This is a genomic window from Streptococcaceae bacterium ESL0687 (genome assembly GCA_029392475.1).
Classification (GTDB): Bacteria; Bacillota; Bacilli; order Lactobacillales; family Streptococcaceae; genus Floricoccus.
In genome coordinates this window covers 459,820-575,162 of sequence record CP113940.1, presented here as the reverse complement: position 1 = coordinate 575,162, position 115,343 = coordinate 459,820, and the positions used below count along the sequence as shown (strand labels likewise).

Genomic DNA, 115,343 nt, shown 5'->3' with positions numbered 1-115,343 from the left:
TGATGGCCTGAGAAAATAAGAGTAAGGGAATAGCTGTGATTACCCCTGATAAGGCCAGGCAAGTAATTTCAAGGCTCGTGTAATTAGACGGATTTGTCTTACTGAAAAATAAAAGATAAGTAATTACAAGAGGGGACAAAAAGAGACTTTCAACAAACATTGAAACATCGCTAGAAAGATTAGTAAATTTCTTTGCAAGACCATAAAAAGCAAAGGATAAGGGTAAAATAATTGAAATCACAGGTAGACTTCCATTTTGAACTGTCAGAAGTACCACCCCACTTAAGGCCAAAAAGATTGAAAATTTGGTATAGCGGTTCAAGGATTCCTTAAAGAAAATAACCGCCAGTAAAACTGATATCAAAGGATTTATATAATAACCCAGACTTGCTGCTGAGGCTTGATTACTAGATACAGCATAAATATAAATCAACCAATTGATGGCAATAAAAATACTAGCACAAAACATAATTAAGAGCTGCTTTTTATCAGAAAAAAGGGCTCCTAGTTCTTCCTTCAATCTTTGAAGTTTCCCCGTAAGGAAAAAATAAAGACCCATACTTACCAGGGTCGATAAAATCCGGTAACTAAAAACATCTAAGGAGTTAATATTTCCAAGAAACTTCCAAAAAAGGGAAAGAAGGCCCCAGCTGACATGACAAATTACAGCAAGAAGAATTCCCAGATCCTTCTTGCTGTATTTTTCTTTATTTAAATTTTTTTCTTGTAGTTCATTATTAAAGGACACAACGAACTCCCTTAGTATCAACATTAAGAGACAGAATTTCACCGTCTAGGTTAAGGGCTTCAAGATCTGCGACTAGAAGGTCTTCCTTGTCTCGCGGACAAATAACCATGACCGTAGGTCCTGCTCCACTAAGATAACTTGCATAGGCTCCGTGCTTATGAGCAAGTTTTCTAATTGGAGAAAACTCTTTGACCAAGGATCTACGGTATTTTTCATGGAAGAGGTCTGATTCAATCATTAAACCTGCCTTAACCAGATCTCCTTTTAATAAGGCAGCAATTGCGACATTGGCAATAGAACTCGCTGCTACAGCTTCCTTGTAAGACAATGTTTCAGGAAGGACACCGCGACTATCAGCCGTCAGCAACTGGTAATTTGGAATGAAGGAAACAAAGGCTGCATCAGGAAAATCAGAAGCTACAACAGTTGTTTTATTATCAACAGTCGAAGCCACAACTAGATTACCTAGGATGGCTGGAGCAACATTATCAGGATGGCCTTCAATTTTGGTAGCCAGTTGAATCTTATCATCTGAAGAAAGCTCTAAATTAGCTAGCCCGTTGGCAAGCTCAATTCCCGCTACAATAACCGAAGAACTTGAACCAAGTCCACGAGCTAGGGGAATGGCACTTGTCATCCTAATATGATGGGGTTGTAAGTCACTTGCAATCTTAAGGGCTGACGCTATCAAAAGATTGGCTTCATCCTGAGGAATGTCAGCTCCAAGATTATGTTCGACAAGCCACTTGTCACTTTTTTCTAAAACTTCTATTTCTAAATATAAATCAAGGGCCAGGCCGACAGAGTCAAAACCTGGTCCAATATTTGCAGAACTTGCTGGTACGATTATCTTCATAACTATTCACCTAAAACCTTGAAAGTATTTAAAAGCTCAAAATCTTTGACGGCCTTTAATTTATCAGTGACTTCAAAAAGCTGCTTCCTAGTCATTTCATGGGTAATAATCACCACACGTGCCCTACCCTGATCAGATTTTTGCTGGCTGACCTGGTCAAAACTAATATCAACCTCATTGAAAATTTCAGATAGCTTGAGCATTTGCCCCTTTTGATCAGCTACATCAAGAGCAAAGTAATACATGCTTGAAACATCTTCTTGGTTGGCTAAGACTGTTTGACGTTTAAAGCCATTAAAAGGTTCAACTTCGGCTCCCTGATTAAGCTTTTGACCAATATTAATTAAGTCTGACATGACACTTGTTGCGGTTGGTTTTTGACCTGCCCCAGGACCATAGAACATGCTTTGGCCAATGCCGATACTTTCAACAAAAATTGCATTCATCTCATTGTTTACACTTGAAAGGGTATGATTCTTAGGAAGGAAGACTGGGCTAACCTCTGCAAATAGGCCACTTTCAACCTCTTCAAGGGTACCTAAAAGTTTGATTACATAACCAAGCTTACTGGCAGTTGCCACATCTTCTGGACTGATGTTTCGAATTCCAGCCTTACTGATTTGATCAATATCAATGGTCATTCCAAAGGCAAATTGGCTTAAAATTACAAGCTTATAGGCAGCGTCAATTCCATCAACATCATTTGTTGGATCACTTTCTGCAAAACCGAGTTCTTGGGCTATTTCAAGGGCCTTGTCATAAGACCAGCCTTGATCAACCATTTTAGTCATCATAAAGTTACTAGTTCCATTGATAATCCCGTGGAGTTTTGTAATTTTGTCCCCGTTAAAGCTATTAGCAAGAGTTCTTAAAATAGGAATTCCCCCAGCTACGGCTGCTTCATAATAAAGGAAGGCTCCATTTTCTTCTGCTAAATCTGTTAATTCCGGACCATGAAGGGCCAAAAGATCCTTATTTGCTGTAACAACATGTTTTTTAGCCTTAAGAGCCTGTTCAATAAAACTCTTAGCAGGTTCAATTCGACCAAGAAGCTCAACTACTAAATCAATTTCAGGATCCTGGATAATATCTTCAATATCTGTCACAAAGTTAAAGTCGAAGTCTTTTTCCAGACTAACTTTTTTAGCTTCTCTGACGAAAACTTTCTTGATTGCAAAAGAGTCACCGATTGCCTGTTCAATTTTACTTTTGTTTTCTTCTAAGAGGAAGGGCAGTCCTTGTGCCACCGTTCCAAAACCTAATAGTCCTATATTTAATACCATATATTCTCCTAAATTCTATAGAAATAAAAAATGCTTAAAAGCATTTTTTAAAGTCCAACTCTTTCAAAAATTTCATCAACACGTTTAAGGTGATAATTGTAGTCAAAGGCAGCATCAATATCTTCATCTGTTAGATATTCACGAACTTTTGCATTTTCTTCAACAAGAGGTCTGAACATAATCTGCTCATCCCAACTTCTTGCAGTCATTGGTTGAACTAGGTCGTAAGCCTCTTCACGAGTCATCCCTTTTTCGATTAAGGTAAGCATAACATGTTGGCTGTAGATAAGTCCAAAAGTTGCATCCATATTACGGCGCATATTTTCTGGGAATACTGTTAGGTTTTTAACAATATTTGAAAAACGTGTTAGCATGTAATCAACAAGGATTGTTGTATCTGGAGCAATTATACGCTCAGCTGATGAGTGAGAAATGTCACGTTCGTGCCAAAGAGGAATGTCTTCGTAAGCAGTTACGGCATGACCACGAACTACACGAGCAAGACCTGTCATATTCTCAGACCCGATTGGGTTACGTTTATGAGGCATAGCTGATGATCCCTTTTGACCTTTAGCAAAGAATTCCTCAACCTCACGTTGTTCTGATTTTTGCAGTCCACGAATTTCAGTTGCCATTCTCTCAATACTTGTTGCAATAATAGCAAGAGTTGAAAAATATTCAGCATGCAAATCACGTGGTAAAACTTGAGTTGAAATTTCTTGAGCACGGATTCCTAATTTATCACAAACATAAGCCTCAACAAATGGAGGAATATTAGCAAAGGTTCCAACAGCTCCAGAAATTTTTCCAGCTTCAACACCACGGGCAGCATTGTCAAAACGAACAATATTACGTTTCATTTCAGAGTACCAAGTAGCAAGTTTCAAACCAAAGGTTGTTGGTTCTGCATGAACTCCGTGAGTACGCCCCATCATAACAGTATGCTTGTGTTCACGAGCCTTATCCCCAATAACTTGAAGGAAATTTTCAAGGTCACGTCTAATGATATCATTTGCTTGCTTATAAAGGTAGCCATAAGCTGTATCAACTACATCTGTTGATGTTAATCCGTAGTGAACCCATTTTCTTTCTTCACCAAGAGTTTCAGAGACAGCACGGGTAAATGCTACAACGTCATGACGGGTTTCTTTTTCGATTTCAAGAATTCGGTTAACATCGAAATCTGCATTTTCACGAATTTTCACCACATCTTCCACTGGAATTTCACCAAGTTCAGCCCAGGCTTCATCAGCTAAAATTTCAACTTCAAGCCATGCACGATACTTGTTTTCTTCGGTCCAAATTGCTCCCATCTCCGGGCGAGTATAACGTTCTAACATTTTTTCTCCTACTATTAATTTGATACTACTATTATCAAGGAAAAACTTGTGATAGTCAAGGGTAAATCAAAAAACTACTAATAAAAATTAGTAGTTTACGAACATCTTTTTAATTTATTTGTTAATTATAAAGATTTTATCAAACAGTATTTCTACCGAGATTAACTAATAGTCAAGGGCATGACCTGACGCATTACCAAAGAAGTAACCTGTCTTACAGTTAATCGAGAAGAGGTAGGTACCATCAGATTTATACAAATTGTAGTAACCATTGCCATTAATGATATTAACCGGCTTGATATAGTAGTTGTCCCCTTCAAAATATCCTCTTTGTCTTGAGATATTAAGAACATTATCAAGAACACCAGCCTTCCAAGTCCAGGCAGGATTACTTGTATCAGCAATCGCAGCTTGATTTATTGGAACACGAGATAGGGAATCCTGGTCAACCTTTGGACTTGTGGTAGTTGCTGACGAACTAGAACTTGCTGCAGCCTCACTTTGAGCTTTACTTGCTTCTGCCTGTCTTGCAGCTTCTTCAGCAGCAAGGCGTTCTTCTTCTGCCTTCTTGGCCTCTTCAGCTTTTTTTGCTTCCTCAGCCTTACGGGCTGCTTCTGCCTGCTGATTTTTACCAAGAGCTATGGCACTATCAATAAGTTGATTTAAAGATGTTAGATTTGATTTTGTAATGTTAAAATCAGCTCCATCTTTAACCTTAGCATCCTCATTTACTTTTCCATCAGTAATTACATCCGATTGGAATTTAGAATTAATTTCATTTAAAGAAGCAATTTCTGCCTTCAAATCAGACACTTCTGTCTGGTAGGTCGCATACTTGCTGCTGTCTTTAACCGAATCAAGTTCCTTGACTAAGTTATCATAAGCAGACAGATTAGCATTCTTCAAAGCATCCTTGTTTTTATCAGTATAAAAACTGGTAAGAAGGGTGTCAAATGCTGTTTCCCTTTTCTTAAGATCCTCATCTTTTTCAGCCTGTTCCTTTTGTTCAAGAACAAGTTTTTGATGGTGGTCATACTGATTTTTAGCCAGGAAACCACCGCCTAAAATTAGGACTGCTAAAAGGCTTAAATAAACGAGTTTCTTAGACGAAGGTTTACTTGAATTTTTAGCAGGAGGTTCTTCCTTTGATTCAACTTGAACTAGCTGATCATTAAGGACCATTTGGTCAAAACTCTCTTCTTCAATGGTCTCAGTTGGAATTTTTTCATCAGAAACATCAGCTACAGGTACATGTGATGTAGTCTCAACTTTTTCAGCTACAGGAGCAGGATTTTCAGCTTTCGTTTCTACAACTTCTTCAGCCTTTTCTTCAACTACTTCTTTAGGTTCTTCCTTAGCTGTTTCTTGTGAAAGATCTGCTGCAGGAGCTACCTCAACTTCTAAAGCTTCCTCTTTTTTCTTAGCCTCTTCAGCTGCCCTTCTGTCCATATCTTCTGCCAGCCTACTTGCTTCAGCCATAAGTTTTTCACGAGCTGCCAAAAGTTCTTGAGGAATTAATTCTTCCTTGCGAATCTTTTTATTTTTTTCGATTTCAAAACGGTTTTCCCTGATATAGGCATCAAGGAGAGATTCATTTCGAGCTTGTGCTTCTTCACTTGCCTTAAGCTTATTTTGAATCTCCTCAATGGTCAAATCAGAAATTTCACCAAAATCAATAACCTGTTCCCCAGCTTTTTCTAAATTAGTATCAAGCGAAGCTTCTTCTTTGGGGCTAGTTCCAGCTTCTTTAATTTCTTCTTCCTTAAAATCCTTTTTCGTCATATCCTCTTACCAAAGTATTGATAAAGGTCAACTCTCAAAGTACCATTGTAAAGTTTACGCTTTTTAGTTGCCTTTGCACCGTATTTTTCTTCAAACATTAAATCACTTGTCAAGATATACTTGCTCCAAGTAACCAAGGGTCTAAAGACTTCTCCCATTTCCTTGTATAAAACTTTCACATCTTCAAATTTCAATAGACGTTCCCCGTAAGGTGGATTTGAAACAATAACTCCGTCTAATTTATCGGTATGAAAATCTTGCACGCGCATTTGCTTGAAATTTATATCAGCATAAACACCTGCTTTTTTAGCATTTTCCTTGGCGATCTCAACCATCCTAAAGTCAATGTCAAAACCTGAGATATCAAGCTCAATTTCGTCGTTGATTTCTGATTTGGCCTTAGCCTTTACCTTATTATAGGTATCTTGACCAAACCATGCCCATTCTTCACTGATAAATGACCTCTTAAGACCAGGTGCAATATTTCTTGCAATCATTGCGGCCTCAATCGGGAAGGTTCCACTACCACAGGTTGGATCAACAAATGGACGTTTCATATTTGCTCGCCAGTTGGTAAGCATAATAATTGAGGCTGCCATATTTTCCTTAATTGGCGCTCCACCCTTATCAACTCTGTAACCACGTTTGAAAAGACTTTCACCACTTGTATCAATCAGGATAGTTGCCTTATTTTTGTGAAGACTTACCTCAATTGGAACAGTTGGTCCATTTTCAATTAAAGGAACACCATCTGGTCTGTGAAAAATTTTCTGTAATTTCTTAACCACTGCCTTCTTAGTAATAGCCTGAATACTTGGTTCATTGTGAAGGGTTGATTTGACTGCCTTGGCTTTAGTAATTGGAAAGGCATAACCTAAAGGTAGGTAAGCACCCCAATCAAGGGCTAGTACCCCTTGAAATAGTTCTTCAAAGGTATTAGCTTCAAATTCACCAACAATAATTTTCACCCGGTCAGCTGTTCTTAGCCAGATATTTGCTTGAGCAATTGTTTCCTTGGTCCCTGAAAATAAGACTCTTGAATTTTCATCAATCCTATTTTCAATTCCAAGATCTCTCAATTCTCTTGACACCAGTGCCTCAATCCCAGCTGCACATGTTGCCACTAAATTAAATTTTTCCATCTTATCTCTATCTATCTCTCTTCTAATTTTAAAAGGTGGCTGAGTAAAACCCAGCCACCCCCTGAAGACAATTTTCTATAAGCCATGTTTTGTTCCAGTATAAGCAGGTACTTATACCTTCGATAATCATCTGTCTGTCATTAATGACCTCGTCGTACGTTCAATTCCGTTTGACAAGTGCCCCTACCAAAGTTTGGGTTGCTCGCTTGAGGGGTTTACCACGTTCCACTTTAGCCGTTTCCAGCTAAACTCGTCTCTTTGGCACTTTTACAGGTAGTTTCCGCATATTAAAACTTAGCGGATTTCCCAGCCGTAACTTTCGTCCCTAGGCTTATTGTTTCACCTAGCACAAACACTACAGGCATCTCAGCCTGTGCGAGCATGGACTTTCCTCACCGGTTAAAGCCGGCGCGATTATCCGAAAATTGCCTCTTAACTATATCAAATTTAAAATCTTTTTTCAAGCAAATTCAAATTAAGAAACTTATTTGGCTTCCCCGTCTTCAGCCTTAGGTCCAAATACAGCAAGTTCAAGTCTTGATAAACGTTTTAAAACATCAAAATTTGACCCTTCCTGATATTTTTCAGTTTTTGTTACTGGAGCTGCAGCCTTAACCTCTTGAGTAGCTTTCACAACCTCAACTGGTTCAATGCGTTTTGTATCCCCATAATCTGCTGGATTAGGAGTTGCTTGTTTTTCTTTATTAGCAAGTTTTGAACGTAAAAATTCATTCTCTTCCCTTAAAGCTAAAATTTCATCTTGAAAACTTTCATAATCACGAATCACATCATCAAGCATTAAATCAACTTGATCCGGGTCATACCCTCTCATTTTACGATCAAAATGTTGTTCAAAAATGTCTTTTGGTGTGAATTTGTATTTGGTCATGCTAACTCTCCTCTATCATTTCTCTGATTCTGATTTTATCAAAAAGAATACGTCCTTTCAAGCTTAATAGTAATTATCTAGCATTTCATTATAAGCCTCATCTAGGTCATCAAAACTTAAGCTTAATCGGTAGTAATCGGCCTTTTCTTCAACCAAGGCAAAAAAGTACTTTAAATTACTGGGGTGCTCACTGTCATAAAAGTAAAAAACTCCATCAGTGTGGTCCAAAAGAAATTCATTATAGGCTTTGAACTGTCCTGGATTTTCATAATTCTTATAGGCATAACTCACATAATCACTAGCCTTAAATTTCAGCAACTTGTTTTTACCGGCCTCATTCCAAGATTCCCCGTGATTTTCAAAGGTAAAAATTGTTGCAGTCTTTAGGTCGTACTCATCTTTTAATTCATTTACCAGCTCTAAAACCCAGAATTCAAAACCCTTGTTGCCACTAAAAATAAACCACTCTACGCCCTGGTCTATTAAATTTAACAATTTTTTCCTAATAACTAGCTTAATTATTTCTATTTTTTTATCATCATCCTTGAATACTCCCAGTTCAAAGTCCTTATAGCCACAGACAAGTATACTCTTCATAAATTTTATCATCCCATTTTAATTGTAGTTTATGGTATAATATTATAACTGTGTCAGATGTCTTTTAGCAAATTTAATATCATCTGACCTAGAGGATTATAATTATGGTTAATTATCCAAATGGAATCAAAAAACATAAAATTTTAAAAAATAAGAAACCTTTAGAAAAGAAAGTGAACTTCGCCAATCGGGGAATGAACTTTGAATCTGAAATCAATGCAAGTAATGACTATTATCTAAGTCGAAAGCTTGCTGTTGTCCATAAACGACCAACACCCATTCAGATTGTAAAGGTAGACTACCCTAAAAGAAGCCGAGCCAAAATAACTGAGGCCTATTTTAGGCAGGCATCAACCACTGACTATTCAGGAGTCTACCAGGGAAGGTATCTCGATTTTGAGGCTAAGGAAAGCAAGCAAAAGACCATGTTTCCCATGAAAAATTTTCATGACCACCAGCTTAAACACATGGATGAGGTTTTAAATCAAGGAGGTATTTCTTTTGTCTTACTACATTTTTCAGCCCTCTATGAAACCTACTTCCTTGATTCAAAATTTTTAATTGACTACTACAAGGAACACGGAACTAATAAATCCATGCCTATAAAATACATTAAAGAACACGGACATCAAATAGAAATGAATGGTATTCCAAGAGTTCCCTATCTGGAAATTATAAACCAGCATTATTTAGGAGGAAAGTAAATGGCTAACGAGAGAAAGAAAATCACCAAGACCCGAGCGAAAAAGAAGCCGGTCGCTAAAAAACCAACTAATAAGTATTGGAAGGTCACAAAATATGCTCTAATTACAGGAATTTCTGTATTTATTGTTGGCTTTATTGCTGCCTGCTCACTTTTCTTCTACTATGCAAGCACAGCTCCAGAACTTGATATAAGTAAACTTGAAAGTCATTCTTCTTCTATTATATACGATAAAAATGAACAAGTTATCGCAAATCTTGGAACAGAAAAAAGAGATTTAATCACAACTAAGGATATTCCAATAACCTTAGTTGATGCTATAACCTCAATTGAAGACCACAGGTTCTTCAACCACAGAGGAGTCGATCCCGTAAGGATTTTCGGAAGCCTCCTTCACAATGCTAAAAGTGGGACAACTCAAGGGGGATCAACCCTTACCCAGCAGCTGATTAAATTATCATATTTTTCTACCAATAAAAGCGATCAAACAATCAAGAGAAAGGCCCAGGAGGCCTGGCTAGCTGTTCAATTAGAGAGAAAAGAATCGAAAGAAGAGATTTTAACCCTCTATATTAATAAGGTCTTCATGGCTAATGGTTACTACGGCATGAGAACAGCCTCTCTTGCTTACTACGGAAAGGAATTAAAAGATTTATCCCTTCCTCAAGTAGCCCTCCTAGCTGGAATGCCGCAATCTCCAAATGGTTATAATCCCTATACAAATCCCGATGAGGCTACAACTAGAAGAAATATTGTGCTAGCTTCCATGCTCAAGTACAACAAAATTTCTCAAGAAGATTATAATACAGCCGTAAATACGCCAATTACAGACGGTTTGCAGCAGCTTAAACCTTCAGTAAGTATCCCAAGCTACCTTGATAACTTTATCAAGCAGGCCATTGAAGAGGTACAAGCAACAACTGGTCAAGATGTTATGACAGATGGTCTAAAGGTCTACACTACTGTCGATAGCAATGCCCAACAAGAACTTTACAATATTATCAATAGTGATGATTATGTTAACTTCCCAGATGACGAACTACAAGTAGCATCAACCGTCGTCGACGTTAAGACTGGTGCTGTTATCGCCCAAGTCGGAGGACGAAACATACCAGAAGGTACAATTTTTGGAACCAACCAGGCTGTAAATACAGATAGGGACTGGGGTTCTACCATGAAACCTTTAGTTGACTATGGACCAGCCTTTGAGTACGGAATTTATAACTCTACTAAAAAGACCATTACTGACGCCCCTTACAACTGGCCAGGAACAAATGATCCCGTCTATAACTGGGACCGTAAGTACTACGGACAAATGACTGTAAGACAAGCCCTTGTCCAATCAAGGAATATCCCAGCCATCAAGACCCTGGAAAGTGTTGGTCTTACCAAGGCTAATGATTACGTCAACGGTCTTGGAATTAAATTCGCACCTAGCATTGTCTACTCAAACAGTATTTCAAGTAATACTCAAGAGTCAGGGAATGAATACGGAGCAAGTTCAGAGAAAATGGCTGCAGCTTATGCTGCCATGGCAAGTGGTGGTATTTATACCAAACCTTACTATGTTACTAAAGTCGTAACTGATGACGGGCAGGAAAAAGTCACAAGTCCTGTTCAAACAAGAGCCATGAAGGAAACAACTGCTTATGCCATGACAAGCATGCTTAAGGATGTAATTACAGGTGGTACCATGACTAATGGATACATCCCTGGTCTTTACCAAGCTGGTAAAACTGGTACAAGTAATTATAGCGACGACCAAATAACCCAAATCCTTGCTGACTACGGTAATTACATTGGTTACGGTCAAACTGTTGCCCCTGATGAAAACTTCGTTGGTTATACAACAAACTATTCTATGGCTGTCTGGACTGGTTACGCCAACCGTATGATCCCGCTCTATGGTCAAAAACTAGAAATTGCCCTTGATGTTTATAGGGAAATGATGATCAAACTCTCTGCAAGTGTGCCTAATGTGGACTGGAAGGTTCCACAAGGAGTTACTCTTAGCGGTAAGGAAGTAACCATCAATAAGTAAAAAATTCTTTTAAAAATATTATTGGTATATGTCAGAAATTGTGACATATACCTTTTTTTTTGGTATAATGGGAACATAAAAGTTTGGAGGACAAAATGAATAAAAAGTTTTTAGTTATTATAACGCTTTTAATTTCATTTCTTTCGGTATTTACAGCAAATGCTGATGAAAAAAAAGTTAAAATTGCAAGTGACTCAACCAATGCCCCCTTTGAATTTCAAAATTCAGACAAAAAATACGTGGGTATTGACGTTGATTTAATTAACGAAATAGCTCAAATGAATAATTGGAATATGGATCTAACCTTCCCAGGTTTTGATACTGCCCTTAATTCCCTTCTTGCTGGACAAGCTGATGGTGTAATCGCTGGTATGTCAATTACTGACGAACGCAAAAAAACATTTGACTTCTCAGACCCTTACTACAAGTCTGAAATTGTAATCGCAACAACAAAAGCTAAACCTATCACTTCTTACAGTGAACTTAAAGGTAAAACAGTTGGTGTTAAAAATAGTTCAGTTTCCCAAGAATTCATTAACAAACACGAAAAAGAATATGGCTACAAAATCAAAACCTTTAATGAAGCGTCACAAATGATTGATAGCTTGAAAATCGGTGACGTTGATGCCATCATGGATGAAAAACCAGTTCTTGCTTATACTGCCCTACAGGGACAAGATCTTGCGATCAATATGCCTGCTGAGCAAATCGGAAACTATGGTTTTGCTGTTAAAAAAGGAACCAATGCTGATCTAATTAAAGAATTCAATACTTCTTTAGCAGAACTTAAGGCAAATGGTGGCTATGATGCAATTGTTGCCAAATATGTTGCCAAAGAAAGCACTGAAGAAGCTAAAAAAGCTACTCCTGTAAAGAGTCTTTATAATATTTCAAGTGACAGCCTTTTTGCCCCATTTGAATTCCAAGATTCTAGCAAAAACTATGTTGGAATCGACGTTGACCTTTTAAATGCAATCGCTAAAAATCAAGGTTTCAACATTAAAATGAACTTTGTTGGTTTCCAGACTGCTGTTGACCAAACCCTTGCTAGCCAAGCTGATGGTATGATTGCTGGTATGTCAATCACTGACGAACGTAAAAAAGTTTTTGATTTCTCAGAACCTTACTTTACAGCTAATGCAACAATCGCTGTTAAAGATAGCAATGATACAATCAAATCTTATGAAGATTTAAAAGACAAAACAATCGGTGTTAAAAATGGTACTGCATCTCAAGATTTCCTAGAAAAAAATCAAGATAAGTACGATTATAAAATTAAAGTCTTTGACACTGCTGATACCATGTATGAAAGCTTAAATACTGCAAGTATCGATGCCTTCATGGATGATGAGCCTGTTGTAAAATATGCTATCAAACAAGGTAAGAAATTCGCTACTCCAATTGAGCCAGAAAAAATTGGTGAATATGGTTTCGCTGTTAAAAAAGGACAAAATCCTGAGTTAATCGAGATGTTCAACAATGGACTTGCTCAACTAAAGGCCAGCGGTGAATACAATAAAATCCTTGATACTTATGTTGGTGAAGCAACAAGTACAGATGAATCTGGAACTGATGAATCAACTGTTGTTGGAATCCTTAAAAACAACTGGGAACAACTCCTAAAAGGTTTAGAACTTACCCTTCTACTTGCAGTTGTATCCTTCCTACTTGCTTCAATCATCGGAATTATCCTTGGACTCTTTAGTGTTAGCCCAAGTAAATTCCTAAGAACTTTCACAGAAATCTATGTTGACTTAATTCGTGGTATTCCACTTATGGTTCTTGCCATCTTTATCTTCTACGGGATCCCTAACCTATTAGAATTAATTACTGGAAAAGCAAGTCCTTTAAATGACTTCCTAGCTGGTACTATTGCTCTTACCCTTAACTCTTCAGCCTACATTGCTGAAATCGTACGTTCTGGTGTACAGGCAGTCCCAGGTGGTCAAATGGAAGCTAGCCGAAGCCTTGGAGTTTCATACGGAACTACTATGCGCCGAGTAATTCTTCCTCAAGCAGTTAAAATTACTATTCCAAGTCTTGTTAACCAGTTCATCATTACACTTAAAGATACAACAATCATTAGTGCCATTGGTCTGGTTGAACTTCTACAAACTGGTAAAATCATCGTTGCCCGTAACTTCCAATCATTTAAAGTTTACGGTATCATCGCAATCATTTACCTAATTGTAATCTACACCCTTATCCGCTTCGCTAGAAGATTAGAGAGGAAAATGAAATAATGTCAAAATTAAAAATTGATGTCCATGACTTACACAAGAAATACGGTGAAAATGAAGTCTTAAAAGGAATCGATGCTAAGTTTTATGAGGGAGATGTTGTTTGTATCATCGGTCCTTCTGGATCAGGTAAGTCAACCTTCCTAAGAACCCTTAATGGTCTTGAAAAAATAACCAGTGGTTCTGTTGTTGTTGATGATTTCGACCTAGCAGACAAGCACACTGATCTAAACCAGGTAAGGCAAAATGTTGGTATGGTATTCCAGCATTTCAACCTTTTCCCTAACATGACTGTTATCGATAACATTACTTATGCTCCTGTAGAGCTTAAGAAGATGACACTTGAAGAAGCCCGTAAAAAAGCAAACGAACTTCTTGATACAGTTGGACTTCTTGATAAAAAAGACGATATGCCTGATTCACTCTCAGGTGGTCAAAAGCAACGTGTGGCCATCGCTCGTGCCCTTGCTATGAACCCTGATATCATGCTCTTCGATGAACCAACTAGTGCCCTTGACCCAGAGATGGTTGGAGATGTACTTGACGTTATGCAAGATCTTGCCAAACAAGGTATGACCATGTTAATCGTAACCCATGAAATGGGATTTGCCCGTAAGGTTGCAAACCGTGTTCTCTTTACTGATGGTGGTGTAATCCTTGAAGATGGAACACCTGATGAAATTTTCAACCATCCTAAACACCCAAGACTGCAAACCTTCTTGCAACAAGTATTACATGCATAAAAAAATCAGCTTCGGCTGATTTTTTTTACTCATTTTCAAATAAAAAAGAGTTAGCTCAAGCTAACTCTTTTATTTTATAACCACTCGTTTCCAAGTTTGATATAAAGTTTTTTAACAAGTTGTGTTGTAAGTACATATCCTAAGACGATTGCAAAGAACCATGGCCAGTAACCCGCAGGTAGATCTCCAAAATCAAAGGCCTTATGGATTGGTGTAAGTAAGATTACAAGTCCTACCCCAATGGCTGCAATACTTGATAAGCATACTGGAAGGGATGCCATACTTTGAATGAAAGGAATTTTTCTAGTACGGATAACGTGCATTACTAGGGTTTGAGTTGTTAGACCAACCATGAACCATCCAGCTTGGAAGCTTCCTTGTTGAGCTACTGTATCAAGTCCAAAGACAAACCATAGAACGATAAATGTTATGATGTCAAAGATACTACTAATTGGGCCGATGCAAAGGGTAAATTTAAGAAGTCCCTTAATTTGCCACTTAACTGGTGTAGCAAGCTCTTCATCATCAACATTATCCCAAGGGATAGTAAGTTGAGCCATATCATAAACAAGGTTTTGAATAAGTAGTTGCATTGATAGCATTGGTAGGAAGGGAAGGAAGGCTGATGCAACAAGGATTGAAAATACATTACCGAAGTTTGAACTTAGGGTATTTTTGATATATTTCATCATGTTACTAAAGACCTTACGACCTTCAAGTACACCTGTATCAACTACATTAAGACTCTTTTCTAGAAGGATGATTGAAGATGCATCCTTTGTAATATCTGCTGCGGTATCAACTGAAATACCCACATCAGCTGTTCTAAGAGCAGGTGCATCATTGATCCCGTCTCCCATAAATCCAACAGTATGATTGTCAGCCTTGATGGCTTCGATAATACGAGATTTTTGCATAGGATTAAGTTTAGCAAATAGGTTTACTGTCCTTGCTTTTTCAGCAAGTTCTTCCTGACTCATACTATCAATATCAAGACCAAGGACATAGTTGTCAGCGTCAATACCAACATCGCGACAAACTTTTTTAGCTACAATTTCATTGTCACCGGTTAAAACTTTAACGGCAACCCCGTGATCATGAAGGGATGAAATAGCAGTTTTTGCAGATTCTTTAACAGGATCAAGGAAGCCCATGAATCCGACAAGAACCATATCTTTTTCATCAGCTACTGAGTAGACGGCATTATCATGAACATCTTTTTTAATGGCAACAGCGATAACACGCATTCCCTTTTCATTTAACTCAGTATTTAGCTTGCGCATTTGACTTTTCAGATCATCTGTTAAAGGAACAGTCTCACCATTTATTTCAACATATGAACAGATGCTTTCCATCTCTTCAACAGCACCTTTAGTAATCATTAATTGGTGGCCATCGGCCTTAATAACAACAGTTAGGCGGCGACGTGAGAAGTCAAAAGGAATTTCATCTATTTTTTCAACATTAGTAAAAGGTTCCTTGCGGGCTGTTTCATCATAGTAATTGATAACAGCCACGTCCATTAGGTTTTTCCAACCAGTTTGATAAGATGAGTTCAAGAAGGCAAGGTCTAGAACATCATCGTTATTTTCACCAAGTGGATTTAAATGTTGAACTAAAACAACTCGGTCTTCTGTAATTGTACCTGTCTTATCGGTACAAAGAACATCCATACTTCCTAAGTTTTGAATTGAAGGAAGTTCTTTAACAATAACCTTTTCTTTTGAAAGTGTCATAGCACCCTTAGCCAGGTTACTTGTTACAATCATTGGAAGCATCTCAGGTGTTAAACCTACTGCTACAGCAATGGCAAAGAAGAAGGCCTCAGACCAATCACCCTTTGTAACCCCATTGATTAAAAGAACAACTGGGAAAAGAATTAGTGACATCCTAAGAAGAAGCTGACTGACACGGTAAAGTCCACTATCAAAAGATGTTTTACCACGTTTTTTAGTAGCATTTAAGGCAATATCTCCAAAGAAGGTACTTTGACCTGTTTTCAAGATAATAGCCTTACCTTGTCCACTTAAGATATCTGTTCCAGTAAATACTAAGTCCTTCATGTCAATTGCTGACCCATCTGATTCAGACTTAAATCCTGGATTTACAAATTTTTCAACCGGTAGAGATTCACCTGTTAAAGATGATTGGTTAATGAATAAGTCCTTAGCCCAGATAAGACGAGCATCAGCTGGAATCATGTCTCCTGTCGCAAGAGTTACGATATCTCCTGGAACAACATCATCCATAGGAATTTCTTTGGTTTCACCCCCACGAGTAACCGCACAGGTATTTTCGATAAGAATTTTTAGCTTAAGGCTTGCCTTCTGCGAACGATATTCCTGGACAAAGGAAATAGTCGAACTGGCAAGTATCATAATTGCCATGATAAAGGCTGCTTGGAAATCATCCGTAAGCATTGATACGACCATTAGACCTGCAAGTACTAATACAAAAGGATCTTTAAATGATTCTAAAAATAAGAGCCAGGCAGGGGTCGGCTTTTCTGCATCAATCTTATTTGGTCCGTATTGTTCCAATCTTTTTTCAGCTTCCTCTTCAGAAATACCCTGATTTGAAGACCCTAGGGCCTTATACAGATCTTCTTCTGAAAGAAAGGCAAATTTCTTAAGTTCTACTTCTTTTGCAAAACTTTTTTTAGTGTCCATTTTTTTCATACGTATCCTCCAGTCTCATGATTGATTTTTCATACTATGTATACATATCGTATATGTAATAACATAAAATCTACCATCAAGATTCCTTATTTAGCCAGATACAAGTTAAGCAATTTACAAAATACCTACCGAAAAAAAGCACACTCAACAAAGAGCATGCTTTTTAGCATCATGATCTTATGTTGAGCTTTAGCACTATAGGGCGTAGATATAAAATATCAGCTACATTATGGATAACCTTCACGATCATCCCTGTTCTACCAACTAAGAGTCTCTCGATTCTTTCGCGGCAGTAGCTTATGTCCAAATAGGAGCCTCACCTAACAAATATTTAACTTTATCCTTAATATAAACTAAAAAAAATCCCCTGTCAACAAATTTAATGAAAATCATTTCAAAATTTCATGTAATAAATCATCGCCAAGGGATTTTAAGGACTCCAAAGAGCCCATATTCGTCAGCTCAAGCTAGTCAACTAAGTTTATTTTTTTGCTTCTTCTACTTTATCTTTTGCTTCGTCAACTTTGTCAGAAGCAGCATCCTTAACTTCTTTAGCCTTATCTTCAGCAGCATCTTTGGCGTCAGAAGCTTTTTCCTTTGCATCCTCAGCCTTGTCTTTTGCCTTTTCTTTTGCTTGGTCAACCTTTTCAGCTGTTTTATCAGCTAATTCTTTGGCCTTATCGACAACCTTTTCAGACTCTTCCTTGGCTGAATCCTTGAATTCACCAGCTTTTTCAGCTACTTTACCTGCTACTTCTTTAGCTTTATCAGCTACTTTACCAGCTTCTTCCTTTAACTCTTCTGTTTTTTCAGGAGCCTTGTCTTTTGCTTCTTCAAATTTTTTCTTAGCGTCGTCAAAAAGATCACCAGTTTTTTCAGCTACATCTTCGGCAGCCTTGCCAACTTTTGAAGCCACTTCTTTAGTCTTTCCAACTAATTCATCAAAGAAACCTTCAGCTTTCTTCTTGTTATCACCTGTAACATTACCTGCTGCTGTTTCTACTTTTCCTTTTACTTTATCTACATTTCCATTGTCTGCCATAATAAATCTCCTTAATTTATATATACTTTTAATATGTTTTAAATATAACAAAATTAAATTTTATATTCAAGAAATAAGCCTTTTCATACTTATAAAATGTTAGAATAAATAAGACTTCTTTCGATTAATTTTTTTAAAGTCAGCATCCAAAAGAGAGGAAAATAAAATAATGAAAATAAACATCAAACAACTCTTACCTGGCATTCTTTTATCCATCTGTCTAGCCTTTATTAGTAAGCTTCTAGCAAATTTCATACCGCAAATTGGAAGTGCAAGTCTTGCTCTAGTTTTAGGTATTCTACTAGGTAATACTAAATTTCAAGAACAGAAATGGGAGCCTGGAACGAAATTTTCTGAAAGTAAATTTCTTGAAGTATCTGTCCTTCTTTTAGGCTTTAGTGTAAATGTCACTAGTATCCTAAGTTTAGGCTTCAAAAGTTTCTTCTACATCGTGATTCTTATGACCCTGACTATTATGACCATTGTCTCATTAGGAAAAAAAATTTCCATCAATAAAAAGTTGTCCCTCCTAGTAGCTGGTGGTACCGCTGTTTGTGGTTCTTCTGCCATAGCCTCAATCGCACCATCAATTAAAGCTTCCGATGAGGACAAGGGACAGGCTATTATCCTGGTCAACCTTCTTGGGACGGTTATGATGTTTGTTCTGGCCCTACTTGCAAGTCTCTTGTTCCCGCAAGATACCCTTAGGCAGGCGGCTTTGGTTGGGGGAAGTTTACAATCAGTCGGCCAAGTTGTAGCCAGTGCAGCCTTTTTAGGTGATAGCCAGATAAAGCTAGCCATGCTTTTTAAAATATTAAGAATTATGATGCTACCTGTGGTTATTATTTTCATGAAATTTTATCTAAAAGAAGATAGTATTAATAAAATTGATAAAATACCAGCTAAGAAGGGAAAACTTCTTCCCTGGTATGTTTTTGCCTTTATCCTAGTCTGCCTGGTTAATAGCTTCTTCAACTTACCGTCTGGCATTAATCAATCAGCCCATTATCTAAGTGGTTGGCTCGAGATAAGTGCCCTTGCTGCAATTGGCCTCCGCCTCAACTTTAAGAAATTTATTCAAAATGGAAAAGCATTTTTAGCCTTTGGATTCCTTGGTGGCGCTCTTCAAGCCCTCTATGCCATCTGTTTGATCTTTCTTTTAAATATTTGACCACTAAAAAAGAGCCTCGTGGCTCTTTTAATTTAGCCTGCTTTTCCAAGAAAGAAGACACCAATGATAATAAAAATTATTGCTAATACCTTTTGAACATTGATTTTTTCCTTAAACATGAAGTAGGAAATGATAATGGTCCAAATATAGCTGATTGAGGTCAAAGGAAAGGCGATGGAATAATCGAGATACTTGAAAAGAACGATATTGGTACCAGCACTTACAATATAGTAGAAGGATCCCAGGTAAAAGTCCTTTGATCTAAGAATATTATCAACTGATAGCACTGGCATTTTATCCATGGCTCTTTTTAGGTAAATAGCTCCAATACTTCCAGTAAATGTTGTCGTTAAAAGCCAGAAGGCGATTTTAAGAAAAGTCATCATTATTTACCTATCTCCCTTTCCTTTTTAGGAATATAAGCCAAAGTAAAGGCTCCTGCAACAATAAATAAAACTCCCAAAATTTTATTTAGGCTAATACTTTCACCCAAAAATAAGTAGCCAAAGAATACTGAAAAGGCAAATCCGATACTCATCATCGGTTGTAAAATTGAAACCTCACCGTATCTAAAAGATGCCATTAGAACAATCATCCCAGCCCCTGCCAGAACAAAACCTAAAACGGTCATAAGGGTTGCCTGAAGGCCACTGGTACTTTCAGCACCCAGCTTCCAAGCTAACTGACCTAAACTGCTGGCAAGAGCTGCCAGTAAAACAAGTAGGTAACCTACTATTCTCTTATTTTCATTAACCATCTACTTCTCCTTATCCCAAATATATTTATTTAAAAATTCATTAACTGTCTCAAAATAATTTTTTTCTTCATAGATATAAGAGGACAGGTGGGGTGCATTTTCAACCATGAAAATTTCCTTGGGACCTCTAGTAGCCTCGTTATTTTGATAGGCCATTTGATGGGGGACAAATTTATCCGCTGTTCCATGAATAAAAAGAATGGGCAAGTCATTGTTTTTTAAAGACCTGGTAACATCAACATCCTTGATTGAAAAACCTGCCAAGCTTTTAATGAAAAGAGACATAAAATTAACAATTGGAAACTTGGGTAATTTGAACACGCGCTTGAATAGACTTTGAAATTCCAATTCAAGGGAGGTGTAACCACAGTCTGCAACAGCACCTTTAATCTGTACTGGCAGATTATTGTTAGTGACTAGCATGGTTGTCGTTGCACCCATTGATCCACCGAAGAGAATAATTTCAGCTTCTGGTTCTCTTTCAATCAAAAGGTTTATCCATTCAAGCAGGTCCATTGACTCCTTATGCCCCATGGTAATAATCTTACCTTCACTTTCACCGTGGGCCCTCATATCAGGAATTAAAAAATTATAACCATTTTTTGACAGCTGCTCAACTACAAGCTGCATATCCCTTTGACCAGTTGAGCGGTAACCGTGGACGCCAATAATCCATTTATTTGAAGTTGGATTTACCTTGTAAAGATTGGCCTTAAGTTTTAGGTTGTCAAAACTTGAAATAACTATTTTCTCAGTTAACTTGTCCTGCCAGAAAACTTGAGCTCGCTCATTTTGCTTCCTTTCAATAATGGCATAAGGATCAGTCTGATTTTGGTCAATATCTGGATTAGCTAGGCTATGACCAACTTTTGCGTACCACTTATTGTCCTTTTGAACAATGGCCCCTGAAATAAACCAAGCTACAAATCCAAGGCCTATGATTAAAATTGCAACAATAACAAGTAATAGATAAAGAAAAATAACTCCCATTAATACCTCCTTTAACAGCCCTGCTGCTAGTTTTCCTTGAAAAATTCACCTCTAATTTGAGAAATAAAGTAAAGGGATCCTGTAATAATAATTAAATCATCCTCCTTAAGATTATCCTTAAGCTGCTCAAGACCATAGGCCCAAGTAGGAAAGTGCTTGTAGGCCTTATAATCTTCACTTGAAAGATCTAAGGCCTTTGGAAAGTCAAAAGTTGTCAGGTAAAGGTCCGTTTCTTCTAGGTTTGAAAGCCTGGTAAGCATTCCCTCGATATCCTTTGTTTCCAAGGCTGAAAAAATTATTTTTTTATGCAGATGGGCGTAATCCTTGCTAAGATTATCGACTAACCGGTCTATGGCATGAATATTATGGGCCCCGTCTAAAATAATAAGAGGATTGTCAGAAACTTTTTCCATCCGGGCTGGCCACTTAACCTCTAAAAGAGACTTCTTGACAGCTTCTATATCAAAAGGTAAAGATGCCTTCCTGCAGTAAAGATAAAAGACTTCAAGGGCAAGTCCTGTATTTTCAATTTGATGACGTCCTTGAAGGGGGGTATAAAATTCTTCATCAAGCAAGGCTTCATTGCTAAAGTAAAAGTTTTCACCCCATCTGCTATCTTTTGGTCCCTCAACAAGCCTATAATCACTTCCTAACTTATAGTGGGGACTTTTCCTTTCTCCTGCAATCTCTTCAATGACTAGAAGGGCTTCAGCACCGATATTTCCAGTTACTAGGGGAACCTTATCCTTTATGATTCCAGCCTTTTCCCAAGCTATCTTTTCAAGGGTATCTCCTAAAATATCCATATGATCTAGGCCAATGGTTGTGATTACTGAAATTTCAGGTTTAATGACATTGGTCGAATCATACAGGCCACCAAGTCCCACCTCGAGTAAGACCAGGTCACAATTTTTTTCCTTAAAGTACATGAAGGCTAAGGCTGTAATGATTTCAAATTCCGTAATGCCTGAGACCCTTTCATCCTTATCCATTTCTTCAATCAAAGGAATTACCTTAGCTGTTAATCGGTCCAAATCCTGATCAGAGATAAAATTACCGTTGATGGCAATTCGCTCATTAAAAACTTCAATAAAGGGAGAGGTAAAGGTTGCTACCTTAAGACCCTGTCCCATAAATAAGCTTTTCAGATTGCTTACTGTTGAACCCTTGCCGTTAGTTCCACCAATATGGATTACCTTCAGATCACGTTCGGGATTTCCCAAAAGCTTCAGCAAATGTTCAATTCGAATGGTTCCAGGCTTGGAACCAAATTTTTTTCGACCATGAATCCAAGTCACAGCCTCTGTTTCTTTTTTATTAACCACTTTTTCACCTCATTTTAATTATAGCTAAAAGCCTTAGCAATGACAAAGAAAACTTAAAGGATAAGTTAAAAGTCCGTTGACAAGTAAATACTAAATAATTGAATTTTTATTTTTATAGTGCTATATTTTACCTTGTAAACGTAAACAAATATAAGTTTGTATATCCTAAGGAGGAATCTTATGAGCAAAATTGGAATTATCGTAGGTAGCTTAAGAAAGGCTGCTTTCAGTAAAAAGATTGCTAAAAATCTTTTAACCATGTTCCCAGAAGGATTTGATGTTGAAATTATCGATATCAATGACCTAGATATGTATAACCAAGACTTTGACGATGAGAATCGTGCTCCAGAAAGCTGGACAACCTTCAGAAACAAGGTCAAAGAAATGGACGGAATTGTTTTTGTAACTCCTGAATACAACAGAAGCCTTAGCGCAGCTATTAAAAATGCCATTGACGTAGGTAGCAGACCTTATGGTTTCAATGTTTGGGACGGAAAACCTGCCCTTGTCGTAAGTTCTTCTCCTGGTGCAACTGGTGGTTTTGGTGCCAATCATGCTCTTCGCCAAACCTTAGTTTTCCCAAATATGCCTATTTTACAATCACCTGAGGCATACCTGGGTCACATTGATAAATTATTAGATGAAGATGACAACTTTATTCCTGACACTAAAAAATATGTTCAGGCCATTGTTGATTCATATGTCTCATTCTTTACAAAACTTACCAAATAAAAAAAATCCAACCCTCGGGTTGGATTTTTAGCCACTAACTGCTTTATATAGGCTATAGATAATAAATATAATTACTACCCATTTGATTATTACCATGAAACAACTTGAAAAAAGTTCTAAACTAGCCATTAGTAACATTATGATTATAAATATGAACATTAAAAGTCCTATCATACTCATCTCCTCATCCTTAATCACAGATAACATAGTAGGATTTGATGAAACTACTAGCTAGTGTATTTTATCATAGCTTACTCTTTATTACCATAAGCCTTCAGACTGAATTAAAAAAAGGTATCCCTAAGGATGCCTTTTTTTAATTCTTTTTATATACGATTTTACCATTACAAATTGTATATTCAATCTGACCTGTAAGCTCTTGATTGATAAAGGGAGTATTGCTCGCCTTAGAAGCAAAATCTTGCTCAATAAGAACTTTTTTCTGGTCATCAAAAATGACTAAGTCTGCTGGTCCACCAACGCTTAAATAACCCTTGTCAAAATCATAAAGTTTGGCAGGATTGATTGTCATTTTTTCCAGTAATTCCATAAGGCTTAGGTAATCCTTATCTACTAGATGGGTCAAACCAAGTTGAAGGGAGGTTTCAAGACCTGTCATTCCACTTGGTGCCTTGGTTAATTCTTGATCTTTTTCCTCGTGGGTGTGAGGGGCATGGTCTGTTGCAATAACATCAATTGTTCCATCTTGCAGACCACGAATGGCTGCTAGACGGTCCTCTTCCCTTCTTAGAGGAGGGTTCAACTTGGCATTAGTCCCTGATCTAAATATTTCTTCCTCAGTTATTGAAAAATGTTGAGGGGTAACTTCTGAGCTGATATTTGCTCCAAGTCCTTTGACAAATCTAATTACATCAACACTTTCCTTGGCTGACATGTGTTGGAAGTGAACACGAGCTTTAGTATCATAAGCAATCATGGCATCACGCGCTACCATGCTGTATTCACTAACTGTTGGTGCCCCAGTAAAGCCACACTTATGACTAACCTCTCCGTCATTAATTCCAAGAATACCTGTAAGAGCTGGATCTTCCTCATGAAGGCTAATCAAAGCATCAAACTTCTTGGCTTCCTGCATGGCACGTCTAACCATGGCTGAATTAGCCAGGGGAATCCCATCGTCTGAAAAACCAACTGCTCCTGCGGCCAAAAGTCCCTTAAAGTCAACAAGGTGCTCCCCGTCAAAATTTTTGGTGATTGTCGCTACTGATTCAATATTAATAGCTTCTTTGCTGGCACTTTCAAGAACCTCAGATAAAACTTCAACAGTTGAGATTGTAGGATTAGTGTTTGCCATCATTACGACTGTTGTAAAACCACCACGAGCCGCAGATAAAGCTCCCGTATGAATATCTTCCTTATGGGTTTGTCCCGGCTCACGGAAGTGGACATGAACATCAATTAGACCAGGTGCTACCACATATCCTGATGCATCAATAAGGTCTGCTTCTGCTGTGATATTTTCAGCTATTTGAACAATCTTCCCATTTTCAATTAGGATATCTGCCAGTCCATCAAACTTACTAGCTGGATCAACTAGACGACCATTTTTTATTAATAATTTTGTCTTTGTCATAGTAATCTAGTCCTGCCAATCTTCTTGATTGTCTTTGAAGCGTTTAAGAAGATCAAGCTCCTCTTGGTCTACATAGCCAGTTTCTTTAGCAATCTCAATTAGATCTGTATAATTTGAAAGAGTTATTAAAGGAAGATCCGCCTTCTTAAAGTTTTCAATCCCTCTTGGAAGTTCATAAGTAAAGATTGCAGCCACTCCTAAAACGTCAGCTCCCTCACGGCGAGCAGCCTCAGCTGTACCGATTACTGAACCACCTGTTGAGATTAAATCTTCAATGATTACCATTTTTTGACCTTTTTCAATACGGCCTTCGATTTGATTTCCTGCACCGTGGTCTTTAGCCTTACTTCTGATGTAAACCATAGGTAAATCAAGAATTTCAGCAACCCATGCTGCGTGAGGTACTCCACCTGTTGCAGCACCAGCGATTACTTGTACATCTGGGAAATTAGCCTTAATTTCTTCAGCAAAGGCCTCAGCAATTTGACGGCGAACAGCAGGATAACTAATAGTAATCCTGTTATCTGTATAGATTGGTGATTTGATACCACTTGCCCAGGTAAATGGAGCCTTTGGTGATAAAAATACAGCTTTAATGTCAAGTAGGTCTTTAGCGATGTCTTGTGATTTTGTCATGATTTCTCCCTAATCTATAATTATTTAATTTACTAGTGATTTACCTTCTTTAAAGGCTCCACTCTTTCATGATTTCTTGGTAGGCCTGAACAGGATTTTCAGCCTGAGTGATTGGTCTTCCAACTACAATATAGTCACTACCAATTTTCCTGGCTTGAGCAGGTGTTACGATTCTTTTTTGATCCCAAACTGCAGCCCCTAAAGGTCTAATCCCCGGTGTTAGACAGATGAAATCCTTTCTTGTAGCTTCCTTGATGGCAGAAGCTTCTTGGGCAGAACATACCACTCCTGCAAGACCTGCCTCGTTAGTAACCTTGGCATAATTTACAACTGACTCAAGAAGACTTGTTTGGATATTTTGATCTTTCTGCATATCCTCTTGACTGGTTGATGTTAACTGAGTCACTGCGATAAGCTTGGTTCTTGATCCCTTAAGTCCTTCAAGGGCTTCTTCCATCATCTTGTGGCCACCTGCTGCATGAACATTGGTCAAGGCAACATCAAGTTCTGCAATATTTGCCATGGCTTTTTTAACGGTATTAGGAATATCATGAAGTTTTAGGTCTAGGAAAACATCATGATCCTGGCTCAAATCTTTTACAATTTGTGGACCGTATTTATAGAAAAGTTCCATTCCGACCTTGACAAATAACCTCTGGTCAAATTGGTTGGTAAAGTTAAAAACTTCCTTGGCATCTGAAAAATCTAAAGCAATTACGGGTCTATTTTCCACGAATTTCCTCCTGTATTTGATCTACAAAGTTTTGTAGATTGTCAATTCCGTACATGTCCATAAGATCAGGTAGATCTTTAATGATATTTGGGCAGGCATAAGGATCAGTAAAGTTTGCTGTTCCGACACCTATAGCGCTTGCTCCTGCAATCATCATTTCAAGAACATCAGAAGCACTTGTCACCCCGCCCATCCCAATTATTGGAAGGCTTGATGACATGGCTACCTGCCTTATTAATTTAAGGGCAACCGGGAAAATTGCAGGACCACTCATCCCTCCTTGACCATTAGCAATAATAGGCTTGCGGGTCTTAAGATCATATCTTGTTCCAACCAAGGTATTAATCATGGTAAATCCTGATGCTCCGGCACTTTCCACTGCCCTTGAAACTTCTGTTATATCAGCGACACTTGGAGTTAATTTAACATAGACAGGGACACTTGATGCGTCAACTGCAGCCCTAGTCGCCTTGTAAGCAAGCTCTGGATCCTGACCAATTAAAAGTCCATTGCCACCATGGTCAACATTGGGACACGATATGTTAAGCTCAATGGCCTTTACGTTTGGAGCCTTTGAAACCTTACTGCTTACAATCCCGTATTCTTCGTTTGAAAATCCTGCAACATTGGCAATAATTGGAAGTTCCGGATAATTGGTAGAAAGCCAGGTTAATTTTTCAGCAACTACAACATCAACTCCTGGGTTCTGCAGTCCAATGGCATTTAGCATACCACTAGGACTTTCGGCAACACGGGGAGTAGGATTCCCAAAACGGGCATCCTTGGTAGTAGCCTTAATCATAATTGATCCAAGCTGGTCCAAATCGTAATATTTAGCATATTCTTGACCAAAACCAAAGCAACCTGAAGCTGGAATAATTGGATTTTTAAGTTCAAGACCTGGTAGGGTTATTTTTAAACGATTTTCCTGGCTCACTGTAAGACCACCTTTCCGGTTTTAAATACTGGTCCATCATCACAAACCTTAAGGCTTGCTTCCATACTCTTGTACTCTTCATGGACAACACAGGCATAACAAGCACCCATTCCACAAGCCATACGGCTTTCAAGGGAAATATAAGCATGGGGATGATCCTTAAATTTTTCATTTATAGCCCTAAGCATCCCGGGAGCTCCGCAGGAATAAACAGCCCGAGGATTGAAATCAAGACCTTCTAAAAGGTGACCAACATGACCATGATGGCCATATGAACCATCATCTGTAGAGATTACAAGTTGACCCAATTCCCTAAAGAGATCTTCATAAATGATTACCTCTTTAGTGGCATAACCAAAGAAGAAGGTAATATCTACACCCTTATCCTTAAGAACACGCCCTAGTTGGTATAGGGGAGGAACACCGATTCCACCACCAACTACCAAAACTCGGTCACCTTGCTGTAAAAAACTGGTGTCAAAGCCATTGCCTAAAGGACCCATAACATCAACTGTGTCGCCCTTTTGAAGCTGAGACAAAATAGCTGTCCCCCCACCTTCAGTTCGATAAATAATTGAGCAAGTCTTCTCATCCTGATTAATTTCAGCAATGGAAATTGGTCTTCTTAAAACCTTACTAGCATCCGGTATCCTTATATTAAGGAATTGACCTGGAACCTTCATGTCCTCAATCATTTGGCCCGTTAATTTCATTTCAAAAATTCTTGGAGCAATCTTTTTTTGTTCTACAATTTTTAAATCTTCTTTAAGTATCATTTGCCCCCCATCAAATTATTATTTCTCTATTTATTTTATTATATGACTAACCTGTCTTACAAATTTAAGCTAATCGCAAGTGATACCATCTAATATGCTCAAAAACAAGCTATTAAATGGTATCATCCTGGTCTTAAATTTTATGAATGCTAAAGGCTCTTGTTTCAAGAACTTTTAAGATAGCATCAGTTGTATCTAAAGCAGTAAATAATGGAACTCCTCTTTCAACTGCCTCACGGCGGATGAAGAGGCTATCATCATTTTCAAGATTACGGTCAGTTCCTGTTGTATTCACCACTGCAGCCAGATGACCTCCAGCAATTAGTGAAAGAATATCGTCGTCAGCTTCCCCGATCTTATTAACGGCTTGAACATTGATTCCTTTTTGAGCAAAGAAGCTAGCTGTCCCCTTAGTAGCAAGAATGCTGTAACCAATGTCTGAGAAGCGCTTAGCAAGTTCTAAAGCTTCTTCCTTATCACTATCAGCGACTGTAAATAAGACGCTACCAAATTCTGGCAGATGAATATTACTTGCTTCAAAGGCCTTATAAAGTGCCTTAGCTAGAGTTTCATCACTTCCCATAACCTCACCTGTCGACTTCATTTCAGGTCCTAAAAGAGTATCAACCTTTTGGAGCTTAGTGAAAGAGAAGACTGGAGCCTTAACATGAACTTGCTCACTTACAGGAGCTAGGCCTTCACCGTATCCCATATCCTTGATTTTCTTACCAAGAATGGCTTGGGTTGCTACTTGGGCCATTGGAATATCAGTTACCTTACTTAGGAAAGGAACTGTCCTACTTGCCCTTGGATTTACCTCAATAACATAAACCTTATCCTGGTGGATAACAAACTGGATGTTCATCATTCCAAGACAGTTAAGTCCTGTTGCAAGTCGTTTAGTATAATCAACAATCGTATCAATAATTTCCTGGCTAAAGCTTTGAGGTGGGTAAACAGCCATTGAATCCCCTGAGTGGACCCCAGCTCGTTCAATATGCTCCATAATTCCTGGAATTAGAACTGTTTCTCCGTCACAGATAGCATCAACTTCACACTCTTGACCTACTAGATATGAATCTACAAGAACTGGATGATCAGGACTTGCCTTAACGGCCGTTCTCATGTAAGATCTGAGGTCATTTTCATTGGCTACAATTTCCATAGCACGTCCACCAAGAACATAAGAAGGACGGATAAGAACTGGATAACCAATCATGTTGGCTGTAGCAACTGCCTCTTCCTCGTTGGTTGCTGTAGCACCAGGAGGTTGTGGGATATCTAAATCTTTTAAGGCACGTTCAAACTCATCACGGTCCTCAGCACGGTCTAAGTCACGAACCTGTGTCCCAAGAATTTTAACACCAGCTTTTTCTAAGCTTGACGCCAGATTAATTGCTGTTTGACCACCAAACTGAACTACAACTCCAATTGGCTCTTCAAGGTCGATAACATTCATGACATCCTCAAATGTTAGGGGCTCAAAGTAAAGTTTATCAGATACTGAAAAGTCAGTTGATACAGTTTCAGGATTAGAGTTCATAACAATTGCTTCATAACCTAATTTTTGAATGGCCTTAATTGAATGAACTGTTGCATAGTCAAACTCAACCCCTTGACCAATCCTAATTGGACCACTACCAAGAACAAGAACACTTTCCTTGTCAGACTTATGAGACTCTTGCTCAAATTCATAACTTGAATAGAAGTAAGGTGTTTGGCTTTCAAACTCTGCTGCACAGGTATCAACCATCTTGTAGACTGGCAGAATCCCATTTTTTGTACGCATTTCGCGAACTTTTTCAGGCGTCATTGACCATAAATCACCAATCTTACGGTCAGAGAAACCATTTCTCTTAGCTTCTTTTAAAAGATCTGGATTGAAGACGTGAGTTTTAAGCTCTCCTTCAATCTCAATAATGTGAGCTAATTTATCTAAGAAGAAGATGTCAATTTTGGTAAGCTCTGCAATTTCTTCAATTGAAATACCACGACGAATAGCTTCTGATAGGAAGAAGATACGGTCATCTTGAACCTTAACAATCTTTTCGTAAAGCTCATCTTCACTAGCTAGACTCGCTTCTTCACTTTCATTATGGTAGCTACCAATCTCAAGACTTCTAATGGCCTTAAGCAGGCTTTCTTCAATATTACGACCAAGGGCCATAACCTCACCAGTTGCCTTCATTTGCGTACCAAGATGACGGTCCCCTTGTTCAAATTTATCAAATGGGAAACGTGGAATTTTTGAAACCACATAGTCAAGAGCTGGTTCGAACATGGCATAAGTAGTACCCGTAACCGGGTTAATCATCTCATCAAGAGTGAAGCCTACGGCGATTTTTGCAGCAAGTTTAGCAATTGGATAACCTGTTGCCTTAGATGCTAGAGCAGATGACCTAGAAACACGTGGGTTAACTTCGATTACATAATACTTAAATGAGTGAGGATCAAGAGCTAGCTGGACATTACACCCTCCCTCGATTTTTAGGGCACGGATAATCTTAAGACTTGCATCACGGAGCATTTGATATTCGATGTCAGAAAGTGTTTGACTTGGTGCAAAAACGATTGAATCTCCCGTATGAACTCCAACTGGATCAAAGTTTTCCATGTTACAAACAACAATTGCATTGTCAGCTGCGTCCCGCATAACTTCATATTCAATCTCTTTAAAACCTGCAATTGATCGTTCAATCAAACATTGAGTGGCCGGTGATAATTTTAGACCATTAGCTGCAATTTCACGCAACTCTTCTTCATTATCACACATACCACCACCAGTTCCACCTAGGGTGAAGGCAGGACGAACAATAACTGGATAACCGATTGCTGCTGCAAATTCTAGGGCCTCCTCAACTGTATTTACAATTTCACTTTCTGGGATTGGTTGATCAAGGTCTTCCATTAATCGTTTAAATAAATCCCTATCTTCTGCCTGATCAATAGCTGATAGCTTGGTTCCCAAAAGTTCGATTCCAAGCTCATCTAAAATACCACTTTCAGCAAGAGACATAGCCATGTTAAGACCAGTTTGTCCACCAAGGGTTGGTAGGATAGCGTCTGGTCTTTCCTTTCTAAGGATACGACTTACAAATTCAAGAGTTATAGGCTCGATATAGACTGAATCAGCTATTTCCTTATCAGTCATGATAGTTGCTGGGTTTGAGTTTACAAGAACAACCTCGTATCCTTCTTCCTTAAGGGCCAAACAGGCTTGGGTTCCAGCATAATCAAATTCAGCAGCTTGTCCAATAATAATTGGGCCGCTTCCGATCACCATAATTTTATTTATATCTGTACGTCTAGGCATTACTTCTCCTTATTTTTACTTATCAAAACTTCTAATCAAGAACTATTAGATTAAATCCATTCTTACTTCATTTTTAAAATTATCAATCATTTCCATGAAGTCATCAAATAGGTAGCTGGCATCATGTGGTCCAGGTGCTGCATCCGGGTGGAACTGGACTGAAAAGGCTGGATGATATTTATGTCTAACCCCTTCAACACTTTGGTCATTAATTTCAATGTGAGTTACCATTAAATCACTTGGTAGGTTTTCAGAATCCACAGCATAACCATGGTTTTGTGAGGTAAAATCAACCCGTCCTGTTGCAACTTCACGAACGGCATGGTTAAATCCGCGGTGACCAAATTTCATCTTATAGGTCTTAGCACCGTTTGCCATGGCAAATAATTGGTGACCCAAACAGATTCCAAAAATTGGATAAATTCCTTGGATTCCTCGAATCATTTCAAGAGCCTCAGGCACATCAATTGGATCTCCCGGTCCATTTGTAAGCATAACCCCATCAGGATTCATCTCAATGATTTCTTCTGCTGTTGTTGTATGAGGAACAACTGTCAGATTACAATTTCTTTTAGATAGCTCGCGCAAAATTGAATGCTTAAGTCCAAAGTCCACAACCACTACATTACGTCCTGTTCCAGGGGCTGGATAAGGAGTTTTAGTTGAAACTTGAGCTACCTGGTTAGTAGGCAGCACAGTAGCTTTCAACTGATCTTGCAGGTGAGAAATTTCATCACCAACATTAGCAAGAGTAGCCTTTAAGGTACCATGTTTGCGAATGATTCTAGTAAGAGCTCTGGTATCAATTCCTGAAATTCCTGGAATATTTTTTCTTTTAAGGAACTCATCAAGACTCATCTGATTTCTAAAGTTACTTGCAAGGCGTGCGTTCTCACGAACAACAACTCCCTTACAGGTTGGACTAATTGATTCATAATCATCACGGTTTATACCGTAATTACCAACCAAAGGATAGGTAAAGGTTATGATTTGTCCGTTATATGATTGGTCTGTTATTGACTCCTGGTAACCAGTCATTCCTGTATTAAAAACAAGCTCCCCTGTCACATCAAGATCAGCCCCAAAGGCTTCTCCTTCAAAAATCGTCCCGTCTTCAAGTATTAATAATCTTTTCATCCTGTCTAGTCTCCTAAAGCTTCTCTTGTTTTCTGTAATTCATTATTGCTTCAATTATTGCCATCCTAGCAAAAACACCATTGGTCATTTGTTCGACAATCCTACTCTTGGGACTCTCAACCAATTCACTGGCAATCTCAACTCCCCTATTAACAGGAGCTGGGTGCATGATGATTGCTTGATCCTTTAATTTCTTATAACCTTCAAGGGTTAAACCATAATTTTGATGGTAGTCTTCCTTAGAAAATTTCTTCAAACCGTCATGTCTTTCATGTTGAACCCGTAAAAGCATGAGGACGTCTAAATCCTCAATAATTTCTTCAAGACCAACATGTTCCCCGTACTGGTCAAACTCACTTGAATACCACTCCTTTGGAGCAACAAAATATAGTTTTGCTCCGAGGCGCTTAAGCATGTGCATGTTTGATTTGGCTACACGGGAATGGCTAAGGTCACCAGCTATTGCAATCTTCAAACCGTCAAAATGACCAAATTCCTCATAGATGGTCATCAGATCAAGAAGGCTTTGGGAAGGGTGTTGGCCACTTCCATCTCCTCCATTGATAATTGATGATTTAATGCTCTTACTAGCAATCAGATCTTCATAGTAATTTTCTTCTGGATGGCGAATGACGCAAATATCTGCTCCAAGAGCTGACATAGTAAGAACTGTATCATAAAGAGTTTCCCCCTTATTAACTGAACTTGTTGATGCATCAAAATCAACAACCTTATATCCAAGTTTCCGCTCAGCAATTTCAAAACTCTTGTGAGTCCTCGTACTTGATTCAAAGAACATGTTTACCATAATTTCAGGCTTCAAACTGTCAGCTGAAGGATTTTCTTCCTTAAAAGCTTGTCCAGCCTTAATAAGAGCCATCAAATCCTCATTTGTGAGAGTTTCCATGGTAACTAAATGTTCCAACATAAGTTTGCCATCTTGATTAATCATTTTCCTGCCTTTCTTACTTAAAGAGTGATGTACTGTGGGCACTCCTTTTATTATTAGGATAAAGTTTTCCTACAATTTGATTGACTGCCATAGGACCTTCCCCAAAACCTTGGGAAATCAATTTAATTTTTCCTGGATAAGTAACTCCGTCACCTATAGCGTAAATCATAGAAGCACTTGTTTCCATGAGTGAGTCGACTTCGTACAAGCCTCGGTCCTTTTCAATATCAACCTGCCAATTTTTATCAAGACCTGTTTCGGAAAGAAAGCCGTAGTTGACTAGTAAGTTATCCACAGATATCTTATCTTCCTGGTCAGCCTTAATCTTACTTAGGTGAATATTAATTAAATCACTGTCGTCTTCTATTTTTTTAAATTTATAAGGGGTTAGAATTTCAATGTCAGAAAGATGAAGCTGTCTTACACTTTCTTCCAGGGCTCTAAACTCTTCTCTTCTATGAATTAGATAAACCTTACTTGCTACCTTATTAAGCATCATGGCAATATCAATGGCTGAATCTCCTCCACCTGCTACTGCCACATGCTTATCCCGGTAATTTTCAAGCTTGTCTACATGGTAATGAATCTTTTCGTCTTCTTTCTCAAGATTTGTTTCAACATCTGCTGGAAGTTTTCTTGGATTAAAGCTTCCATTACCTGTGGCAAGAATGATTGCCCTGGTCTTGTAGCTGCCCTTACTTGTAATAATCAAATAATGATCCTCAGCCTTTTGGATATCAACTACTGACTCATTAACCCTGATTTTTACCTGGGGCATCTTTTCAACCTGTTCACTTAATTGACTAACAAGTTCACTGGCCTTAACCTTAGTGTGTCCTGCAACGTCATGGATATATTTATCAGGATAGATGGCCTGAAGTTGGCCACCAACCTGGGGTAAGCTTTCAATTATCTGTGTCTTGACACTTCTCATACCTGCATAAAATCCGGCGTATAAACCAACAGGTCCTGCTCCAACGATACTTATGTCATATATTTCTTCTGGCATATTAACCTCCACTAGTAATTTTGTAAAATCATTATGTAAAAAATATTTTACAAAATATAGTTTATCACAAGATGAGCTGATATCCTAAGACAGGAGTTAAATAAACTTCAATTAGTTAATTTATTACTTGCTTTATTAATTACTTCTTATCTTCCTTTGGTAAAAGTAAATTCAAGGCAATTCCAAGAATTGTTGAAAAGGCAACTCCTGTTATGGCAAAATCACCCATTTGGAAGGTTAGATTTCCAATTCCTGCTACAAGAATGACGCTTGCGATCAAAAGGTTCCTTTTATCATTAAAATCAGTCTTGTCTTCTACTAGGATTCTTAGACCACTTGCTGCAATAACTCCAAAGAGGGCAATGCTTACCCCTCCAAGAACAGGAGCTGGAATACTTGAGATTAGGGCTGAAATTTTTCCGACAAAACTTAATAGGATTGCAAGAACGGCAGCTCCTGCGATAACAAAGACACTATAGACCTTTGAAATGGCCATAACTCCAATGTTTTCACCATAACTAGTTACAGGAGGCGCTCCGAAGAATCCGGCAATTATTTGAGCCAGACCGTCTCCTGCGAGGGTTCTTTCAAGTCCTGGATCCTTGAAATAATCACGACCGGTCAAGCTATTTAAAACCATTACGTGACCAAAATGTTCAGTCATTGTTACAAAGGCAATGGGGGCCATCATTAAAATCGCACTTGGATAGAGCTTAAACTTATAATCAAGGAAGGGAATATCAAAGTTCGGTGATTTAAACCAAGGACTTTCAACAACACCTGTAAAATCAACAAGGGGTTGACCAATAATTTTCCCAACTACAAGGGCAAAAAGATAACCTGTGAAAATTCCAAGTAAAATTGGAATCACTGAGATGAACCCTTTACCATACATATTAAAGATAATTACTGCAAAAAGGGTGAATAGGGAAATAAGTAGATAAGGTAGGAAATACTGACCATCCTTATTCATTGAATCATTAACAGCATTAGCTGATAATGACAAACCTATAACCATTACAACAGGTCCTACGACAATGGCTGGAAGGATTTTATCAATCCAAGCCTTACCGATTTTTCCAATTAATAGGGCAACTAGGAGGTAAACAAGTCCTCCGACCATAGCTCCTTGAGCCACAGCCGGAATTCCGTCATGCTTTAAAAGATACTGCATGGCCCCGATGTAGGCAAAACTTGACCCCATGTAGGCTGGAATTTTAAATTTAGTTACAGATAGGTGGGCCATTGTACCCAAACCACTTGAGAAAAGAGCGATACTTGGATCAATTCCCACTAAAATTGGAACTAAAACAGTGGCTCCAAACATGGCAAATAAATGTTGGAAGCTTAGGCCAAATAAGAGGCCTGGTTTTGGCATATCATGAACATCATAAATAGGTTTTTCCATAGTTATCCATCCTTCAAATTTTTAATTTTAGTCTTCTCGTCTGATCTTGATGCTGTCAGCTCCATCAACTTCGCTAACTTCAACAATGATTTCTTCGTCACGGCTTGTTGGAATATTTTTCCCAACATAGTCAGCTCTGATTGGAAGTTCCCTGTGACCACGGTCAACTAGAACAGCTAGACTTACTTTTGAAGGACGTCCTAGAGTTACAAGAGCGTCAATTGCTGCACGAATAGTACGTCCTGTATAAAGAACATCATCTACTAAGATAATTTCTTTTCCTGTAATATCAACAGGCATTACAGTTGTATCGTGATCAGCCTTTTTATCATCCCTAAATGGATTTGTATCAAGTTCACCAAGAGGAATGTCAATGTTCTCTAATTGTTTTAAGCGTTCTTGGATTCTTTGGGCGATGTAAACACCACGTGTTTTAATACCAACCAAGACCAATTTGTCTAGGTCTTTATTACGCTCAATAATTTCATAAGTAATTCGTGTAATTGCTCTTTTCATTGTAATTTCATCGATAATTTCTTTAACTGACATCTTCTTTCCTCTTTCTATTTGATTATATAAGTAGCTACCTGCTTGAAACTAACAAAAAACACCCAGCCAGAAGGCAGGGTGTGTCTATGACAAAACATACACTTAGAGTGTAGGTAATAATATCAACATTGCACACCTTTACAGCCTCTCTGGACTATTCTTAAAGGTTTTTTTCATTATACTAAAAATTTTCTTAGGTTTCAAGTCACCATCCCATAAAAAATATAAGGAGCGAAAAAAAAAACAGCCGGTTAGGGCTGATTTTCATAAGGTTTATAATTATTCTACTGTTACCGCTTTGGCTAGGTTACGTGGTTTATCCACGTCAAGACCACGCATTAATGATCCGTAGTAAGCAATAAGCTGAGTCGGGATAACCATGGCAATTGGTGAAAGGTAAGGATGAACCTCAGTAACAATGATATCATCATCTTCTCTAGCCGCCGACTGTTCAACAATTGTTAGAACACTTGCTCCGCGGGCTGCAACTTCCATTACATTTCCACGAGTGTGGGCTGCAACAGTCTTGTCACTGTTGATTAAAGCCATAACAGGTGTTCCTTCTTCAATAAGAGCAATAGTTCCGTGTTTAAGCTCTCCTGCTGCAAATCCTTCACACTGAATATATGAAATTTCCTTAAGTTTAAGGCTAGCTTCCATGGCTACATAATAGTCATCACCACGACCAATGTAGAAGGCATTGCGGCTATCACCGATAACTTCCTTAACTTTTTCTTCAATCAAATCTTTTTCAGAAAGAGTCGCTTCAATACTTTGAGCTACTAGACTAAGTTCTTTCACAAGGTCAAAATCACGAGCTTCTGCTTTTCCGTTAGCTTCGCCGACAGCTTTTGCTAGGAAGTTTAAGGCTGCAATCTGTGCTGTATAAGCTTTAGTTGATGCTACGGCAATTTCAGGACCTGCATGTAAGAGCATGGTATAAGTAGCTTCACGTGATAAAGTTGACGCTGGAACGTTTGTTACTGTAAGACTTGGAATATTTCTCTCATTTGTCTTAACTAAAACCTGACGTGAATCTGCAGTCTCACCTGACTGTGATAGGTAGATGAAGAAAGGTTTCTTAGAAAGAAGAGGCATGTTGTAACCCCATTCACTAGCGATTCCAAGTTCAACTGGTGTATCTGTTAGAGCCTCAAGCGTACGTTTTGAAGCAAATCCTGCATTGTAGCTAGTTCCAGCTGCAATAATGTAAATACGGTCTGCTTCTTGCACAGCCTTGATAATTTCAGGATCTACATTCATTGATCCATCTTCATGCGCATAAGTATTAATTAACTTACGCATAACTGTTGGTTGCTCGTCAATTTCCTTAAGCATGTAGAAAGGATAAGTTCCCTTTCCAATATCAGATAGGTCAAGCTCTGCAATATAAGAAGAACGTTCAATTTCATTTCCTTCATAATCGCTAACAGTAACCTTATCTTTAGTTAAAACAACAAGTTCCTTGTCATGAATTTCCATGAACTCATTGGTTTCACGAATCATGGCCATGGCATCACTACATACCATATTGTAACCATCTCCTAGACCAATAAGAAGGGGGCTCTTATTTTTAGCCACATAGATAACATCAGGATCTTCAGCATCCATAAGAGCAAAGGCGTAACTTCCTTCAATAATTGAAAGGGCCTTTTCAAAGGCTTCAAGAAGGCTCATTCCTTCCTCAGCAAATTTTCCAATTAACTGAACTGCTACTTCTGTATCTGTTTGACTCTTAAAGTCTACATCAGTCAAATATTCTTCCTTAATATCTTGGTAGTTTTCAATAACCCCATTATGAACTAGCACATAACGGCCTGTTTGATCAGTATGAGGATGAGAATTTTCGACAGAAGGTTTACCATGAGTTGCCCAACGAGTATGACCAATTCCTGCAGTTCCTTGAGTGTCATCACCAATTTCTGAACGAAGCTTAGCAATACGTCCCACTGATTTGACTAGTTCACTGCTACCTGGACTATTAACAAAAATACCAGCTGAATCATAGCCACGGTACTCTAACTTTTCTAGTCCCTGTAATAAAATATCAACTGCGTTGTCATTTCCAACAACTCCAACAATTCCGCACATTAATTTGTCTCCTTTAAATTGGTATATACTTGTATACTATCTATTTCAGATGTCAAAGATAATATAAACTAATAGTTTACTCCTGTCAATAATAAAATTCTGTTTTTTTTAAAATTATTGGTATAGATTGATATATAAATAACTAAAAAAAGCTAGCTACACTAAGCCAGCTTTTTTTACAGCCTTATCTAAACGATAACTGGTTCTAACCCTTCCAAAAAGTAGAAGGAACCAAATTGTAGCAAAGAAAATTCTTCCGCTTAAAAAAGCGTCAGCAAAGAACCATGCTTCAAACATCGTAATTAATAAAAATTGTAGAAATTGTTTTTTTACCATATTTTTTAATAAACCTTTATTTCAAATGTAAATTCTGAATCTAAGTCCAGTATAGCAAAATAAGCTTATTTTTCCTATAATCCTAAAGGATGAAAAATAAAAAATAGGTTAGACCTATTTTTCATTTTTATATTGAGCTTCTTCAGCATCATTTGCCCAAACAAAGTGTCCAGGAGTAATCTCTCTAAAGCTTGGTTTATCTGTCTCGTAATCATGAATTCCATCATAAACAGTTAATACCTTAACTTTTTCAAGTTCAGGATCTGGAATTGGAACTGCAGAAAGTAAACTCTTAGTATATGGGTGCAGAGGATTATTAAACAATTCTTCAGTTTCAGCCATTTCAACGATTACCCCGTGATGGATAACGGCAACCCTATCCGCAATAAAGCGAACCACACTTAAATCGTGGGCAATCATTAGATAGGTAAGGCCTTTTTCCTCTTGAATTCTCTTCATAAGATTTAGAACCTGTGCACGGATGGAAACATCAAGGGCTGAAATTGGCTCATCTGCAACTACAAGCTTAGGTTCCATGATAAGAGCCCTTGCAATACCAATCCTCTGTCTCTGACCGCCTGAAAATTCATGGGGATATCTTGACAGATGTTCTGGTAGAAGTCCCACTTCTTTAATCATTGTCTTAACCTTCTCTTCACGGTCAGCATCATCTTTAAAGAGGTGGAAATTCCTTAAACCTTCTGAAATGATATAGTCAACCGTTGCACGTTCATTAAGACTTGCTGCAGGATCCTGGAAGATCATTTGAATGTTTCTAATAACATGCTCTTGTTCTTCCTTTGAAAGTTTTTTATTAATTTTTTCACCTTCAAAAACAATATCACCTGATTCAACATTGTTTAGACCCATGATTGCACGACCGATAGTCGTCTTACCACTTCCTGATTCACCAACAAGACCAAAGGTTTCACCCTTGTAGATATCAAAGTTGGCATTTTTAACAGCGATATTTTTATTTTTACCCTCACCAAAGGAGATTGATAAATCTTTGATTTCTAATAATTTTTCAGCCACTATGCCTCTCCCTTGCTATAAATTTTCTTCATTTTGGCATGCAAATCTTGAATTCCCTTAGGTTTTTCAAGTTTTGGTGCACGTTCGTCTAAAAGCCAAGTTTTAGCCCAGTGGTGATCATTTACCTCAAATTTAGGAGGTATTTGTTCAAAATCAATGGCTAAAGGTTCTGGATTTCTAGGGGCAAAGGCATCTCCTTTAATTTCATTATAAAGAGATGGTGGTGTTCCTTGAATTGAGTAAAGTTCTTCGGATGTTGCAAGCTGCGGTAGGCTTGATAGAAGGGCCCAAGTATATGGGTGGCGACTATCATAGAAGATATCTTCAACAGTTCCGTATTCGATAATCTCACCAGAATACATTACTGCTACCTTATCGGCAACACTTGCAACTACTCCAAGGTCATGAGTGATAAAGATCATTGAAAAACCATATTCTTTTTTAAGTTCTTTCAATAAATCAATAATTTGTGCTTGAATGGTTACATCTAGGGCTGTTGTAGGCTCATCACAAATAAGAATCTTTGGTTTACTTGCAAGAGCTATGGCAATAACAATCCTTTGACGCATTCCTCCTGAATACTGGAAAGGATACTCATCATATCTTTTTTCAGCTTCTGGAATTCCTACCTTATCCATAAGATCAATAGCAACTTCTTTAGCTTCAGATGCACTTAGTTTTTGGTGTTTTACAATAACCTCACTAATTTGGCTACCAATGGTATTAATTGGGTTTAAACTTGTCATAGGATCCTGGAAGACAGTTGAAATCTGTCCACCACGAATTTTTTCCCATTCCTTGTTTGTTTTTAAGTCTGTTAAATCTTGACCATTGTAAATAATTGATCCTTCACTGACCTCACCATTACTTTCAAGCATACCAGTAAAGGCTTTGGTAAAGACACTTTTCCCACTTCCAGACTCACCAACAAGAGCTAGAGTTTCTCCGTCAAGTAAATCTACTGAGATATCACGAATGGCACGAAGGGTACGGTCACGGACCTTAAATTCAATACTAATATTTTTTGCAGAAAGAACTACATCTTTAGTCATGATTAAAACCTTCCTTTCTACATGTGTGTTCTTGGATCACTAGCATCAGCTAGGGCTTGTCCAACAATATATAATGAAATAGTAACTAAACCAAGAACGGTAACAGGAATCCAAAATAGGTAAGCATGGTCTGTTATGTTACTTGTATATTCAGAAATTAGTCGTCCTAGAGACGGAGTATCACTCGATAGACCTACACCTAGGAAGCTTAGGAATACTTCGTAAGAAATAAATCCTGGTAGGTAGCTAGCCATTGAGGTAACGATAATAGATACCAAATAAGGTAGAATATTTTTGGTAATTGTTGTCCAAACACCAGTACCTAAGGTACGGCTGGCAATATTGTATTCCCTATCCCTTAGACCAATAACATTTACCCGGATAAAGTAGGCTGAACCCACCCAAGATGTAATTGTCATGGCAAGCAGTAGGTTCCAAAAACCTTGACCAAAGGCATATGAGAAGACCATCATGATTAGAAGAGCTGGGACGTTATTTACAATATTGTAAAGCTCAAGCATAAATTTGTCAATCTTTGGTGATACTCCCCAGATAGCTCCAACAATAACACCGATTACGGTGGTTATTACTGTAGCAAGAACCCCAATTAAAATTGAAGTACGGGCACCAGCCCAGACAGCATCAAATAGACTTTGTCCATTTGAGTCTGTCCCGAACCAGTATTTGGCATTTGGATAGTTGTAACGGGCACTAAAGTCATCAATTTTACCTGCATCAATAACCGTATATCCTGAAAACATAGGTTGGATAAAACTCATTAAGAGTAAGATTACTAGGATTGATAGCATGACTAAGGCTAATTTATTAGAAAGAAATTTACGTCCTACACTCCTCCAATAAGAGTACATAGGGGCTTCAATCTTTTCACTTTCATCGCTTCTTGGAGGTACAAAACTAAATAATTGTTTCTCATCCATTATTTTCTTCCTCCTTTTTCTGCTAAGTTAATACGTGGATCAATTTTTTGCATCAGTAAATCTCCGAGTAGGACTGAAATTACTGATAGACTTGTAAAGATAAAGGTAATACCGACTACCATTGCATTGTTATGTGATTTAATGGCATCTGGTAACATTTTACCCATACCTGGAATTAAGAAAATGGTTTCTGTCATTGTTGCCCCAGAAATGGCTAGGATAATTGAAGCAGGAATTCCATTACTGATTGGGATCATGGCATTCTTCAAGATATGTTTACTATAAATTTCTTTTTCGCTCAGACCTTTAGCACGAGCAAATTTAACATAATCACTTGATGCTTGGTCGAGCATATAACGACGAATCCATAGGACATTTCCTGGCGTTTGGAGGAGGGCTAGGATAATCACTGGAAGAATATATGAACGAAGATCACCTGCTCCGTAGTCAGTAAAACTATCTGGTAGACCAAATAAGCTATTTCCGACAAAACGGTCAAAGTAAATTACAGCAAGAGACGGTAGAGCGATAAAGGCTGTTGTTAGGAATAGTCCCATACGATCAAGGATTGAGTTTGCATGGCGACTAAGTTGGGTAGCCAATGGAATTGAAATTAAGTAGCTTAAGATTACAGCAATAACTCCAATCACAAATGAATTTTTAATCATTGATGGATCCTGGTAGTTACTTTTAACGTCTGTATAGTCATCTTGGAAAATCTTCTTAGATCTTTCATCTTGATTTTCAGGACTTTGATACTGGGCAGTATGAATGTTAAATGAAGACATCATCTTACTTCCATCTTCCAAGGTAATCTCTTGAGATTTAGTTTGTCCTTGTCCACTGGTTAAGACATTCATTACGTCACGGCCACCAAAAGTTGGATAAGATTCACCAAGGTATAATTTAATGATATTTTGGTGGATGTAAGGGAAAGATTTGTCAAAGTAAATTAAATATTTGTGCTGGGTACCACTACCTACAAGGGCTGGCCCGTTACCTTTTGTCCACTCAAATTTAACATATCTCTTTAAATCTGGATTTGAAGAATCCTTAACCTTCCAAGGATGATCAATTTGAATTAGGTTAGCATAGAATTTAATTACACGTTCATAGATTGGAATTTCTCTGGTCGCATATAAATCCTTACTATTAGGAAGTTCACTAACTACCCAGCCCTTACCCTTTTCTTTAGCCCATTCTTGAGCTATTTTAAGGTTCTCATCGGTCCCCTCTGAGGTGAAAGAAGGCGTATTTTTGCTTATTTCATTAGCAAGTTGTTGAGAATTGTAGTAATCAATATAGCCTTGTTTTCTGTAAACACTATTTTCATAGTTTGCTTTTTTATCTGGATCACCTGCAACCTTAGTTATATTCGGGTCACTTGTAAAAATTTGGCTACGGGGAATTAATGAGAATATGAGCGTATAAACAATCGCTGTAACGACAACTATTGAAAAAACTGCTCTAAGTAATCTTGATAGTATATATTTTTTCATAATTTTCTAACCATTCTATAAAACGCAAATTGAGACTGGAATTTTCCAGTCTCTATTATGATTGTACCAAATTGATAAAACCAAAATCTGCGGATAAGAGTATATCTTATTTTACTGCTTCTTTAGAGCGTTTTTCTACTTCTTCTTTCCAAGTTTTCAATGCTTTGTTGTACTCTTCAGCGGTTACTGTGTCTTTACCAACTTTTAGATACTTGAATGAGTAAGCAGTAGATCCGATACCATTTGAGTTGATACCTGTAAATGGTACTGTGCGACGAATTGATGCTGAACCACCATCTGACATGATTGGAATGATGATTGAGTTATCTAGTAACCAAGATTCAGCTTCAGCGTAAGCTTCATAACGTTTGTCTGTGTTGTCATAGATAGCTGCTGCAGTATCAAGTAAGTCTTGGTACTTAGCAAAGTCAAGAGCTTTCTTAGCTGCAACACCTTTATCCTCACCTTTAAGAGTCACTTCACTGTCAAGACCTAGGTTACGGAAGACGTCCCCTGATTTAGGTGAGAAGATATTTAGATAAGTTGATGGATCAGCATAGTCAGGTCCCCAACCAGTAATTGCAAAGTCATAGTCAGCTTCAGCTGCAGTCTTGAATGAGAATGTAGCTTGAGTATATGGGTCTTTTGCAAGTGGGATAATGTTGAATGTTACTTCATTTTTCAGAGTAGATTCAATTGAGTTTTTAAGTGAAGCATAAGCTTTTTTACCAATTTCGTTTGTTTCATTAACTGGAGCATCGATAATAATTGGGTTAGCTGCGCTCACTTCAATGCCTTCAGCTTTAAGTGCTTCTTTTGCTTTATTGAATGCTTCAACAGCTTTTTCAGTGTTGAAGGTTCCATTTTCTTGTTGAGCAACTGACAGACCTTTCCATACACTAGAACGTTTTTCAAGGTCAGTTTGAACTGTATCACCAAAGTTTTTACCAGCAATTGTTACAAAATCACTTGGAACAAGACTTGATCTAATCATGTTCTTAGCCCCGTCCTCACCATTGTATTGGGCAGTGTATTTAGTTTTGTCAATTGAGAAAGTAATCGCATTACGGAAGTCTTTATTAAGAAGGGCTTTCTTAGTTTCTTCTTTTTGCTGATCAGTTTTCTTAGAATTAGTAAAGTTTTGACGGTTGTAGTTGAATGCTCCGTAGTAGGTGCTTGCTCCTTGCTCTGTCCAAATGACGTCTTTTGTATCAACGCTTGTAAAGTAAGGCATTGTTGGGTAAAGAGATGCCGAGTCGTACTTACCATCCTTAAACCCATCGTATAATGAATCTGGTTTTGATCCATCATAGTAAGTCCATTTTACAGAATCAACGTGGACATTATCCTTATCCCAGTAAGTTGGGTTAGACTTGTAAGTGATTTCTGATTTATCAGTCATGCTTGACAAGATAAATGGTCCATTGTAAAGAAGTGAATCTGCAGAAAGTCCACCGAATTTATCACCTTTAGATTTCAAGAACTCTTCGTTAATTGGGTTTAAGATACCATAAGTAGTTTTTGAATTCCAAAATGATTCAGGATTGTTTAGCTCATAAGTAAGAGTCATGGCGTCATCATCAGCCTTGATACCCACTTTAGAGAAATCTTTTTCCTTACCTGAAGCATAATCAGCTAGCCCTTTAACTGAGTCAGCAACGATGTAAAGAGCTTCTGATTCAGAGTCAGCAGCATGTTTTAGCCCTGTAACCCAGTCAGAAGGTTTAACTTCTGCATATTCATTTCCTTCAGAATCAACCCACTTAACATTTTTACGAATGTGATAAGTATAAGTTTTTCCATCTTCTGAAACTTCCCATTTCTCAGCAAGAGCAGGAACTAATTGGCGGTACTGATCATAAGATAAAAGTCCTTCAACAAAGTTAGCTGTGTGCTCTGATGTATATCTTTGCATAGCTACCGTATAGTCAAGAGTCTTAGGATCACTTGTATAGTATGTTTTTAGTTCTTTAGCAAGGTTCTTGTCTGATGTTGAACTTTTGCTATCTTTGTTTCCACATGCCGTGAAAGTTCCCAGTGCTGCAACGGATAACAATCCGAAACCTAAAAGCTTAGCTTTTTTCATTCATAAATCTCCTTTATTGTTATTAATTAAATCAGAATTTCCCGTCGTTTTTGAACTTTCTGACAATTTAATCTACTTCCTTAGTATACAATTTTTTTATGTGGTTTGTAAAGTATTTTGCTATAAAAAAAAATTTATATTGCTATAAATCTTTTTTATTATCTAAATTTTCTGTTGCCTCAATGATTTTTGCTGAAACAACTTCCCTAATGATTTCCATATCATCACCCAAGTAGTTGTCATCAGATATTTCATCTACATTAGCATGCATTTCAATATGATTTTTTAAATTTTTAAGGACTACAGGAGCGTCCCCTCCGTACTCTCCGTCAAGATTTATCATCATCCGGTCGCGACTTAGAACTTCAATCCCAAGTTTACTGGTCTTAATATATTCAATCCGGTCATCTTCAAGATGTTTGCCGCCATTAATAACTAATCCGATTAAATGAATTAATTCAAAAAGATTAGCTGTCTTAACAATAATTAAGGTAAAGAGGCCATCGTCCAGCTTGGCATCTGGTGCTATTTGCTCAAAACCACCAACTGAATTGGTTAGGGCTGCAAAAAACATGGAAATTTCCCCTTCAAAAACTCCCTCATCATGCTCCATGCGAACAGGGACTAATTTCATTTGGGGTAGAAGCTCCACTCCCTTGGTTAAATAGGCCAAATAACCAAAGACAGTTTTAAGCTGACTTGGAACACTATAGGTTAATTCTGTTAAGGTACCTCCTGCAGCAATATTCATAAAATAAGTATCTTCACCCTTAAGACCAATGTCCATGTTAAGGGTCTGATTTTTTCCAATTACCTTAGCAGCCTCAATAGGGTTATTCCGCGGAATTTTCAAGGCCCTTGCAAAATCATTGGTTGTACCGGCAGGAATAATAGCCATTTTAGGTCTATTTTCTAGGGGTGAGATTCCATTTACCACCTCATTAATGGTACCATCTCCACCTGCAGCAATTATTAGATCAAAGCCCGCAAGAGCTGCTCTTTTTGCTTCCTTTAGGGCTGACTTGGGGCTTGGTTTGGTAGCAAAGGCACTAGTTTCATAACCAAAGCCCTCTAGGATTTCCAAAATCTCAGCCACATTTCCCTTCATAATCTCCTTACCACTGGTTGGATTATAAATCAATCTTGCTTTCTTCATTACATACTTCCCGCTTTATTATAATTTTAAAAGGTCGTCTTCAGACCAAATTTCAACACCCAATTCCTGTGCTTTAGTAAGCTTACTTCCAGCATCACTTCCAGCCACTAGATAATCTGTTTTTTTAGATACACTACCGGTAACCTTGCCTCCCAGGGACTCAATCTTTTCCTTGGCACTAGCCCTTGTAAACTCCTTAAGTTTTCCAGTTAAAACTAGCGTTTTCCCTGATAGAATACCGCTTTCAGGTACTTTTTCACCCAGATAAAGGAGATTTACATCAACATCCCTTAATTCCTTAATTAGGTTTTGAACTTGTTCGTTGGCAAAATAAGTAACCACAGAAGTCGCAATAACATGTCCGATACCTGGAATTTCTGCTATTTCATCAACAGAAGCTTTACCTATGGCTTCCATGCTTGAAAAATGTTGGGCTAAAATCTTACCCGCCTTGGCTCCGACATGGCGGATACCCAGACCAAAGATTAATTTTTCAAGGGAATTTTCCTTGGAATTTTGGATGGCCCTATAAATTTTATCTGCCGACTTTTCCTTAACCTTATCAAGGGTCATCAAATCATTTGGTGTAAGCTTGTAAAGATCAGCCACATCTCCGACAAGTCCTTTTTCAAAAAGTTGATTAATGACAGCTGGACCAAGTCCCACAATATTCATAGCAGCACGGCTAGCAAAGTGAGTAAGACCTTCTTTTATTTGAGCAGGGCACATGGGGTTAATACAGCGAAGGGCTACCTCTTCCTCCAAGTGAACAAGTTGCGACTGGCAAACTGGACAAAGACTTGGAATTTCGATGGGAAAAATTTCCCTAGAAGCTCTAGCATCAAAAATAACCCTTAGAACAGCGGGGATAATATCACCCGCCTTATAGATTACAACTCGGTCATTAAGGTGAATATCTTTTTCCTTAATATAATCGACATTATGGAGAGTGGCCCGACTTACAGTTGTTTGAGCTAGTTGAACGGGCGTCATATTGGCTGTTGGGGTTACAACTCCTGTCCGTCCAACCGTCCAGTCAACACTTAAAATTTCAGTCTCCGCAAGTTCTGCCGGAAACTTATAAGCAATCGCCCATTTTGGTGCCTTAACGGTAAATCCTAGAGCTTCCTGCTCCCTTAAATCATCAACCTTAATAACTACCCCGTCAATATCATAGGCAAGTTTACCGCGCATCTTAGCTACCTCTTCAATAAAGGCCCAAACCTCATCAATCGACTTGGCATGAATTCGGTCTTCATTAACAACAAAACCTAGTTTCTCTAGGTATTCTAAAACCTTTTCCTGGCTACCGTGAGTTGCAGGACTTGCTTCCTGGTATAAGAAGGTAGCAAGTTTTCTTTCAGCAACAACTCTTGTATCAAGTTGTCTTAAAGTTCCAGCTGCAGCATTCCTTGGATTGGCAAAGGTTGTTTCTCCTCTAAGGGCCCGCTCTTCATTAAGTTTATTAAATGACTTCCTAGGCATGTAGGCCTCACCACGAACAGTAATATCAACAGGTTCTGTAAGTACTAATGGAACATCATGAATTCTTTTTACCTGCTCAGTAATATTTTCACCGATACTTCCGTCTCCCCTGGTTGCCGCAACAACAAGAGATCCCTTCTCATAAACTAGGGATAAGGATAGACCATCAATCTTTAATTCACAGATATAATTTGGATTTTCAACTACCTTGCGAACTCTTTTATCAAAGTCTTCGATTTCTTCCAAGGAAAAGGCATCTTGGAGGCTATAAAGTTGATACTGGTGCTGGTACTTTTCAAATTTTGACAAAACTAAACCGCCAGTCCGGTGGCTTGGCGAATTGTCTTGAATTAAATCTTCGTGCTTGTTTTCAAGGTCAACAAGCTCCCTGTAAAGGCGGTCATACTCACTATCTTCTACACTTGGATTATCTAAGGTATAGTAATCATAAGCGTATTTATTTAAGAGCTCAACTAGCTCTTTTATTCTCTCTTCTACTTTATTATTCATCCTTCAATTCTACCATAAATATACTAGTAATTCACAGGGAAAACTAGTTGTAAAATTCCTTCCTTTAATCATTTTTTAAAGTTCTTGTAGGCTAGTTATTTTATTGATTTTATTGATATAAGTTCTTTTTAAAAGGCCATATCTAAAGATATTATCGATTAAAGTAGCTAGCCAAACTCCTAGGAGTTCAAGTCCTAAAAGGCTGCCTAAAACATAAGCCAAACCGATTCTTATAAACCACATGCCAATACTTGTTGCATAAAAGGGAGTTTTTACGTCTCCCATAGCTTGAAGACTTGCCGTATAAATCAAAACCGCACTTACGACAGGTTCAGAGATAAAAGAAATAAAAAGAACAATCATCGAAGCCTTGATGACTTGCGGATCACTTGTAAAAAGACTGTTTAAGTAGGAACCAGAAAAATAAATCATAGCTCCTAGGAGAGTCGAAATTAGACTTGTGACTACTACTCCTGATCTAGTCAGAGCTTTAATCTGTGTCCTGTTTTTTTCTCCGTATTCATGGGCCACTAGGATTGAAATTCCTGTCGCCATCCCAAAGGCTGGAAGATAGTTGTAGCTGGTAATGGTTTCTCCGATGGAGTTCCCAACAAAAACCTGATTACCATAGGCTATTACTATTGCAAAGATGACTAAATCCCCCATCCGCATGGTCAATCTCTCCCCCATAATTGGTAGGGATTTTAAAAAGATGGGCCCTAGAGGAAGTTTTGAAAAGAGGGCTTTAAAGTCAATCCTAACTGCAGTTTTTTGGATTTTTAAAAATAAAAGGGCAACTCCTATAAAACGAGCAAGGCTGGTGCCTAGAGCTGAACCTACTATACCAAGGGCTGGTATACCCATGAAACCAAAAATAAGGAGGTAATTAAAAATTAAATTTAAGAGGTTAACAATTAGATTGACATAAAGGGGGCTCTTGCTGTCCCCAGTTGATCTAATCATTCCGGCTAGGACCGTTAATAAAACCATGGCTATACTGCTGCCACCAGTAATTCTAAAAAAGACCAGACCATTATCAAGAATTTCGCCCCTTGCTCCCAAAAAAGAAAGAAAATTCCCGGCAAAAATAAGGGACACAAGACCCATAAAAATTCCAAATAAAATGGATAATTTGAGACTTGCAGCAACTGCTTGGGATATTTTTTTGTCAGCACGATTTTCACTGGCCCCTAAATTAGCTGATAGGGTAGTTGAAATGGCAACCGTTAGGGCAATAAAAATAGCCTGATAAATGGCTATGAGACCATTTGAAATACTAACCGCTCCAACTGCTACTAAAGATATTTTTGAAATCAAAATTGAATCTACAAAGCCAAGGCTGGTTTGTAGGATATTTTCAAGAATGGCAGGGAGGGAAAAGCTTAAAAGTTTCTTTGTATTTTCATTCATAATCATATGATAACAAATTTTTGCCAAATGGACTTATGAAAGCAAAATAAAAAGAAGGCTAGGCCTTCTTTTTTTCTTATGCTAAAGCTCCCATAGGATCCCATGCTTTTAGGACAAGAGGCTCTGCCTCATAGGCTTTTAATTCTTCTTCAGTTAGAAGATCTTTTCGAACAACGATTTGGTAGGTATACTCATCCATCCAAGCATCACTTGCAACGAAGTATCCCTTGTCACCAACCTTGTCACCCCAAGAATTTTCAATCTTCCATTTAAGGGAATTACCATTTTCATCCAAGTCCACACCTGTAATAACCATGGCATGAGTCATTAGTGATTCAGAGTAGTTCAAACGTCCTGCTTTTGTTTGAGTAAAATCAAGATCAAGGGCTCCTTTGAAATCATAGGTATCTAGAGCCATAATTCCTGCCTTACGGTCTGAAAATTGGCCTACATCACAACCAAACCAGACTGTTTCTCCCTGTTGCATTTGGCTGATTGCTAGTTCTTTGAAACGATTCATTTCAACATTTAAATGGCGAACATCACGAGAACCTACAACATTTCCAAGAAACTCAACTGTGTAACTTCTGTTATAAGGTTTGTCTTCAGTTGGTGCATTAATAATACTTACATAATCATCAAGATTAAGACCTACAAATTTATCGTAAAATTCCTTAGGACTCACACCCTCTAATTTATGGAATTCGTTATTTTTATCCCTATATTCAAAATCAAAAGTTTTTGGAGGTAAACCTAAACTTGTAGCCAAAAGAGTAAAGACTTCTTCTAAAAGTTCTTCTTTTTTAGCAATAGTATCTCCACCTTCACGCGCTACTTGACGCAAGATTTCAGCATCTTGACGTAGAAGCTTATTTAGATATTGGTTAAGCTCACGAGAAGCACTTGAAGAGATTGACTCTGGATAGATGGCTTTGGGAACAACACCATATTTTTGGAAGATAGCAACAACCATATCCCATTGTCCTCCGTCTTGTTGAGGAGTATCAAGTAGGAAACGAACATTACGATCTTCTAAATCTTCTGATGCAGTCGCAAGAATATTGTCAAAGAACCAGTTAGATTTTTCATACTTATCCCAAAAGAAGGTATGTGCTTGCGAAAGCTCAAAATTGTCAAGTTTATAATCAGTTAAGATTTTATGACGGAAAGTATTTAAAGCCGCAAACATCCAACAACGACCACTTTGTTTTTGGTTGGTTATTGGGTCTGATGTAAGATCAAGTGAAAAGACTGGTAGATTTTCTACCTGAGCCTTACGAGTTTCTAAAGATTTAAGCAGTCCGTTACTAGTAAGGGCATTTTCCATGGCCTGGTACTTTACATTTGATTGATAATTTTCATATAATTTTTCAGTAAAATTTGTTGTTAATTCAGTCATATACTCTCCTTCTATAATGTAGGTCCTCTATAGCACCTAATGGCTACAATTATACTCTTTTATATAAAAAAATACAGACTTAATTCATTTTTTATGAACTTTTTTCTTGTAAAGTTCGTTTTTCTCAATATATTTCAGAACATTTTCAGGAATTATGAAATTAGGTCTGATTCCCTGGCCTATCTTCTCCCTAATATAAGAAGAAGATATATCAAGATAAGGCAAGTCAACCCAAACTACTGGATAAGGATTTTCCTTGGAAGGTATTTGATTATTTTTAGGGGAACTTCTTCTTACGGCAACAAAAGTAACCAGTTCAATAAGTTCATCAATCTTATGCCATTTTGGTAAATAATCGACCATATCTTCACCAATAATAAAGAAATAGTCAACGTCAGGATTGATTTTCAGTAAATTTTTCATGGTCTCATAACTATAAGAAACACCGCCCCGCTCAATTTCTACAAGTTCAAGCTTCAGCTGGGGATAATTTTCAAGGGCTAGTTCCAGCATCTTAACCCTGTGACCTACTTCAATGGTTTCCTTTTTATCAACATGAGGCGGAATAGCTTCAGGCATCAGATATACCTCTGCTAGACCAAGAGAATTTTTAACCTGGTCGGCCATAAATAGATGGGCATTGTGGACCGGATTAAAATTTCCCCCTAAAATTCCAACTCTTTTTTTCATCTAATTCTTCCAGAAATCGTCAAAAATTGTCACTGGTAGATGGCGCTTGTGTTGTCCTTTTTTCCACCAATTTTCAATAATTTTTTGAGCCTCAGGAGATACCTTCTTCCCTTCAGTATAGTCGTCGATTTGATCATAACTAACACCTAGAGCCACCTCGTCAGCTAGACCAGGCTTGTTATCTTCAAGGTCAGCTGTTGGAACTTTTTCATAAAGACTAGAATCTGCCTGGAGATACTTCAAAAGAGCCTTACCCTGTCTTTTATTAAGGCGGAAAATTGGTAAAATATCAGCTCCTCCATCCCCGTATTTGGTGAAAAATCCTGTAATATTTTCAGCAGCATGGTCTGTTCCAATAACAGCACCTGACTTCTGACCAGCAACCGCATATTGACTAATCATCCTTTGGCGGGCCTTTATATTTCCTTTAACAAAATCAGAAACCTCAATTCCAGCATCAGCCAAAGCCTTTACCTGACCATCAACTGCATCTTTGATATTAATGGTATAAAGAATATCTGGTTGGATAAAATTAAGCGATTTTTGGGCGTCAGCCTCATCAGCCTGAATGCCGTAAGGAAGTCTTATGGCAATAAACTGATAGCTTGAATCACCCGTTTCCTGCCTAAGTTCATCAATGGATAGCTGGGCTAGACGTCCACAAAGGGTCGAATCCTGCCCCCCTGAAATTCCGAGAACTAAGGTCTTTAAAAAAGGTTGTTCCCTTAAATAAGATTTTAAAAAGTCAATTGATTTCCTAACTTCTTCTGCCGGGTCAATAACTGGTTTAACCTTTAACTCTTCAATAATTTCTTCCTGTAAAGTCATCTTATTCTTTCTCCTTTATATTTCTTTGAACTTGACCTCTAACCTCTTCAATCAAATTCATCTTCCTGTCCCAAATTTCTTGTGACAAATCAACTGGATAATCTGCTGGATTTAAAAGCCTCTTATATTCATCCCATAATTTCCCAAGTTCTTCTTCAGCATAGGCCTTGATTTCCTTTAAATCAGGTAGCTCATAAACCAAGCGACCATCCCTAAAGATTTCTACTAAAAGAGGAACTGCCTTGAAGTCAACTAGGGTTTTATTTATATATGTATAAGTCGGGTGAAACATATAAATCTCATCCAGTTCTGCCACTTTTTCAGATGTACCACTTATATAGTCACCCTCTGATTTACCCCTTTTATTGCTAGTAATTCGCCAAACCTGCTTCTTACCAGGAGTTGATACCTTCTCTGCATTGTTGGAAAGTTTTATCCGGTCTTCTAAAATTCCGTCCTCTCCTTCAAAGGCCACAAGCTTATAAACTGCTCCAAGGGCCGGTTGGTCATAGGCTGTTATTAGCTTGGTTCCAACTCCCCAAACATCAATTTTTGCATTCTGCATCTTTAAATTTAAGATGGTATTTTCATCCAAATCATTTGAAGCATAGATTTTTGCCTGCTCAAAACCTGCTGCATCAAGCTGCTTGCGAACTTCTTTGGAAAGATAGGCCATGTCTCCTGAGTCTATCCTCACACCTAGAAAATTAATCTCATCTCCCAGTTCACGAGCCACCCTAATAGCTGCAGGTACCCCAATTGATAAAGTATCAAAAGTATCAACTAAAAAAACGCAATCCTTGTGGGTTTTGGCATAGGCCTTAAAAGCCTCATAGTCACTGCCGTAGGCTTGTACCAGGGAATGGGCATGGGTGCCACTTGTTTTAATGCCAAATAATTTTCCAGCACGGACATTGCTGGTCGCATCAGCTCCACCAATAACCGCAGCCCGTGCTCCCCAAAGGGCTGCATCCATCTCCTGGGCCCTTCTTGTTCCAAATTCAAGAAGAAGGTCATCACCAATAACTGATCTAATTCTTGCAGCCTTTGTTGCAACTAAAGTTTGGAAGTTAATGATATTTAAGATAGCTGTCTCAATCAATTGGCACTGGGCAATGGGACCTTCAACCTGAAAAATAGGCTCATTTGGAAAAACTAAATCCCCCTCCCGAGCGCTATTTACCGTACAGGTAAATTTCATACATCTCAAGTAGTTCAAGAATTTTCTTGAATAGCCCAAATCTTCAAGATAGGCCAAATCTTTTTTAGTAAATTTAAGATTATTCAAATAATCTACGATTCTTTCAAGCCCTGCAAAAACGGCATAACCATTTTCAAAGGGTAATTTTCTAAAATAAACCTCAAAAACGGCTCTCTTTTCAGAAATCCCCATTTCAAAATAGGTCTCCATCATATTGATTTGATAGAGGTCTGTATGAAGAGCTAATCCGTCATCATTTTTTGATGTGTACATAATTCTTTCCTTTTCTCTTTACCATAAAATTCTTTATGAATGTCTAAAATTTCACATTTACTATTATAACCTTTTTAAAATAAAAAAAGTAGAACCTTGGCTCTACTTCATCTTTTTTAATAAATCTAGGATAACTTGGGCCGATTTTTTACCAGCTTCGATGATAAATTCATCAAAACTTATGCTGGCTTCTTCATTTCCAGTATCACTTATGGCCCTTAAGATAACAAAGGGTTTATTTAAATTATGGGCTGCTTGAGCAATACTTGCCCCTTCCATTTCAACTGCTAAAACTTGTGGAAAATGATCCTTAATTTGATTAATCTTTTCCTGACTTGAAATAAAGCTGTCGCCACTTGTAATAAGACCAACTTTAGCCTTATCTTCAGTTACATTTTTCAACTGGGATACAAAGTACTTGCTTGATTCATAATAAAGCTCTTGACCAGCCATTTGCCCGTAAGCATAACCAAAGGCTGTAACATCGACATCATTATAGGCAAGACGATCTCCAATGACCAAATCTCCGACCTTGAGGTCACCGCCAATTCCTCCGGCTGAACCTGTATTGATAATTGCATCAACCTTGAATCTATCTACTAAGATTCCAACAGCAAGGGCACTCATGACTTTTCCAATCCCTGATTTTACAAGGACCACCTCATGGCGGCCAAGAACACCTTCATAGTAAACATTTCCGTGAACCATAGCCTTTTGGCTTGATTCCAAATTTTCTGTCAGAAGGCGAAGCTCCTCGTCCATGGCAGCAATTATTCCAATTTTCATTCTTACTCCTTATAACTTAAAAACAGCAAAGGCCAGGAGAGAAATTAAAATAATTAAAATGAGAATCCATTTATTAATATTTTTATTTCTTTCACTTCTTTTTGCATTTTCAATTCTGCGACTCTTATGAACCTGTTTTTTTTGCAGGTCACGCTCAAGCTTATCGTATTTTCTAATAAGCTTAGTATCATCCTTCATCTCTTCTTTAATCTGATGGTCTAGGCGTTTTTCCTTATCTTTGTATTCTCGTATAATCTCATCCGTTAAAATGGGCTTAGGCAAGACTAACCTCCCTGTTATTAATTTTTATTTAACTCCCAGTATTGGATGGCAATAATTGTCTTAGCATCAGCTATTTGCCCATTAGCTATCAGCTCCTTACATTCTTCCAAACTGAAATATTCTAATTCTAAGACCTCATCCTCATCTTGAGGGCGAGGGTTTTCAACCTTGATCAAATCATCTGCTAGATAAAGATACAATTTTTCATTGCAAAATCCCGGAGCAGTATAAAAGGCTGAAATTAATTTGATGTCTTGGCAGGTAAAACCTGTCTCCTCTTCAAGTTCACGAAGGGCAGCGCCCTTTAGATCTTTCTTTTCACCAGCCTCAAGTTTTCCTGCAGGAATCTCATAGATTACCTCTTCAAGGGCCTTTCTAAACTGACGAACAAGGATAACCTTCTGATCTTTAGTGATTGGTAAAAGAGCAACTCCCCCAGGGTGAAAGACAAGTTCACGGCGAGAAGTTCCAAGGCCTTGGGGTAATTCTACCTCATCAACCTTAACATCAATAATGTGCCCCTTAAAAATATCAGTTCTTTTAAGGGTCTTTTCTTCGAAATCTTTAAACTCCATACCTACACCTAGTCCTTTAAATTTTTATAATGAGGTAATTTTTTAGCTGCTCCGTGCTTGTCAACTTGACGGGCACGACCGATTGCTACTGTGTCTTGAGGAACATCTGAGGTTATTGTTGAACCTGCAGCTGTTAGACTATTACTTCCAATATAGATTGGTGCAACAAGAGTTGAGTTACTTCCAATGAAGGCATTATTTTCAATTTCTGTGCGGTACTTGTTTTTTCCGTCGTAATTAACTGTTATGGTTCCTGCGCCAAAGTTTACATTTTCACCCACAGTGGCATTACCAATGTAGGTTAAATGACCTGCTTTTGTACCAGCACCTAGAGTTGAACCCTTAACCTCAACAAAGTTTCCAATGTGAACATTTTCGTGAAGGATGGTACCTGGACGTAAGTGACCATAAGGACCAATATTTGAACCTTCTTCCATGACACTTTCTTCAACTGTTGAGTTACGAATTTCAACATGATTACGGATAATTGAATCTTCAACCCGGCTACCATTAGTAATTAGGACATGTGAACCAACTTCTGTTCTTCCTTTAAGAACAACATTTGCTTCAATGACTGTATCGGCTTTGATGATAACGTCTGAATCAATGTAGGTTGTTTCAGGTGAAATAAGAGAAACACCGTTAATCATATGCTTATTATTAATTCTTGTACGCATGATTTTTTCTGCCTGGGCAAGGGCAACTCGGTCATTTACTCCTAAACTTTCATCAAAATCTTCTAAGGTATAGGCTGAAACCTTTTGATCAGCCTTTTTAAAGATTTCAATAACATCTGTTAAATAATACTCACCTTGAGCATTGTCACTGTTAATTTTAGTAAGGGCATCAAAGAGGGCCTTATTATCAAAAAGGTAAGTTCCTGTATTAATCTCAGGGACTAATTTTTCTTCAGCACTGGCGTCTTTTTGTTCAACAATCTTAGCTACCTGACCATTATCACGAATGATGCGTCCATAGCCTGTTGGGTCATCAGCAAGAGCAGTTAAAATGGTAGCTGTTGCTCCTTCTGCTTGGTGATAGTTGAAAAGATCCTCGAGGGTTTGACCAGTAATTAGCGGAGTATCTCCTGCAATTACTAGGGTCACTCCTTCTTCTTGATCAAGCAAAGGAGCAGCCATCTGAACCGCATGACCTGTTCCAAGTTGTTCGTCCTGGCGTACACTTTCTGGCTGATTATCCAGACTAGCAAGAACATCTTCTGACCTATGACCAACAACTAAAACTTCCATGTCTGGATTTATACTTGAAACAGCCTGACGGACATGGTCAAGCATTGTCTTTCCTGTAACCTCGTGAAGAACCTTAGGTAAATCTGACTTCATTCGAGTCCCTTTACCTGCAGCTAAAATAATTGCAAATTTCTTCATTGATAATATCTCCTAGAATTTATTTTCTGTGAATATTTTACCATAATTACAGGGATTAGCCAAAAGCTCTGGTTTTAAGTAGTTAGTTCCTTAGATTATTATAACAGGTATACGATTAGATAAACTTACAATTTTGTAAGGTCTACATGTAAAAAACTAGCACCCTAGGGCACTAGTTATTTTCTTATTTGTCACCACGGTTACGCATTACGAAACCAGCTTTTTTCTCTTGTCCTTTAGGATGAGCTTTTTTCTTGTCGTTTTGGTAGTAACCTTTTTTCTTGTTATCGCTATTGCGGTCGTTACGGTTACGGTCGCGGTCATTACGATCACCACGTCCCTTGTAACCACCACGACGGTTACCGCCACGGTTGTTTCCGCGGTTTCCACCACGTCCACCACCTTTACCAGAACCATTGTTAAATGGAAGTGGTTTTTCAGCAGCAATCTCAACCTTAGGTTGGTTGTCAGGATCTTTAACCTTAGCCTTAAGAAGTAGGGCTACAAGTTCTTCTGCAGAGTATTCTGCAAGAAGTTTTTCAGCATCTTGATCAAACTTACCAAGTCCTGAAACAACTTTTTCGTCAGCAAGGTCGCGTTTGATTTCATCAAATGCTACTGAAAGGCTGGCCTTGTATGCTTCTTCTTTTGTTGGCGGACGCATACCAGTCATTTCTTTTTTAGTAAGTTTTTCGATGGCTTTCAGGTAACCCATTTCGTTATTTGTAACGAAAGTAATTGATTGACCTGATTTACCAGCACGACCAGTACGTCCGATACGGTGAACGTATGACTCTTGATCTTGAGTGATATCGTAGTTGTAAACGTGAGTTACACCTGAGATATCAAGTCCACGGGCAGCAACGTCAGTTGCAACCAGGATATCAAGATTGTCATTTTTGAAGTCACGAAGAACGCTCATACGTTTTTGTTGGGCAAGGTCTCCGTGGATTCCTTCAGCGCGGTATCCTAGAAGTTTAAGTCCACGAGTTAGCTCGTCAACACGGCGTTTAGTACGTCCGAAGATGATTGCAAGCTCAGGACGTTCAACGTCAAGAAGGCGAGTAAGGACATCGAATTTTTCGAATTCTTTTGTGCGGATGTAGAACTGCTCGATGTTGTCAGCAGTCATTTCCTTAGCAGCTACCTTGATGTGTTCAGGGTTGCTCATGAATTTAACACCGATACGTTTGATGGCATCAGGCATTGTAGCTGAGAAAAGAAGGGTTTGACGTTCGTTTGGAACAGCCTTGATGATGTCTTCGATATCTTCAAGGAATCCCATGTTTAGCATTTCATCTGCCTCATCAAGAACCAGTACTTTAACCTGGTCAAGTTTAAGGGCACGACGGCGGATAAGGTCAAGAAGACGTCCTGGAGTTCCCACAACGATGTGAGTTCCAGACTTAAGTCCCTTGATTTGTTTTTCGATGCTTGATCCACCGTAAACTGAACGAACCTTAACACCTTTTTCACGACCAAAACGGAAAAGTTCTTCCTGTGATTGAACAGCAAGCTCACGAGTTGGGGCAATAACTAGCGCTTGGATTCCACCGTTGACGTCAATTCTGTCAAGAGTTGGAAGACCAAAAGCTGCTGTTTTCCCAGTCCCTGTTTGAGCTTGTCCGATAACATCGCGTCCTGCGATTGCTAGAGGGATAGTTCCTTCTTGGATTGGTGATGGTGTTTCAAAACCGGCTTTTTCGATAGCTGATAGAATGTCTTCTGACAATCCTAATTCATTAAATTTCATTAAATCTCCATTCAAATATGTGGAGTTTTCGGTTATTTATAGTTTTTTATAATAGTTTTTCATAAAGTGCTAGGAGTTGAAGTTCTTCATATCCTGCATATAATCAGACATCCAACCTGCGAAAGATTGGGTATCATTATCGTTTCTTTTAAAATCGTTCCTGAGTAGATTCTACTCTTACAAAAAACTTGTTGCATTTTAAGCAAGCAAGCCCAAAACGCTAAATCCAAATACTCCATCGAGTTATAATTACCTCAATCAGGTAACTTTACAAGTATACCACAAGTAATAGTTAAATAATAGAAGAAAAACTCAGAATACGTTTCCATGGAAAATTATCAATCTGGACTAACTACTTTCTTCTATAAGCCTTTCTTTATAGTCTTTCTAATAACAAAGACCGAAATTATAGTAAAAACTACTGAACTAGCAAGAATGATTAAAATATTTTCAAGTGGAGATGTAAGATGTCCATTAATTTTTAGACCAATGCCAAATAATTCAAGATACTTGTTTTGAACAACAGACGGCAAAGAATTAAAACTATCTCTTAATTGTTCCTTTAAAAGTATTTCCCTAAAAAGAGCTGCACTATAAGCTCCCGGAAAACTCCTGATAACACTTTGTCCTAATTCAGGTAGACTACCAATAGGAATATAGATACCTGTCAAAAATCCTGATAAAGTCCCAATAATTGTTCCCAGGGCATTTAAACTATTTCGATTTTTTATAAACCCAGTAATCACAAGACTTAAAGCTGCTGACAAGAGGCTATTTAATAATACGGCTCCAGATAAAGGAAGTAAACTTTGAAGCCTTGGTTCAACTCCATCTGTTAAATAGAAAATCCCAATCGAGATAAAATAAACTAAAAACTGCATGGCTGTCCCTATAATAAAGCTGGATAGGAAATAACCCGAGTAGATAGCTGAAATTTTAGTATCAGTCAATCTAAAATATTGAAGCTTGCCAGACGATCTATCAATTACAAGTTGTGACATAGACTGGTAGCAAACAGTAATCCCTGTAACAGCAAGAAGACCCGCTAAAATCCAAACATCAGCAAAACCTTCTCGTCCAGGAATATTTTTCAAATTATCCAAATAGGTTTCTCTTAGAAAAGCAAAGTAAAGAATTAAAGCTATTAAGGAACTTAGAAGTGAGAAAAAAATCGTCATTGGTTCCTTAAAATACAGTTTCAAATTTCTGACTATAATTGATTTCATTAATGCATCTCCCTTCCAGTAAGTGTCAAAAAGACATCATCCATGTTTCCACTCCGATAGTCAAAATCTTTGATGTAGGCTTTCAACCGTTCAAGAGTAGCTATGGCAGCAGCAGAGTCGTCAAAATCAAGTGAAATCGGAAAAATTGACTGGCTAAGGTCCAGTTCTTTTTTAATTGAATCAAAGTCACCCGCCAAAATGGTCAATCTCTTCTTCGAGTACCGTTTTATCAAATCAGCGGCCGAACCATGGGCAATAATTTGCCCGCTATCAATAATGTAAACATTGTCAGCAGAACTAGCTTCATCCAGATAATGGCTAGTTAAAAAAATGGTTAATCCTTCCTTAACTCGCATCTCCTGGAGAAGCTCCCAAATAGCTGTCCTTGTCTGAATATCTAAGCCTGTCGTTGGCTCATCCAGATAAAGAATTTCAGGCTGGTGAAGAATAGCTAGGGCAATATCAGCCCTTCTTCTTTGCCCCCCTGAAAGCTCCTTAACCTTATGGTTTAAAATATCCTCAAGCTGAGTTAGGGCTACCACTTCTTTAATTCGATCTTCCCCAATCTTTTTATATAGACCGGCCCAAAGATGTAGATTATCCTCAACTGTCAAAACATCATCCAGATAACTTCCTTGAGCTACCAAACCAATTTTTGTTCTAATCTCCTCACCATGCTTATCAGCAGAAAGTCCGTCATAGGATATAGATCCAAGGCTTGGCTTTTTCATCAGGGTCAACATGGAAATGGTCGTTGACTTCCCAGCTCCATTAGTTCCTAAAAGTGCTGTAAAGCTTCCTTTTTTTATGGTTAAATCAATATCTTTAACCATCTGCCTATCCTTGTAAGTCTTTGATAAATTTCTTACTTCTAAAATATTTTTATCCTCAGCCATGAAATCTCCTCCAATCTTTATTTATCCTAACAAAAAAATTATCCAAAAAATATTCAAATCAACCAAGATGCAAAAAAAGACCTCCAAGATACACTTGGAGGTTTTTTAAATTTCCTTCTTGTGACTCTTTCTGGTCTTTATCTGCCTATTTAGTTCCTCAGCTGTTGTTTTATCCATCCTATAATTGGCTGCGATAATGACTGCGGTCATTACAAAAGAGGTAACAAGCATGATGAATGAAGTTTTCCAGTCAAAAAGGAGACTTGCACACCCAACAATTAGAAGAACGCCCAAAACTGCTAAAATACTTTTAAAGGCAAAATCAAAAAAATTTAAAAAAGTCATACAGAAAATCGTACTAACAAGACTTGTGATCATTATTTGACCAACTAAACTGTTGTCCAAGCTCGTCCCTGTAAAAATACTAGCGAGAAGTATTATCGTGGTTGCTACTGAAAAATTACTAAAAATCTTTATAAATTTTCTTATCATCTTTCTTTATCTCCTAAACCATATGCTTTTTTTAAATCTGGGACATACTTTCTAGATATTTTTATTCCTTCTCCGTTTTCAAGCTTGGCCTCAAAACGGCCACTGAAGCTGGGGCGAATCATTGTAATTTTTTCGATATTTACAATCATCGATTTAGATATCCTAGTAAACTTTAATTTTTTCAATTTACTTTCAAGAATATAAAGTCTATCCTCTATTTCAAATTCCTCATTTTTAGTATATATGAATGTCTTCTTGTCAACTGACTCAAAGTAATATATATCATCAGTGGTTATTTTATAAAATTTTCCCTCACTTTTTCCTATAAAATATGTAATCTCAGCAACTTTTAATTTATCCAAAATTTCTTTTCTATAATCACTAATATTATGGATATGACATATTATTTCTTCCTCTTCTTCTGGAGGGATAATTTTAATAACTATTTTTACCATAAATCCTTCCTAACTACCGTGTATTTCCTAAATCTTATCAAAGACCTACTGAATATTCAATGTGGAAGCTATCCTTTATTTTTAAATAAAAAGTGTTAGAATAAATACATGTTGTTTTTACAACAAATAACTTTTATTGTAAAAAGAGTCCATAAAGAGGAGATGTTTATGAATAAAATTAATTACTTATTAAAATTTTTTATCCTTTTGGGAGTTTTCTTACTTACTCCCTTGTCCACATTCGCCCAAGCTGATGCGCCATCGACCAAACAAATTAATAATATTGTCACTAATGCAAAGTTATCTAGTATAAGCGGTCAATCTATTGATCAAGTGACTCAGTACTCTATTTTTTATTTAGGTTTGGATTTTAAACTTCCAAATGGCCAAGTCAATGAAGGAGATACCTCTGTTATCACCCTACCTGATGAATTAACCTTTTCACAACTACTGAATTTTGACATAAAAAATGCAAATGGTGATGTTGTGGCAAAGGGAGTTGCTGATCCTGCAAGCAAAAAGTTAACATTAACCTATACTAGCTTTGCAGCGACCCATTATGACGTTAGCGGAAAAATCCAACTAGCCGTAAAGATTGATAATAATGTAGTAACCGAATATAAACCCTACCAACTAAACCTAGACATAGAAAACAGCAGTTTTCCTTTAGGAGTTGTTACCTACGGGGCCTCAAGTGGCGATGATCCCAAGGAAAATTTCCTCAAATATCATTGGGTTTCAGATGATGACACCAATGAGATTAGCTACATAATCAGGGTTAATGCTGTTGGTGGAAAAATTAATCAAGCACTTGTAACAGATGAATTACAGACAGCTGGAATGAGCTATGAAAAAGATTCATTTAAAATCCGCAAGGGTAACTTTTTCATTGGTGGAAACGGGGGCTTTCAATTAGCTGATCCGGTTGATGTAACCAGCCAAACCGCCATTAATTATTATCCTGATAGCTCTGGATTTTCAATTAATCTAGGCAATATCACACAAGGATATGAAATATACTATAGGGTTAGATTAAATCATACCCCACTCAACAATGAAATTTTTACAAACTACGCTAAACTTAATGGAGCTGACTCGGAATTAATCAAGCAGGGAACAAGTACAGTTGTTTGGCAGACTGCTAGCGGTGAAGCTTATGGTTATAACTATACCATCAATATCCATAAAACTGATGATAGTGGAAATCCACTAAAGGGAGCTGAATTCTCTATTGTTAGAAGTTCGTCAGGTGCCACAGTTGCTACCGTAACAAGTGATGAAAATGGTAATGCATCTATATCCGGATTATTAAGAGATAATTATGTCATTACAGAAACAAAGGCTCCGGATGATTATGAACTTAATTCCAACCCTACTACAGTTACCCCTCAAGATTTTGGGAGCGATAACGAAGTAACTAAAAATATAATTAATAATAAAATATCAAAAATTAAGATCACAGGAAGAAAGACCTGGGATGACGATAATAACAAGGATGGTCTCAGACCAGATAAAATTACAGTCCATCTTTTAGCTAATGGCCAAACAGTGCAATCTACGCCTGTTTCTGCAGATACGGATTGGGAGTATGAGTTTACCAACTTACCAGAATATAAGGACGGCCAAAAAATAAATTATACGGTCACAGAGGATTCCGTTGATGGCTACACAACTACTATAAATGGTTTTGATATTACCAATAGTCATACACCTAAGAAAACAAATTCAACAGCAACAAAAAATAATGATGACGGCACTACTCAGGTAAACCCACTAACAAAAGAAGCAACTAACAGCAATCAAACAAATCAACCAGAGAAGAAAAAAACTCCAGTAAAAGCTGAATTACCAAACACAGGTATTCAAAAAGAAAATAACTTTAAACTAATTGGAATCCTGCTACTGCTTACCACAACAAGCATGATTTTTGCTTATAAAAAATTCATAAGAGTTGATTAACTCATAAAAATAGGATGATTTAGATAATCATCCTATTTTCTCTGCCCAATTTATAAATTAACTGAAAATCTTCTCTAAAATTTTTTTGTGGTATAATAGCGCCAACAAATAATTAAAGAGCCTATCCCCACTGATAAGGATTTAAATCATGACACAATTATCAAATTTAGAAATTATTTCTGCATCATATAATAAGCAATATTCACTTTTACAAATGGGATTTGTTTTCCTAGTTTCTTTCCTCCTTTCCTTCCTCTTTTATTTTCTATTTTTAAAAATAAGAAGACGCCCTTCAAGCTATAAAAAAATAGGACTGACTTCAATTTTACTAGGACTTATATTCGCATCTCTTGTTTTAGGTGTCCAAACCTTATATCAAAAAAACACATTTGCTATCCAAAATAAAGTTTTAAATTTTATAAACTACTATAAACAAAAGGATGAAAATAAAAGGGCTGATTTGGATAACACTTCACGCCAGGATATAGAAAAGATGGTAATGCGTCAAGCTGTCCGAGGACTAGATAAACAAGGTTTCGTATCCATTCCCAGCCGAAGTATCCTCCTTCCCATCTATAATGATGCCTATAGTGACACGGGACTAAATGCTGGAGCTGCCTATGCCAATAAGTCTCAGGGTGATCCCCTAGGGACAACCATACCTAGAATGGGACAAGGAAACTACGGGCTAGCGGCCCATAACTTCAATGATGGTAAAACTGGATTCAGTAGCCTCCAGAAGGAAATAAATAATGATTCACCCTATATCAGCAACGGAAAATTATCTGGATCTAACTGGCTGAACGGTCAAACTGTACTCCTTGCAAATGCTAGCGGCATCTATGAGTACCAAATCACGGGTCAAACTCTAGTAACAAAAGATACTACATCTGTTTTGAATCCAAGTGAAAATCCTGAATTAACAATAGTCAGCTGCCTCTTTCCATCAACTGACTACCGAATCATAACCCATGCCCTACTAAAAAATACTTACACCTGGGAGGAAGCCCCTCAAAAATTTGTCAATGAATTTAATTTAAAAGTCAAAAGTACAAATGCCCATGTCTCTTGGTGGAACCCAGGTACCGAAGAAGGTGCTAACGGAGACAAGGGAGGAAGCAGTTAATTTCTTGCCATATAAAAAAACATCCTAAAGGATGTTTTTTTATCTATCTTACGCAGTTGGTGGTGTCGAGCTTAGTTCCACATCTGGGTACTTGTCAGCAAACCAGCGTTCTGCAAATTGGTTTTCAAATAGGAAAAGTGGATTTCCAAAACGGTCACGGGCTAAAATGTTACGGCTTGAGCTCATTTTTTCATCAAGCTGCTCTGGATTAATCCAGCGGACTGTCTTGTTACCCATTGGAGTCATAACAACTTCTGCATTATATTCACCAATCATCCTATGCTGGAAGACTTCAAACTGAAGTTGTCCGACAGCTCCAAGCATGTACTCATTGGTCTGGTAATTTTGGTAGAGCTGGATGGCACCTTCTTGAACCAACTGTTCAATTCCCTTGTGGAAACTCTTTTGCTTCATGACATTTTTAGCACTCACGCGCATAAATAACTCAGGAGTGAAGGTTGGTAGTGGTTCATACTCAAAGTTTTGCTTACCAGTTAAAAGGGTATCCCCAACCTGGTAGGTTCCAGTATCATAGACCCCGATAATATCTCCAGCTACTGCTGTTTCAATGTTCTCACGGCTTTCAGCCATAAACTGAGTCACATTTGATAGCTTCATTTTCTTTTTAGCACGGGGAAGGCGAATGTCCATTCCGCGAGTAAAAGTTCCTGAACTGATACGAACAAAGGCAATACGGTCACGGTGGGCCGGGTTCATGTTGGCTTGAATCTTGAAGACAAATCCTGAGAAGTCTTCAGAATACGGGCTGATTTCATGTCCATCAGTTGTTTTGTGGGCATGTGGAGTTGGCGCATACTCTAGGAAGGTATCAAGGAAGGTTTGGACACCGAAGTTTGTAAGAGCTGACCCGAAGAAGACAGGTGTTAATTCACCTAGGATAACCTCTTCTTCAGAGAAGGGATTTCCAGCTTCTTGAATAAGTTCGATATCATCCAGCGCCTGCTTGTAGAATGGGTTGTTGCGCAGTTCATGCTCTTCTGGTACTTCCCCGTCTTCGTTTAGGTCAACGAAGCGTTCATCTCCCTTAAATAGCTCAATACGGTGGTTGTGCATGTCGTAAAGTCCTTCAAAGGCTTTACCCATCCCAATCGGCCAGTTCATAGGTGTACTTAGGATTCCAAGAGTTTCCTCAAGCTCTTCTAAAAGTTCTAAAGGCTCACGTCCATCACGGTCAAGTTTGTTGATGAAGGTGAAGACTGGGATTCCACGGTCTTTTACGACCTTGAATAGTTTTTTAGTCTGGGCCTCAATACCCTTAGCGCTGTCGATTACCATGACAGCAGCATCCACGGCCATCAGAGTTCGGTAGGTATCTTCTGAAAAGTCCTCATGCCCTGGGGTATCAAGGATGTTTACCTTTTTACCAGCATAGTCAAACTGCATAACAGAACTGGTTACAGAGATACCACGTTGTTTTTCAATTTCCATCCAGTCAGACTTGGCAAAGGTTCCAGACTTCTTAGCCTTAACCGTACCAGCCTCACGAATGGCACCCCCAAACATCAAAAGCTGCTCGGTGATGGTCGTCTTCCCGGCATCCGGGTGACTGATGATCGCAAAGGTGCGACGTTTATTTACTTCTTCTTGTAGATTCATTATTATTCTTTCTCCGTTGTTATTTAATAACAGCGTATTCTAGTGCCTAGTCCTGAGGCAAAAGTCCTTTGACGACCTCAGATAACTTCATACTATTGCTTCCTTTAAGAAGGATTTGGTCATTTTCACCCAGGTCTTCAGCAACATCCTTGATTAAATCATCAAGCTCATCTTTATCCAGATCTTTTCGGTAGAACTTAAGGTGCCCCTTTTCAAAAATGTCCTTGGCATATTCCACTAAAGCTTCCATTTCTTCCCCGTAAAGGTAGAGACGGTCAATTTTTTCAGGGTCAATGGCTGTAATCATCATTGAATGATACATCTTAGAGTTTTCCCCAAGCTCTTTCATATCAGCTAGAACAACTGCTTTTTTCCCGCCAGGATTGTTTTCTAGCTCCTGGAAGGTTTCGAGCATTAAGCGCATGGCAGTTGGGTTGGCATTGTAAACATCTGAGAGGATGTCTGCCCCATTTGCTGCCTTCAGCCACTCGGTGCGGTTTCCAGTGACTTTTAGGTCTTCTTGAAGTCCGCGTTTAATATTTTCTTCTGTAACCCCTTCAAGTTTACCCACATAGGCTGCAAGCATGGCGTTTGTGGCATTAAATTTACCTGGCAGGGGAACTGTCAGTTCACGGTCCATGAAATTTAGATCGAAGGTTTGGTAGTCCGCATGCGAGTAAAGATTAGAAATATAAATGTCTTCATTCGGCCCAAAACGGACAATTTTTTGATTTTCTGGTAAATACTGATTGATAATTTTATCAGCAGGAGCAATTAGCGTCCCAGCTTTCATTCCATCAACAATCTGCATCTTACCCTCAGCAATTTTTTCACGGCTACCAAAGAATTCAATGTGGCTTTCACCAATCATTGTAATCACAGAAATCTTAGGTCTTGCGATTTCACTTAAACTATGAATATCACCCAGATGGTCTTGCCCCATTTCAAGAACTAATTTTTCTGTTCCCTGCGGCATATGAAGAACTGTATAAGGAAGGCCTATTTCATTATTATAATTACCTTGAGTCTTATAGGTCTTGTAGGTTGTTTCAAGGACTGAGGCAATCATGTCTTTTGTAGTAGTCTTACCATTACTACCAGTTACAGCAATAACATCAACTCCTGTTTTATCAAGGACATAACGGGCCAAGTCTTGAAAGGCTTTGAGCACATCATCAACCAAAAGATAGGGATGACCTTCAACATCTTTTTCAGACAAGCTAGCTACTGCCCCATTTTCAAATGCCTTGGAAATAAAGTCATGACCATCACGCTCACCTTTTAAAGGTAAGAAAAGATCTCCTGCCTTAATTTTTCTGCTATCAAATTCGGTACCAGTCAGTTCAAGGTCAGAAAATTCCTCAATCTTGTTTTTTGCCCCAACAACTTTTGCTACTTCATATAAACTTAGTTTCATTTTAAATGTCCCTCACGTTCATTAAAGGCTTCTTTAGCTAATTTAATCAACTCTTCAATCAGATTTGAATAAGAAAGACCCATACCTTCCCAAAGAAGAGGATACATTGAAAATTGAGTGAACCCTGGAATGGCATTAATCTCATTTAGGTAGAACTTGTTATCTGCTGTCAGGAAGAAGTCGCAACGGCTAAGGCCTGAACCATTGACTGTCTTATAAGCAAGTTCAGCATAGTGACGCATCTCTTCCATAACAGGCGCATCAATATGGGCCGGGATATCCATGGTAATTTTATTGTCAATATATTTGGAATTGTAGTCATAGAAATCTACATCTTTTACAACTTCTCCTGGAAGAGTTGATTTAACATGAAGATTTCCAAGGACTGCAACTTCAATCTCACGGGCGTTAACTCCCTGCTCAACTAAAACACGATTGTCGAACTTAAAGGCCTCAAGAAGACCTGAATGAAGCTCGTCTTCAGAATCAATTTTTGAAATTCCAACACTTGAACCCATATTGGCAGGTTTTACAAAAACAGGATAGGTCAGCTGCTCATTGACTTCCTTCATTTTTTCGTCAATGGCCTCACGCCCAATAACTGCAACATAAGGTACCTGAGGAACACCCACAGTTTCAAGAACATGTTTGGTCATAATCTTGTCCATGGTAACGCTAGCTGCCGTAATATTTGGTCCAATGTAAGGCATTTTAAGAATTTCTAAAAATCCTTGAATTGAGCCGTCTTCTCCCATAGGACCGTGAAGAACTGGGAAGACTACTGCTCCCTCTTCAAAGATATCACTTGGTTTAATTTTTTGATCCAGATTAACTGTCTCATTGGTCATTAATTTTTCATCTGCTGCTGGCTGTTCACTAAAAACTTGAGTTTTAATAAAATCACCATCTTTAGAGATAAAATAAGTTTTTACTAGGTGTTTTGAGTAATCAACTGATCTCATTACACTTTCAGCTGATAAAACAGATACCTCACGTTCAGCACTACGGCCGCCATATAGTAAAATTAAAACTTCTTTCATGAATTAAATTTCCTTCCTATTCTCTACAGCCTTAAGGAGGGTAACCTCATCAGCATATTCAATATCACTACCAACTGCAAGACCACGCGCTAGGCGAGTAACCTTGATCCCAGCTGGTTTGATAAGTCTTGATAAATATATTGAAGTGGCTTCACCTTCGCTTGTTGCATTAGTTGCTAGGATAACCTCATTAACGCTTGTATCTCTAAGACGTGTTATAAGACTTTTTACATTGATGTCATCAGGGGATATTCCGTTCATGGGTGATATTGTTCCCTGAAGAACATGATAAAGGCCATTGTATTCCCTTATCTTTTCAATAGCTAAAACATCCTTACTATCTTCAACAACAAGGATTGTTGATTTGTCACGGCTCTCATCAGTACAGATATTACAGGGGTCTGTGTCTGTCAGATTACCACAAATACTGCAAAATCTTAGATCCCTTTTGGCTGATAGGAGATTTTTAGCAAAGGAGCTCACATCCTCATCTTCCATGCCAATGGTATAGAAGGCCAGTCTGGTTGCTGTTTTTTGTCCAATCCCTGGAAGTTTACTGTAACTTTCAATTAATCTTGCGATTGGTTCTGGATAATACACTAGGCACCTCCTCCTATTTAAATCCGTACATGCTATTATATAAGTTTACAATGTCACGGGCAATTTTTTGGTTGACTCCCGAATTACCGTCAGTCAGGTTAGGAATCATTACTCCAAGGGCAATCTGCGGGTTGCTGCTTGGTGCATAGGCTACAACATTATTAGCTGTCGTTGTAACTGTATTACCATTAGCATCTTGGGTAAATGTTTCAGCAGTCCCTGTTTTAGCAGAAATAGGAACACTTTCTCCCTGCCTAATGACAGTACCAGTTGCATAGCCACTTCCGTGAACAACCTCATAAAATCCTTGTTTGATGATATCCATCTGACTTGTTGTTATATTGACCTTATTCATAACTTGTGGATCAATTAATTTAATTTCCTTACCAAGTACATTTTCCTCTTGGTTTTCATAAATTCCCTTAACGATATGCGGAGCATAGCGAGTTCCCCCATTTGCAACTGTTGAAGCATACTGGGCAAGTTGCAAGGTTGTATAGGTATCATACTGACCAAAGCTTAGGTCAAGAAGGGCACCAATACTTGATGAGTCGGCATCTGGAACAAGACCGCGAGTTTCTCCAGTTACGTCAAAACCTGTCTTAACTCCAAGGCCATATTCCCCGAAGGTAGCTCTTAATTCATCAAAGACCTTGTCCTTATTGGTCAAATCGATTCCCATATTATAGCTGTAGGGTTGACCAAGCATCTTTAAGACAATTTGTAGCATGTAGGTATTTGAAGAGTATTCAAGAGCTTGAACTGCATTGATGGCAAGTTTTCCACCGTAGGTAAACCATGATTGTTTGACCGCACTTCCAGCAATTTGAATAGGTTGGTCAATTAGGACCTCATTACCTGATAAAACGCCATTTTGCCAGCCCGATGTAATGGTAGCTCCCTTTACAACAGAACCTGGAACATATGCCCCTGTAAAGGTTCCAAGACTATTTTTGGTAACTTCCCCCGTTTTTATGTCCTGAGTTAGTCCAGCCATGGCTAAAACTGACCCATCATTAGGATTCATAACTACTGCATAAGCTCCTTCAGAAACATTAGCAATTCCTAAAGACTTAGCTTCATCAAAATATTTTTGGAGGATATCCTGAACACCTGATTGGAACTTAAGGTCAATAGTAAGCTGGACGTCATCTCCTCTTTTACCTTCAGAAAGAATCTTCTGGCTACTTACATTTCCGTCCTTGTCTAGGTAAACCTCACTTATGGTCTTAGAGCCTTGGAGATAGTCTTCATAGCTCTTTTCAATATAGCTTGTTCCAACACGGTCATTTCTTGAATAACCCTTAGCTAAGTAGTCATCAAGCTCTTCTGCTGGAATTCCTGATTTTTCTGAAGAAATTGTTCCAAGAATTGGTCTTAGAGCAGTATCTGCATAAGACCTAGTCCAATCGGTACCAATGCTTATACCCGGAAGATTTTTCTCATTCTCGGCAATTTTTGCAACTTGAGTATCAGATAGATTATCTGAAACAATAGTACTTGTGTTGAAATTAGAAGTTGCATTCATCTTCTTATAGATTTTTGCAGCTTCCATTTCATCAGCACTATAATTAACCTCATCTTCTGTTACCTTGGAAACAATATTAGTATATATCTCACCTTCTGAAAGCCTATCGCCTGTTTTTTGGTCATACTTATCCTCAGTTATTAATCTTTCTTGCACCTTACGAAGGTTGTCTGGATCTGCCAGGAAGAAATCCCTCTTATCTCTTTCAGATAAATACTCATCTTCTAAGGCATTGGGTAAAATAGGGACAAGTTTTTCTGCTATTTCCCTCATTTGACCAGCACTAATATTATTTGATCTTGTAAATTTTATGGCAGTTTTTGCCTTATTTGTAACTAGGGCTGTACCTGTTGCATCGTAGATTTGCCCTCTAGGACTTGCTTCGACAACCTTAGCAACAGAACCCGATTCTTTTAATTTTTTTACATAAAAATCATGGTGAACAATTTGCATGTTATAGAGTTTTGCAATTAGGATAATAAACAGGGTAAAAATTACAAAAAATAGTAAATTTATCCTGGTTGGAATTGCCCTTACTGACTCACCTAATTTTTTATTTTTATTTTTTTCATTGTTAAATTTAGACATATATACCCACCTCAAATACCTGTCTATTCTACACTATTTTAAGTAATATTTAAAGTAGGAAAAGATTGTTCAATTCGGCCAAAGCCTCTTTTTATATCATAAAAATAGCCAAAAAAAGATGGGTCTTAAAGACCCAAATTTTTTATTTTTCTTCTAAGTAGTATTCCTTAACTAGGTTTAAGTTCTCATCGAATTCAAATACTAGTGGTGGGAAGTTTGGAATTTCAACACCCATGATTTCATCATCAGAAAGACCTTTGATGTGTTTTACAAGGGCACGAATTGAGTTTCCGTGAGCTCCAACAAGAACGTTTTTATCGTCTTTAAGTGCTGGTGCAATGTGATCTTCCCAGAAAGGAAGGGCACGTTCAAGAGTTACCTTAAGGTTTTCAGCATCTGGAATAACTGAGTCATCAAGGCTTTCGTAACGACGGTCTGAGTGTGCAGAGTATTCGTTGTCACGGTCCATGTTTGGTGGTAATGTATCGTATGAACGACGCCAGATAAGAACTTGATCATCTCCAAATTCTTCAGCAGCTTCAGCCTTGTTAAGACCAGTAAGACCACCGTAGTGACGTTCGTTTAGACGCCAAGATTTAAGAGTTGGTACCCAAAGTTGATCTGAGTATTCAAGAATGTAGTTTGTAGTTTTGATAGCACGTTTAAGAACTGAAGTGTAAGCTACATCAAATTTGATTCCAGCTTCTTTAACAAGTTTCCCTGCTTTAATTGCTTCTTGTGTTCCTTGTTCAGCTAGATCTACATCAGCCCAACCAGTGAAAAGATTTTTTTCATTCCACTCAGAAAGTCCGTGACGCGCAAAAACTAATTTTACCATTTTCGGTATCTCCTTTTAGTGATTTATTTGACTAGACCATTTTACAGTATTTTTCCCAAAAAATCTAGGTGCTAAAATTTATTTTTATCAAAATAGCTCTCTAAACTGGCCCGGTAGGATTGAGCTAGTTTACTTAAATCATGTCCTCTTTGTTTAAACAAGATAAGATCATTTTCCAAGCCATCTTCTAAGTATAAGACTGAAATATTATGAACACTTTCACTATCAATAAATCCACTTCCTGTTGCGTAAGAATCCGTTCTTTCTAAAATTCCGTTTAGAGTCGCCCTATCTGTTACATTGTAAATTAAAGTATCCTCAAAGGTCTCAACCAAGTCCTCAGAATAATAAAGGTATTGGTCACTTTCCTGGGTAAACCTTGCCCGACTTAAAGATTTCAAGTCATCTGTATATATCTTATCCTTTTTGGTCAAAGGATGATTTTTTTTAACATAAATATGAGTTTTGAAGGTCATCAGTTCAATTTTTTCAAGCTCTAGCTTATCAAGCATCCGCATGATTCCTGCCCGGTTGTCCTTATTAAGGTAGGCAATTCCAACCTCGCTATGGCCATCAGCAACCTCACTTAAAATGTTAAAGGTCGTACTTTCAAACACCCTAAAGTTTTTAAGGTCAGGATTTTTTTCAGCAAAATCTACTCCCACTGGCGCTAAAAAATCATAGTGCTGGCTGGCAACTGAAAAAGTTTTAGAAATTTCCTCACTTTTGGTATATCTTGATTCAAATGATTCAAAATTTCTAAGAATAATTTGAGCCTGCTCGTAAAAACGTTCTCCCCTGGGTGTCAAAACAGCTCCACTATTGGTTCTTTCAAATACTTGAAAACCAAGTTCATTTTCAAGATCCTTAATGGAAACAGACAAATTGGGCTGGCTGACAAAGAGCTGCTCACTTGCTTCCCTAAAAGTTCCTGTGTTGGCAATCGCTACAACATAGCGTAGGTGTTTGATATCCATAATACTCCCTATCTAAATAATTGTTAACAAAAAATGGTGCACTTAGGTCAGTATACACCATTTTTATTTATTTAACAGTCTTTAAGGGGATCTAAATGCTTGCTTACGCTAACTTTCATCAATAAAAGTTCGAAAAGTCAGGCAAGGACAAAACTCACTAGAAATTCTGTTATTTATTCTAGATCATTTTACCCTTTGCCGCTCCCCTAAGGATCCATTTGTCTTATGATTCAATTTATCAAAACCCAGGCTTAAGCAAGGGATTTTGAATTATCTTGTTTTTCCCACAACTCGCAGTGATATTTAGAACACCAAAGGACATTGTCTTCTTTTTTCCTATTTTGATAGTCAAAAAGCTCATCTACTGTAACATCAAGAGATCTTGCAAGTTTAAAGGCTAGAGCAAGCTCTGGATCATATTTATCATTTTCAATGGCATTAATTGTTTGGCGGCTAACGTGGGTTAACTTAGCCAGGTCTTCTTGCGAAAACTTCATACTTTTTCGGAAATCTTTAATTCGATTTTTCATTTTCTACCTCCGATAATTTGTTTACTACGTAATAATATATAATAAGTAAAACACTTTTTACATTTTTAGTCAATCGATTTACAAGCTAAAATAAAAGCAGACTAGTCTGCTTTTATTTTATAATTTTTCAAGTTCAGCATTAAGTAATTGTTGAAGGACTTGTGGGTTGGCTTGTCCCTTAGTCTGTTTCATCAATTGCCCAATGAAGGCCTTGGCTGCATTTTTATTTCCACCCTTGTAGTCATTCACAATTTTTTCATTCTTTTCAAAGACTTCTTGAATAATTGGAATAAGAACTGCTGGGTCAGAGATTTGGATAAGTCCTGCTGATTTAACGAACTCTTCAGCACTACCACCTTCTTTTGCTAGGTGGATAAAGACTTTTTTAGCGATCTTGCTTGAAATTGTTCCATCTGCAATCAGAGAAATCATTTCAACAAGATTTTCCGGGCTAAGCTTGATGTCTTTTAGTTCAAGTCCTTCAGCATTTAGATACTGGGCAACCTCACCTTGAAGCCAGTTAGAAACAAGTTTTGCATCTCCACCAAGTTGAGTAGCTTGGTCAAAGAAGTCAGAAACTTCCTTGCTGGCAGTAATTTGCATAGCATCATAATCAGATAAGCCAAGTTCTGAAATATATTTCAGGCGGCGCTCTTTTGGAAAAACTGGAAGGGTTGTACGAACTTCTTCAATCCATGAGTCCTCAATCTCGAAACGAGGAAGATCTGGTTCTGGGAAGTAACGGTAGTCACTTGATCCTTCTTTAACACGCATGAGGATTGTTTCCCCAGTTGCTTCGTCATAACGGCGTGTTTCCTGCTGGATTAAACCGCCTGAACGAAGGACCTTAGCCTGACGTTCTACCTCATGGGCTAATCCCTTACGAACATAGTTAAAAGAGTTCAAGTTCTTAAGCTCAGTTTTGGTCCCAAATTCTTCTTGACCATAAGGGCGAAGGGAAATGTTGGCATCAACCCGCATTGATCCTTCTTCCATCTTAACATCAGAAATACCAGTGTATTGGATAATTTCCTTAAGAGCTGTTAGATAAGCGTAAGCTTCCTCAGGACTTCTCATATCAGCTTCTGATACAATCTCGATAAGTGGTGTTCCCTGACGGTTTAAGTCAACATATGAGTAACCATCTGTTCCGTGGGTATTTTTACCAGCATCCTCTTCCAAATGGGCACGTTCAATACGGATATTTTTCTTGCTGCCGTCTGGAAGTTCAATTTCAATTGATCCATTGTAACCAATTGGCTCATCAAACTGTGAAATTTGGTAGGCTTTGGGATTGTCTGGATAGAAATAGTTTTTACGGTCAAAGTGCATGCTTTGGTGGATATCCATATTTAGGGCTAAAGAAGCTTTAATTCCAGATTCAATAGCTCCCTTATTCATAACAGGAAGTACCCCTGGATAACCCCAGTCAACGACATTTGTGTTGGTATTTGGATCAGCCCCAAAATGAGCTGGTGCAGTAGAGAAGATTTTTGAGTTTGTTTTTAACTCAACGTGGACTTCAAGTCCAATGACAGTTTCAAAGTTCATTTTAGAAGTCCTTTCTATTCAAAAATGATTGGTTTATTCTTGTGGAAGTCAGTTGTAGCTTCAAAAGCTGCTGCTACTTGATAAATAGTCTCTTCATCAAAGGCCTTACCGATTAACTGCATTCCAACTGGAAGACCATCAACTTGACCTGCAGGAATTGATATACCTGGAAGCCCTGCAAGGTTTAGAGGAATTGTTAGAAGGTCAGCTAGATACATAGCAAGTGGATCATGATTTTGAGTTCCGAGATCATAGGCTACTGTAGGAGCTGTAGGGCCTAAGATGATATCGTAGTCCTTAAATACATTAACGAAGTCTTCCATAACAAGGGTTCTAACCTGACCTGCTTTTTTGAAGTAGGCATCATAGTAACCAGATGAAAGGCTGAAAGTTCCAAGCATAATACGGCGTTTAACCTCTTCACCAAATCCTTCGCTACGTGATTTAAGGTAGACGTCATCAAGGTTTTCAATGTCATCTGCACGGAAACCGTAGCGGATACCATCAAAACGTTGAAGGTTAGAAGATGCTTCGCTTGATGCAATAATGTAGTAGATAGCAACCCCATATTTTGAATGCGGTAGGCTTACCTCTTCAACAATGGCACCAAGAGATTCAAGGTGTTTAGCTGCAGCAAGAATTTGCTCCTTAACACCCTCGTCAATTCCTTCACCAAAGTATTCCTTCGGTAAAGCAATCTTCATTCCCTTGATATCTTTACCAATCTTACTTGAAAAATCAGGAATAGCAACTTTTGATGAAGTTGAATCACGCACATCATGTCCTGAAATTGCATTTAGTAAATGGGCATTATCTTCAACATTTTGTGAGAATGGTCCGATTTGGTCCAAAGAGCTTCCAAAGGCAATCAAACCATAACGAGAAACTCGTCCATAAGTAGGCTTAAGCCCTACAACACCATTAAAGGCTGCAGGCTGGCGGATTGATCCACCTGTATCAGATCCAAGAGACAGGGTAACCTGGTTTGATGCAACAGCTGTTGCTGATCCACCTGATGAACCTCCAGGAACCTTAGAATGGTCCCAGGCATTCTTTGTAGCCTTGAAAGATGAGTTTTCAGTTGATCCACCCATGGCAAATTCATCCATGTTTGTCTTACCAACGATAATCATGTCATTGTCATAAAGTCTTTCAACAGATCCTGCATCATAAATTGGATTAAAGTTATAAAGCATTTTACTTGCAGCAGTTGTTAGAATATCTTTGGTTACAATATTATCCTTAACTGCAATTGGAATACCCGCTAAAAGATTATTAGCATCAATTCCACGCTCATCAAGTTCTTGGGCCTGTTTAAGGGCCCTTTCTTCAGTAATAGTAATGAATGAGTCAACTGCTCCTTCACGTTTTTTAATACCTTCTAGGGTACTTTTTGTTAATTCTAAGGCTGAAATTTCCTTGTTAACTAACTTTTCATGTAATTCCTTAATCGTTGCCATTATGCATCTCCTCCACCGTCAAGAATTGCTGGTACTTTAATATAACCATCTTCAGATTCTGGAACATTTTTCATAAGTTCATCACGATTCCAACCCGGAAGGGCAACGTCTTCTCTCATAAAGTTAAGGTTGTCAGAAACATTACTAGTAAATTCAACACCTTCTGTATCTACTTCACTGAGTAATTCAACCATCTCAATAATTTTTCCTAATTGATCAGTAAATTTCTCTACATCAGCATCATCAAATTGCAACTTAGACAAGTGAGCAACATGACGTACTTCTTCTTCAGTTATTTTACTCATTTTTTCTCCTTTTACTAACTATCTCCTTATTTTACCAAAAATATTAGCAGATTGAATAATAAATGTTACTTATCTGCAAAATATTCCAGGCATCAAGGGTCTTAAATATATACTTAAATATACAGATAAACACTTCCTACAAACCAAGCTCCCTTAATTGCCCACCTGCAACAAGGCCTGGAGACTCAACCATTAAATCTCGACCCATACCATTCTTAGGAAAGGCCATAACCTCACGAATATTATCCTCACCAGAAAGGAGCATGACCAAACGATCAAGTCCCAGAGCAAGCCCTCCGTGGGGCGGGAAGGCAAAATCAAGAGCTTCTAGGAAGAAGGCAAAGTCTCTTTCATATTCTGCCTTTTCCATCCCTAAAAGTTCAAACATGGCCTCCTGCATCCCTCTTTCGTGAATCCTCAAGCTTCCACCACCGATTTCATAACCATTTAAGACGATATCATAGGCATAACTTTTTTGATCTTCTGGATGATCCTTAAGTTCCTGGGGACTAGCCGCACATGATCTAGTAAAGGGATGATGCATGGCCTGGTACCTTTTCTCATCAGGATTCCACTCAAGAAGAGGCCAGTCAACTACCCATAAGAAATTAAGGGCTCTATCATCAATCAAATCATTTTCTCTAGCAAGCCTAGTTCTCAAGGCACCTAAGGCTTGACGAACCTTGTCCCTTTGACCAGTTACAAAGAAGACCAAATCCCCATCAGCTGCCTCTAAATATTCAAGAAGTTCAGGTGCATGATCTTTAAAGGTTGACTTGAGTCCACCTTCAAAGGAGTTACCAGCAATCTGACTGCTAGCAAAGCCCTGGATATCAAATTCTAAAAGATAATTCTTTAGGTGATCAAGTTCCCTTTTAGAGTACCTCTTAGCTCCTTTTTCTAAAACTAGAGCCCCCAGCATACCATCATCATCTTTTAGTGCCTTTTGAATGAAGAGTGAGGGATTATCTTTTTCCCGGTCAGTCAAATCTTTGAGTTCCATCTTGAACCTGGTATCAGGCTTGTCAGAACCAAAGCGCCTCATGGCCTCCTCATAAGAAATTTGCGGAAAGGTTTCTTCTATCTCAATTCCTTTAACTTTTTTAACGATTGTTTTGAGCATTCTTTCAACCAAAGCTTGAATCTCCTCTTGACTGACAAAACTAAGTTCCATATCCACCTGGGTAAATTCAGGTTGACGGTCTCCCCTTAAATCCTCATCCCTAAAGCAACGAACAATTTGATAATAGCGGTCAAAACCTGCTCCCATTAAAAGTTGCTTCAACATCTGCGGACTTTGAGGCAGAGCGTAAAATTGTTCCTTTTGTAACCTTGAAGGAACTAAGAAATCCCTTGCTCCTTCAGGTGTTGATTTACCCAAGTAGGGCGTCTCAATATCAATAAAGGCTTCTGAATTTAAAAAGTTGCGAATGGTGCTTGTTATTTCATGACGCAGTAAAATATTTTCAGTCATCTTCTTACGACGCAAATCAAGATAGCGGTACTTCTGCCTTAATTCATCCCCTGTATGAGTATATTCATCAAGTTCAAAGGGCAGGTCCTTACTTGCTGAAATAAGTGCAATTTTTTCTGCCTTTAATTCAACTCGACCACTTTCAAGATGGGGGTTAACAAACTTAGGGTTACGCTCTACAATTTGTCCTGAAACTTCAATGATACTTTCCTTTTTTAAGTGAATAATTTCTTCAAAATTCTCAAGGGAGCTATCAACAAAGACCTGTAAAATTCCAGCCCTGTCGCGCAGCTCAATAAAGGCCAGTTTACCGTGATTACGGATATTAGCAACCCATCCTTGAACCTTTACCTCTTGTCCAACTTGATCTAGCCCATAGTGTCCAACATAAATCTTACCCATATTTACCCCTCTTTTTCTATAAAAAAAGACCACGCTTCGCCCTGAGTCAGGACGAAAAACGTGGTACCACCTAAATTTAGGATAACTGCACAAGCTTACCCTCTCGAAATTTTAACGCAATCAACGTCCATGTTTTTAGCATGAATCTAAAGTATGTTCTTCGGTAGAATCAACTATGCATATTCCAGCAGCCATGCACTCTCTGAAAGCATCCTCTACTTACTCTTACTTATTATAGATATTAAAAATTACGATCCTTTAATTTGTCATAAATTCCTTCATTAACAACCTTGAGGTAGGTTCCCTTCATACCGAGTGACCGGCTTTCAATGATTCCTGCACTCTCAAGTTTTCTAAGGGCATTTACAATAACGCTTCTTGTAATACCAATCTTATCAGCAACGACACTTGCTGTAAGACGTCCCTCAGGTCCTCCAAGCTCCTCAAGTATGGCATTAACGGCCTTAATCTCTGAATAAGATAAGGTATTTACTGCCATGGTCACAGCCGTTTGTTTTCTGATGTCATCTTCCATATTTTCCATCTTAATGTAAGAAAGTTGGACTCCGATAACAGTTGTTGCTAGCTCGATTAAGACCAAATCATCTTCATCAAAGCCACCATTGTTTTCCCAAACAATAAAGGTCCCAAGACGATCTCCCCCACCATAAATTGGGGCAATGGTTGTTACACCATTTGGAAATTGGTCTTTAGCCTCGTCAGGGAAAATTGAAAGCTTGGCATTTACATCTAAATTAGCTTCAACCTCATAAACACGACTTGTTTGAATAACGTACTCCTTAGGAAACTTTCTCATTTCAAAGAAGGCTTCAACCCGTTCATTATTAGTCTCATAAGGTAAGGCATAACCTAGGATATTTCCATCCATGTCGAGTACACAGGTATTACAATTAATGATTTCTGCAATTCGAGCAGTCATCTCTTTATATGGTAAAATACCGTCTTCATTAGCATTTAAACCAGTTATTTCACCATCCTGTAGAATGGCTGTTAATTTTCTTGTTTTCTCTAGTAAAGAAAGCATAATTTCTCCTTAGTCTTGATTTTCGATTTATTATATCAGCAATTAATTATAAATGCAAGAAATTTTCAGAATATTCATATTAGATAACATTCTTTCAACAATTTTATGTAAAAGTTTAATATTCTTATCGTTTTTTTATTCTAAAAGCTAGTATTTTTTTAAGACCATTCAGCCTAAAATAATATTAGTTCAACTTCCTTAAAGCAAGATAAAAAAAGGGCTCAGGCCCTCTTTGTCTTAATATTGCTTATAAGTTGATAGGAAATCAGTCATCTTCTCTTGTACCTTAGCTAGCTCATCAACTCGCGGAAGATAAACAATCCTAAAATGATCAGGTTTATCCCAGTTGAAGCCTCGACCATGAACAAGCATTATCTTCTTTTCCTTAAGAAAATCTAAGACAAATTTCTCGTCATCTTTGATATTGTACATGTTTGTGTCAATTTTAGGAAAAATATAGAAGGCAGCCTTTGGTTTAACCGCAGAAATCCCTGGAATATTTGTGATGGCATCATAAATAAATTCCCTCTGCTCATAAATCCTACCACCTGGAAGTAAGAGCTTATCAATAGATTGAACTCCGCCAAGGGAGGTTTGAACAATCTGTTGAGCCAGAACATTAGAACAAAGCCTCATACTAGCCAGCATATTTAGTCCTTCAATATATCCTTTTACATGGGTCTTATTGCCAGATAAGACCATCCAGCCAACACGGAAACCAGCCACCCTATGTGATTTAGATAGACCATTTAAGGTAACAACAAAAAGATCAGGAGCAAGAGTTGCAATAGGGATATGCTCAAGACCATCCATAACCAGGCGATCATAAATTTCATCAGAAAAAATAATTAGGTTATTTTGCCTAGCAACCTCAACGATTTCCTCTAAAATTTCCTTAGGATATAAAGCTCCCGTTGGATTATTTGGATTAATTAAAACAATGGCCTTGGTATTTGATGTTATCTTAGATTTAATGTCTGCTATATCAGGATTCCACTCAGCCTGCTCATCACAAACATAATGAACGGCATTCCCTCCAGCTAGAGAAACCGCTGCTGTCCATAGGGGATAGTCAGGCATGGGTACTAACACCTCATCTCCATTATTCAAGAGCCCCTGCATACACATAACAATCAGCTCGCTGACCCCGTTACCTGTGTAAATATCATCAACGTCAACATTAGGAAATCCCTTAAGCTGACAATACTGCATGATAGCCTTTCTAGCTGAAAAGAGCCCCTTAGAGTCACTATAACCCTCTGAATCCCTGGTATGCATAATTAAATCCCTAATAACCTCATCTGGTGCTGTAAAGCCAAATTCTGCAGGATTTCCTGTATTTAAACGTAAAATCTTCTCTCCGTTAGCCCTCATTCGGTCAGCCTCTTCAAGAACCGGCCCCCTGATATCATAGCTCACATGTTCCAACTTATCCGATTTTTTAAAATTACCTATCATTTTCATACCTCGTTAATTATTTTCTCTATTTTAATCTTAAAATTTCCATTTTTCAAATAATTTTAAAAAAAACTCATCCCATCACTAGTAATTACAGATTTTCACTTAATTTTCAACTATTTTTATTATAATGAACAATAATTTGAAGAATCTACTGGGAAAAAAAATAGATTTTTGATAGAATTAAGGTATATTGTAAGTCAAAAGGAGAAAAACATTGACAGATAGGTACCAAGATTCACACCTTAAACTTTTTAGTTTAAATTCAAATGAAGATCTAGCTAAAAAAATAAGCGAGGCGGCAAATGTTCCTCTAGGTGAATTATTTTCAAGACAATTTTCTGATGGAGAAATCCAAATCAACATTGAAGAAAGTGTCCGCGGTTATGACATCTATATCATCCAATCAACTAGCTATCCAGTAAACAGTCACTTAATGGAATTACTTATCATGATTGATGCATGTAAACGTGCTAGTGCTAATTCAATCAATGTTATCATGCCTTACTTTGGCTATGCCCGCCAAGATAGAACGGCAGTTCCCCGTGAACCAATTACAGCCAAACTTGTAGCTAATATGCTTGTTAAGGCTGGAGCTGACCGCGTGGTAACTCTTGACCTTCACGCTGTCCAAGTTCAAGGATTCTTTGATATTCCTGTGGATAACCTCTTTACAACACCACTTTTCGCCCAATATTATACTGAAAATAATATTAAAGGAGACGATGTTGTCGTTGTTGCTCCAAAAAATAGTGGGGTAAAAAGAGCACGTAGTTTGGCAGAACTTCTAGATTCACCGATTGCAATCGTTGACTATGAAGATGATGACAAGGCCCGTGAAAACGGATATATCATCGGAGACGTTAAAGATAAGGATGTTATCCTAATCGACGATATCCTTACAACAGGTAAAACTTTTGCAAGTGCTGCAAGTATCGTTAAAGATGCTGGTGCTCGTGATATCTACGCTGTAGCTAGCCATGGTCTATTCACACCAGGTTCTGATCAATTATTAAACAAGGCTCCAATTAAGGAAATACTAGTTACTGACTCAGTTAAGACAGATACTAAAAAACCTGAGCAAGTTAAATATCTAACTGCTTCAGAGCTTATCGCAAAAGCAATCATTCGCATCCATGAAAACAGACCGGTTAGTCCACTGTTTGAATACGATAAAACAAAAAATTAATATGATTTAAGGGTTTAGGGGATATTATCTCTTAAACCTTTATACTTTAAGGAGGTTTATGGTTTATTTAGATAATGCAGCTACCACACCAATGTCGCAGGCTTCAATTGAAGCTACGATTAATGTTATGAAAAATTATTTCGGTAATCCTTCAAGCATCCATAGTTACGGGCGAGATGCTGCAAAAATCCTAAGAAATTCCCGCCAAACTATTGCAAATATTTTAGAGGTCAAGGCAGATGACCTTATATTCACTTCAGGGGGAACCGAGGCCAACAATACAGCTATTAGAGGCTATGCTCTTGCTAATGAGGGTAAGGGCAAGCACCTAATAACAACTTCTATCGAACACCATTCAGTCCTTCATACCTTTGAATACTTAAGAGACAGACATGGCTTTGAAGTAACCTTTGTTTCACCTAATGAAGGGGGAGTAATTACTGCGGACTCTATCAAAAAAGCTCTTCGCCCTGATACAATTCTTGTCAGCACCATGTATGCCAATAATGAGACAGGAAGCATTCTACCTATTGAAGAAATTGGGCAACTTTTAGGTAATCATCAGGCTGCCTTCCATGTTGATGCAGTCCAAGCCATGGGGAAAATTCCCGTTTTCCCTAAAAAACTAGGCATTGATTTCCTATCAGCTTCTGCTCACAAGTTTCATGGACCAAAGGGAGTTGGATTTTTATATGCTGATACAAATAAATTTGATAAACTCCTTTATGGGGGCGACCAGGAAAATAGCCACCGACCAGGGACTGAGAATCTAGCTGCTATTTCTGGAATGGCCGCGGCCCTTAATGAAGCTAATGAAAATCTTGAATCTAACTTTAACTATGTAAAAGACCTAAAGGAAGATCTTTTACAGGAACTTAAGGACTTTGATTTTTACCTTAATCAATTTGGACCAACCCTTCCACATGTTCTAAATATTGGATTTGAAGGAATAGATCATGACCTTCTTCTGATGAGACTTGACCTTGTAGGAATTGCTGTTTCTACCGGAAGTGCCTGTACTGCTGGTGCTACTTTGCCAAGTCATGTCCTTTCAGAAATTTACGGACAAAACAGTCCCAAATTAAGGGAAAATGTAAGGATTAGCTTCTCAGAATTTAACACTTCTGAAGACCTTAAAAAATTTGTACAAAACTTAGAAAAAATATTAGGAGATTAAAATGGCTTTTGAAAAAGAAATTCACTTAGACGACTGTAAGTACATCTATACCTTATCTAGTGGGATTAAAAAATTCACCCTTAAGGATACAACTTTTAGGGAGACAAAAACAGGAAACTATGAACTAACTAGAAATCTTGACTTTACCCCAAATTCAGCTGATGGTTTTTTACTTAAAATCACTGTAAACAAAAATCTAACTGGCTTTAAGATGGTTATAACTGATAAGAGTGGGATGAGAAAAATTAACATTTTCAACAAGGAGGTCAATAAGCCTTTAGCAGATAAATTCTACTTCCAAATGGATAGCCTGATTGATAGAGATGTTTTTACCAAAAAAGAAATTTAAAAAGATGCCTAGGCATCTTTTTTTATTGGAATTTTAGACGACAAAAAGACCCGGATAAATCCGAGTCTTTTTCAGAAGGTATACATCTGTTGTCCGACCAACAGATACTATATCTTTAGATCAAATCTTAATTATAAAATTAAGCTTCGATTTCAGTAACGATACCTGAACCTACAGTACGTCCACCTTCACGGATAGAGAATGTAGTTCCTTGTTCAACGGCGATTGGGTGGATAAGTTCAACGTCGATAGTTACGTTATCCCCTGGCATTACCATTTCGATTCCTTCTGGAAGTTTGATGCTACCAGTTACGTCAGTTGTACGGAAGTAGAACTGTGGACGGTAGTTATCGAAGAATGGAGTGTGACGTCCACCTTCTTCTTTAGAAAGAACGTATACTTCACCTTTGAATTTAGTGTGAGGAGTGATTGAACCTGGTTTAGCAATAACTTGTCCACGTTCGATTTCGTCACGTTGTACACCACGTAGAAGTACCCCAACGTTGTCTCCAGCGAAACCTTCGTCAAGAGTTTTACGGAACATTTCAACACCAGTTACAACTGCTTTAGAAGTTTCTGGTTTGATACCAACGATTTCGATTTCGTCGTTGACGTGGATTGTTCCACGGTCGATACGTCCTGATGCTACAGTACCACGTCCAGTGATTGAGAATACATCTTCGACTGGAAGAAGAAGAGGTTTGTCAGTATCACGTTCTGGAGTTGGGATGTACTCATCAACAGTGTCCATAAGTTCAACAACTTTGTCAACCCATTGTTGTTCACCGTTAAGAGCTCCAAGAGCTGAACCAGCGATGATTGGAGTATCGTCACCTGGGAAATCGTATTCAGAAAGAAGGTCACGAACTTCCATTTCTACAAGTTCAAGAAGCTCTTCATCGTCAACTAAATCAACTTTGTTAAGGAATACTACTAGGTATTGTACCCCAACCTGACGTGAAAGAAGGATGTGCTCACGAGTTTGTGGCATTGGTCCATCAGTTGCAGCTACTACAAGGATAGCTCCGTCCATTTGGGCAGCTCCAGTGATCATGTTTTTAACGTAGTCCGCGTGTCCTGGTGCGTCGATGTGAGCATAGTGACGTGCGTCAGTTTCGTACTCGATGTGAGCTGTGTTGATTGTGATTCCGCGTTCGCGTTCTTCTGGAGCAGCATCGATTGAAGCGAAGTCAGTAGCTTCGATTCCTTGTTTGTCTGCTAATACTTTAGAGATTGCCGCAGAAAGTGTAGTTTTACCGTGGTCAACGTGTCCGATTGTACCGATGTTAACGTGCGGTTTGCTGCGGTCATATTTTTCTTTTGCCATTTTTAAAAAAAGCCTCCTATGGTTTTTATAAAATATAATCAGATAGCCTGGGCATATCAGCCTACCATTACTTTACTATTATACTTAATTCTCATGATATTGCAAGTCTTTTGTAAGGAATGTAAGCAGGGAAATTTCACTCATTTTTTTTAAAAAAAGCTAATTAGAATTTCTTCTAATTAACTTTGTAATTTTACCAAAAAGTATATTTTTCGTCATAACTGTAATCATCATCCATCAGTTTTTGATTTTGATCAAGTTGTGAATATCCTGCTTGACCTTCTTTGAAAAGTTTCTTCATTGAAAGGTACAAGAATCCAATAAGAACTACAGCTAGAACCAGGAGTATAGTAAGGGAACTTACATATAGACCATTACCTAACCCTCCAGAAATTGCTTGGCGCAAGCCATAAATTGAATAGGTCATTGGAACAAATGAATGAACAAAGTTATAGAATTTCCCAACAACTTGCATCGGGAACATTCCTCCAGCTGAACCTAGTTGTAAAACTAAGAGAAGCATAGCCAGGAAACGACCTGGATTATCTAGGGTCATAGCAAGGAACATTACAAGGAACATGTAGGCCCATGAGGTAGCTAGAAGGATACCAAAATATTGAACCTGGCTTTCAACTGTTAGACCTAAAAGTTGCATAGTGATACCAATAATTAAAGCCATACTAGTTGATACAAGGGCTCCTAGGACTACCTTACTAGAAAACCATCCATAAGCTGTTGCATCTTTTCGTCTAGCAATTTTTCTAATAGGATAGGCAAAGTTAAAGACAAGAGCTCCTACATAAAGGGATACACTCATAAAGTAAGGAGCAAGGGCATGTCCATAGTTTGGAACTTTACTATATTTAGTATGTTCAAGTTCATCAGGAGCTGCAACCATTGTAGCGTTCTTATCAGCTAGGTTGGTTGCTGAAATTTTAGCTGAACCTTCCTTGAGTTTGTCTGCCAATTGATCAGTACCGTCTACTAGTTGGCTGGTTCCACCCAAGAGTTGGCTAACTCCACTAGTTAAGGTTGGAAGATTTCCAGCAAGTTCTGATAGACCTCCTGAAAGTTTAGCAGTTCCACCAGTTAAGGTACCAGCTTGTCCGTCAAGAGTTGTTGCTCCGTTAGAAAGGGTTGAAACTCCTGCAGCAAGGGTTGGGATATTTCCGTTAAGACTTGTTAGGCCTCCTGCTAGTGTACTTGCTCCTGATTTAAGGGCTGAAGAATTATCATTTAACTGATTTGCTCCACTTGCAAGTTGGCTAATACCTGAGGCAAGGGTTGGTACTTTTTCACTAAGTGCATTTGTACCTCCAGCAAGGGTTTGACTACCACTACTTAAGGCACTTATAGATGCTGCAAGGCCATTATCTGCGGTTATTTTAGTGTTCAATTGATTTAATCCACCAGATAAATTTTGTAGGCCTGCAGGCATTTGACTTAAAAGACCTTGAAGGCCTGTTGAACCTTGTTTAAGAGCATCAAGTTGAGCCTGTGACGGAGCACTTATGTTGCTGTTATTGAGGCTAGCACTTAGTTGTTGAAGGCTTACTGCAGCTGCTGAAATTTGTCCTAGGGCAGATGCAACTTGACTGTCTGAACTATTGACTTTAAGAGTTGACCTAACTGCTGCTTTTTCCTCTTCTGTTAGTCCCTTTCCACCGTTTGTTGAGGCAAGGGCTTGAATAACTTCATTTGACTTATCAACAGGTTGGCTTGCAATTTGAAGACTTCCAGCTGCAGCTTGAAGATTTTGTCCAATTGAGGTTAGACTTGCTTTAATTTGAGCCATTGTTCCTGTTAAATTACTTGACTCAAGACCATTTGCAAGATTGATAACTCCGTCTGCATATTGGTTTAATGCTGCAACCTTATCAGCTGATAGACCGTTTGATAATTGATCTGCGCCTGCTGCCAGCCCGGCAACTCCTGCAGCAAGACCACCTTCTCCAGATACGGCTGAATTCAGCTGATTTAAACCTTGACTTAGACTTTGAGCCCCATTATTTAAGGTTGGAATAGCCGATGTAAGGGCTGGTACTTGTGCATTTAAAGTATTTAAGCCATTTGAAAGGGTACTTGTTCCAGAGGTGTACTGACCAATGGCTGAACTAAGGCTGTTAGCTCCTTGATCTAGTTGATTAACACCAGATGCAAGGGTTGGTACTTGGCTACCCAGTTGATTGATTCCTGAAGCTAGTTGATGAACTCCACCAGTATATTGGCCAACTCCTGAATTTAGTGTTGCAGCACCTGAATTTAGTTGGTCAATTCCTGAAGCAAGGGTTGGTACTTTCTCGTTTAATTGACTAACACCTGAATTAAGCTGTTCTGCTCCCCCGTTAAGCTTTTGAGCCCCGTCTGCTGCTTGATTCATATTTGAACCAATTGTCTTAATGGTTGAAAAAATTGCCTTCACATAGGAAGTACTAACACTTTCATTAACCTGGGCCTTCAGCTTCTCCATGGCTGTATCACTGATAACTTCTCCAAGGAAGTTAACCCCTGGATTAGTCTCATACTTCAAATTTAATTTTTGAGGGTCTGGATCTAAGACTGTCGCAGCATTTTTTGAAAAATCTTCAGGTAGGGTAACTACCATGTAGTACTTTCTGTCCTTTAGACCTTCCTGAGCTTCCTCAGCTGATACAAAATTCCAATCAAGAAGTTCATTCTTTTTAAGATTGGCTACCACCTGATCTCCTACATCAAGTTTTTGACCTTCAAAATCAGCTGCCCTGTCCTCATTGACAACAGCAACAGGAAGATTATTCAGGTGCCCATAAGGATCCCACAGGGATTTTAGGAATACACCTGCATAGATAATTGGTAGGAAAGACACCACTATGACAGTCGACATGAGCAGTTTATTTGATTTTATTTTTTTAAATTCTTCTCTAATCAAGTTTTACTGCCTCCTTTTAATAATTTTTTTAACTAATAACTCATTTTTAGGAGAGATTTCATTCCAATTAATAGTATAAAATTCTTTCCCATTTAAAGATTCATTTACAAGATCATCAATTTTTCTAGCAGCTAGACTTTGCCTCCACAATTCGTCAGCCTGCCTAAAAGATTCATGAAGGGCTTCTTCTGCCTTAATTATTTTTGCATCATCAGCAATATCTCTTAAAACCCGCCCAATTAAATTGGTATTGGGGAAGGTATCAATCGGTCCTTCAATGGCCTCAACAACATCGAGGTAGGTAATTTCACTTGCTGGTCTGGCCAGCTGAAAGCCACCATTCTTGCCTGATACAGAGACCAAAAGATTAGAAACAACAAGTTTCCGAACTATTTTCTGAATATAGGTCATTGAAACGCCAAGATGTTTATGGATACTTTTTGAGGCTAAAGGGATATTGGGATCTTGAGTGGTCAACATGGCCATCACACATACTCCCTGCTCAAATGCCTTGGTAAATTGCATAGCTACTCCTTTCTTAGTAAATAAATTTAATTATAGATATCATCAGTCTATTATAGATATATTTTATCCACGAATGATATTATACAACTTCCTTTTTTCTTTAGCAAGCCATTAAATGAAATATTTTCAAACTAAAGAAAAAAACTTGGAAATATTTCCAAGTTTTTTTATTCTCTTATCTGACCGTTTCCATAAATTACATATTTAGTCGAGGTCAATTCATCAAGTCCCATAGGACCTCTTGCATGAATTTTTTGAGTAGAAATTCCGATTTCTGCCCCGAAACCAAAGACAAAACCATCTGTAAACCTAGTTGAAGCATTAGTATAAACAGCTGCTGCATCAACTTCCTCTAAGAATTTTTGCGAGGCAAAATAGTCATCAGTAACGATGGCATCTGAGTGTTTTGTATTGTATTTACTAATGTGATCAATGGCTTCTTCAATTGAATCAACAACCTTGATGGCTAAAATATAGTCAAGATATTCAGTTGACCAGTCCTTATCAACAGCTGGGATAGCAGTTGTTAAGTAGGCCATAGCTCTTTGGTCAGCACGAATCTCAACCTTCTTGTTAACTAGCTCAGCCTCTAAAAGTGGTAAAATTTCTTCGGCGATATCTTCATGGATAAGAACTGTCTCAATCGAGTTACATACTGAAGGTCTTTGAGCCTTGGCATTTAAGACGATTTTTACAGCCATATCAAGCTGGGCATCCTTATCAATGTAGACATGGTTGTTCCCAGTACCAGTCTCAATCACAGGAACTCGTGCCGTATCCTTAACTCTTTTAATAAGTCCTTCTCCCCCTCTTGGAATGAGAAGATCAAGGTAATCATTGGCCTTCATCATGGCATCAGCAACGTCATGAGAAGTATCCTCAACAAATTGGATGGCATAAGGCGAGCAACCTTCTACTGTAAGAACTGTCCGCAAGATATCAACCAGCATCTTATTGGTATAGAAGGCTTCTTTGCCTCCCCTTAGGATAACAGCATTCCCTGTTTTAAAGCATAAAGAAGCCGCATCAGTGGTAACATTAGGTCTTGATTCATAGATAATCCCAATAACCCCAAGTGGTACCCTCTGCTTACCAATCAGTAGATTGTCAGCATTACGCCACATCTTATCAACACTTCCAATTGGATCATCAAGGGCTGCTACCTTACGGATACCCTCAGCCATGTCCTTGATTCTTTCCTCAGTTAGAAGAAGACGGTCTTCCATAGTCTCTGAAACTTGATTATCCCTTGCCCTAGCAAGATCTTTTTTGTTTTCTTCTAAAATTTGAGGAGCTATGATTTCTAGGGCATCAGCCATCCTTTCAAGAAGTTGATTCTTCCTGTCAGCATCAAAAAGGCTTAATTCATGAGCTGCCTTCTGGGCTTTTTTTCCAAGTCCTTCAATGTATTCTTCAGGACCAGGACCTAGACTTCCCTTATAAAAAAGAGTTCCAACTTTCTTTCCGGCTATAATATCTAAAACAATCTTTGGGTTACGTCCATTGGCAAGGACCATAGCCTTATTATTTTCTAAAACAACATCCGCTGCCTTAAGTTTGCTGACCATGCCTCCTGTACCAAAGCGTGATCCTGTTTCACCTGCTTGCTCCATCAGTTTTGAATCAATCTTAGAGATTTTAGTATGTAATTTAGCTTCTGGATTTTCCAGGGGATTGGCTGAGTAGAAACCATCCACATCTGAAAGCATAATCAAAACATCTGCATTCACAAGTGAGGTTACAATGGCTGACAGTTTATCATTATCACCAAATTTTGTCTTGTGGTCCATTTCCTCAACAGCAACCGTATCGTTTTCATTAATAATTGGAATAATATCCATTTTAATTAACTGCTCGATGGTATTGGTAACATTTTCTCTACTTACCGGGAAATCGACAATATCACGTGTTAAAAGAACTTGTGCTGTCTCCTGGTTGTAGGTTGAAAATCTATGTGCATACATGCTCATAAGTGTTGCCTGACCAAGGGCTGCTATTGCTTGCTGCTCAGGAATTGAACTAGGTCTTTCCTTAAGATTTAACTTATCAAGGCCGACCCCAATGGCCCCAGATGTTACAAGAATTAATTCTTTACCCTTCTTTTGAAGGGCCGATAGAGAAAAAGCCAGTTGATCAATGCTCTCAAGATTGACACTTCCATTTTCATGAATTAAGGAACTTGTTCCAATTTTTACGACTATTCTTTTTGAATCCTTTAATAATTTATTCATCAGCTTACTTTCCTAATATTTATATTTTTTCAATTATACCAAATTATTGTGATTTTTTCTCACTTTACTGATTCTTATGTTATTTAAAGGGAAAATTCCCTTCTTCCAAGTCTCAAGGCCTAAATATTTGCAAATCATTTTTTTAGATGCTATACTCAGGGAGGAATTTCGTAGAAAATACCGCCTTTCAAAATCTATACCAAGAAAGGAGAATGCGTATGACATTCTACAAAAATGATTTAGCTTACCGCGTAACTCTTGATACTGACCTTAATTTATTTGTGGTAATTGACAGAAATAATTCTAATCATTTCGCAACAGGTACAACTATCGAGCAAGCCGTAGCTGAACTAGAAAAAACAATATAGGAGATAGCGATTAATCATGGATGATTATTACTCGCAGTAGGAAGCATTTACCGGTAAATTTGGGTGAATGCTTTTGTTGTGCCAAAAATTACCAATAAAAAAATCCCAAGCAAGGCCTGGAATTCTTCGTTTTATTATTTTACTGCGTCTTTCAGAGCTTTACCAGCTTTGAAGGCAGGTACAGTAGTTGCAGCGATTTCAAGAGTTTTACCTGTTTGAGGGTTACGTCCTGTACGTGCTGCACGTTCGCGAGTTTCAAAAGTACCAAAACCGATAAGTTGTACTTTATCACCTTCAGCAAGGAAGTCTGTAATTGATGCAAATACTGCGTTTACTGCAAGTTCTGCGTCTTTTTTAGTAAGTTCAGCTTTTTCTGCAACTTTTGCTACTAAATCCTGCTTGTTAGCCATTATTAATTTCCTCCGAAATTGTTTTTATTGTTTACCCTTAGGCACTATAATTCTAACAAATAATATCCTACAAGGCAAGTATTATAGGGTCTTTGGCATATTTGAGCGGGCTTTTTATCATTTCTGAAGTAAATCAAAAACAATCTTTTCGTTCTTCAAATCAATTTGACTGGCTTCAACGATAAAGCCATCATCTAGAGATAAATTTGATAAGTCAATTGTAATTTTTTCCTTGCTAGGGTTTACCACAATAAAGTTAGGAAATTTATAACTCTCCTTGATATAAGTTAAGGCCTTTTCCTTAGGAAGATTAAGGCTACCAGCTGTCAGACTATCAACTACCAATTCAACATTTCCATTGTCTAGTACTTGAGGAACAAAGGTTATAGTGAGAGGAAACTTGGCAAAAAAGAACTGGTAACTACCAGTTAAGGTAATTTTATCTGCAATATTTAAGTTATAATTTTTACTCTTATAGTTTTTCTCTAGGTAATAATTGACCACATGATTAAGCTCTGAGCTTGTCATTTCAACTTTAGCCACCCTACTTGCAACTTCTAGATCGTGGTCTCCCTCATTTTCCATAGTGATTGTAGGTTGAGACCAGGGGGCAAATACCTTAAGGGCCAAAAAGCCACCTCCAGCCAAATTTAGTCCTAGTAAAACAATAAAAAAGTACTTCCAAACATTCCTTGACTTCGCTTTAGGACTGCTTTTTTTATCAGCTTTCTTTTTTTTAAGAAGGAGATATTTTTCCTTCGATATTTTTCTAATATTCTTATTTTCCATCTTGCCTCTTAATCTTCTTGATAATAGAAAAAGCTATCTTAAGATAGCTTTATTCATATTCAACCATAACAGCCCATGCGCCAGGTCCAGCATGAGTTGTTATAGTTGAGTTTGTTTCCAAAATTGTAATTGGATTTTTAACATAGGGTTGAAGGACTTCTTTTATATGTTCACTAAAGGATAAATTATCTGCATGAGATATTCCAATTTCCTTTATTTTTTTACCCTCAAGGCTGGCTGCAAATTCATCAACCCACTTTTGGAAGGTCTTATTACCGCGTCCCTTAACCTCTTGTTCAAGTTTTACGTCACTCAAACTTAGGATAAGCTTAATATTTAAGAAACTACCTACTAGCCCTGCTGCATGGCCAATCCTACCACCTTTGATCAAATTTTCAAGGGTGGCAACACCAATAAATAATTGCGAACGACTACGAATATTTTCAATGGCAGCAAGGATCTCCTCCTTACTTGCTCCTTCTTTTGCTAGTCTCGCTGCTTCTACAACTTGGAATTTTAAAGCCTGGTCAATAAATTTACTATCAACAACTGTAACATTTGAATCTGAGATGTTTGATGCCTGTCTTGCCGATTCCACTGTACCACTTAAGACCTTGGTCAAGTGAATAGAAATAATCTCACTTCCATCTGCGCCTAAATTGTCATAAACTTCCGCAAATAAACCTACTGGCGGTTGACTGGTCTTAGGTAAGTTTTTGCTGGCAGCCATTTTTTGTAAAAATTCTTTTTGATTTAAATCACTATCCTGATAAGAAACTCCATCAATTGTAATCGTTAATGGAACTACCGTTATATCTAGTTCTTCTATCAAATTAGGTTCAATTGTAATTGTTGAATCTGTTACAATTTTTATTGCCATCTTTACACCACATTCCTATCTAAATTCTCTTGTCATTATATCAAAAAATTCACAGGCTGTCGCCTATGAATAATCTGATGATTCAAACAATCATTTCTTATCTATCCCTAATCTTCAAGGGGAGCAGTTTCAGCTTCAATCAAGGTAAAACCAACAATCTTAGCTGCAGCATCCAACTTCATAATTTTAACACCCTGAGTAGAACGCCCAGTTTGAGAAATACTATCCGTACTTGTTCTAATAATAACCCCTGTATTGGTAATGACAATTACATCCTCACCTTCATTTACAGTTGCAAGGCCTGCAAGTTTTCCAGTTTTTGAAGTTATCTTCATGGCCTGAACACCTTTACCGCCACGGCCCTTGGTTGGATATTCCTTGGCACCTGTTCGTTTTCCAAGACCATTTTCAGAAATTACGAGAACCTCTTTATCATCAGAAATCAAGCTTGTTCCAACAACATAATCTTCTTCACGTAGATTAATCCCACGGACTCCACTTGCACTGCGTCCCATATTCCTAATGGTCTCTTCCTTGAAGCGAATGGCATACCCATTGTGGGTACCGATAATAATTTCCTGGTTTCCATCTGTTAAAAGAACACTAGTCAATTCATCTTCTTCACGTAGACTAATAGCCTTTAGACCATTTTGCCTAATATTAGAGAATAAACTAGCTTCCGTTCTCTTAACTAGTCCCTTCTTGGTTGTAAAGAAGAGATACTTATCTTCAGCTGATCTTTCAACATTGATTACCGTTTGAACTTTTTCACCTTCATCAAGTTTTAAAAGATTAACTAAAGGCAGTCCCTTAGCAGTACGACCATACTCAGGAATTTCATAACCCTTAAGTTGGTACACTCGTCCAAGGTTAGTAAAGAAGAGAAGATTATCATGGGTATTGGTCGAAATAAGATGCTTGATAAAGTCATCATTATTTAAGCCGCTACCTTGGACCCCGCGACCACCACGTTTTTGAGACCTAAATTCATCCTGGGTCAGACGCTTGATATAACCATCTTTAGAAAGGGTAATCAAGACTTCTTCTTTTTCGATTAAATCTTCATCTTCAATCGAGATAACTTCGCCAACTAATAGCTCAGTCCGGCGATCATCCGCATAACGTTTTCTAACCTCATCAAGTTCACCTTCAATGATTGTTCTAACACGCTCTGGTTTACTTAAAATATCTGAAAGATCAGAGATTAGGGCAATCAACTCATTGTATTCTTTCTCAATTTTATCTCTTTCAAGACCAGTCAGGCGGCGTAAACGCATGTCCAAAATTGCCTGACTTTGACGTTCAGATAGACCAAAACGCTCCATAAGCTCCGCTTGAGCACGAGCATCCGTGTCACTTTCCCGAATAATTGAAATTACTGCATCAATATTATCAAGAGCAATTCTTAGTCCTTCCAAGATATGAGCACGGGCTTCTGCACGGGCCTTGTCAAAACGGGTTCTGCGTTCAACCACCTCAATTTGGTGGTTGATATAGTGCTCAAGAATTTCTTTTAGACCAAGAATTTTTGGTGCCCCGTTAACGATGGCAAGCATATTGAAACCAAAGCTTGTTTGCAGGTTAGTCAGTTTAAATAAATTATTTAAAATAACACTCGCACTCGCATCCCGTCTAACTTCCATGATAATGCGAATACCATCTCGGCTAGACTCATCTCTTAGGGCTGTAAGGCCTTCAATTCGCTTGTCGCGGCTTAATTCCCCAATACGTTCTACAAGTTTGGCCTTATTAACCATGTAAGGAATCTCAGTAACTACAATTCGCTCACGACCTGTTGCCGTAGTTTCAATATGGGTCTTGGCTCTAAGGATAATTGATCCACGACCAGTCTCGTAGGCCTTGTGGATACCAGAACGTCCCATAACCAAGGCTCCTGTTGGGAAATCTGGCCCTGGAAGGACTTCCATCAGCTCTTTAGTCGTTGCTTCAGGATTTTGCAGCATTAATTTTACAGCATCAATTGTTTCACCCAAATTATGAGGCGGAATATTTGTTGCCATCCCAACTGCAATCCCAGTTGTTCCATTAACCAAAAGGTTGGGGAAGCGGGCTGGAAGAACTACGGGTTCCCGCTCAGTCCCATCATAGTTATCAACAAAATCGACAGTCTTTTTGTTAATATCACGAAGCATTTCAAGGGCGATTTTACTCATCCTAGCTTCGGTATAACGCATGGCAGCTGCTCCGTCTCCGTCCATTGAACCGAAGTTTCCGTGGCCATCAACCAGCATATTGCGGTAACTCCACCACTGAGCCATTCTTACCATCGATTCATAGATGGCTGAGTCTCCGTGTGGGTGGTATTTACCCATAACATCCCCTGTAATACGGGCAGATTTCTTATGCGGTTTATCAGGGGTTACACCAAGTTCATTCATTCCGTATAAAATACGGCGGTGAACCGGCTTAAGTCCGTCACGCACGTCAGGTAGAGCACGAGCCACAATTACACTCATTGCGTAATCGATAAAACTAGTCTTCATTTCCTGGGCTAAATTTACATCTTTCAAGTGCTTATCTTGCATATTTTATCGGCCTCATTCTCGTAGTATAATTACGAATATTATACCATATTTTAAGTAAAATTACATCAAATGTGCGTAAAGATATCCCTTGAGAAGTCTAAGACTTCTAAGAGAAAATTACTGGTTAAAAAACCTATTGAGACACTCAAAAATATAACAAAAAGTTGAATAATTCGGTAATCAGTATGACTCTTAAAAATTTTATTAAAATCTAGTTTGGATAAAATATTAAAAGACAGGTATATAAAAATTAAGTGACTAAAAATCCTTGTCAATTCTTGTACTACATTCATTTTAACCTCCACTAAAAAGACCCACTATTAAGTGGGCCCTCTATCTTATTTTACTTCAGTTATCTTGACTTCAATTTCTCCAAATGGAAGTGAAATCTTAACTATGTCACCAATCTTACGGCCAACAAGGGCTTGGGCAATCGGTGATTCATTTGAAATCATACCAGTAAATGGATCAGCTTCAGCACTACCCACGATTGTATATGTTTCAATGTCTCCTGCAGGAAGTTCTTGGAAGGTTACTGTTTTTCCAAGAGCAACTTCATTTTTATCAACTGAATCACTGTCAATAATTACAGCATTGCGTAGCTGATTTTCAACAATTGAGATACGTCCTTCAATAAAGGCTTGTTCATCTTTTGCTGCATCGTACTCGCTATTTTCTGAAAGGTCTCCGTAGCTACGAGCAATTTTGATACGCTCTACCACTTCAGGACGCTTAACTAATTTTAGGTTTTCTAATTCCTGTTCAAGTTTTTCCTTACCTTCAATGGTCATTGGAAATGTTTTTTCAGCCATGTTATCTTCCTTCACTTTTCTATTGAACTTGGTCGTTCACGTATTGTTTTACATATTTTTCATGCTCTTCCAAGGTTTCAGAATAATAGACCTTACCAGTTGTTACGTCTGCAACAAAATAAAGGTAATTATTGTCCTTAGGATTGATAGTAGCCTTAATTGCTGCTAGCCCTGGGTTAGCAACTGGTCCCGGTCCAAAACCTGTATGAATATATAGATTATAAGGCGAATCAATGTTAGTGTCAATAGTTGCATCTTCTTTAAGGGTCGTTTTTTGACCAGCGCGACCTTCAGCATAAAGAATAGCAATATTACTTTGAAGAGGCATTCCTAGGGTCAAACGGTTGTAGAAAACTTGGGCAATATTTCTGCGGTCTTCGTCATTTGCTCCTTCTTTTTCAACAAGGGCAGCAAGACTTAAAACTTCATTAACCGTTAGATTCTTAGTCTTTATTTGCTCATAAAATGGAATCAAGGCTGTATTCATAGCCGCAACCATTTCCTCTGCTAAAGATTCAACGGTTGAGTCCTTAGTATATTCATAAGTTGCTGGGAAAAGATAGCCCTCTAATTGATACTTAACTTCCCCTTTTTGGCCCATTGTCTCTGTTAACTGTGGATACTTCTCCTTCATACGATTAATAAAAGCGTCATCTGAAACAACTTTTAAGAAATCATCTTTAGAGAACGGACTTGCATCCTTATCTTTTGATCCTGCATTAACAGTGATTGCTTCAGCTATCTGCTCTAAAGTATAACCTTCTGGGATAGTAACCTTACCAAGACTTGGAACTTGAGGTTGCTCTGTTCCACCCTCTGATAATTTTTCAGTAATGGCTTCTAAGTTCATACTTGGGCTAAAGTTATAGTAACCACTCTTAAAGCTACTCTGGCTTTTAAACTTTGTATAGTACTGAAAGGCTGTAGCACTTTTAATTATGCCATTTTTTTCAAGAATGGAACCAATCTGCTTATTACTTGATCCATTGGGAACTTCAACTGTTACATAAGATTCATTGTTTTTATCCATTGGTCCCAATGAACTTTCAATATATCTGTAGCCCATAAATCCAGCTACAGCTAGTAAGATTAAAAGGATTAAAGAAATAGCCGTAATTATTTTTCGAGCAATGCTCTTCTGCTTCTTCCTATTGGCTCTTGTATATTCAGTTCTCTCGCTAGACCTATCTAATGGTTCAAAATAGGCATTTTCATAGTTCCTTGAATCTTCTCTGTTAGAAGGCTCCTTCATATCAGAACTTTTATTTTCCATATGACTGTCCTCCTCTTTTTTGATTTGTGCCTGACTTGCTTGATTAGATTCATCCGTATCGTCAGCCTCTACTTCAGATGCCATAACCTTGGAAACATCCTTAAATGATGTTTTTTCTTTAAGATCAGCTAGTTCTTCAACTACAACTTTTTCAAGTTCTGGTTCGATTTCACCAATGGTTACCTGTTCAGTAGCGTGATCTGGTTCAAAGGCATTTTCAAGTTTTTCAGATTTATTAAATGCTTCATGTTCTGAAATTCTTGACTGCACATAGCTATCATTAATTGAAGCAACAGGTGCTTCCTTTAATTCTGTGGTTTTTTCCTCTGATTTAGAGAAGCTATCATCTGCTTTAGTTGATAAAACATCCTCTTTAATACTAGAATCTTCAAATAGGTCATCATCAAATTGAGATGCTTTTTTCCTATTCTCTTCAAGTTGGGCTAAAATTTTCTCCCTAAAACTTTCATTCGAAAATCCCTTGCTATCCTTCTTTTCTTTCAAAAACTTATCTCCTTATGTCTTTTTCTTAAAAACACCATCCTAATTATACCCTAAAATATTTCATTTTCAAAGATGGCTTAATAAATAAGCTTATTCCACATTTTAGGAATGTTTTTTAATATATGATTTCCCTAAAATATCTAAGTCATATAATTTTTCATCCATTAAGGCCACTTGAGGCAAATGCCCCCACGGGGTAAAACAATTTTTTAAAAATAGTTTCTGACTGGCTTGATTATGACCAAAAATAAAGGCCAGTAAAGTATCGATTCCCAATCTACTCACTTGACTTTCAGCATAGGTTAGAGCCTTTTGACCAAGTCCTAATCTTCTAAAGGAAGTATCCAAATAAATTGATATCTCTGCTGTTTTTGAGTAAGCAGGCCGACCATAAAAATCGGAAAAACTCATCCAACCGGCTATTTGACCTTGGTAAATAATTAACCACAGTGGACGTTTGTCCGGGTTATGAGCTTCAAACCAACCTATACGAGATTCAACCTCAATCGGCTCCAAATCGGCAGTTGAAAGTCTTGTTGGTACCGCTTGATTATAGATTTCAACAATTCGGCCCAGGTCCTCTTTTTTAGCATACCTAAATTCAATCATAATACTCCTTATCTACCTGGAAAAATTTATCTCCAGGGCCCCTTTGACATTATATCATAAAGTGATTGCAAGATTTAGCTCAACCAAACCTAACTACAATTCCCTGGCCAAATCTTCTTGCACATAAACTGATACTTGACCTCCATTTACAGGAAATACCCCTTTTCCGTCTCTATCAAGAGTAACTCTGCTGCCATTATTTTTTAAAATATCAACAAATACCTTGTCCCTATGAAGGGCACTAACAGTCATCTCCTTTTGATTATCTCCTCCATTAGTCATAATAACAACAATTCCAGAATAGTCCTCGTTGAAATCCCCTGTTAAAACCCAGGCAATACAATTTGGGTCATCAAAATAATCAACCTGCTTGCCAAAGTCAATCTTATATCTTAGTTTGAGAAGAGTTTCAAGTCCGGAACCAACAGGATTAATTCCCTGGGACGGAATACCGTACAAGTCGCCCCAAAAAACAACTGGCACCCCTTGCTTTCTCAAAAGAATTAAAGCATAAGCATGGAGTTTAAACCAGCCTTCGACCCAGGATTCTAGACTCTGTCCCGGCTGGGTATCATGATTATCAACAAAGGTTACCGAAAAGTCCTGATGATCTTCAATCAAGGTTCCCTTTAAAATATTTCTCATGTCAAATGATCCATCAGACTTAGCCGCATTGTACAAATTATAATGGAGGGGGACATCAAAAAGACGGATTATATTGCCTGATGAATTTAGGTAATCAACTAGTCTTGATAAGTCATCTGACCAATACTCACCCACAACAAACATGTGGACACCCTTCTCGCTTCTTCGCTTCAAAAGCCAGTCCACATAATAGTCAAATTCGATATGCTTAACAGCATCAAGTCTATAGCCATCAACATCTGTAAGTTCCAAGTGCCACTTACCCCACTGGTCTAGCTGGTCTACAGTCTCCTCGTATGACATATCCAAATCACAACCCATAAGGTAGTCATAATTCCCATTTTCCCAGTCTACATCCTGATTCCACCCTCTGTCATCAAAGTTAAAAATAGCATGTGACTTGGTACGCGCATCATAATCAACTCCAGAAAAGTTTTTCCAGGTCCAAATATAATCATTGTACTTTCCCTCGCGTCCCGGAAAGGTAAACTTAGTCCAAGCTTCAATATTTTCCTCTGGCGAAATTTCCTGGTTACGATTATTGGGATTATACTTTGCAGCTGGAACAACTTCCGTTTCATCAGCTCCAAGCATCTGGTTGAAAACAATATCAGCATATACTTCCATATCATAATCATGGATGGTCTTAATGGCTGACAAATAGTCATCCTTAGAGCCATATTTAGTTAAAAGGGTCCCCTTTTGTTCAAATTCTCCAAGGTCATAGCGGTCATAAACTCCGTAGCCCACGTCATCCCGACCCCCAGAAGCCTTTGATGCTGGTGGGAACCAAACAGCCGAAAAACCTAGGCTTTTGAGCTGGCTAGCCTTTGAAGCTAGATTGTTCCAATGTTTACCATCGTTGGGTAAATACCACTCAAAGCCCTGAAAAATAACCATATTTCTTTTTTTCATATTATCCCCATCCCGTCTATTTAACAGTATTTATTCATGTAATTTTATTAAAAATAATATGACTAAGCAAATAAAAAGTTATCGTATTAATAACGCTTACAAAAAATTTGATAAAATAAAAAACTAAACTCCTTAGAGTTTAATTTTTAAATTGAGATTCATAAATTTGATAGTATTGACCCTTATTTTTCAAAAGTTCAGCATGGGTTCCCTGCTCCACAATTTTTCCTTGATCCATGACAATTATTTTAGTGGCTGATTTAATGGTCGCAAGCCGGTGGGCAATAATAAAACTTGTCCTTCCAACCATCATTTTTAAAAAGGCCTCAGAAATCTTTTCCTCAGTCAAGCTATCAACAGAACTTGTTGCCTCATCGAGAATCAACATCTTAGGGTGGCTAAGCATGACCCTTGCTATGGTAAATAATTGGGCCTGTCCCTCAGAAATTTTCATTCCTTCTTCTCCAATAAGTGTATCAAGCCCGTGGGGAAGTCTTTTTACAAAGTCATACATGTAAGTTTCCCTAAGAACATCATTAATCTCCTGGTCACTTGCCTGGGGATTACCATAGATCAAATTATCCCTAATACTTCCATCTATCAACCAGGTATCCTGAAGAACCATACCAAAGTTTCTTCTTAAACTATTTCGTGTAACTGTCCTAATATCATGACCATCAATCTTTATAGATCCTGCATCAACATCATAAAAACGCATCAGAAGATTAACCAAGGTTGATTTTCCAGCACCGGTCTTTCCAACAATAGCAATCTTATCCCCCGGATTAGCCTGAAAATTAAAATTTTGAATTAGAGGCTTATCTGGCCTATATGAAAAATCAACATCCTCAAAGATAATTTGACCTTTTACATCCTGCAAAACCTGCAGATTTTTATCTGAGGACTCTGAGTTTTCTCCCAAAATAGCAAAAGCTCTATTAATTCCAACAAGACCTGTTTGAATAGGTGTTATTAAGGCTGAGATTTCAATAAAGGGCTTGGTAAACTGAGAGGCGTAAATAGTAAAACTTGAGATAAGCCCGACACTTATGCTACTTTTTCCAATCAAAATCAGATAGGCACCAACAAAACCTACAGCCACATAAGCCAGGTGATCAACAAAACGAGACAGAGGATTAGTTAATGAGGATGAAAATTGAGCCTTCTGCCCCTTAACATAAAGGTCCTGATTAATCTTTTCAAATGTCCTCTGGTCCATATCCTCAGCTTGAAAGGCCTGAATTAACTTCTGGTTTCCCACTCTTTCACTGACAAAGGCTGAAACCTGACCGACCAGAGCCTGTTGGTTTATAAAATCATTTTGCGAAGCCTTAGCAACCAGCCAATTTGTTAGAAAAATTACAGGCGTTGCCGTCAGAACAACAAGAGTTAAACTAACATTCATCTTGAGCATGGTAACTAAAGACAACAAGATAACAGCAAGACCTGAAAATATCTGATTATAGATAGAACTTACAGCCAGGGAGATATTATCCATATCATTTGTAAACCTACTACTTATATCACCATGAGGATGGGTATCATAATAGCTCAAAGGCAGGCTATTTAACTTGGTAAAGGTATCCTTTCTAAGATCTCCAACAGATAAATAAGAAACCCTATTTCCTAGGACTTGAATTAACCACTGGCTAACACTTGTTAGGAGGACCAGTCCAATAAAAATTAAGATGATTTTACTAAGATTTGTAAAGTTAACCTCATTTTTTCCAATCATCTGGTCAATTACCTGGCCGATTTCATAGGTTAAATAGACCGAGGTAATCCCTGAAAGAAGACCAAGGGCAACAGCTGCAGAATTTTCCCACTTGTATTTTAAAATATATGGAAGGAAATCCCTAAAAGCTCCGTAATGTTTATGATTATTGGTATTTTCTTTAGCTTTAGTCATTCTTATCCTCCCTCTGAGAATCTACAATTTCCTTATATAAATCACAAGTTTCAAGTAGATATTTATGACTACCACGACCTACAAGTTTTCCACTGTCAAGAACTAAGATTTCACGGGCTTCCTCAATTGATTTTAACCTCTGGGAAACAATTATAATCGTGCAGTTTATTTCCTTAAGGGCCTGCCTTAAATTGTACTCCGTTTGATAGTCTAAGGCACTTAGAGAATCATCAAGAATTAGTATCTTAGGTTTTCTAATTAGGGCACGCGCTATGGTCAATCTTTGCTTCTGTCCCCCTGAAAAATTCTTACCACCCTCAAAAATTTCAGTCATTAAACCTTCAGGTAAATTCTTAATAAAATCTTCAGCCTGAGCAAGCCTCAAGGCCTCCCAGCAGTCTGCCTCACTTGCATCTTCTTTTCCTAAAAGAAGATTATCCTTAACAGTCCCTGAAAAGAGGACTGATTTTTGAGGTACCACAGCCATAAGCTCCCTCAATTTATTTAAATTCCATTTTTTTACATCAATGTCATTAACCTCAACACTTCCAGCTGATGCATCATAAAATCTTGGTATTAATTGAGTTAAGATGGTCTTTCCAGAGCCTGTCGGTCCAATGATACCCAAACTTTCTCCGGAATCAATGGTAAAATCAATTCCTTCCAAAGCAAGGCCTGAATCAGCTGAAAATCTAAAATCAACATCCTTGAAACTTACTTTCCCGCCAGTAGCAGTAAGACCGTCACTTGACTCCCTGTCAATACTTACAGGTGAAACAAGAATTTGATCAATCCTTTTTGCAGAAGCATAGGCCCTAGTAAAAATTACAACTAGGTAAGATACTGTAATAAGGGCTAAAAGCATTTGGTTCATATAATTAACAAGAGCTAAAATTTGTCCCTGCTCTAAATTACCCAGATTAACCTTAAATCCTCCCAGGTAAAAAATTCCAATAATACCCAGATTCATAATCAAGGTAGTCATTGGGGTTAAAAGAGCTGAAAGATTTGAAACTTTTAGGGAAATATCTGCTAGCTTGTCTGAGGCCTGATCAAATTCCTCCTCTTCACTTCCCCTTCTGGCAAAGGCTCTAATAACCCGAACACCAGACAGATTTTGGCTGACCAAACGATTAATCCCATCAAGTCTTTTTTGAACCTTGGAATAAAGGGGAACTGATTTAACAGTTATCAGAAAAAGAATCAAACAGAAAATAGGAAGCAGGGCTAGAAAAATTAAACCCATTTGAAAGTCAATGTAAAAGGCCATAATAACTGAACCAATACTTAAAAAAGGAGCCCTAATTAGAAGTCTAATAAACATGGCCAGGGCCAGTTGAACCTGGTTTACATCATTTGTCATCCTCGTTATAAGGGTATCTGAGCCAAACTTATCCAGTTCCTTATAAGATAATTTATTTATCTTTGCCATTAGGGCATTTCTAACCTCAGTACCAAAGGCCTGGGAAGCAACCGAAGCATAATACTGGCAGATAACCGCTGCTATAAGGCCTAATAAAGATAGACCAAGCATACCTAGGGTTAACTCTCCAACCTTGGCCCAATTATTCTTTTGGATTCCCTGGTCAACCATAGAGGCCATCAAAAGGGGTAAGAGAAGCTCAAAAACTGCCTCAAGAAATTTGAAAACAGGGCCCAAAAAAAGTTGCTTCTTATATTTTTTCGTATATTTTAATATGGACATCTAAATCCTCCTTAACTAACTCCACGTTTCCTCCCATTATAGCACTTTAAAAGGCAACAAAAAAATCCCTAAGGATTTTTATGTTTTCAAAAGATTAGATAGGTTTATCCAGTCTTGTTCAATAATTTCATTAAGACTTCTCTTATAAATAACTGATGCTGGATGATAAAGGGGAAAAATAGTGTACTCTTCCTCTGTCCATTCATAGCTACTAAAAGATTCATTAAGCTTAAGAATTCGTGATTTAATAACTTGTCCGTGACAGTCTGATACCTTCCACTTATCTCCCAATAGCCTTTTTAGGGCGATGTTCCCCATCGGAGCAATAAATTTTGGTTTGATTTTTATGATTTCATAATCAACTAAGGGAGCGTGGGCAAGTATTTCTTTTTTATTGGGTGTTCTATTAGGAAAGCTTTCGGTAATTTTTCCAGTTTTTTCACTAACCTTTTTCCGTATAGTATAAGGCCTACTTCTAACAGTACTTGAAATATAAAGGTCTTCCCGTTTAAGTCCTGCAAGCTTAAGCCAACTATCAAACCAAACACCTGCCTGACCACTAAAAGGAATTCCATTTTCAATCTCTGTTTTTCCAGGCGCCTCGCCTAAAAGCATAAGCTTTGCATTCTCATTGCCCTGGCCTGGTAAAAAACCCTCCATGGTAAAACCCTGGCTCGCCCTTGTAACTTGGTCAATTAATTTCTTTGGATATTTCATCATAAATCTCCTTATAATTTAAGCAAGTAAATCTAATTTTCTCCCATTCCAGTCTAGCAGATTAATTTCCTTTCATAAATTATTTACCTATTTTTAATAACTAAAAAACCCTAGTTAAAAATTCTATTTAACCAGGGAGTATTTAGATTAAAATTTCTTAGCTAAATCATTAGCCTTACTAATAGCTTGGCCAACAATCTCTTCTGTTCGTTCTGGCTGGTAGTCAGCTCCCTCAATATAGATAGTATCAATATCATTTACACCGATGAAATTAAAGATATTTTTTACATATTGGGCTGCTGGATCTTCACCACCATAAACTCCACCGCTTGCTTGAATATGTAAAACTTTTTTATCTCCTGCAAGACCTTCTGGTCCTTCAGCTGTGTATCTAAAGGTTTTACCTGCAACGTTAATTGTATCAAACCAAGCTTTTAAACGGGTAGGAATATTTAGATTCCATAAACCATTTGCCACAATAACCTTATCAGCTGCTAAAAATTCTTCTGTCGACTGAGCAAAACGTCCAATCTTAGCTTGTTGATCAGGTGTTAGGTCAGAAAATTCTGCCCCACTTTGAAGAAGTCCCCAACCAGATAAAATATCTGCATCAATTTCTGGAAAATCTTCCGCATATAAGTCAACTACTTTAACCTCATCTTGAGGATTTGCTTCACTATAGGTTCCTAAGAACTCTTCAAATACTTTTACTGATTTTGATTTATCCCCATCAAGTGGGTGTCCTTTTACTGCAAGTACTTGTGCCATGTGTTTTCTCCTCAATAATTTTTTCAATATTCTGATGATTATCTATCAACATTTACATAGTCTACTTAAAAAAATTATATATGTAAAATAAGTTGCTCATAATTTTTAATAAGGGTTGAAAATAAAAAAACTCCCAAAGGGAGTTTTTAAAATCTTAACGACGGATTTCTTTAATACGAGCTGCTTTACCTTGTAATGCACGTAGGTAGTAAAGTTTAGCACGACGTACTTTACCGTGACGGATAACTTCAAGTTTTTCAACACGTGGAGTGTGTAGTGGGAATGTACGTTCGACACCAACACCGTTTGAAATTTTACGAACTGTGTAAGTTTCGCTGATTCCAGCACCACGGCGTTTGATTACAACACCTTCAAATAACTGGATACGTTCGCGAGTTCCTTCGACAACTTTCGCGTGAACACGTACAGTGTCCCCTGGACGGAATGATGGGATATCGCTACGTAGTTGACCTTCAGTAAGGCTTTGGATTAATGGATTCATGTTTTCTATTCTCCTTCTCGATAATCTTGCAGTACTTGTCTCCAGCGGATTACCTTTAATTTTATATGTCCATTCACATACTTTTTTATTCTAACACATGAATCAAGCCTTAGTCAAGAGCATATTTTTATTTATTGATTACCCAGTTCAATGGCCTGGGAAATAAAGCTATCTAAATCTGGGTATTTATTGTCTTTAAGCTTATCAACAATGTAAGATCCTACTACTACACCATCTGAAACCTTGTGGAATCTTGCAACATCCTCAAGCTTTGATATCCCAAAGCCTGTAACAACTGGAATGGGAGATAGGTTCCTTAAGGTTGATAGATGATTATCTAGTTCTTCTTGGTAGGCATTTTGTGTTCCTGTAACCCCATTTAAGGCCACGGCATAAATAAATCCTTGGGCTCCGTCAACAAGCTTCTCCTGCCTTTTTATATCTGTTGTAATAGATACCATTCGAATGAGGGCAAGATCTCTTGAATCTACTAAAGGAGCTATCAAATCTTCATGTTCATAGGGTAAATCGGGAATGATAAGACCAGCTACATCCGTTGCCTCCAAATCATCTAGTAAATTTTCTAGGCCATACTGGAGGACTGGATTGAAATAAGTCATTAAAATTAATGGTGCCTTGCTTTTAATCTTTCCAAGCTCTCCTACCACCTTTCTTAGGGTCGTATCTCTTTCTAGACTCCTAAGACCTGCTAGTTCAATGACCGGTCCATCAGCTACTGGATCAGAAAAAGGAATTCCAAGTTCAATCGCTGAAACACCGTGATCATTTAAATAGTCTATTGTCTCCTGTAAGCCATCAAGTCCCCGTTCATGATCTCCTGCCATAATATAGGGAATAAAAATTTTTTTCTCACCTTTAAGTTTTTTGGTCAAAGTCTTTGTCTTCATATCAATTTCTCCCTGCTAAAATTTCTCGAACTTGCTCCACATCTTTGTCTCCCCTACCTGACAAGCAAACAATAATTACTTGATCCTGATCCAAACTTGCAGCAAGTTTTACAGCATAAGATATTGCATGAGAACTCTCAAGGGCTGGAATGATTCCTTCAGTCTGGCTTAAAAGTTGAAAGGCCGCTAAGGCTTCCTCATCAGTTATAGCCTCATATTTTGCCCGCCCAATTCGCTTGAAATAACAATGCTCGGGTCCAAGACCAGGATAATCAAGGCCTGCAGAAATTGAGTAGGCCTCATCTATCTGGCCGTTCTCATCTTGAAGGAGATCCATGTAGGCTCCGTGAAGGACACCCGGACGACCCTTGGTGATTGTTGCTGCATGGCGTTTGCTTTCAAGTCCTTCTCCTGCTGCCTCAACCCCGTAAAATTCAACCTCTGAATCTTCAAGGAAGGGATAAAAAAGTCCCATGGCATTACTTCCACCACCAACGCAAGCCACAAGAGCATCTGGTAGTTTACCTTCGATTTGAAGAATCTGCCTCCGAGCCTCCCTACCAATGACTGACTGGTAGTCTCGAACAATTTGAGGGTAGGGATGGGGTCCAAGAACACTTCCTAAAATATAATGAGTGTCCTCAACATTGGCTGCCCAAGCCCTTAAAGCTGCATTTACCGCATCTTTTAAAACCTTAGAACCATCAGTAACAGCTACCACCTTAGCTCCTAGGAGTTCAATCCTAAATACGTTTAGGGCCTGCCTTTTAACGTCCTCTTCTCCCATGTAAATTGTACATTCCATCCCAAAAAGTGCCGCTGCTGTAGCTGTGGCAACCCCGTGCTGGCCTGCTCCCGTTTCTGCAATAATCTTATTTTTACCTAACTTTTTAGCTAAAAGAACCTGGCCTAGAGCATTATTAATCTTATGAGATCCCGTGTGGTTTAAATCCTCCCGTTTAAGGTAAATCTTAGCACCTCCAAGTTTTTCGCTTAAATTTTTAGCAAAGTACAAAGGATTCTCGCGTCCCACATAATTTCTTAACAGATCTTCAAACTCCTCTTGGAATTCCTGATCATCCCTGCTGGCTTCATAGGCTTCTTGGAGTTCCTTAACTGCTGTTATTAGAGATTCAGGAATGAACTGCCCTCCAAAATCCCCATAAAATCCCTTTTCATCTGGCATTGAATAACTCATACTTTTTCTCCTATTACTTTTCTTGTAAATAAATCTATTTTTTGTAAATCCTTTTGCCCATTAGACTCAACTCCGCTTGAAACATCTACTCCTAGAAGATGGCCAGAAAAATATTCCAGGGCCTGGTCAATATTTTCCAAGTTCAACCCTCCAGCCAGAATAAATTTTTCCCCCAACTGCTCTAAGGGTAAATTTTCCCAGTCAAATCTTTGACCACTACCAGGCTTCTTTCCATCAAGAAGGAAGATGATTTCCTTTCGATCAGACTGATAATCCTTAAATTTTTGGTAGTCATCAAGAGCTTTAATAACCGGCAGCTCTATTTTATCGATATAGGATAAATCCTCCTGCCCGTGGAGCTGAACCACATCAAGACCCGCTAAATTACTAAGTTCATTCACAAGTTTATAATCTTCATCAACAAAAATACCAACTTTCTTAATCTCTTGTGGCAAACCTTGAGTAATTTCCCTAACTTTTTTATAGTCAACCTTCCTTTTAGACCTACTAAAAACAAAACCCAGATGACTGGCTCCTGATTGAACTGCCTGCTTGACCTCCTCCTTCCTTTGAAGACCACATATTTTGATAATCATTATCTAACCACCCCAATCTCTTGCACTTTAATAACTGGATTTTCTGCCCTCATCAGGGTTTCACCAACCAAGAGGCCATTAAAATCTTTGGCCAAACTATGGCTATCAGCTGCTGTTTTTATGCCACTTTCTGAAATATAAAAGCGGTCTTCCTTAAAATATTTGGCAAGATCAAGGCTGGTCTGTAGATTAACTTCAAAACTCTTGAGATTACGGTTATTTATACCAATCAGCTGGGCGCCTAATTTATGGGCTGCATCAAGTTCTTCTAAATTATGCACCTCAACAAGTACCTCTAAACCTAAAGATTTGGCATAAGTAAACAACTCCTCCAGGCGGCTTTCTGAAAGGGCTGCAACTATTAGTAAAACTATGGTTGCCCCAGCATTGATAGCCCGGTTAATCTGGCGTTCATCAATTATAAAATCCTTATTAAGAGTTGGAATATTTACGGCAGCTGATATCTCCCTTAGGTATTCAATATGCCCCTTGAAATAAGGCTCATCTGTTAGAACTGAGATGGCAAGGGCTCCTGCCGCCTCATAAGTTTTAGCCTGATCAAGAATATCAATATCCATATTAATGGCCCCAAGACTTGGACTCGCTTTCTTTACCTCAGCAATTACCCCCAATTTTTGTTGATTCTCTCTCAAATAATCTACTAATTTATAGGTTTTTCTAAGCTCTTGCGATTTTACCTCATCCATTTGCTCAACCTCTGTTTTTTTATGAGCTAAAATTTGATCTAAAAATTCCATTCTTTCTCCTAGCTTTGATATTTTTTGAGCAGTTCAAGTTTTTCCATGGCCCTACCCTGAAAAATTAAATCCTTAGCAAGATTAACACCTTCCTTGATGCTTGCTACCCTACCATTTGTGAAGAAACCAAGACCAGCATTCAGAGCTGTTATCTCCAAATAAGGTGATTGTTTGCCCTTTAAGACATCCACTAAAATTTTAGCATTATCACGCGCATCCCCTCCCCTTATATCGGCAAGGGAAATTTCTTCCACGTCCAAATCTTGAGCTGAAAAAGAACCCAAACTTACCTCCCCTTGGTCAAGGAGGGCATAGTTATTTACCCCACTTAAATTGGCCTCATCCATTCCACCAGCTCCACTGATTACAAGGGCCCTTCTTCGGCCCAAATTACCTAGAACCTTGGCTGTTTCTTCAATAAAATCTGGCCGACTGGTTCCAAGGAGCTGGCAGTCTAAATTAACTGGATTAATCAGTGGCCCAGTTAGATTCATAATGGTTGGGAGGGCCAAATTTTTTCTGACAGGCATAATTTTTTTCATTTGCGGATGCAGGTTGGTAGCAAAAAGAAAGACAATACCAATTTCTTCAAGTACCTGAGCAAGTCGTTCAGGACTTAGCTCTAAATTAATCCCCAGTTCTTCAAGGACATCTGCACTACCTGATTTACTTGAAATACTCCTGTTGCCATGCTTGGCCATATTAATTCCACCGGCTGCAAGAACAAAGGCTGCAGTGGTTGAAATATTAAAACTGTCACTATAGTCCCCTCCTGTTCCGCAATTATCCATGGCATCTGTCAAGGAGGTTGGAATTTGAGTGGCACGAGCCTTCATGACCTTGGCAAGACCTGTCAATTCATCAACACTTTCTCCCTTCATTTTTAGGGCTGTCAATAAAGATGACAACTGGGCCTCATTGTAGTTTCCTGAAAACATATTAGAAGCAACCTCCATCATTTCTGCCACTGATAAATTTTCAAAGTTTATAATCCTTCTTAACTTATCCATTTTTCACAACCTCCAAAAAATTTTCAATCATTTTCATTCCATCAGGACTTCCAATACTTTCAGGATGAAACTGTAGACCGTAAACCTTTAAATCATCATTTTCAATGGCCATAATCTCCTGGTCATCACAGGACTTGGCTGTAATTTCAAAACCTACAAGTTCCTTACTTTGATCCATGGCCAAACTATGGTAACGCATGACTGGAACAAGATTATCCATTCCCTTAAATAGCCTTGTCTCCTGTCCCTTATGTTCAATCAAGCTTTCCTTACCATGCCTGACCTTCTTTGCAAGGCGTAATTTTCCACCAAAAACCTCGACAATGGCTTGAAAGCCCAAACAAATTCCTAGTATGGGAACACGTCCTGCCATCTGTTCAATAATTTCCTCCATGCGACCTGCATCCTTGGGCCAACCGGGTCCCGGGGAAAAAACTAAGGCACTTGCCCTTTCTAGATAAGTATCTAGGTCCTTGTGGTCATTTCTCACAACAACCAAATCTGATTTCATCCCTATGTACTGGGCTAAATTAAAGGTAAAAGAGTCATAATTATCAATTAGTAGTATCATCTTAATCTCCTAAGTCGGTAAACAAACGGGCCTTATTCAAACATTCCTCATACTCCTTTTGAGGGTCACTATCATAAACAATTCCTGCACCTGCCTGAACATAGGCTTTATGATCTTTGACCAGCATGGTTCGAATGGCGATAGCAAAGTCACAATTATCATTGTTGGAAATGTAGCCAATGGCACCCCCGTAAAAATTACGCTTGACTGACTCAAACTCATAGATTCTTTTAAAAGCTCTATTTTTAGGAGCACCTGACAGAGTACCTGCTGGAAGAGTTGAGATAAGAGCATCGACACTACCAAGGCCTCGCCTTAGTTTACCCTTAACCAAACTAACCAAATGCATTACATAGCGGTAGGATTCAACTTCCATAAAAAGTGGTACCTCAACCGTTCCGTATTCAGAGATCCGACCCAGGTCATTTCTTCCCAAATCAACCAACATCTTATGCTCGGATTGCTCCTTTTCATTATTTTTAAGTTCTTCAGCCAGTAGCTTGTCCTCATATCTATTGCGCCCCCGCTTAATAGTTCCTGCTATCGGATTTGTAGTAACTACACCATCTTTAGTTGCGACTAAACTTTCAGGCGAACTCCCTAAGATTTGAAAATCTGAAAAATCAAGGTAGTAAAGATAGCTAGAAGGATTTTCCAATCTAAGTCTTCTGTAGTAGTCAAAGGGATTAGCTTCTATATCTGCCTCAAATCTTTGACTCAATACAATTTGAAACATATCTCCCTGTCTAATTAACTCCCGAGCTTTTGTTACCTGATCTTTAAACTGATTTTGGGAAACATTTGCTTCGAAAGAAAGTTTTTTTACATCCTTATTTTGATACTCCTGTTTACAAATTTGTTTGAGGTTTGTGATCACATCCTCTAGGGATTTTTCCATCTCTTTTTTAGTACGATTACTGTAAAGATTATCTTCAACGAGAATGACCTTTTCCTTTTTATGGTCAAAGACTACAAATGATTCATAGAGCATAAAGTAAAAATCTGGTATTTTCAGTTGATCATAGTTTTCAAGCTTTATTTTTTCATAAAAGGCATACATGTCATAACCGATATAGCCAATGGCCCCAGCCTGAAAGGGATAGTCAACGGATGACGAAGGTGAATCTGTTTTTAAGGTTAATTGAGATAGGTAGGCCAAGGGGTCTGGAGTTTCAACAACTTTTTGGTCGACAATCAAGTTTCCATCAATAAATTTAATATGACTTACCGGGTTACAGGCAATGATTGAATACCTGGAATCCTCATTATTCCTCGGTATGCTTTCTAAAATAACCTTATTAGTGCCCTCTAAGCGTAAGTAAATGCTTATGGGAGTTAAGTAATCTCCACTAACTATCTTTTCAATTCTCATCAACCAGTCCTCCACTAAAAAATCAACAAAAAAACCACAGGTAAATATCTTACCTGTGGGCGAAAATATCCGCGGTACCACCACAATTAAAACTGTCATTAGGGTAAACCAAAAAACCTATTTTGACAAATTTTATCTCAATCCTCTAACAAGGACTTGTCTGATATCGGTGACTACCGTGATTCTTATTTTTTCAAATCAATTTAAAGAACAAAGTCCATTCACAAGTAATCCACCATTGGCTCACACTAACCGCCAACTCCCTGAAGGTTTCTATCCAGCTACTCTTCTTTGTTATTGTTTTATATATTATATTTATTTTTTTTACCTGTCAAGAATAATCTATAAATTTTCTAAATTATCTGATTTTAAGATTTTATTTAGCCATAAAATAAAAGACCAGTCTATTTAACTGATCTTTTATTTTTATCTATCTCTATTGTTCTTCGATTACAGCATAGAAAGTTCCTTCGTTATCAGCGAAATTAGTAACTTTCGCTCCATTTTCAAAGGTCATAATATCACTGGTTTTTCCACCAGCTGCCTTGATCTTTTTATTTAATTGGTCAAGATTAGGGGCATGAAAGAGGACGGCTGGTTTATTTTCAGCAACCTCTGGTGAATACATGCGCACCTGGTTGATGTCGTATAGGTTGAAGATAGCTGAGCTATCCTCAGTTGGTCTGATCGAAACAGAACTTGCCCCCGTAAAATCAAGGGTTTCTTCAACCGTAAAACCAATCGCCCGCCAGAAGGCCGCATTTTCTGCGACATTCTCGACATAGAGCATGATTTCAGCCTTCTTATCCAATGTTTTCTCCCACTTTTTCTAGAAGTTCTGGAATTCCAGCTGCCTTAGATCCTCCGGCCATGGCCATATCTGGTTTTCCGCCACCACGTCCGTCAATGTACGGAGCAAGAGCTTTTACAAGATCCCCTGCTTTTACAGCCTTGTCCTTAGAAGCCACAAGAAGGTTTACCTTGTCACCAATTGCAGCAACAAGAACTAAGATGTCACTAGCATCTCCTTGTTTCCAAACGTCAGCTAGGTTACGTAGAGCTCCAGCGTCTTTTACAGAAACTTGTTCTGCGATATAGCTTACACTTCCAGCTGTCTTAACATTTTTGAAGACTTGTTCAGATTGGGCTTGGGCCATCTTAGCTGATAGGCTTTCATTTTCCTTTTGAGCATCACGAAGGTCAGATTGAAGGGCTACTACCTTGTCAACTAGGACATTCATTTGTGGTGCCTTAACTTTCTCAGCGATTTCCTTAAGAACTTTTTCTTGGTCCTTGAATGCTTCATAAGCTTGTTGACCAACAACAGCTAGAACACGGCGAGTCCCTGAACCGATTCCTTCTTCTTTGACAATCTTGAAGAGGCCGATTTCACTTGTGTTTGAAACATGTGTTCCCCCACAAAGCTCGATTGAGAAGTCTCCTATTTTAACCACGCGGACTTCTTTCCCGTATTTTTCACCAAAGAGGGCCATAGCTCCCATTTCTTTAGCTGTATCAACGTCAGTTTCAACAGTTTCAACCGGAATGGCATGCCAGATTTCTTCGTTGACACGACGCTCAATTGCTTCAAGCTCTTCAGGTGTTACAGCTGAGAAATGTGTAAAGTCAAAACGAAGGAATTCTTCTTCGTTTAGAGATCCTGCTTGGCTGGCGTGTTCCCCAAGAATTTCATGAAGGGCTGCATGAAGGAGGTGAGTTGCTGAGTGGTGGCGGGTAACACCGTTACGACGTTTAGTATCAATGGCAAGCTCATAAGCCTTACCAGTTTCAAGATTTCCTTCAATCTCAACAGTGTGCAGGTGTTGGCCGTTTGGAGCACGTTGAACGTCAACCACTTTTGCGACAAGTTGACCATTTTCATCACGGATAACCCCGAAGTCTGCAACCTGTCCACCCATTTCAGCATAGAAAGGAGTTTCCGCAAATACTACTTGAGCACTTCCTGTTGCTGAATCAACACGAGTATCGTCTTGAACAATAGCAACAAGCTC

98 protein-coding genes, 1 other RNA gene, 2 pseudogenes, 1 riboswitch and 1 other annotated feature (2 of these 103 only partly in view) are annotated in these 115,343 nt (G+C 38.2%); of the genes and pseudogenes, 12 read left to right on the top strand and 89 right to left on the bottom strand.

Going from position 1 to position 115,343, the window contains the following annotated elements:
- From rarD to OZX60_02895, 9 genes are all read right to left on the bottom strand, one after another.
- Positions 1 to 748, bottom strand: the 5' portion of a protein-coding gene (gene rarD / locus OZX60_02935) for an EamA family transporter RarD (GenBank protein WEV45700.1). The gene continues 194 nt to the left of window position 1, outside the view; the window shows 748 of its 942 coding nt (coding positions 1–748); the start codon lies at positions 746 to 748; its stop codon lies beyond the left edge, outside the window.
- Positions 738 to 1,604: a homoserine kinase gene (thrB, locus tag OZX60_02930; protein ID WEV45699.1), complete on the bottom strand. Its 867-nt coding sequence runs from the start codon at positions 1,602 to 1,604 to the stop codon at positions 738 to 740. Before thrB ends, rarD begins: the two co-directional genes overlap by 11 nt.
- 2 nt (positions 1,605 to 1,606) lie before the next feature.
- Positions 1,607 to 2,887, bottom strand: a complete 1,281-nt coding sequence (locus OZX60_02925) for a homoserine dehydrogenase (GenBank protein ID WEV45698.1) — start codon at positions 2,885 to 2,887, stop codon at positions 1,607 to 1,609.
- A 47-nt stretch (positions 2,888 to 2,934) separates the two neighbouring features.
- Complete coding sequence (gene purB, locus OZX60_02920) at positions 2,935 to 4,227, bottom strand: adenylosuccinate lyase (GenBank protein WEV45697.1); 1,293 nt, start codon at positions 4,225 to 4,227, stop codon at positions 2,935 to 2,937.
- A 165-nt stretch (positions 4,228 to 4,392) separates the two neighbouring features.
- Positions 4,393 to 6,009 carry a cell division site-positioning protein MapZ family protein gene (locus OZX60_02915; protein WEV45696.1) on the bottom strand — a complete coding sequence of 539 codons (1,617 nt, stop codon included), beginning with the start codon at positions 6,007 to 6,009 and terminating at the stop codon, positions 4,393 to 4,395.
- On the bottom strand, positions 6,006 to 7,151 hold the full coding sequence (locus OZX60_02910) for a class I SAM-dependent RNA methyltransferase (GenBank protein ID WEV45695.1): 1,146 nt from the start codon (positions 7,149 to 7,151) through the stop codon (positions 6,006 to 6,008). Before OZX60_02910 ends, OZX60_02915 begins: the two co-directional genes overlap by 4 nt.
- Positions 7,152 to 7,224: 73 nt before the next feature.
- Positions 7,225 to 7,577: RNase P RNA component class B (rnpB, locus tag OZX60_02905), an RNA gene on the bottom strand.
- A 58-nt stretch (positions 7,578 to 7,635) separates the two neighbouring features.
- A complete protein-coding gene (locus OZX60_02900; protein WEV45694.1) occupies positions 7,636 to 8,040 on the bottom strand; it encodes a DivIVA domain-containing protein in 405 nt (134 codons plus the stop codon).
- A 63-nt stretch (positions 8,041 to 8,103) separates the two neighbouring features.
- Complete coding sequence (locus OZX60_02895) at positions 8,104 to 8,637, bottom strand: SLOG family protein (GenBank protein ID WEV45693.1); 534 nt, start codon at positions 8,635 to 8,637, stop codon at positions 8,104 to 8,106.
- A 104-nt stretch (positions 8,638 to 8,741) separates the two neighbouring features.
- On the opposite strand from OZX60_02895, the gene recU reads away from it, so the two are divergent.
- The 4 genes from recU (at position 8,742) to OZX60_02875 (ending at position 14,364) form a co-directional block, all read left to right on the top strand.
- Entirely contained in the window at positions 8,742 to 9,341 is a 600-nt protein-coding gene (gene recU, locus OZX60_02890) for a Holliday junction resolvase RecU (GenBank protein WEV45692.1), read from the top strand.
- Positions 9,342 to 11,381 carry a PBP1A family penicillin-binding protein gene (locus tag OZX60_02885; GenBank protein ID WEV45691.1) on the top strand — a complete coding sequence of 680 codons (2,040 nt, stop codon included), beginning with the start codon at positions 9,342 to 9,344 and terminating at the stop codon, positions 11,379 to 11,381.
- A 95-nt stretch (positions 11,382 to 11,476) separates the two neighbouring features.
- Positions 11,477 to 13,624, top strand: coding sequence for an ABC transporter substrate-binding protein/permease (locus tag OZX60_02880; GenBank protein ID WEV45690.1), 2,148 nt, complete (start codon positions 11,477 to 11,479; stop codon positions 13,622 to 13,624).
- Entirely contained in the window at positions 13,624 to 14,364 is a 741-nt protein-coding gene (locus OZX60_02875; GenBank protein WEV45689.1) for an amino acid ABC transporter ATP-binding protein, read from the top strand. Before OZX60_02880 ends, OZX60_02875 begins: the two co-directional genes overlap by 1 nt.
- A gap of 74 nt (positions 14,365 to 14,438) precedes the next feature.
- On the opposite strand, the gene mgtA is transcribed toward OZX60_02875, so the two are convergent.
- Complete coding sequence (gene mgtA / locus OZX60_02870; protein WEV45688.1) at positions 14,439 to 17,042, bottom strand: magnesium-translocating P-type ATPase; 2,604 nt, start codon at positions 17,040 to 17,042, stop codon at positions 14,439 to 14,441.
- Positions 17,043 to 17,209: 167 nt separating this feature from the next.
- Positions 17,210 to 17,377, bottom strand: a riboswitch (M-box (ykoK) riboswitch).
- Positions 17,378 to 17,925: 548 nt separating this feature from the next.
- Positions 17,926 to 18,084 (bottom strand): annotated as a pseudogene (locus tag OZX60_02865) (CsbD family protein).
- Between the two features lie 169 nt (positions 18,085 to 18,253).
- Between OZX60_02865 and OZX60_02860 the strand changes: the two are divergent.
- Positions 18,254 to 19,255, top strand: a complete 1,002-nt coding sequence (locus OZX60_02860; protein ID WEV45687.1) for a putative sulfate exporter family transporter — start codon at positions 18,254 to 18,256, stop codon at positions 19,253 to 19,255.
- 32 nt (positions 19,256 to 19,287) lie between these two features.
- Here OZX60_02860 and OZX60_02855 read toward each other — a convergent pair whose 3' ends face one another.
- The 4 genes from OZX60_02855 to OZX60_02840 are packed head-to-tail and all read right to left on the bottom strand — an operon-like array spanning position 19,288 to position 22,327.
- On the bottom strand, positions 19,288 to 19,641 hold the full coding sequence (locus OZX60_02855) for an EamA family transporter (GenBank protein WEV45686.1): 354 nt from the start codon (positions 19,639 to 19,641) through the stop codon (positions 19,288 to 19,290).
- Positions 19,641 to 20,012 carry an EamA family transporter gene (locus OZX60_02850; GenBank protein WEV45685.1) on the bottom strand — a complete coding sequence of 124 codons (372 nt, stop codon included), beginning with the start codon at positions 20,010 to 20,012 and terminating at the stop codon, positions 19,641 to 19,643. Before OZX60_02850 ends, OZX60_02855 begins: the two co-directional genes overlap by 1 nt.
- Positions 20,013 to 21,002: an alpha/beta hydrolase gene (locus OZX60_02845; GenBank protein WEV45684.1), complete on the bottom strand. Its 990-nt coding sequence runs from the start codon at positions 21,000 to 21,002 to the stop codon at positions 20,013 to 20,015. It lies immediately after the preceding gene.
- 26 nt (positions 21,003 to 21,028) lie between these two features.
- The gene (locus OZX60_02840; protein WEV45683.1) at positions 21,029 to 22,327 is read right to left on the bottom strand and encodes a bifunctional folylpolyglutamate synthase/dihydrofolate synthase; all 1,299 of its coding nucleotides are present in this window, start codon (positions 22,325 to 22,327) and stop codon (positions 21,029 to 21,031) included.
- Between the two features lie 180 nt (positions 22,328 to 22,507).
- On the opposite strand from OZX60_02840, the gene OZX60_02835 reads away from it, so the two are divergent.
- Positions 22,508 to 23,059, top strand: coding sequence for an NAD(P)H-dependent oxidoreductase (locus tag OZX60_02835; GenBank protein ID WEV45682.1), 552 nt, complete (start codon positions 22,508 to 22,510; stop codon positions 23,057 to 23,059).
- Positions 23,060 to 23,375: 316 nt separating this feature from the next.
- Here the strand turns inward: OZX60_02835 and OZX60_02830 are convergent, their stop codons facing one another.
- The 33 genes from OZX60_02830 to OZX60_02670 form a co-directional block, all read right to left on the bottom strand.
- The gene (locus OZX60_02830) at positions 23,376 to 24,653 is read right to left on the bottom strand and encodes a dihydroorotase (protein ID WEV45681.1); all 1,278 of its coding nucleotides are present in this window, start codon (positions 24,651 to 24,653) and stop codon (positions 23,376 to 23,378) included.
- A gap of 6 nt (positions 24,654 to 24,659) precedes the next feature.
- Positions 24,660 to 25,289, bottom strand: coding sequence for an orotate phosphoribosyltransferase (pyrE, locus tag OZX60_02825; protein WEV45680.1), 630 nt, complete (start codon positions 25,287 to 25,289; stop codon positions 24,660 to 24,662).
- 49 nt (positions 25,290 to 25,338) lie between these two features.
- The gene (pyrF, locus tag OZX60_02820; protein ID WEV45679.1) at positions 25,339 to 26,022 is read right to left on the bottom strand and encodes an orotidine-5'-phosphate decarboxylase; all 684 of its coding nucleotides are present in this window, start codon (positions 26,020 to 26,022) and stop codon (positions 25,339 to 25,341) included.
- Entirely contained in the window at positions 26,012 to 26,959 is a 948-nt protein-coding gene (locus tag OZX60_02815; GenBank protein ID WEV45678.1) for a dihydroorotate dehydrogenase, read from the bottom strand. The genes pyrF and OZX60_02815 overlap by 11 nt, the downstream gene beginning before the upstream one ends.
- Positions 26,956 to 27,735 (bottom strand): dihydroorotate dehydrogenase electron transfer subunit, encoded by a 780-nt coding sequence (locus tag OZX60_02810; GenBank protein WEV45677.1) that lies wholly within the window; start codon positions 27,733 to 27,735, stop codon positions 26,956 to 26,958. Before OZX60_02810 ends, OZX60_02815 begins: the two co-directional genes overlap by 4 nt.
- A gap of 133 nt (positions 27,736 to 27,868) precedes the next feature.
- Positions 27,869 to 31,048, bottom strand: coding sequence for a carbamoyl-phosphate synthase large subunit (gene carB / locus OZX60_02805; protein WEV45676.1), 3,180 nt, complete (start codon positions 31,046 to 31,048; stop codon positions 27,869 to 27,871).
- Positions 31,049 to 31,093: 45 nt separating this feature from the next.
- Positions 31,094 to 32,185 (bottom strand): carbamoyl phosphate synthase small subunit, encoded by a 1,092-nt coding sequence (locus OZX60_02800; GenBank protein ID WEV45675.1) that lies wholly within the window; start codon positions 32,183 to 32,185, stop codon positions 31,094 to 31,096.
- 13 nt (positions 32,186 to 32,198) lie between these two features.
- Positions 32,199 to 33,137 (bottom strand): aspartate carbamoyltransferase catalytic subunit, encoded by a 939-nt coding sequence (locus OZX60_02795; protein ID WEV45674.1) that lies wholly within the window; start codon positions 33,135 to 33,137, stop codon positions 32,199 to 32,201.
- Between the two features lie 13 nt (positions 33,138 to 33,150).
- Complete coding sequence (locus tag OZX60_02790) at positions 33,151 to 34,146, bottom strand: NAD(P)/FAD-dependent oxidoreductase (protein WEV45673.1); 996 nt, start codon at positions 34,144 to 34,146, stop codon at positions 33,151 to 33,153.
- Between the two features lie 139 nt (positions 34,147 to 34,285).
- On the bottom strand, positions 34,286 to 35,554 hold the full coding sequence (locus OZX60_02785) for an NCS2 family nucleobase:cation symporter (GenBank protein ID WEV45672.1): 1,269 nt from the start codon (positions 35,552 to 35,554) through the stop codon (positions 34,286 to 34,288).
- A gap of 27 nt (positions 35,555 to 35,581) precedes the next feature.
- Positions 35,582 to 36,103, bottom strand: a complete 522-nt coding sequence (gene pyrR, locus OZX60_02780) for a bifunctional pyr operon transcriptional regulator/uracil phosphoribosyltransferase PyrR (GenBank protein ID WEV45671.1) — start codon at positions 36,101 to 36,103, stop codon at positions 35,582 to 35,584.
- Between the two features lie 279 nt (positions 36,104 to 36,382).
- A complete protein-coding gene (gene glmS / locus OZX60_02775) occupies positions 36,383 to 38,194 on the bottom strand; it encodes a glutamine--fructose-6-phosphate transaminase (isomerizing) (GenBank protein WEV45670.1) in 1,812 nt (603 codons plus the stop codon).
- A 450-nt stretch (positions 38,195 to 38,644) separates the two neighbouring features.
- Positions 38,645 to 39,565, bottom strand: coding sequence for an ATP-binding cassette domain-containing protein (locus OZX60_02770; protein ID WEV45669.1), 921 nt, complete (start codon positions 39,563 to 39,565; stop codon positions 38,645 to 38,647).
- On the bottom strand, positions 39,565 to 40,617 hold the full coding sequence (locus OZX60_02765) for an ABC transporter ATP-binding protein (GenBank protein ID WEV45668.1): 1,053 nt from the start codon (positions 40,615 to 40,617) through the stop codon (positions 39,565 to 39,567). Before OZX60_02765 ends, OZX60_02770 begins: the two co-directional genes overlap by 1 nt.
- 17 nt (positions 40,618 to 40,634) lie before the next feature.
- Positions 40,635 to 41,555 (bottom strand): ABC transporter permease, encoded by a 921-nt coding sequence (locus OZX60_02760; protein WEV45667.1) that lies wholly within the window; start codon positions 41,553 to 41,555, stop codon positions 40,635 to 40,637.
- Positions 41,555 to 43,054, bottom strand: a complete 1,500-nt coding sequence (locus OZX60_02755) for an ABC transporter permease (GenBank protein WEV45666.1) — start codon at positions 43,052 to 43,054, stop codon at positions 41,555 to 41,557. Before OZX60_02755 ends, OZX60_02760 begins: the two co-directional genes overlap by 1 nt.
- 106 nt (positions 43,055 to 43,160) lie before the next feature.
- Positions 43,161 to 45,140 carry a peptide ABC transporter substrate-binding protein gene (locus tag OZX60_02750; protein ID WEV45665.1) on the bottom strand — a complete coding sequence of 660 codons (1,980 nt, stop codon included), beginning with the start codon at positions 45,138 to 45,140 and terminating at the stop codon, positions 43,161 to 43,163.
- A gap of 142 nt (positions 45,141 to 45,282) precedes the next feature.
- Positions 45,283 to 46,296: a diacylglycerol kinase gene (locus OZX60_02745; GenBank protein WEV45664.1), complete on the bottom strand. Its 1,014-nt coding sequence runs from the start codon at positions 46,294 to 46,296 to the stop codon at positions 45,283 to 45,285.
- Between the two features lie 18 nt (positions 46,297 to 46,314).
- Entirely contained in the window at positions 46,315 to 48,291 is a 1,977-nt protein-coding gene (ligA, locus tag OZX60_02740) for an NAD-dependent DNA ligase LigA (GenBank protein WEV45663.1), read from the bottom strand.
- A gap of 75 nt (positions 48,292 to 48,366) precedes the next feature.
- On the bottom strand, positions 48,367 to 49,701 hold the full coding sequence (locus OZX60_02735) for an MATE family efflux transporter (GenBank protein ID WEV45662.1): 1,335 nt from the start codon (positions 49,699 to 49,701) through the stop codon (positions 48,367 to 48,369).
- A gap of 76 nt (positions 49,702 to 49,777) precedes the next feature.
- Entirely contained in the window at positions 49,778 to 51,100 is a 1,323-nt protein-coding gene (locus tag OZX60_02730) for an aminopeptidase C (protein ID WEV45661.1), read from the bottom strand.
- Positions 51,101 to 51,184: 84 nt separating this feature from the next.
- Complete coding sequence (locus OZX60_02725) at positions 51,185 to 51,790, bottom strand: nicotinate-nucleotide adenylyltransferase (GenBank protein ID WEV45660.1); 606 nt, start codon at positions 51,788 to 51,790, stop codon at positions 51,185 to 51,187.
- The gene (gene nadE, locus OZX60_02720) at positions 51,791 to 52,618 is read right to left on the bottom strand and encodes an ammonia-dependent NAD(+) synthetase (GenBank protein ID WEV45659.1); all 828 of its coding nucleotides are present in this window, start codon (positions 52,616 to 52,618) and stop codon (positions 51,791 to 51,793) included.
- Between the two features lies 1 nt (position 52,619).
- Entirely contained in the window at positions 52,620 to 54,092 is a 1,473-nt protein-coding gene (locus tag OZX60_02715; protein WEV45658.1) for a nicotinate phosphoribosyltransferase, read from the bottom strand.
- 102 nt (positions 54,093 to 54,194) lie between these two features.
- Complete coding sequence (locus tag OZX60_02710) at positions 54,195 to 54,878, bottom strand: 5'-methylthioadenosine/adenosylhomocysteine nucleosidase (GenBank protein WEV45657.1); 684 nt, start codon at positions 54,876 to 54,878, stop codon at positions 54,195 to 54,197.
- 9 nt (positions 54,879 to 54,887) lie between these two features.
- Complete coding sequence (gene macP, locus OZX60_02705) at positions 54,888 to 55,160, bottom strand: cell wall synthase accessory phosphoprotein MacP (protein WEV45656.1); 273 nt, start codon at positions 55,158 to 55,160, stop codon at positions 54,888 to 54,890.
- A 17-nt stretch (positions 55,161 to 55,177) separates the two neighbouring features.
- Positions 55,178 to 55,735, bottom strand: coding sequence for an NUDIX hydrolase (locus tag OZX60_02700; protein WEV45655.1), 558 nt, complete (start codon positions 55,733 to 55,735; stop codon positions 55,178 to 55,180).
- An 8-nt stretch (positions 55,736 to 55,743) separates the two neighbouring features.
- Positions 55,744 to 57,123 (bottom strand): bifunctional UDP-N-acetylglucosamine diphosphorylase/glucosamine-1-phosphate N-acetyltransferase GlmU, encoded by a 1,380-nt coding sequence (glmU, locus tag OZX60_02695; protein WEV45654.1) that lies wholly within the window; start codon positions 57,121 to 57,123, stop codon positions 55,744 to 55,746.
- Between the two features lie 184 nt (positions 57,124 to 57,307).
- Positions 57,308 to 58,876: a DEAD/DEAH box helicase gene (locus OZX60_02690; GenBank protein WEV45653.1), complete on the bottom strand. Its 1,569-nt coding sequence runs from the start codon at positions 58,874 to 58,876 to the stop codon at positions 57,308 to 57,310.
- Positions 58,877 to 59,238: 362 nt separating this feature from the next.
- Positions 59,239 to 60,102 carry an ABC transporter permease gene (locus OZX60_02685; protein ID WEV45652.1) on the bottom strand — a complete coding sequence of 288 codons (864 nt, stop codon included), beginning with the start codon at positions 60,100 to 60,102 and terminating at the stop codon, positions 59,239 to 59,241.
- Positions 60,102 to 60,998 (bottom strand): ABC transporter ATP-binding protein, encoded by an 897-nt coding sequence (locus OZX60_02680; protein WEV45651.1) that lies wholly within the window; start codon positions 60,996 to 60,998, stop codon positions 60,102 to 60,104. The genes OZX60_02685 and OZX60_02680 overlap by 1 nt, the downstream gene beginning before the upstream one ends.
- A gap of 105 nt (positions 60,999 to 61,103) precedes the next feature.
- Positions 61,104 to 61,490, bottom strand: a complete 387-nt coding sequence (locus OZX60_02675; protein ID WEV45650.1) for a hypothetical protein — start codon at positions 61,488 to 61,490, stop codon at positions 61,104 to 61,106.
- Positions 61,487 to 61,945 carry a LytTR family DNA-binding domain-containing protein gene (locus OZX60_02670; protein WEV45649.1) on the bottom strand — a complete coding sequence of 153 codons (459 nt, stop codon included), beginning with the start codon at positions 61,943 to 61,945 and terminating at the stop codon, positions 61,487 to 61,489. The genes OZX60_02675 and OZX60_02670 overlap by 4 nt, the downstream gene beginning before the upstream one ends.
- A gap of 168 nt (positions 61,946 to 62,113) precedes the next feature.
- On the opposite strand from OZX60_02670, the gene OZX60_02665 reads away from it, so the two are divergent.
- Positions 62,114 to 63,904 carry a Cna B-type domain-containing protein gene (locus OZX60_02665; protein ID WEV45648.1) on the top strand — a complete coding sequence of 597 codons (1,791 nt, stop codon included), beginning with the start codon at positions 62,114 to 62,116 and terminating at the stop codon, positions 63,902 to 63,904.
- A gap of 148 nt (positions 63,905 to 64,052) precedes the next feature.
- Positions 64,053 to 65,030 (top strand): class A sortase, encoded by a 978-nt coding sequence (locus OZX60_02660; GenBank protein WEV45647.1) that lies wholly within the window; start codon positions 64,053 to 64,055, stop codon positions 65,028 to 65,030.
- 48 nt (positions 65,031 to 65,078) lie between these two features.
- Here OZX60_02660 and OZX60_02655 read toward each other — a convergent pair whose 3' ends face one another.
- From OZX60_02655 to OZX60_02590, 14 genes are all read right to left on the bottom strand, one after another.
- Positions 65,079 to 66,647, bottom strand: a complete 1,569-nt coding sequence (locus OZX60_02655; GenBank protein WEV45646.1) for a peptide chain release factor 3 — start codon at positions 66,645 to 66,647, stop codon at positions 65,079 to 65,081.
- A gap of 46 nt (positions 66,648 to 66,693) precedes the next feature.
- Positions 66,694 to 68,064 (bottom strand): UDP-N-acetylmuramoyl-tripeptide--D-alanyl-D-alanine ligase, encoded by a 1,371-nt coding sequence (locus OZX60_02650; GenBank protein ID WEV45645.1) that lies wholly within the window; start codon positions 68,062 to 68,064, stop codon positions 66,694 to 66,696.
- Positions 68,061 to 69,104, bottom strand: a complete 1,044-nt coding sequence (locus OZX60_02645; protein WEV45644.1) for a D-alanine--D-alanine ligase — start codon at positions 69,102 to 69,104, stop codon at positions 68,061 to 68,063. The genes OZX60_02650 and OZX60_02645 overlap by 4 nt, the downstream gene beginning before the upstream one ends.
- A 3-nt stretch (positions 69,105 to 69,107) precedes the next feature.
- On the bottom strand, positions 69,108 to 69,704 hold the full coding sequence (recR, locus tag OZX60_02640) for a recombination mediator RecR (GenBank protein WEV45643.1): 597 nt from the start codon (positions 69,702 to 69,704) through the stop codon (positions 69,108 to 69,110).
- Between the two features lie 13 nt (positions 69,705 to 69,717).
- Positions 69,718 to 71,820, bottom strand: a complete 2,103-nt coding sequence (locus OZX60_02635; protein WEV45642.1) for a penicillin-binding transpeptidase domain-containing protein — start codon at positions 71,818 to 71,820, stop codon at positions 69,718 to 69,720.
- A 142-nt stretch (positions 71,821 to 71,962) separates the two neighbouring features.
- Positions 71,963 to 72,658, bottom strand: coding sequence for a phosphoglycerate mutase (locus OZX60_02630; GenBank protein WEV45641.1), 696 nt, complete (start codon positions 72,656 to 72,658; stop codon positions 71,963 to 71,965).
- A gap of 71 nt (positions 72,659 to 72,729) precedes the next feature.
- Positions 72,730 to 73,635, bottom strand: coding sequence for a LysR family transcriptional regulator (locus OZX60_02625; protein WEV45640.1), 906 nt, complete (start codon positions 73,633 to 73,635; stop codon positions 72,730 to 72,732).
- A gap of 251 nt (positions 73,636 to 73,886) precedes the next feature.
- Entirely contained in the window at positions 73,887 to 74,165 is a 279-nt protein-coding gene (locus OZX60_02620; GenBank protein WEV45639.1) for a helix-turn-helix transcriptional regulator, read from the bottom strand.
- 117 nt (positions 74,166 to 74,282) lie between these two features.
- A complete protein-coding gene (gatB, locus tag OZX60_02615) occupies positions 74,283 to 75,716 on the bottom strand; it encodes an Asp-tRNA(Asn)/Glu-tRNA(Gln) amidotransferase subunit GatB (protein WEV45638.1) in 1,434 nt (477 codons plus the stop codon).
- A gap of 14 nt (positions 75,717 to 75,730) precedes the next feature.
- Positions 75,731 to 77,176 carry an Asp-tRNA(Asn)/Glu-tRNA(Gln) amidotransferase subunit GatA gene (gene gatA / locus OZX60_02610; protein ID WEV45637.1) on the bottom strand — a complete coding sequence of 482 codons (1,446 nt, stop codon included), beginning with the start codon at positions 77,174 to 77,176 and terminating at the stop codon, positions 75,731 to 75,733.
- The gene (gene gatC, locus OZX60_02605; GenBank protein WEV45636.1) at positions 77,176 to 77,481 is read right to left on the bottom strand and encodes an Asp-tRNA(Asn)/Glu-tRNA(Gln) amidotransferase subunit GatC; all 306 of its coding nucleotides are present in this window, start codon (positions 77,479 to 77,481) and stop codon (positions 77,176 to 77,178) included. Before gatC ends, gatA begins: the two co-directional genes overlap by 1 nt.
- A 136-nt stretch (positions 77,482 to 77,617) precedes the next feature.
- Entirely contained in the window at positions 77,618 to 79,357 is a 1,740-nt protein-coding gene (aspS, locus tag OZX60_02600) for an aspartate--tRNA ligase (protein WEV45635.1), read from the bottom strand.
- A gap of 241 nt (positions 79,358 to 79,598) precedes the next feature.
- The gene (codY, locus tag OZX60_02595; protein ID WEV45634.1) at positions 79,599 to 80,402 is read right to left on the bottom strand and encodes a GTP-sensing pleiotropic transcriptional regulator CodY; all 804 of its coding nucleotides are present in this window, start codon (positions 80,400 to 80,402) and stop codon (positions 79,599 to 79,601) included.
- Between the two features lie 237 nt (positions 80,403 to 80,639).
- Positions 80,640 to 81,857 (bottom strand): pyridoxal phosphate-dependent aminotransferase, encoded by a 1,218-nt coding sequence (locus tag OZX60_02590; protein WEV45869.1) that lies wholly within the window; start codon positions 81,855 to 81,857, stop codon positions 80,640 to 80,642.
- Positions 81,858 to 82,077: 220 nt separating this feature from the next.
- On the opposite strand from OZX60_02590, the gene OZX60_02585 reads away from it, so the two are divergent.
- The 3 genes from OZX60_02585 to OZX60_02575 are packed head-to-tail and all read left to right on the top strand — an operon-like array spanning position 82,078 to position 84,575.
- Positions 82,078 to 83,049 carry a ribose-phosphate diphosphokinase gene (locus OZX60_02585; GenBank protein WEV45633.1) on the top strand — a complete coding sequence of 324 codons (972 nt, stop codon included), beginning with the start codon at positions 82,078 to 82,080 and terminating at the stop codon, positions 83,047 to 83,049.
- A 58-nt stretch (positions 83,050 to 83,107) separates the two neighbouring features.
- Positions 83,108 to 84,226 carry a cysteine desulfurase family protein gene (locus OZX60_02580; protein ID WEV45632.1) on the top strand — a complete coding sequence of 373 codons (1,119 nt, stop codon included), beginning with the start codon at positions 83,108 to 83,110 and terminating at the stop codon, positions 84,224 to 84,226.
- A 1-nt stretch (position 84,227) separates the two neighbouring features.
- Positions 84,228 to 84,575 carry a DUF1831 domain-containing protein gene (locus OZX60_02575; GenBank protein WEV45631.1) on the top strand — a complete coding sequence of 116 codons (348 nt, stop codon included), beginning with the start codon at positions 84,228 to 84,230 and terminating at the stop codon, positions 84,573 to 84,575.
- Positions 84,576 to 84,714: 139 nt separating this feature from the next.
- Here OZX60_02575 and tuf read toward each other — a convergent pair whose 3' ends face one another.
- The 5 genes and pseudogenes from tuf to proB form a co-directional block, all read right to left on the bottom strand.
- Positions 84,715 to 85,902 (bottom strand): elongation factor Tu, encoded by a 1,188-nt coding sequence (gene tuf / locus OZX60_02570; GenBank protein WEV45630.1) that lies wholly within the window; start codon positions 85,900 to 85,902, stop codon positions 84,715 to 84,717.
- 193 nt (positions 85,903 to 86,095) lie between these two features.
- On the bottom strand, positions 86,096 to 88,810 hold the full coding sequence (locus OZX60_02565; protein ID WEV45629.1) for a YhgE/Pip domain-containing protein: 2,715 nt from the start codon (positions 88,808 to 88,810) through the stop codon (positions 86,096 to 86,098).
- 3 nt (positions 88,811 to 88,813) lie between these two features.
- Positions 88,814 to 89,335 carry an Rrf2 family transcriptional regulator gene (locus OZX60_02560; protein WEV45628.1) on the bottom strand — a complete coding sequence of 174 codons (522 nt, stop codon included), beginning with the start codon at positions 89,333 to 89,335 and terminating at the stop codon, positions 88,814 to 88,816.
- 167 nt (positions 89,336 to 89,502) lie between these two features.
- On the bottom strand, positions 89,503 to 90,741 hold the full coding sequence (locus tag OZX60_02555) for a glutamate-5-semialdehyde dehydrogenase (protein ID WEV45868.1): 1,239 nt from the start codon (positions 90,739 to 90,741) through the stop codon (positions 89,503 to 89,505).
- 93 nt (positions 90,742 to 90,834) lie between these two features.
- Positions 90,835 to 91,566: pseudogene (proB, locus tag OZX60_02550) on the bottom strand (glutamate 5-kinase).
- A gap of 218 nt (positions 91,567 to 91,784) precedes the next feature.
- Here proB and OZX60_02545 point away from each other — a divergent pair.
- Complete coding sequence (locus tag OZX60_02545; protein ID WEV45627.1) at positions 91,785 to 91,934, top strand: hypothetical protein; 150 nt, start codon at positions 91,785 to 91,787, stop codon at positions 91,932 to 91,934.
- Positions 91,935 to 92,068: 134 nt separating this feature from the next.
- On the opposite strand, the gene OZX60_02540 is transcribed toward OZX60_02545, so the two are convergent.
- The 22 genes from OZX60_02540 to alaS form a co-directional block, all read right to left on the bottom strand.
- Positions 92,069 to 92,344, bottom strand: a complete 276-nt coding sequence (locus OZX60_02540) for an HU family DNA-binding protein (GenBank protein WEV45626.1) — start codon at positions 92,342 to 92,344, stop codon at positions 92,069 to 92,071.
- A 117-nt stretch (positions 92,345 to 92,461) separates the two neighbouring features.
- Complete coding sequence (locus OZX60_02535; GenBank protein WEV45625.1) at positions 92,462 to 93,133, bottom strand: YpmS family protein; 672 nt, start codon at positions 93,131 to 93,133, stop codon at positions 92,462 to 92,464.
- Between the two features lie 49 nt (positions 93,134 to 93,182).
- Positions 93,183 to 94,013, bottom strand: coding sequence for a DegV family protein (locus OZX60_02530; protein ID WEV45624.1), 831 nt, complete (start codon positions 94,011 to 94,013; stop codon positions 93,183 to 93,185).
- 107 nt (positions 94,014 to 94,120) lie between these two features.
- A complete protein-coding gene (gene gyrA, locus OZX60_02525; protein ID WEV45623.1) occupies positions 94,121 to 96,559 on the bottom strand; it encodes a DNA gyrase subunit A in 2,439 nt (812 codons plus the stop codon).
- A 338-nt stretch (positions 96,560 to 96,897) separates the two neighbouring features.
- Complete coding sequence (greA, locus tag OZX60_02520) at positions 96,898 to 97,371, bottom strand: transcription elongation factor GreA (GenBank protein ID WEV45622.1); 474 nt, start codon at positions 97,369 to 97,371, stop codon at positions 96,898 to 96,900.
- A gap of 19 nt (positions 97,372 to 97,390) precedes the next feature.
- A complete protein-coding gene (gene mltG, locus OZX60_02515; GenBank protein ID WEV45621.1) occupies positions 97,391 to 99,148 on the bottom strand; it encodes an endolytic transglycosylase MltG in 1,758 nt (585 codons plus the stop codon).
- A gap of 102 nt (positions 99,149 to 99,250) precedes the next feature.
- A complete protein-coding gene (locus tag OZX60_02510; protein WEV45620.1) occupies positions 99,251 to 99,757 on the bottom strand; it encodes a GNAT family N-acetyltransferase in 507 nt (168 codons plus the stop codon).
- A gap of 93 nt (positions 99,758 to 99,850) precedes the next feature.
- A complete protein-coding gene (locus OZX60_02505) occupies positions 99,851 to 101,317 on the bottom strand; it encodes an alpha-amylase (GenBank protein ID WEV45619.1) in 1,467 nt (488 codons plus the stop codon).
- Between the two features lie 139 nt (positions 101,318 to 101,456).
- Positions 101,457 to 103,226 (bottom strand): ABC transporter ATP-binding protein, encoded by a 1,770-nt coding sequence (locus OZX60_02500; protein WEV45618.1) that lies wholly within the window; start codon positions 103,224 to 103,226, stop codon positions 101,457 to 101,459.
- A complete protein-coding gene (locus OZX60_02495) occupies positions 103,219 to 104,931 on the bottom strand; it encodes an ABC transporter ATP-binding protein (GenBank protein WEV45617.1) in 1,713 nt (570 codons plus the stop codon). Before OZX60_02495 ends, OZX60_02500 begins: the two co-directional genes overlap by 8 nt.
- Positions 104,932 to 105,009: 78 nt before the next feature.
- The gene (locus tag OZX60_02490) at positions 105,010 to 105,648 is read right to left on the bottom strand and encodes a uracil-DNA glycosylase (protein WEV45867.1); all 639 of its coding nucleotides are present in this window, start codon (positions 105,646 to 105,648) and stop codon (positions 105,010 to 105,012) included.
- A 147-nt stretch (positions 105,649 to 105,795) separates the two neighbouring features.
- Positions 105,796 to 106,416 (bottom strand): FMN-dependent NADH-azoreductase, encoded by a 621-nt coding sequence (locus OZX60_02485; GenBank protein ID WEV45616.1) that lies wholly within the window; start codon positions 106,414 to 106,416, stop codon positions 105,796 to 105,798.
- 154 nt (positions 106,417 to 106,570) lie between these two features.
- Positions 106,571 to 106,918 carry a 50S ribosomal protein L19 gene (gene rplS, locus OZX60_02480; protein ID WEV45615.1) on the bottom strand — a complete coding sequence of 116 codons (348 nt, stop codon included), beginning with the start codon at positions 106,916 to 106,918 and terminating at the stop codon, positions 106,571 to 106,573.
- A 131-nt stretch (positions 106,919 to 107,049) separates the two neighbouring features.
- Entirely contained in the window at positions 107,050 to 107,826 is a 777-nt protein-coding gene (trpA, locus tag OZX60_02475) for a tryptophan synthase subunit alpha (GenBank protein WEV45614.1), read from the bottom strand.
- A 1-nt stretch (position 107,827) separates the two neighbouring features.
- Positions 107,828 to 109,024, bottom strand: coding sequence for a tryptophan synthase subunit beta (gene trpB, locus OZX60_02470; GenBank protein WEV45613.1), 1,197 nt, complete (start codon positions 109,022 to 109,024; stop codon positions 107,828 to 107,830).
- The gene (locus tag OZX60_02465; GenBank protein ID WEV45612.1) at positions 109,021 to 109,620 is read right to left on the bottom strand and encodes a phosphoribosylanthranilate isomerase; all 600 of its coding nucleotides are present in this window, start codon (positions 109,618 to 109,620) and stop codon (positions 109,021 to 109,023) included. The genes trpB and OZX60_02465 overlap by 4 nt, the downstream gene beginning before the upstream one ends.
- A complete protein-coding gene (gene trpC, locus OZX60_02460; GenBank protein WEV45611.1) occupies positions 109,620 to 110,378 on the bottom strand; it encodes an indole-3-glycerol phosphate synthase TrpC in 759 nt (252 codons plus the stop codon). The genes OZX60_02465 and trpC overlap by 1 nt, the downstream gene beginning before the upstream one ends.
- Before the next feature lie 8 nt (positions 110,379 to 110,386).
- Positions 110,387 to 111,388, bottom strand: coding sequence for an anthranilate phosphoribosyltransferase (trpD, locus tag OZX60_02455; GenBank protein ID WEV45610.1), 1,002 nt, complete (start codon positions 111,386 to 111,388; stop codon positions 110,387 to 110,389).
- On the bottom strand, positions 111,381 to 111,959 hold the full coding sequence (locus OZX60_02450) for an aminodeoxychorismate/anthranilate synthase component II (protein ID WEV45609.1): 579 nt from the start codon (positions 111,957 to 111,959) through the stop codon (positions 111,381 to 111,383). The genes trpD and OZX60_02450 overlap by 8 nt, the downstream gene beginning before the upstream one ends.
- Position 111,960: 1 nt before the next feature.
- Positions 111,961 to 113,331, bottom strand: a complete 1,371-nt coding sequence (gene trpE, locus OZX60_02445; GenBank protein WEV45608.1) for an anthranilate synthase component I — start codon at positions 113,329 to 113,331, stop codon at positions 111,961 to 111,963.
- A 52-nt stretch (positions 113,332 to 113,383) separates the two neighbouring features.
- Positions 113,384 to 113,638, bottom strand: a binding site (T-box leader).
- A 129-nt stretch (positions 113,639 to 113,767) separates the two neighbouring features.
- Entirely contained in the window at positions 113,768 to 114,142 is a 375-nt protein-coding gene (locus OZX60_02440; GenBank protein ID WEV45607.1) for a glyoxalase, read from the bottom strand.
- Positions 114,135 to 115,343: the 3' portion of an alanine--tRNA ligase gene (alaS, locus tag OZX60_02435; GenBank protein WEV45606.1), read on the bottom strand. It continues 1,410 nt past the right edge of the window; 1,209 of the gene's 2,619 nt are visible here — the last part of the coding sequence; its start codon lies off the right edge, out of view; the stop codon is at positions 114,135 to 114,137. Before alaS ends, OZX60_02440 begins: the two co-directional genes overlap by 8 nt.

Excerpts from the sequence above, each read along its gene's own strand:
- OZX60_02910 (WEV45695.1), bottom strand. The coding sequence starts at position 7,151 with ATGGAAAAATTTAATTTAGTGGCAACATGTGCAGCTGGGATTGAGGCA.
- OZX60_02490 (WEV45867.1), bottom strand. The coding sequence starts at position 105,648 with ATGAAATATCCAAAGAAATTAATTGACCAAGTTACAAGGGCGAGCCAG.
- trpB (WEV45613.1), bottom strand. The coding sequence starts at position 109,024 with ATGAGTTATTCAATGCCAGATGAAAAGGGATTTTATGGGGATTTTGGA.
- OZX60_02500 (WEV45618.1), bottom strand. The coding sequence starts at position 103,226 with ATGACTAAAGCTAAAGAAAATACCAATAATCATAAACATTACGGAGCT.
- gyrA (WEV45623.1), bottom strand. The coding sequence starts at position 96,559 with ATGCAAGATAAGCACTTGAAAGATGTAAATTTAGCCCAGGAAATGAAG.
- trpC (WEV45611.1), bottom strand. The coding sequence starts at position 110,378 with ATGGAATTTTTAGATCAAATTTTAGCTCATAAAAAAACAGAGGTTGAG.
- OZX60_02860 (WEV45687.1), top strand. The coding sequence starts at position 18,254 with ATGAAAATAAACATCAAACAACTCTTACCTGGCATTCTTTTATCCATC.
- trpA (WEV45614.1), bottom strand. The coding sequence starts at position 107,826 with ATGAAGACAAAGACTTTGACCAAAAAACTTAAAGGTGAGAAAAAAATT.
- OZX60_02880 (WEV45690.1), top strand. The coding sequence starts at position 11,477 with ATGAATAAAAAGTTTTTAGTTATTATAACGCTTTTAATTTCATTTCTT.
- OZX60_02900 (WEV45694.1), bottom strand. The coding sequence starts at position 8,040 with ATGACCAAATACAAATTCACACCAAAAGACATTTTTGAACAACATTTT.
- OZX60_02790 (WEV45673.1), bottom strand. The coding sequence starts at position 34,146 with ATGCCAGAAGAAATATATGACATAAGTATCGTTGGAGCAGGACCTGTT.
- OZX60_02915 (WEV45696.1), bottom strand. The coding sequence starts at position 6,009 with ATGACGAAAAAGGATTTTAAGGAAGAAGAAATTAAAGAAGCTGGAACT.
- OZX60_02645 (WEV45644.1), bottom strand. The coding sequence starts at position 69,104 with ATGAAAGAAGTTTTAATTTTACTATATGGCGGCCGTAGTGCTGAACGT.
- OZX60_02755 (WEV45666.1), bottom strand. The coding sequence starts at position 43,054 with ATGAAAAAATATATACTATCAAGATTACTTAGAGCAGTTTTTTCAATA.
- gatB (WEV45638.1), bottom strand. The coding sequence starts at position 75,716 with ATGAACTTTGAAACTGTCATTGGACTTGAAGTCCACGTTGAGTTAAAA.
- greA (WEV45622.1), bottom strand. The coding sequence starts at position 97,371 with ATGGCTGAAAAAACATTTCCAATGACCATTGAAGGTAAGGAAAAACTT.
- OZX60_02855 (WEV45686.1), bottom strand. The coding sequence starts at position 19,641 with ATGATGACTTTTCTTAAAATCGCCTTCTGGCTTTTAACGACAACATTT.
- OZX60_02505 (WEV45619.1), bottom strand. The coding sequence starts at position 101,317 with ATGAAAAAAAGAAATATGGTTATTTTTCAGGGCTTTGAGTGGTATTTA.
- OZX60_02750 (WEV45665.1), bottom strand. The coding sequence starts at position 45,140 with ATGAAAAAAGCTAAGCTTTTAGGTTTCGGATTGTTATCCGTTGCAGCA.
- OZX60_02450 (WEV45609.1), bottom strand. The coding sequence starts at position 111,959 with ATGATACTACTAATTGATAATTATGACTCTTTTACCTTTAATTTAGCC.
- OZX60_02830 (WEV45681.1), bottom strand. The coding sequence starts at position 24,653 with ATGACAAAGACAAAATTATTAATAAAAAATGGTCGTCTAGTTGATCCA.
- OZX60_02670 (WEV45649.1), bottom strand. The coding sequence starts at position 61,945 with ATGGTAAAAATAGTTATTAAAATTATCCCTCCAGAAGAAGAGGAAGAA.
- OZX60_02745 (WEV45664.1), bottom strand. The coding sequence starts at position 46,296 with ATGAAGAAAGCAAGATTGATTTATAATCCAACCAGTGGTAAGGAGATT.
- OZX60_02760 (WEV45667.1), bottom strand. The coding sequence starts at position 41,555 with ATGGATGAGAAACAATTATTTAGTTTTGTACCTCCAAGAAGCGATGAA.
- OZX60_02660 (WEV45647.1), top strand. The coding sequence starts at position 64,053 with ATGACACAATTATCAAATTTAGAAATTATTTCTGCATCATATAATAAG.
- trpE (WEV45608.1), bottom strand. The coding sequence starts at position 113,331 with ATGAGAATTGAAAAGATAGTTAGTGGAGATTACTTAACTCCCATAAGC.
- OZX60_02885 (WEV45691.1), top strand. The coding sequence starts at position 9,342 with ATGGCTAACGAGAGAAAGAAAATCACCAAGACCCGAGCGAAAAAGAAG.
- OZX60_02545 (WEV45627.1), top strand. The coding sequence starts at position 91,785 with ATGACATTCTACAAAAATGATTTAGCTTACCGCGTAACTCTTGATACT.
- OZX60_02650 (WEV45645.1), bottom strand. The coding sequence starts at position 68,064 with ATGAAACTAAGTTTATATGAAGTAGCAAAAGTTGTTGGGGCAAAAAAC.
- trpD (WEV45610.1), bottom strand. The coding sequence starts at position 111,388 with ATGGATAAGTTAAGAAGGATTATAAACTTTGAAAATTTATCAGTGGCA.
- OZX60_02725 (WEV45660.1), bottom strand. The coding sequence starts at position 51,790 with ATGAAAAAAAGAGTTGGAATTTTAGGGGGAAATTTTAATCCGGTCCAC.
- OZX60_02810 (WEV45677.1), bottom strand. The coding sequence starts at position 27,735 with ATGATACTTAAAGAAGATTTAAAAATTGTAGAACAAAAAAAGATTGCT.
- OZX60_02625 (WEV45640.1), bottom strand. The coding sequence starts at position 73,635 with ATGGATATCAAACACCTACGCTATGTTGTAGCGATTGCCAACACAGGA.
- pyrR (WEV45671.1), bottom strand. The coding sequence starts at position 36,103 with ATGTCAGTTAAAGAAATTATCGATGAAATTACAATGAAAAGAGCAATT.
- OZX60_02665 (WEV45648.1), top strand. The coding sequence starts at position 62,114 with ATGAATAAAATTAATTACTTATTAAAATTTTTTATCCTTTTGGGAGTT.
- glmU (WEV45654.1), bottom strand. The coding sequence starts at position 57,123 with ATGAAGAAATTTGCAATTATTTTAGCTGCAGGTAAAGGGACTCGAATG.
- OZX60_02510 (WEV45620.1), bottom strand. The coding sequence starts at position 99,757 with ATGATTGAATTTAGGTATGCTAAAAAAGAGGACCTGGGCCGAATTGTT.
- tuf (WEV45630.1), bottom strand. The coding sequence starts at position 85,902 with ATGGCAAAAGAAAAATATGACCGCAGCAAACCGCACGTTAACATCGGT.
- OZX60_02575 (WEV45631.1), top strand. The coding sequence starts at position 84,228 with ATGGCTTTTGAAAAAGAAATTCACTTAGACGACTGTAAGTACATCTAT.
- OZX60_02700 (WEV45655.1), bottom strand. The coding sequence starts at position 55,735 with ATGGAGTTTAAAGATTTCGAAGAAAAGACCCTTAAAAGAACTGATATT.
- OZX60_02495 (WEV45617.1), bottom strand. The coding sequence starts at position 104,931 with ATGTCCATATTAAAATATACGAAAAAATATAAGAAGCAACTTTTTTTG.
- OZX60_02845 (WEV45684.1), bottom strand. The coding sequence starts at position 21,002 with ATGGGAGTTATTTTTCTTTATCTATTACTTGTTATTGTTGCAATTTTA.
- OZX60_02675 (WEV45650.1), bottom strand. The coding sequence starts at position 61,490 with ATGATAAGAAAATTTATAAAGATTTTTAGTAATTTTTCAGTAGCAACC.
- OZX60_02540 (WEV45626.1), bottom strand. The coding sequence starts at position 92,344 with ATGGCTAACAAGCAGGATTTAGTAGCAAAAGTTGCAGAAAAAGCTGAA.
- OZX60_02895 (WEV45693.1), bottom strand. The coding sequence starts at position 8,637 with ATGAAGAGTATACTTGTCTGTGGCTATAAGGACTTTGAACTGGGAGTA.
- purB (WEV45697.1), bottom strand. The coding sequence starts at position 4,227 with ATGTTAGAACGTTATACTCGCCCGGAGATGGGAGCAATTTGGACCGAA.
- OZX60_02630 (WEV45641.1), bottom strand. The coding sequence starts at position 72,658 with ATGGTAAAATTAGTTTTTGCGCGTCACGGACTTTCTGAGTGGAATGAA.
- OZX60_02795 (WEV45674.1), bottom strand. The coding sequence starts at position 33,137 with ATGATTAATCAAGATGGCAAACTTATGTTGGAACATTTAGTTACCATG.
- OZX60_02530 (WEV45624.1), bottom strand. The coding sequence starts at position 94,013 with ATGGCAATAAAAATTGTAACAGATTCAACAATTACAATTGAACCTAAT.
- glmS (WEV45670.1), bottom strand. The coding sequence starts at position 38,194 with ATGTGCGGAATTGTTGGAGTTGTTGGAAATGACAACGCAGTTGATATT.
- OZX60_02635 (WEV45642.1), bottom strand. The coding sequence starts at position 71,820 with ATGTCTAAATTTAACAATGAAAAAAATAAAAATAAAAAATTAGGTGAG.
- OZX60_02685 (WEV45652.1), bottom strand. The coding sequence starts at position 60,102 with ATGAAATCAATTATAGTCAGAAATTTGAAACTGTATTTTAAGGAACCA.
- mgtA (WEV45688.1), bottom strand. The coding sequence starts at position 17,042 with ATGAAAAAAATGGACACTAAAAAAAGTTTTGCAAAAGAAGTAGAACTT.
- nadE (WEV45659.1), bottom strand. The coding sequence starts at position 52,618 with ATGACTTTACAGGAAGAAATTATTGAAGAGTTAAAGGTTAAACCAGTT.
- gatC (WEV45636.1), bottom strand. The coding sequence starts at position 77,481 with ATGAGTAAAATAACTGAAGAAGAAGTACGTCATGTTGCTCACTTGTCT.
- OZX60_02710 (WEV45657.1), bottom strand. The coding sequence starts at position 54,878 with ATGAAAATTGGAATAATTGCTGCCATGGACGAGGAGCTTCGCCTTCTG.
- OZX60_02465 (WEV45612.1), bottom strand. The coding sequence starts at position 109,620 with ATGATTATCAAAATATGTGGTCTTCAAAGGAAGGAGGAGGTCAAGCAG.
- ligA (WEV45663.1), bottom strand. The coding sequence starts at position 48,291 with ATGAATAATAAAGTAGAAGAGAGAATAAAAGAGCTAGTTGAGCTCTTA.
- OZX60_02535 (WEV45625.1), bottom strand. The coding sequence starts at position 93,133 with ATGGAAAATAAGAATATTAGAAAAATATCGAAGGAAAAATATCTCCTT.
- aspS (WEV45635.1), bottom strand. The coding sequence starts at position 79,357 with ATGGGTAAGATTTATGTTGGACACTATGGGCTAGATCAAGTTGGACAA.
- recU (WEV45692.1), top strand. The coding sequence starts at position 8,742 with ATGGTTAATTATCCAAATGGAATCAAAAAACATAAAATTTTAAAAAAT.
- OZX60_02485 (WEV45616.1), bottom strand. The coding sequence starts at position 106,416 with ATGGCACAAGTACTTGCAGTAAAAGGACACCCACTTGATGGGGATAAA.
- OZX60_02560 (WEV45628.1), bottom strand. The coding sequence starts at position 89,335 with ATGCAATTTACCAAGGCATTTGAGCAGGGAGTATGTGTGATGGCCATG.
- pyrE (WEV45680.1), bottom strand. The coding sequence starts at position 25,289 with ATGACAAAATCACAAGACATCGCTAAAGACCTACTTGACATTAAAGCT.
- OZX60_02800 (WEV45675.1), bottom strand. The coding sequence starts at position 32,185 with ATGAAAAGATTATTAATACTTGAAGACGGGACGATTTTTGAAGGAGAA.
- OZX60_02620 (WEV45639.1), bottom strand. The coding sequence starts at position 74,165 with ATGAAAAATCGAATTAAAGATTTCCGAAAAAGTATGAAGTTTTCGCAA.
- OZX60_02765 (WEV45668.1), bottom strand. The coding sequence starts at position 40,617 with ATGACTAAAGATGTAGTTCTTTCTGCAAAAAATATTAGTATTGAATTT.
- OZX60_02835 (WEV45682.1), top strand. The coding sequence starts at position 22,508 with ATGAGCAAAATTGGAATTATCGTAGGTAGCTTAAGAAAGGCTGCTTTC.
- OZX60_02680 (WEV45651.1), bottom strand. The coding sequence starts at position 60,998 with ATGGCTGAGGATAAAAATATTTTAGAAGTAAGAAATTTATCAAAGACT.
- thrB (WEV45699.1), bottom strand. The coding sequence starts at position 1,604 with ATGAAGATAATCGTACCAGCAAGTTCTGCAAATATTGGACCAGGTTTT.
- OZX60_02730 (WEV45661.1), bottom strand. The coding sequence starts at position 51,100 with ATGACTGAATTAACAACAAATTTTACTGAAAAATTATATGAAAATTAT.
- OZX60_02925 (WEV45698.1), bottom strand. The coding sequence starts at position 2,887 with ATGGTATTAAATATAGGACTATTAGGTTTTGGAACGGTGGCACAAGGA.
- OZX60_02850 (WEV45685.1), bottom strand. The coding sequence starts at position 20,012 with ATGGTTAATGAAAATAAGAGAATAGTAGGTTACCTACTTGTTTTACTG.
- OZX60_02785 (WEV45672.1), bottom strand. The coding sequence starts at position 35,554 with ATGGAAAAACCTATTTATGATGTTCATGATATGCCAAAACCAGGCCTC.
- OZX60_02690 (WEV45653.1), bottom strand. The coding sequence starts at position 58,876 with ATGAAATTTAATGAATTAGGATTGTCAGAAGACATTCTATCAGCTATC.
- gatA (WEV45637.1), bottom strand. The coding sequence starts at position 77,176 with ATGGCAACGATTAAGGAATTACATGAAAAGTTAGTTAACAAGGAAATT.
- OZX60_02715 (WEV45658.1), bottom strand. The coding sequence starts at position 54,092 with ATGTACACATCAAAAAATGATGACGGATTAGCTCTTCATACAGACCTC.
- rplS (WEV45615.1), bottom strand. The coding sequence starts at position 106,918 with ATGAATCCATTAATCCAAAGCCTTACTGAAGGTCAACTACGTAGCGAT.
- codY (WEV45634.1), bottom strand. The coding sequence starts at position 80,402 with ATGCTTTCTTTACTAGAGAAAACAAGAAAATTAACAGCCATTCTACAG.
- OZX60_02875 (WEV45689.1), top strand. The coding sequence starts at position 13,624 with ATGTCAAAATTAAAAATTGATGTCCATGACTTACACAAGAAATACGGT.
- OZX60_02735 (WEV45662.1), bottom strand. The coding sequence starts at position 49,701 with ATGAATGAAAATACAAAGAAACTTTTAAGCTTTTCCCTCCCTGCCATT.
- OZX60_02655 (WEV45646.1), bottom strand. The coding sequence starts at position 66,647 with ATGAATCTACAAGAAGAAGTAAATAAACGTCGCACCTTTGCGATCATC.
- OZX60_02580 (WEV45632.1), top strand. The coding sequence starts at position 83,108 with ATGGTTTATTTAGATAATGCAGCTACCACACCAATGTCGCAGGCTTCA.
- carB (WEV45676.1), bottom strand. The coding sequence starts at position 31,048 with ATGCCTAGACGTACAGATATAAATAAAATTATGGTGATCGGAAGCGGC.